The sequence below is a fragment of the Gillisella taibaishanensis genome, assembly GCF_001938985.1.
In the GTDB taxonomy this organism is placed as follows: domain Bacteria; phylum Pseudomonadota; class Alphaproteobacteria; order Rhizobiales; family Rhizobiaceae; genus Allorhizobium; species Allorhizobium taibaishanense.
In genome coordinates, this window is sequence record NZ_MKIN01000027.1 from 341,865 (window position 1) to 455,336 (window position 113,472).

General features: G+C 61.1%; 107 protein-coding genes and 4 pseudogenes (2 of these 111 running past the window's edge). 49 read left to right on the top strand and 62 right to left on the bottom strand.

All coding sequences use genetic code 11. From position 1 onward, the window contains the following. The 7 genes from BJF91_RS23100 to BJF91_RS25135 all read left to right on the top strand — a co-directional run. Positions 1-772 carry the 3' portion of an efflux RND transporter periplasmic adaptor subunit gene (locus tag BJF91_RS23100; protein ID WP_075616853.1) on the top strand. It extends 539 nt beyond the left edge of the window, so 772 of the gene's 1,311 nt are visible here — the last part of the coding sequence; its start codon lies beyond the left edge, outside the window; it ends in the stop codon at positions 770-772. Continuing rightward, positions 769-3,903, top strand: a complete 3,135-nt coding sequence (locus BJF91_RS23105; protein WP_075616854.1) for an efflux RND transporter permease subunit — start codon at positions 769-771, stop codon at positions 3,901-3,903. The genes BJF91_RS23100 and BJF91_RS23105 overlap by 4 nt, the downstream gene beginning before the upstream one ends. Before the next feature lie 14 nt (positions 3,904-3,917). After that, the gene (locus BJF91_RS23110) at positions 3,918-4,121 is read left to right on the top strand and encodes a hypothetical protein (protein ID WP_075616855.1); all 204 of its coding nucleotides are present in this window, start codon (positions 3,918-3,920) and stop codon (positions 4,119-4,121) included. 281 nt (positions 4,122-4,402) lie between these two features. Continuing rightward, entirely contained in the window at positions 4,403-5,695 is a 1,293-nt protein-coding gene (locus tag BJF91_RS23115) for an Hsp70 family protein (RefSeq protein ID WP_075616856.1), read from the top strand. Between the two features lie 74 nt (positions 5,696-5,769). Next, positions 5,770-6,660, top strand: coding sequence for a uracil-DNA glycosylase (locus BJF91_RS23120; protein WP_075616857.1), 891 nt, complete (start codon positions 5,770-5,772; stop codon positions 6,658-6,660). 165 nt (positions 6,661-6,825) lie between these two features. Beyond that, positions 6,826-6,990 carry a hypothetical protein gene (locus tag BJF91_RS25130; RefSeq protein WP_162843912.1) on the top strand — a complete coding sequence of 55 codons (165 nt, stop codon included), beginning with the start codon at positions 6,826-6,828 and terminating at the stop codon, positions 6,988-6,990. Continuing rightward, the gene (locus BJF91_RS25135) at positions 6,987-7,136 is read left to right on the top strand and encodes a hypothetical protein (protein ID WP_162843913.1); all 150 of its coding nucleotides are present in this window, start codon (positions 6,987-6,989) and stop codon (positions 7,134-7,136) included. Before BJF91_RS25130 ends, BJF91_RS25135 begins: the two co-directional genes overlap by 4 nt. 174 nt (positions 7,137-7,310) lie before the next feature. Here the strand turns inward: BJF91_RS25135 and BJF91_RS23125 are convergent, their stop codons facing one another. Beyond that, positions 7,311-8,225, bottom strand: coding sequence for a hypothetical protein (locus tag BJF91_RS23125; RefSeq protein ID WP_075616858.1), 915 nt, complete (start codon positions 8,223-8,225; stop codon positions 7,311-7,313). Between the two features lie 467 nt (positions 8,226-8,692). On the opposite strand from BJF91_RS23125, the gene BJF91_RS23130 reads away from it, so the two are divergent. After that, entirely contained in the window at positions 8,693-9,937 is a 1,245-nt protein-coding gene (locus BJF91_RS23130; RefSeq protein ID WP_075617043.1) for an MFS transporter, read from the top strand. A 3-nt stretch (positions 9,938-9,940) separates the two neighbouring features. Here the strand turns inward: BJF91_RS23130 and BJF91_RS23135 are convergent, their stop codons facing one another. Then, entirely contained in the window at positions 9,941-10,882 is a 942-nt protein-coding gene (locus tag BJF91_RS23135) for a DMT family transporter (RefSeq protein ID WP_075617044.1), read from the bottom strand. A 420-nt stretch (positions 10,883-11,302) separates the two neighbouring features. Here BJF91_RS23135 and BJF91_RS23140 point away from each other — a divergent pair, with 420 nt between their 5' ends. The 3 genes from BJF91_RS23140 to BJF91_RS23150 all read left to right on the top strand — a co-directional run bounded on the left by BJF91_RS23140 (position 11,303) and on the right by BJF91_RS23150 (position 17,839). Beyond that, on the top strand, positions 11,303-12,415 hold the full coding sequence (locus BJF91_RS23140; protein WP_075616859.1) for a methyl-accepting chemotaxis protein: 1,113 nt from the start codon (positions 11,303-11,305) through the stop codon (positions 12,413-12,415). A gap of 184 nt (positions 12,416-12,599) precedes the next feature. Beyond that, entirely contained in the window at positions 12,600-15,296 is a 2,697-nt protein-coding gene (pepN, locus tag BJF91_RS23145) for an aminopeptidase N (RefSeq protein ID WP_075616860.1), read from the top strand. A 188-nt stretch (positions 15,297-15,484) separates the two neighbouring features. Continuing rightward, complete coding sequence (locus BJF91_RS23150) at positions 15,485-17,839, top strand: PAS domain-containing sensor histidine kinase (protein ID WP_075616861.1); 2,355 nt, start codon at positions 15,485-15,487, stop codon at positions 17,837-17,839. 249 nt (positions 17,840-18,088) lie between these two features. Here BJF91_RS23150 and BJF91_RS23155 read toward each other — a convergent pair whose 3' ends face one another. The 4 genes from BJF91_RS23155 to BJF91_RS23170 all read right to left on the bottom strand — a co-directional run bounded on the left by BJF91_RS23155 (position 18,089) and on the right by BJF91_RS23170 (position 25,194). Further along, positions 18,089-21,100, bottom strand: a complete 3,012-nt coding sequence (locus BJF91_RS23155; RefSeq protein ID WP_075616862.1) for a bifunctional [glutamine synthetase] adenylyltransferase/[glutamine synthetase]-adenylyl-L-tyrosine phosphorylase — start codon at positions 21,098-21,100, stop codon at positions 18,089-18,091. Between the two features lie 62 nt (positions 21,101-21,162). Continuing rightward, the gene (locus BJF91_RS23160; protein WP_075616863.1) at positions 21,163-22,569 is read right to left on the bottom strand and encodes a HAMP domain-containing sensor histidine kinase; all 1,407 of its coding nucleotides are present in this window, start codon (positions 22,567-22,569) and stop codon (positions 21,163-21,165) included. An 8-nt stretch (positions 22,570-22,577) separates the two neighbouring features. Beyond that, positions 22,578-23,312: a response regulator transcription factor gene (locus tag BJF91_RS23165; RefSeq protein WP_075616864.1), complete on the bottom strand. Its 735-nt coding sequence runs from the start codon at positions 23,310-23,312 to the stop codon at positions 22,578-22,580. Positions 23,313-23,643: 331 nt separating this feature from the next. Then, on the bottom strand, positions 23,644-25,194 hold the full coding sequence (locus tag BJF91_RS23170; RefSeq protein ID WP_075616865.1) for a Do family serine endopeptidase: 1,551 nt from the start codon (positions 25,192-25,194) through the stop codon (positions 23,644-23,646). 230 nt (positions 25,195-25,424) lie between these two features. On the opposite strand from BJF91_RS23170, the gene BJF91_RS23175 reads away from it, so the two are divergent. Beyond that, complete coding sequence (locus BJF91_RS23175) at positions 25,425-25,721, top strand: hypothetical protein (protein ID WP_075616866.1); 297 nt, start codon at positions 25,425-25,427, stop codon at positions 25,719-25,721. Between the two features lie 53 nt (positions 25,722-25,774). Here BJF91_RS23175 and BJF91_RS23180 read toward each other — a convergent pair whose 3' ends face one another. The 26 genes and pseudogenes from BJF91_RS23180 to BJF91_RS23310 all read right to left on the bottom strand — a co-directional run bounded on the left by BJF91_RS23180 (position 25,775) and on the right by BJF91_RS23310 (position 49,106). Then, on the bottom strand, positions 25,775-26,233 hold the full coding sequence (locus tag BJF91_RS23180) for a cytochrome c-type biogenesis protein (RefSeq protein WP_075616867.1): 459 nt from the start codon (positions 26,231-26,233) through the stop codon (positions 25,775-25,777). Next, positions 26,230-28,227, bottom strand: a complete 1,998-nt coding sequence (locus tag BJF91_RS23185; protein ID WP_075616868.1) for a heme lyase CcmF/NrfE family subunit — start codon at positions 28,225-28,227, stop codon at positions 26,230-26,232. The genes BJF91_RS23180 and BJF91_RS23185 overlap by 4 nt, the downstream gene beginning before the upstream one ends. Beyond that, positions 28,224-28,673: a cytochrome c maturation protein CcmE gene (gene ccmE, locus BJF91_RS23190; protein WP_075616869.1), complete on the bottom strand. Its 450-nt coding sequence runs from the start codon at positions 28,671-28,673 to the stop codon at positions 28,224-28,226. Before ccmE ends, BJF91_RS23185 begins: the two co-directional genes overlap by 4 nt. Continuing rightward, a complete protein-coding gene (ccmI, locus tag BJF91_RS23195) occupies positions 28,670-29,869 on the bottom strand; it encodes a c-type cytochrome biogenesis protein CcmI (protein WP_075616870.1) in 1,200 nt (399 codons plus the stop codon). Before ccmI ends, ccmE begins: the two co-directional genes overlap by 4 nt. Before the next feature lie 210 nt (positions 29,870-30,079). Continuing rightward, positions 30,080-30,505, bottom strand: a complete 426-nt coding sequence (locus tag BJF91_RS23200; RefSeq protein WP_075616871.1) for a hypothetical protein — start codon at positions 30,503-30,505, stop codon at positions 30,080-30,082. 142 nt (positions 30,506-30,647) lie between these two features. After that, positions 30,648-32,117 (bottom strand): sensor histidine kinase, encoded by a 1,470-nt coding sequence (locus BJF91_RS23205; RefSeq protein WP_075616872.1) that lies wholly within the window; start codon positions 32,115-32,117, stop codon positions 30,648-30,650. Positions 32,118-32,511: 394 nt separating this feature from the next. Next, a complete protein-coding gene (locus BJF91_RS23215) occupies positions 32,512-33,186 on the bottom strand; it encodes a response regulator transcription factor (RefSeq protein WP_075616874.1) in 675 nt (224 codons plus the stop codon). A gap of 154 nt (positions 33,187-33,340) precedes the next feature. Then, on the bottom strand, positions 33,341-33,715 hold the full coding sequence (locus tag BJF91_RS24630; protein WP_083943449.1) for a hypothetical protein: 375 nt from the start codon (positions 33,713-33,715) through the stop codon (positions 33,341-33,343). 235 nt (positions 33,716-33,950) lie between these two features. After that, the gene (locus tag BJF91_RS23225) at positions 33,951-34,214 is read right to left on the bottom strand and encodes a hypothetical protein (RefSeq protein WP_075616875.1); all 264 of its coding nucleotides are present in this window, start codon (positions 34,212-34,214) and stop codon (positions 33,951-33,953) included. A 37-nt stretch (positions 34,215-34,251) separates the two neighbouring features. After that, positions 34,252-38,115: a baseplate multidomain protein megatron gene (locus tag BJF91_RS23230; protein WP_075616876.1), complete on the bottom strand. Its 3,864-nt coding sequence runs from the start codon at positions 38,113-38,115 to the stop codon at positions 34,252-34,254. A 3-nt stretch (positions 38,116-38,118) separates the two neighbouring features. After that, positions 38,119-38,550 carry an NlpC/P60 family protein gene (locus tag BJF91_RS23235; RefSeq protein WP_075616877.1) on the bottom strand — a complete coding sequence of 144 codons (432 nt, stop codon included), beginning with the start codon at positions 38,548-38,550 and terminating at the stop codon, positions 38,119-38,121. Between the two features lie 340 nt (positions 38,551-38,890). After that, complete coding sequence (locus BJF91_RS23240) at positions 38,891-39,781, bottom strand: DUF2163 domain-containing protein (RefSeq protein ID WP_075616878.1); 891 nt, start codon at positions 39,779-39,781, stop codon at positions 38,891-38,893. Continuing rightward, a complete protein-coding gene (locus BJF91_RS23245) occupies positions 39,778-40,413 on the bottom strand; it encodes a DUF2460 domain-containing protein (RefSeq protein WP_075616879.1) in 636 nt (211 codons plus the stop codon). The genes BJF91_RS23240 and BJF91_RS23245 overlap by 4 nt, the downstream gene beginning before the upstream one ends. Before the next feature lie 8 nt (positions 40,414-40,421). After that, positions 40,422-41,018 (bottom strand): phage tail tape measure protein, encoded by a 597-nt coding sequence (locus BJF91_RS23250; protein ID WP_075616880.1) that lies wholly within the window; start codon positions 41,016-41,018, stop codon positions 40,422-40,424. Continuing rightward, positions 41,008-41,259, bottom strand: a complete 252-nt coding sequence (locus BJF91_RS23255; protein WP_075616881.1) for a rcc01693 family protein — start codon at positions 41,257-41,259, stop codon at positions 41,008-41,010. The genes BJF91_RS23250 and BJF91_RS23255 overlap by 11 nt, the downstream gene beginning before the upstream one ends. 278 nt (positions 41,260-41,537) lie before the next feature. Further along, a pseudogene (locus BJF91_RS23260) lies at positions 41,538-41,873 on the bottom strand (gene transfer agent family protein); the annotation flags it as partial. After that, positions 41,870-42,280, bottom strand: a complete 411-nt coding sequence (locus BJF91_RS23265) for a phage major tail protein, TP901-1 family (protein WP_075616882.1) — start codon at positions 42,278-42,280, stop codon at positions 41,870-41,872. The gene BJF91_RS23265 and the pseudogene BJF91_RS23260, both read right to left, overlap by 4 nt. A gap of 294 nt (positions 42,281-42,574) precedes the next feature. Beyond that, positions 42,575-42,973, bottom strand: coding sequence for a DUF3168 domain-containing protein (locus BJF91_RS23270; protein ID WP_075616883.1), 399 nt, complete (start codon positions 42,971-42,973; stop codon positions 42,575-42,577). Continuing rightward, positions 42,970-43,185 (bottom strand): hypothetical protein, encoded by a 216-nt coding sequence (locus BJF91_RS23275; protein WP_075616884.1) that lies wholly within the window; start codon positions 43,183-43,185, stop codon positions 42,970-42,972. The genes BJF91_RS23270 and BJF91_RS23275 overlap by 4 nt, the downstream gene beginning before the upstream one ends. Then, positions 43,182-43,520: a phage head closure protein gene (locus BJF91_RS23280; protein WP_234801701.1), complete on the bottom strand. Its 339-nt coding sequence runs from the start codon at positions 43,518-43,520 to the stop codon at positions 43,182-43,184. The genes BJF91_RS23275 and BJF91_RS23280 overlap by 4 nt, the downstream gene beginning before the upstream one ends. Further along, positions 43,520-44,089 carry a head-tail connector protein gene (locus BJF91_RS23285; protein WP_075616885.1) on the bottom strand — a complete coding sequence of 190 codons (570 nt, stop codon included), beginning with the start codon at positions 44,087-44,089 and terminating at the stop codon, positions 43,520-43,522. Before BJF91_RS23285 ends, BJF91_RS23280 begins: the two co-directional genes overlap by 1 nt. Before the next feature lie 481 nt (positions 44,090-44,570). Beyond that, positions 44,571-45,824: a phage major capsid protein gene (locus BJF91_RS23290; protein ID WP_075616886.1), complete on the bottom strand. Its 1,254-nt coding sequence runs from the start codon at positions 45,822-45,824 to the stop codon at positions 44,571-44,573. 7 nt (positions 45,825-45,831) lie between these two features. Continuing rightward, the gene (locus tag BJF91_RS23295; protein ID WP_083943450.1) at positions 45,832-46,476 is read right to left on the bottom strand and encodes an HK97 family phage prohead protease; all 645 of its coding nucleotides are present in this window, start codon (positions 46,474-46,476) and stop codon (positions 45,832-45,834) included. Between the two features lie 36 nt (positions 46,477-46,512). Further along, complete coding sequence (locus BJF91_RS23300; protein ID WP_075617048.1) at positions 46,513-46,818, bottom strand: DUF6107 family protein; 306 nt, start codon at positions 46,816-46,818, stop codon at positions 46,513-46,515. A 382-nt stretch (positions 46,819-47,200) separates the two neighbouring features. Beyond that, positions 47,201-48,391, bottom strand: coding sequence for a phage portal protein (locus BJF91_RS23305; RefSeq protein WP_075616887.1), 1,191 nt, complete (start codon positions 48,389-48,391; stop codon positions 47,201-47,203). Positions 48,392-48,503: 112 nt separating this feature from the next. Continuing rightward, a complete protein-coding gene (locus BJF91_RS23310) occupies positions 48,504-49,106 on the bottom strand; it encodes a glycoside hydrolase family 19 protein (protein ID WP_234801702.1) in 603 nt (200 codons plus the stop codon). Positions 49,107-49,356: 250 nt separating this feature from the next. Here BJF91_RS23310 and BJF91_RS25140 point away from each other — a divergent pair, with 250 nt between their 5' ends. Then, complete coding sequence (locus tag BJF91_RS25140; protein WP_162843914.1) at positions 49,357-49,500, top strand: hypothetical protein; 144 nt, start codon at positions 49,357-49,359, stop codon at positions 49,498-49,500. A gap of 342 nt (positions 49,501-49,842) precedes the next feature. Here the strand turns inward: BJF91_RS25140 and BJF91_RS23315 are convergent, their stop codons facing one another. The 5 genes from BJF91_RS23315 to BJF91_RS23335 all read right to left on the bottom strand — a co-directional run bounded on the left by BJF91_RS23315 (position 49,843) and on the right by BJF91_RS23335 (position 55,441). Continuing rightward, entirely contained in the window at positions 49,843-51,120 is a 1,278-nt protein-coding gene (locus tag BJF91_RS23315; protein ID WP_139310839.1) for a DNA-packaging protein, read from the bottom strand. Between the two features lie 349 nt (positions 51,121-51,469). Beyond that, positions 51,470-51,991, bottom strand: a complete 522-nt coding sequence (locus BJF91_RS23320) for a hypothetical protein (RefSeq protein WP_075617049.1) — start codon at positions 51,989-51,991, stop codon at positions 51,470-51,472. 684 nt (positions 51,992-52,675) lie between these two features. After that, positions 52,676-53,125 (bottom strand): Cu(I)-responsive transcriptional regulator, encoded by a 450-nt coding sequence (gene cueR, locus BJF91_RS23325; protein ID WP_075616890.1) that lies wholly within the window; start codon positions 53,123-53,125, stop codon positions 52,676-52,678. 415 nt (positions 53,126-53,540) lie between these two features. Next, a complete protein-coding gene (locus BJF91_RS23330; protein WP_075616891.1) occupies positions 53,541-54,593 on the bottom strand; it encodes a hypothetical protein in 1,053 nt (350 codons plus the stop codon). Between the two features lie 371 nt (positions 54,594-54,964). Further along, positions 54,965-55,441, bottom strand: a complete 477-nt coding sequence (locus BJF91_RS23335) for a YcgN family cysteine cluster protein (protein WP_075617050.1) — start codon at positions 55,439-55,441, stop codon at positions 54,965-54,967. A 327-nt stretch (positions 55,442-55,768) separates the two neighbouring features. Between BJF91_RS23335 and BJF91_RS23340 the strand changes: the two genes are divergently transcribed. Further along, positions 55,769-57,892, top strand: coding sequence for a transglycosylase domain-containing protein (locus BJF91_RS23340; RefSeq protein ID WP_139310827.1), 2,124 nt, complete (start codon positions 55,769-55,771; stop codon positions 57,890-57,892). 18 nt (positions 57,893-57,910) lie between these two features. On the opposite strand, the gene BJF91_RS23345 is transcribed toward BJF91_RS23340, so the two are convergent. Beyond that, positions 57,911-58,339, bottom strand: a complete 429-nt coding sequence (locus BJF91_RS23345; protein ID WP_075616893.1) for a hypothetical protein — start codon at positions 58,337-58,339, stop codon at positions 57,911-57,913. Positions 58,340-58,389: 50 nt separating this feature from the next. Between BJF91_RS23345 and BJF91_RS23350 the strand changes: the two genes are divergently transcribed. The 4 genes from BJF91_RS23350 to BJF91_RS23365 all read left to right on the top strand — a co-directional run bounded on the left by BJF91_RS23350 (position 58,390) and on the right by BJF91_RS23365 (position 60,342). Further along, positions 58,390-58,824: a hypothetical protein gene (locus BJF91_RS23350; protein ID WP_075616894.1), complete on the top strand. Its 435-nt coding sequence runs from the start codon at positions 58,390-58,392 to the stop codon at positions 58,822-58,824. Beyond that, complete coding sequence (locus BJF91_RS23355; protein WP_075616895.1) at positions 58,821-59,084, top strand: hypothetical protein; 264 nt, start codon at positions 58,821-58,823, stop codon at positions 59,082-59,084. Before BJF91_RS23350 ends, BJF91_RS23355 begins: the two co-directional genes overlap by 4 nt. A gap of 81 nt (positions 59,085-59,165) precedes the next feature. After that, a complete protein-coding gene (locus tag BJF91_RS23360) occupies positions 59,166-59,798 on the top strand; it encodes a DUF1214 domain-containing protein (RefSeq protein ID WP_075616896.1) in 633 nt (210 codons plus the stop codon). After that, the gene (locus BJF91_RS23365; protein ID WP_075616897.1) at positions 59,791-60,342 is read left to right on the top strand and encodes a DUF1254 domain-containing protein; all 552 of its coding nucleotides are present in this window, start codon (positions 59,791-59,793) and stop codon (positions 60,340-60,342) included. The genes BJF91_RS23360 and BJF91_RS23365 overlap by 8 nt, the downstream gene beginning before the upstream one ends. A gap of 82 nt (positions 60,343-60,424) precedes the next feature. On the opposite strand, the gene BJF91_RS23370 is transcribed toward BJF91_RS23365, so the two are convergent. From BJF91_RS23370 to BJF91_RS23380, 3 genes are all read right to left on the bottom strand, one after another. Continuing rightward, positions 60,425-60,934 (bottom strand): hypothetical protein, encoded by a 510-nt coding sequence (locus tag BJF91_RS23370; protein WP_139310828.1) that lies wholly within the window; start codon positions 60,932-60,934, stop codon positions 60,425-60,427. A gap of 343 nt (positions 60,935-61,277) precedes the next feature. Next, the gene (locus tag BJF91_RS23375; protein ID WP_162843915.1) at positions 61,278-61,613 is read right to left on the bottom strand and encodes an exopolysaccharide production repressor protein; all 336 of its coding nucleotides are present in this window, start codon (positions 61,611-61,613) and stop codon (positions 61,278-61,280) included. Between the two features lie 490 nt (positions 61,614-62,103). Continuing rightward, on the bottom strand, positions 62,104-62,298 hold the full coding sequence (locus BJF91_RS23380) for a hypothetical protein (RefSeq protein WP_075616899.1): 195 nt from the start codon (positions 62,296-62,298) through the stop codon (positions 62,104-62,106). Between the two features lie 415 nt (positions 62,299-62,713). On the opposite strand from BJF91_RS23380, the gene BJF91_RS23385 reads away from it, so the two are divergent. Next, positions 62,714-63,832, top strand: a complete 1,119-nt coding sequence (locus tag BJF91_RS23385) for a DUF2336 domain-containing protein (RefSeq protein WP_075617052.1) — start codon at positions 62,714-62,716, stop codon at positions 63,830-63,832. 274 nt (positions 63,833-64,106) lie between these two features. Then, positions 64,107-64,775 carry a hypothetical protein gene (locus BJF91_RS23390; protein WP_075616900.1) on the top strand — a complete coding sequence of 223 codons (669 nt, stop codon included), beginning with the start codon at positions 64,107-64,109 and terminating at the stop codon, positions 64,773-64,775. A 65-nt stretch (positions 64,776-64,840) separates the two neighbouring features. On the opposite strand, the gene BJF91_RS23395 is transcribed toward BJF91_RS23390, so the two are convergent. Next, a complete protein-coding gene (locus BJF91_RS23395; RefSeq protein WP_075616901.1) occupies positions 64,841-65,176 on the bottom strand; it encodes a DUF1491 family protein in 336 nt (111 codons plus the stop codon). A gap of 72 nt (positions 65,177-65,248) precedes the next feature. Beyond that, positions 65,249-65,902 (bottom strand): TetR/AcrR family transcriptional regulator, encoded by a 654-nt coding sequence (locus BJF91_RS23400; protein ID WP_075616902.1) that lies wholly within the window; start codon positions 65,900-65,902, stop codon positions 65,249-65,251. Positions 65,903-66,055: 153 nt separating this feature from the next. Here BJF91_RS23400 and BJF91_RS23405 point away from each other — a divergent pair, with 153 nt between their 5' ends. From BJF91_RS23405 to BJF91_RS23420, 4 genes are read left to right on the top strand one after another with little or no spacing between them, the layout of a single operon-like run. Further along, positions 66,056-67,129: an efflux RND transporter periplasmic adaptor subunit gene (locus BJF91_RS23405; protein WP_075616903.1), complete on the top strand. Its 1,074-nt coding sequence runs from the start codon at positions 66,056-66,058 to the stop codon at positions 67,127-67,129. 19 nt (positions 67,130-67,148) lie between these two features. Next, complete coding sequence (locus tag BJF91_RS23410) at positions 67,149-68,270, top strand: efflux RND transporter periplasmic adaptor subunit (RefSeq protein WP_075617053.1); 1,122 nt, start codon at positions 67,149-67,151, stop codon at positions 68,268-68,270. After that, complete coding sequence (locus tag BJF91_RS23415) at positions 68,267-71,380, top strand: efflux RND transporter permease subunit (RefSeq protein ID WP_075616904.1); 3,114 nt, start codon at positions 68,267-68,269, stop codon at positions 71,378-71,380. Before BJF91_RS23410 ends, BJF91_RS23415 begins: the two co-directional genes overlap by 4 nt. Before the next feature lies 1 nt (position 71,381). Beyond that, positions 71,382-72,632, top strand: a complete 1,251-nt coding sequence (locus BJF91_RS23420; protein ID WP_234801703.1) for an alpha/beta hydrolase — start codon at positions 71,382-71,384, stop codon at positions 72,630-72,632. A 335-nt stretch (positions 72,633-72,967) separates the two neighbouring features. On the opposite strand, the gene BJF91_RS23425 is transcribed toward BJF91_RS23420, so the two are convergent. Both BJF91_RS23425 and BJF91_RS23430 read right to left on the bottom strand, forming a co-directional pair. Further along, positions 72,968-74,188 carry a peptidoglycan-binding domain-containing protein gene (locus BJF91_RS23425; RefSeq protein WP_075616905.1) on the bottom strand — a complete coding sequence of 407 codons (1,221 nt, stop codon included), beginning with the start codon at positions 74,186-74,188 and terminating at the stop codon, positions 72,968-72,970. A gap of 172 nt (positions 74,189-74,360) precedes the next feature. Further along, positions 74,361-75,998: a sensor histidine kinase gene (locus tag BJF91_RS23430; protein WP_075616906.1), complete on the bottom strand. Its 1,638-nt coding sequence runs from the start codon at positions 75,996-75,998 to the stop codon at positions 74,361-74,363. A gap of 471 nt (positions 75,999-76,469) precedes the next feature. Between BJF91_RS23430 and BJF91_RS23435 the strand changes: the two genes are divergently transcribed. From BJF91_RS23435 to BJF91_RS23445, 3 genes are all read left to right on the top strand, one after another. Next, positions 76,470-76,988 (top strand): DUF5330 domain-containing protein, encoded by a 519-nt coding sequence (locus tag BJF91_RS23435; protein ID WP_075616907.1) that lies wholly within the window; start codon positions 76,470-76,472, stop codon positions 76,986-76,988. 374 nt (positions 76,989-77,362) lie between these two features. Further along, positions 77,363-77,782, top strand: coding sequence for a SufE family protein (locus tag BJF91_RS23440; protein WP_075617055.1), 420 nt, complete (start codon positions 77,363-77,365; stop codon positions 77,780-77,782). A 114-nt stretch (positions 77,783-77,896) separates the two neighbouring features. Beyond that, on the top strand, positions 77,897-78,214 hold the full coding sequence (locus BJF91_RS23445; protein ID WP_075616908.1) for a helix-turn-helix domain-containing protein: 318 nt from the start codon (positions 77,897-77,899) through the stop codon (positions 78,212-78,214). A gap of 12 nt (positions 78,215-78,226) precedes the next feature. On the opposite strand, the gene BJF91_RS23450 is transcribed toward BJF91_RS23445, so the two are convergent. Continuing rightward, positions 78,227-78,604, bottom strand: a complete 378-nt coding sequence (locus tag BJF91_RS23450; RefSeq protein WP_075616909.1) for a type II toxin-antitoxin system RelE/ParE family toxin — start codon at positions 78,602-78,604, stop codon at positions 78,227-78,229. Positions 78,605-78,852: 248 nt separating this feature from the next. Here BJF91_RS23450 and BJF91_RS23455 point away from each other — a divergent pair, with 248 nt between their 5' ends. Further along, a complete protein-coding gene (locus BJF91_RS23455) occupies positions 78,853-79,947 on the top strand; it encodes a hypothetical protein (RefSeq protein WP_075616910.1) in 1,095 nt (364 codons plus the stop codon). A 3-nt stretch (positions 79,948-79,950) separates the two neighbouring features. Here the strand turns inward: BJF91_RS23455 and BJF91_RS23460 are convergent, their stop codons facing one another. Next, complete coding sequence (locus BJF91_RS23460) at positions 79,951-81,894, bottom strand: MacB family efflux pump subunit (RefSeq protein WP_075616911.1); 1,944 nt, start codon at positions 81,892-81,894, stop codon at positions 79,951-79,953. Between the two features lie 3 nt (positions 81,895-81,897). After that, positions 81,898-83,112 (bottom strand): efflux RND transporter periplasmic adaptor subunit, encoded by a 1,215-nt coding sequence (locus BJF91_RS23465; protein ID WP_327790024.1) that lies wholly within the window; start codon positions 83,110-83,112, stop codon positions 81,898-81,900. A 175-nt stretch (positions 83,113-83,287) separates the two neighbouring features. On the opposite strand from BJF91_RS23465, the gene BJF91_RS23470 reads away from it, so the two are divergent. The 5 genes from BJF91_RS23470 to BJF91_RS23495 all read left to right on the top strand — a co-directional run bounded on the left by BJF91_RS23470 (position 83,288) and on the right by BJF91_RS23495 (position 87,648). Continuing rightward, the gene (locus tag BJF91_RS23470; protein ID WP_162843916.1) at positions 83,288-83,989 is read left to right on the top strand and encodes a TetR/AcrR family transcriptional regulator; all 702 of its coding nucleotides are present in this window, start codon (positions 83,288-83,290) and stop codon (positions 83,987-83,989) included. A 263-nt stretch (positions 83,990-84,252) separates the two neighbouring features. Continuing rightward, positions 84,253-85,053: a hypothetical protein gene (locus BJF91_RS23475; protein WP_139310830.1), complete on the top strand. Its 801-nt coding sequence runs from the start codon at positions 84,253-84,255 to the stop codon at positions 85,051-85,053. Positions 85,054-85,483: 430 nt separating this feature from the next. Next, positions 85,484-85,921, top strand: a complete 438-nt coding sequence (locus BJF91_RS25650) for a DUF7919 family protein (protein ID WP_075616914.1) — start codon at positions 85,484-85,486, stop codon at positions 85,919-85,921. Between the two features lie 124 nt (positions 85,922-86,045). Then, a complete protein-coding gene (locus BJF91_RS23485) occupies positions 86,046-86,369 on the top strand; it encodes a low molecular weight protein tyrosine phosphatase family protein (RefSeq protein ID WP_075616915.1) in 324 nt (107 codons plus the stop codon). A 733-nt stretch (positions 86,370-87,102) separates the two neighbouring features. After that, positions 87,103-87,648: a hypothetical protein gene (locus BJF91_RS23495; protein ID WP_075616917.1), complete on the top strand. Its 546-nt coding sequence runs from the start codon at positions 87,103-87,105 to the stop codon at positions 87,646-87,648. 147 nt (positions 87,649-87,795) lie between these two features. On the opposite strand, the pseudogene BJF91_RS23500 reads toward BJF91_RS23495, so the two are convergent. The 5 genes and pseudogenes from BJF91_RS23500 to msrB form a co-directional block, all read right to left on the bottom strand. Continuing rightward, positions 87,796-88,271 (bottom strand): annotated as a pseudogene (locus BJF91_RS23500) (GNAT family N-acetyltransferase). After that, a pseudogene (locus BJF91_RS23505) lies at positions 88,271-88,565 on the bottom strand (type II toxin-antitoxin system TacA family antitoxin). The pseudogenes BJF91_RS23500 and BJF91_RS23505 overlap by 1 nt, the downstream one beginning before the upstream one ends. A 75-nt stretch (positions 88,566-88,640) precedes the next feature. Further along, complete coding sequence (locus tag BJF91_RS23510; RefSeq protein WP_075616918.1) at positions 88,641-89,663, bottom strand: DUF6456 domain-containing protein; 1,023 nt, start codon at positions 89,661-89,663, stop codon at positions 88,641-88,643. Beyond that, the gene (locus tag BJF91_RS23515) at positions 89,656-90,066 is read right to left on the bottom strand and encodes a helix-turn-helix domain-containing protein (RefSeq protein WP_075616919.1); all 411 of its coding nucleotides are present in this window, start codon (positions 90,064-90,066) and stop codon (positions 89,656-89,658) included. The genes BJF91_RS23510 and BJF91_RS23515 overlap by 8 nt, the downstream gene beginning before the upstream one ends. A gap of 254 nt (positions 90,067-90,320) precedes the next feature. Next, positions 90,321-90,755 carry a peptide-methionine (R)-S-oxide reductase MsrB gene (gene msrB / locus BJF91_RS23520; protein ID WP_075616920.1) on the bottom strand — a complete coding sequence of 145 codons (435 nt, stop codon included), beginning with the start codon at positions 90,753-90,755 and terminating at the stop codon, positions 90,321-90,323. A 568-nt stretch (positions 90,756-91,323) separates the two neighbouring features. On the opposite strand from msrB, the gene BJF91_RS23525 reads away from it, so the two are divergent. The 9 genes from BJF91_RS23525 (at position 91,324) to BJF91_RS23565 (ending at position 100,585) form a co-directional block, all read left to right on the top strand. Further along, positions 91,324-93,708, top strand: a complete 2,385-nt coding sequence (locus tag BJF91_RS23525) for a putative monovalent cation/H+ antiporter subunit A (RefSeq protein ID WP_075616921.1) — start codon at positions 91,324-91,326, stop codon at positions 93,706-93,708. Beyond that, positions 93,705-94,124 (top strand): Na(+)/H(+) antiporter subunit B, encoded by a 420-nt coding sequence (locus tag BJF91_RS23530; RefSeq protein ID WP_075616922.1) that lies wholly within the window; start codon positions 93,705-93,707, stop codon positions 94,122-94,124. Before BJF91_RS23525 ends, BJF91_RS23530 begins: the two co-directional genes overlap by 4 nt. Beyond that, on the top strand, positions 94,124-94,501 hold the full coding sequence (locus BJF91_RS23535; protein ID WP_075616923.1) for a Na+/H+ antiporter subunit C: 378 nt from the start codon (positions 94,124-94,126) through the stop codon (positions 94,499-94,501). Before BJF91_RS23530 ends, BJF91_RS23535 begins: the two co-directional genes overlap by 1 nt. A 22-nt stretch (positions 94,502-94,523) precedes the next feature. After that, positions 94,524-96,179, top strand: a complete 1,656-nt coding sequence (locus BJF91_RS23540; RefSeq protein ID WP_083943454.1) for a Na+/H+ antiporter subunit D — start codon at positions 94,524-94,526, stop codon at positions 96,177-96,179. Beyond that, positions 96,176-96,655 carry a Na+/H+ antiporter subunit E gene (locus tag BJF91_RS23545; protein ID WP_075616924.1) on the top strand — a complete coding sequence of 160 codons (480 nt, stop codon included), beginning with the start codon at positions 96,176-96,178 and terminating at the stop codon, positions 96,653-96,655. The genes BJF91_RS23540 and BJF91_RS23545 overlap by 4 nt, the downstream gene beginning before the upstream one ends. After that, positions 96,652-97,095, top strand: coding sequence for a cation:proton antiporter (locus BJF91_RS23550; protein WP_407639905.1), 444 nt, complete (start codon positions 96,652-96,654; stop codon positions 97,093-97,095). The genes BJF91_RS23545 and BJF91_RS23550 overlap by 4 nt, the downstream gene beginning before the upstream one ends. Then, positions 97,095-97,460 carry a monovalent cation/H(+) antiporter subunit G gene (gene mnhG / locus BJF91_RS23555; protein ID WP_075616925.1) on the top strand — a complete coding sequence of 122 codons (366 nt, stop codon included), beginning with the start codon at positions 97,095-97,097 and terminating at the stop codon, positions 97,458-97,460. The genes BJF91_RS23550 and mnhG overlap by 1 nt, the downstream gene beginning before the upstream one ends. Positions 97,461-97,875: 415 nt before the next feature. Further along, positions 97,876-98,307 (top strand): MucR family transcriptional regulator, encoded by a 432-nt coding sequence (locus BJF91_RS23560; RefSeq protein ID WP_075616926.1) that lies wholly within the window; start codon positions 97,876-97,878, stop codon positions 98,305-98,307. Positions 98,308-98,752: 445 nt separating this feature from the next. Continuing rightward, a complete protein-coding gene (locus BJF91_RS23565; RefSeq protein ID WP_075616927.1) occupies positions 98,753-100,585 on the top strand; it encodes a M10 family metallopeptidase in 1,833 nt (610 codons plus the stop codon). A gap of 219 nt (positions 100,586-100,804) precedes the next feature. Here the strand turns inward: BJF91_RS23565 and BJF91_RS23570 are convergent, their stop codons facing one another. Then, positions 100,805-101,875: an AraC family transcriptional regulator gene (locus BJF91_RS23570; RefSeq protein ID WP_075616928.1), complete on the bottom strand. Its 1,071-nt coding sequence runs from the start codon at positions 101,873-101,875 to the stop codon at positions 100,805-100,807. A 224-nt stretch (positions 101,876-102,099) separates the two neighbouring features. Between BJF91_RS23570 and BJF91_RS23575 the strand changes: the two genes are divergently transcribed. Then, the gene (locus BJF91_RS23575; protein WP_234801704.1) at positions 102,100-102,879 is read left to right on the top strand and encodes a hypothetical protein; all 780 of its coding nucleotides are present in this window, start codon (positions 102,100-102,102) and stop codon (positions 102,877-102,879) included. Positions 102,880-102,898: 19 nt separating this feature from the next. Here the strand turns inward: BJF91_RS23575 and BJF91_RS23580 are convergent, their stop codons facing one another. The 4 genes from BJF91_RS23580 to trhA all read right to left on the bottom strand — a co-directional run bounded on the left by BJF91_RS23580 (position 102,899) and on the right by trhA (position 104,831). Beyond that, positions 102,899-103,210 carry a type II toxin-antitoxin system RelE/ParE family toxin gene (locus BJF91_RS23580; RefSeq protein WP_139310831.1) on the bottom strand — a complete coding sequence of 104 codons (312 nt, stop codon included), beginning with the start codon at positions 103,208-103,210 and terminating at the stop codon, positions 102,899-102,901. Beyond that, positions 103,200-103,481 (bottom strand): ribbon-helix-helix domain-containing protein, encoded by a 282-nt coding sequence (locus BJF91_RS23585; protein WP_075616931.1) that lies wholly within the window; start codon positions 103,479-103,481, stop codon positions 103,200-103,202. The genes BJF91_RS23580 and BJF91_RS23585 overlap by 11 nt, the downstream gene beginning before the upstream one ends. A 100-nt stretch (positions 103,482-103,581) precedes the next feature. Continuing rightward, on the bottom strand, positions 103,582-104,091 hold the full coding sequence (locus tag BJF91_RS23590) for a GNAT family N-acetyltransferase (RefSeq protein WP_075616932.1): 510 nt from the start codon (positions 104,089-104,091) through the stop codon (positions 103,582-103,584). An 86-nt stretch (positions 104,092-104,177) separates the two neighbouring features. Next, on the bottom strand, positions 104,178-104,831 hold the full coding sequence (gene trhA, locus BJF91_RS23595; RefSeq protein WP_075617058.1) for a PAQR family membrane homeostasis protein TrhA: 654 nt from the start codon (positions 104,829-104,831) through the stop codon (positions 104,178-104,180). Positions 104,832-105,297: 466 nt separating this feature from the next. Between trhA and BJF91_RS23600 the strand changes: the two genes are divergently transcribed. Further along, positions 105,298-105,675, top strand: a complete 378-nt coding sequence (locus tag BJF91_RS23600) for an MAPEG family protein (RefSeq protein WP_075616933.1) — start codon at positions 105,298-105,300, stop codon at positions 105,673-105,675. Between the two features lie 20 nt (positions 105,676-105,695). Here BJF91_RS23600 and BJF91_RS23605 read toward each other — a convergent pair whose 3' ends face one another. From BJF91_RS23605 to BJF91_RS23615, 3 genes are all read right to left on the bottom strand, one after another. After that, a complete protein-coding gene (locus BJF91_RS23605; RefSeq protein ID WP_075616934.1) occupies positions 105,696-106,706 on the bottom strand; it encodes an alpha/beta hydrolase family protein in 1,011 nt (336 codons plus the stop codon). Between the two features lie 170 nt (positions 106,707-106,876). Beyond that, positions 106,877-107,194 carry a TraR/DksA family transcriptional regulator gene (locus BJF91_RS23610; protein ID WP_075616935.1) on the bottom strand — a complete coding sequence of 106 codons (318 nt, stop codon included), beginning with the start codon at positions 107,192-107,194 and terminating at the stop codon, positions 106,877-106,879. 36 nt (positions 107,195-107,230) lie between these two features. Then, positions 107,231-107,653 (bottom strand): universal stress protein, encoded by a 423-nt coding sequence (locus BJF91_RS23615; protein ID WP_075616936.1) that lies wholly within the window; start codon positions 107,651-107,653, stop codon positions 107,231-107,233. Between the two features lie 240 nt (positions 107,654-107,893). Here BJF91_RS23615 and BJF91_RS23620 point away from each other — a divergent pair, with 240 nt between their 5' ends. Beyond that, positions 107,894-108,781: a VOC family protein gene (locus BJF91_RS23620; RefSeq protein WP_075617059.1), complete on the top strand. Its 888-nt coding sequence runs from the start codon at positions 107,894-107,896 to the stop codon at positions 108,779-108,781. A gap of 213 nt (positions 108,782-108,994) precedes the next feature. On the opposite strand, the gene BJF91_RS23625 is transcribed toward BJF91_RS23620, so the two are convergent. Further along, entirely contained in the window at positions 108,995-109,393 is a 399-nt protein-coding gene (locus BJF91_RS23625) for a winged helix-turn-helix transcriptional regulator (RefSeq protein WP_075616937.1), read from the bottom strand. A 69-nt stretch (positions 109,394-109,462) separates the two neighbouring features. Here BJF91_RS23625 and BJF91_RS23630 point away from each other — a divergent pair, with 69 nt between their 5' ends. The 4 genes and pseudogenes from BJF91_RS23630 to BJF91_RS23645 form a co-directional block, all read left to right on the top strand. Then, positions 109,463-110,269: an NAD(P)H-binding protein gene (locus BJF91_RS23630; RefSeq protein ID WP_075616938.1), complete on the top strand. Its 807-nt coding sequence runs from the start codon at positions 109,463-109,465 to the stop codon at positions 110,267-110,269. A gap of 611 nt (positions 110,270-110,880) precedes the next feature. Then, a pseudogene (locus tag BJF91_RS23635) lies at positions 110,881-111,549 on the top strand (PspA/IM30 family protein); the annotation flags it as partial. Between the two features lie 6 nt (positions 111,550-111,555). Beyond that, positions 111,556-112,194, top strand: a complete 639-nt coding sequence (locus tag BJF91_RS23640) for an OB-fold-containig protein (RefSeq protein WP_075616940.1) — start codon at positions 111,556-111,558, stop codon at positions 112,192-112,194. A 45-nt stretch (positions 112,195-112,239) separates the two neighbouring features. Further along, on the top strand, positions 112,240-113,472 hold the 5' portion of the coding sequence (locus BJF91_RS23645; protein ID WP_234801705.1) for a flotillin family protein. It continues 501 nt past the right edge of the window; the window shows 1,233 of its 1,734 coding nt (coding positions 1-1,233); it begins with the start codon at positions 112,240-112,242; the stop codon falls past the right edge of the window.

Sequence of the window (113,472 nt, forward strand, 5' to 3'; positions counted from 1 at the left end):
TCAGCGCGCCGTGAGCCTGGTCAAGCAAAATGCCCAGTCGCAGCAGACCTACGAGCAGGCAAAGGCCGCGCGCGACTCGGCAGCCGCCAAAGTCGATGCGGACAAAGCGACACTCGCGTCCGATCTGGTCGATCTCGAACATATGAAAATACGGGCACCGTTTGACGGTCGGCTGGGCAGCATTCAGCTCAGCATCGGCGCTTATGTCAGCGCCGGCAGCGCCATTGTCAGCATCACCCGCTACAATCCCATCTATGTCCGGTTCCAGATGCCGGAACGCTATTTGCCGCAACTGCACCAAGCGTTCGGCGTCAAGGATGTGGCTGTCGATGTCGATCCGGCCTCGACCGGCGGCGTCCCTGTGAGCGGAAAGTTGTCCTTCTTCGACAATACGGTTGACACCGCCTCTGGCACAATTCTGGTCAAGGCAGAGTTCGCGAATGACAAGGGCGTACTCTGGCCCGGCCAGAGCGCCAATGTCACCGTGCGCTTCCCCGGCGACACCGAGACGGTTCTGGTGCCGACGGTGGCCGTCAGGCCAGGTGCTGATGGCTTCTTCGTCTACACTGTCAATGGCGACAGCAAGGTCAAGGCCACCAAGGTTGCCGTGCTGCGCGCCAATGGCGATATGACGGCAATCTCATCGGGCCTGAAGGAAGGTGACCATATCGTGGTCGAAGGTCAGGTCCAGCTCGCCGACGGGCAGACCGTTGTCGAGCAGTTCTCGGGCCAGAAAGTGGCTGAAAACGAGCCGAAGGATGTGACCCGATGATCCCTACTTTCTGTATCAACAGACCAGTCGCGACCATTCTTCTCGCCATCGGCCTAATATTGGCAGGGCTTGCCGGCTATCGGCTGCTGCCAGTTGCCGCTCTGCCAAAGGTCGATTTCCCGACCATCAACGTCTCTTCGACCCTGTCTGGCGCCTCGCCGGAGACCATGGCGACGTCGGTCTCCACGCCGCTGATCAAGCAGTTCGAGACCATTCCCGGCGTCAGCGAAATCAGTGCCACCAACTCGCTCGGCAATTCCTCGATCGTCATCCAGTTCGACCTGAACCGTGACATCGATGCCGCAGCCGCTGACGTGCAGGCGGCGATTTCGCGTGCCAGCCGGCAGCTGCCGAGCAATATGACCACCGATCCGAGCTATCGGAAGACCAACCCGGCGGATGCGCCGATCCTGCTGCTCGCCATCAACAGCGATGAGATGCCGCGCAGTCAGGTGGATTCGATTGCCGAAAACATCATTTCGCCGCTGCTATCGACGCTGAACGGCGTTGCTCAGGTCAGCATTTACGGGTCGCAGACCTATGCAGTCCGCATCGGCGTCGATCCCGCCAAGCTGCAGGCTCGTGGCCTGGGTGTCGATACGCTGACGACGGCAATTTCCAATGCCAATAGCCAGGTTCCGATCGGCTCGCTCAACACCGCAGCCCAGTCGCTGACCATTAATGCCAATACGCAGCGCACCAATGCCGACGAATTCAAGTCGCTGGTGATCTCCACCACCAGCAACGGTGCGCCCATTCATCTGTCTGACGTCGCCAATGTCCGCGACAGCGTCGAAAATCTCGATGCCGGCAGCTGGTTTGATGGCAAGCAGGCGATCATTCTTGCCATTCAGCGCCAACCGGATGCCAACACCGTCGATGTCGTCGACGAAATAATGGCGAAGCTGCCGGCCCTGAAACGGCAGTTGCCGCCCTCGCTGCATATCAACGTCATGAACGATGCCTCGACCGCAATCCGCGAGGCCATCCACGACGTGCAGTTCACCCTGTTCCTGACCATCGGCCTTGTTGTCCTGGTGATCTATCTGTTCACCGGCCATCTGACTGCGACCCTCATTCCGGGCCTCGCCGTGCCGCTGTCACTGATTTCCACCTTCGGCGGCATGTATGTGCTGGGCTATAGCGTCGACAACATATCATTGCTCGGCCTGACGCTCGCGGTCGGCCTCGTGGTCGATGATGCCATCGTCATGCTCGAAAATATCCTGCGCCATGTCGAAGAAGGCATGCCGCCGATGCAGGCGGCGCTGAAGGGCGCCGGCGAAGTCAGCTCGACGATCATTTCCATGTCGATCTCGCTGGTGGCGGTGTTCATTCCGATCCTGCTGATGGGTGGCGTCGTAGGACGTCTGTTCAACGAATTCGGCATGGTCGTTACCCTGGCGATCCTGTCGTCTGCGCTGGTATCGCTGACGGTGACGCCGATGCTGGCGGCACGCATTCCTTCCCACAGCAGCCGGCCACCGCTCATCGTGCGCTGGTTCGACGCCGGGTTTAACAAGACGCAGTCGGGTTACGACAAGTCGGTGCGCTGGTGCCTCAACCATCGCTTCGTGATCATGTTGGTGTTTCTAGGCTCGATCGGCGGCTCTGCCTGGTTGTTCGAGACCCTGCCCTCCAGCTTCTTCCCACAGGAAGATATCGGCCGCCTCTCGGTCAGCACCCAGGCCCGCGAGGACATTTCCTACGATGCCATGCGCGACCTGCAGCAGAAGGTTGCCGACACGTTGAAGGCCGATCCGGCCGTCGATCACGTCACCTCGATCGTCGGCGGTTCCAGCCGCAGCCCGCTCAACAACGGTACGCTGTTCGTGCAGTTGAAGCCCAAGGACAACCGGCCGCCGCTGGCCCAGACGATCAACGGCATGCGGCAGAAGCTGTCGAAAATAGCGGGTATCCGCAGCTACATCACACCCCAGCAAAACCTGCGCTTCGGCGGACGCAGCACGGCCAGCCAGTACCAGTTGGTGGTTCAGGCTCTCAGCACCAAGGAAACCGACGAGTGGTCGTCGAAAATCCAAGCTGCGATGCGCCGAGACTCATTGTTTACCGACGTCACCTCCGACGCCCAGAACAATGCGATTGCTGCGGACATTTCGATCGACAATGGCAAGGCTGCCGCTTTCGGCATCACCAACGATCAGCTGCGCAAGACGCTGGAAATGGCTTTCAGCGGTTACAACGCCGCTCAGATCCAGTCGACCGGCGACAGCTATGACGTGATCGTCGAGTTCGACCGCAGCAAGCCATGGGACGATGAGTTCCTGCGCGATATCCTGGTCAGGTCTTCCTCGACGGGAACGCTGGTACCGCTGTCGAACTTCGCCACGGTCAAGCGCCATACAGCGCCTGTCACCGTCAACCAGACCGGCCAGCTGGTCTCGACCACGGTGTCCTTCAATCTGCCCGATGGCGTGTCACTCAGCGATGCCACCGCCCGGATCGACCAGATCAAGACGGAAATCGGCATGCCAAACGACGTCTTCACGTCCTATGGCGGCACGGCGGCAATCTTCCAGCAGTCGCAGAGCAATACCGGTCTGCTGATCCTGGCCGCGGTTCTGACGATTTATGTGGTTCTGGGCGTGCTCTATGAGAGCTTCATCCACCCGCTCACCATCCTCTCGGGTCTACCGGCTGCAGCACTCGGTGCTCTGCTGGCGCTGAAGGTGCTGAACTTCGACATGTCCGTCATTGCGCTTATCGGTCTGCTGATGCTGATTGGTATCGTCAAGAAGAACGCGATCATGATGATCGACGTGGCCGTGGAGTTGATCCGTGACCATGGCGAGGCACCGGCAAAGGCGATCCACGAAGCCTGCGTGCGACGCTTCCGGCCGATCATGATGACGACCTTCTGCGCCCTGCTCGGCGCGCTGCCCATCGCGCTTGGCCAGGGCGCCAGTTCCGAACTGCGCCAGCCGCTTGGCATCGCCGTGGTCGGCGGCCTGATCGTGTCGCAGTTGTTGACCCTGTTCATCACGCCTGTCATCTTCGTTGAAATGGACCGGGGCGGTAAATTCCTGACCCGGCTGTTCCGCCGCAACAAGAGCCATCATCCGGCCAATAGCGAGGATCACCCCTCCAAACCGGCCATGGCGGCAGAATAAACGGGAGCAAGGCAATGGCAGCAATGCGTTGGGTTATGACTGTGGTCGGCGTACTGGCCATTGCCATGGGTGTTCTTTGGATGGCGCAGGGGGCGGGTCTCTTCCCCTACCCGCAGTCCAGTTTCATGATCAACCAGACGCCCTGGATCATCTGGGGCGGGCTCTTGGCGCTGGTCGGACTGGTGATCACCTGGGGCGCCGGTCGGGTTTTGCGCTGAACACCGCTCATCGCTTCCGTTGACATGACAGCGCCGGCAGTAGGTCGGCGTAAACAATCAGAACGCCGCGTTCCCGCGAACGCGGCGTTCTTGCGTTTGCCGGCTATCGGCAAGGCGACCATGTTACAAAATCGTTTCTTGCATCGCGGTGCCGCCTGTGTCATCAGGCCACCGCTGCGCTGACACGGGTTTCGACCTCGGCGCTATCAATTGATCCTGTCACCACGCCGCCACAGGCGCGCCACCACCGGCAAACTCACGCAGATTGGGGAGAACCAGCCATGGCTAAAGCGCTCGGGCTCGATTTCGGCACGACCAATACCGTCCTCGCGCAGGCGGTCGACGCCTCGACGACGCAGTCGGTGCAATTCACCTCGGCAGCAGGGACCGCAGACAGCATGCGCACGGCGCTGTCTTTCATGAAGGACCCGCAGCTTGGCGCCCGCGCGCTGAAGGTGGAGGCCGGCCATGCCGCGATCCGGCAATTCATCGACAACCCCGGCGATTGCCGCTTCTTGCAGTCGATCAAGACCTTCGCCGCCTCGCCGCTGTTCCAGGGCACATTGGTGCATGCGCGCCGCTTCCAGTTCGAAGACCTTATGGAGGTGTTCCTGAAGCGACTAGAAAGCTACGCCGGTGACGGCTGGCCCGGCCATGCCGGCCGCATCGTTGCCGGACGACCGGTGCATTTCGCCGGCGCGTCGCCCGATCCCGAGCTTGCCATGCGCCGCTACAATGACGCGCTGAACCGCATGGGCTTTCCGGAAATCCACTATGTCTATGAGCCTGTCGCAGCCGCCTTCTATTTCGCCCAGCATCTGACCAGCGATGCGACCGTGCTGGTCGCCGATTTCGGCGGCGGCACCACAGACTATTCGCTGATCCGCTTCGAGCGGCGGGCTGGCGTGCTGTCGGCGCATCCGGTCGGCTATTCCGGCGTGGGCATTGCCGGCGATCAGTTCGACGCACGCATCATCGAGCATCTGGTGGCGCCTGAAATCGGCAAAGGCAGCCAGTTCAAGAGCTTCGACAAGGTTCTCGACATCCCCAGCAATTACTACACCAGCTTTTCGCGCTGGAACCAATTGTCGGTATTCAAGTCGTCGAAGGAATTTGCCGACCTCAAGCAGTTGGTGCGCCAGAGCCTCGACCCAGACAAGCTGGAATTGTTCATCGATCTCGTCGAGCATGACGAAGGATACCCGCTCTATCAGGCCGTCTCCTCGACCAAGATGGCCCTGTCATCGGCCGAAGAAGCCGAGTTCAACTTCTCGCCGCTGGGCGCAGCCGGTCGCAAGACGGTGAAGCGCCAGGATTTCGAGAGCTGGATCGCCGACGACCTCGCCCGCATGGAAGCTGCACTTGACGATGTGCTGACACGAACCGGCACCGAGGCATCGACGGTGGATAAAGTGTTCCTGACCGGCGGCACCTCTTTCGTGCCTGCGGTACGGCGAATATTTGCCGAGCGCTTTGGCACGGAGCGGATCGAAAGCGGCGGCGAAATGGTGTCGATCGCCCATGGTCTGGCCCTGATCGGCGACCGCGACGACATTGACCTGTGGACGGCGTGACACGAAACACCTTTGCGCAAATCAGGCCATGCTTTGCTGTTCCTTTCGGCGGCGCGCTTGGCTAACATAGACCCATGATCCCTGCCGAGCAGATGACACCAGCCGAACTCGCTGCCCTTCTGGCTTTCCATGCCGAAGCCGGGGTGGAATGGCTCGTGGAAGACGACCCGGTCGACCGGATCGCTCAGTTTGCCGCCGAACGTCAGGCACGCGCTCGGCCCTCCGTACAGCAGGCGCCGCAGGTTCAAACCGGACCGCCAGCAACGAGCGGCGCGTCGGGAACCGGCGATATCCGCGACCGCGCAAGCCCGCAGCAGAAGCTGCAGCCCGCTTTGCGCTCGCCGACGGCACCGCTTGCCATTCCCGACGATACCGCGATCAGCGACGCCCGCTTCGCCGCTGAAAGCGCCCGGTCGCTCGAAGAATTGAAGACCGCGCTCGAAGGCTTCTCGGGTTGCAATCTGAAAGCCAGCGCTCGGTCGACGATCTTTGCGCAAGGCCCGGCCCAGAGCGGCATCATGGTTATCGGCCCTATCCCGTCTGCTGACGACGATCGGGAGGGGCTCGCCTTTTCCGGCCGCAGCGGCGCACTATTGGACCGAATGCTCTCGGCCATCGGGCTTTCGCGTGAGGCGCTGGTGCTGACCACGGCCATTCCATGGCGCGGTCCTGGCGACCGTATGCCAACGCCGGCCGAGGCGGCAATCTGCCGACCCTTTATCGAACGGCAGATTGCCCTGATCGAGCCGAAGGCCGTGCTGCTGCTCGGCAATTTCACCGCCCGTTTCTTCTTCGGCGGCACAGGCACGATCCATGCCTTGCGCGGCGCCTGGCGCGACGTGGCCGCCGGTGGCCAGACCATCCCCGCTATCGCCACCTTCCACCCGCAGGATCTGCTGCAAGCCCCGGCCACAAAGGCGCTCGCCTGGCGCGATCTTCTGTCTTTCCAGCAACGCCTGCTGTAAACACCAGATCCGCACCCATGCAGCAATCGCATGGCAGTCATCAGCTAAGATCGATTGAATATTTTATATTGCAGCGCAATATGAGGGCGTGGTGAATTGGAGTCGGGCATGAATGGCCGACCTCTGCGCCACAAGTCTTGGGAGGACCTTACAGGAACCAGGACGATGAACCGCAATCGCATTACCAAACCGATTCACAGCAATTTCGAAAGCGTGCGTGCGCAGATCCGCGCGCTGCCGCGTCTGCATACCTATTACCGCGTGGGCTACGTTGCCTGCGAGCAGTTGGCCGCAACAGCTTGGCTCAGACTGGAAAGAGACGCCCGATGAACGAAGCCACATCCCGCTCGAACCCTTTGCTGAAGCCGTTCCAGGCCCTGCGCCAGATCCGCGACGCCGTTGGCGCATCCCGCGATTTCAGCCGTTCCACCACGGCGAATGCCGACGACGCGGCCCTGCGCGCCATCCCCTTCTGATTGTCTCCTGAGGCTTGACGCTTCGCGGTCCCGAAACTGAAGGCATGACCGGGGCCAAGACCGCGAGAGGGAAGCGTCGAACGTGAGACGCATCAGCACGTTGATCTCATTTAGGAGGTCGGCGGTTTTTTGCGTTTTGAAATTGCGACCTGACGCCTCTTATTCTACCCAAAATCAGGCCGAACAACCAACCGCAATCTGTTCTGTCTCGAACCCGGTTGATTCGCAGGATACGATCAGCCCAAGTTCGCGCTCGAATACAGCGTCCAGCACCGCCGACTTGCGTGCAAGCCAAGCGAGATAATCCAGTAGAAACGTTTCGGCCAGCTCGATGCGGCTGGCGCGACCTTGGCCGGTGCGACGAATGCAGCCCTGATCTTCGGCCCGCTTCAAAGCTCGCTGCAAATGAGTACGCGACATGACGAAGCGTTCGGCCATGGCGGGAATATCGACAATGCCGAGGTCATAGAAGCCATCAGTCAGTGGCGCCTGCATCGTCAATTCGACGAAACGGTCCATGACAAGCGCGCCGCTTTCCGTCCACTGAAACAGGCCGATGCGCTCATCTGGTTCGCGCCAGGCATGGTCGTCGATGCATTGCCGCGCAAAATCAGGCTGCACCAGCAGCAGCAATTCGGGATGCTGCAGGAATTGCGCAAGCCTGCAACCATCGTCGACATAATCCAGCGAGGCAAGATTGGCAGCAAACCAGTGCTGCATCGCCTGAACGCTGTTCTCCACCAGTTCAAAACTGCGCGGACGCTTGCGGCTTTGCGGATGCAGCCTGATGAAGCGGTAGCTCAACATCTGATCGACATAGGTCAGCACCGTATTGCGGCTGGCGACGCCCATGCCGCAGATCCAGTCCGTCAGGGCGCTCGCTGTCAGCCCTGCCCCCGTGCATCGTCCTGTCGCGTGATCGGCAAACAAAGCGAAGGCAGCGTGGGTCATCATCCATCGTTGATGCGACACCAGTGCCCGCGCCAGCCGCGGCGTCTCGTCGAATTGGCCGCCCAGCTGTCCGGCCATTGTGGCCATTGCCTCGGCAAAGCGCCGGGAAGTTGCGAGCGTTGCGACGGAAAGCGCCATAGGCAGATCCACGATCAGATTTACATAATTGAGCAAAGTAGCAAAAAGCTATACAAGACAACCGGAACGGACGATTGCACCGGTTTCTCGTATACCACAGCAATAGAAGCAAACTGTTCCGCAATCAATTCTTTTGAGAAAAAATTTTTAAACGCAACAATACAGTCCTGCGGCTGTTTCAGAGAAATCGTTTTCAACCCAGGACAGTGAAATAGTGTTGAAAGCAGTAAAACAGCAATTGAAGCTGTAAAGCGGTAGCGCCGAAAGCGACATCGCACAACAGAAACCATCGCTGCGAACGCTTACCTTGCACCGCAACTCGAGGGCGTTCTATATGCGGCTGCGATGCCGCAGACAGGATGTCGTCACCTGTCATATTCACGGCATAATTGCTGACGTAGATCAGGCTCGGTCAAGCGGCCTGTCCGACACCTTTTTAACAGCGGCCGTGCCGCAGCGGACTTATGATGATTGCCAGTCTCGCCTCCATCGGCGCCCTCATGCTATCGACCCTGCTGATGATGGCGGGATTCGGGCTGATGAACTACATGCTGCCGATCCGTGCGGTGGCTGAAGGCTGGTCGACCTTCACCATTTCCGTGATTGCGACGGGCTACACGTTCGGCTTCACCACATCCTGCGTGGTCACCCCTCGGCTGGTGCAGAAGGTCGGGCATGTCCGGGTATTCTCGGCGCTGATCACGCTTTTGACGATGTCGATCCTGCTTTGCGCCATCGTTGTCGACTGGCGGGCCTGGATCCTGTTTCGCGCTATTGCTGGCTTTGCCATTGCTGGCAGCTATCTGATCATCGAAAGCTGGCTGAACGAGCGCAGCAACAACGAAAACCGCGGCGGCCTGTTTTCCATCTACATGATTTCCTGCCTGGTCGGCTCGATCGGCGGCCAGTATATCGTGCCACTTGGCGATCCGAGCCAGGTGACGCTGTTTGTGATCTGTGGACTAATCTTTTCCGCCGCCTTGTTTCCGACGGCGCTGTCCAGCGCCCAGTCGCCAGCGCCGCTCGCCCAGGCCCGGTTCGACCTGAAGAAACTCTACGTGCGATCGCCGATTGCCTTCGTCGGTTCACTGTTATCAGGCGCGCTGTCGGGTACCTGGAGCAGCCTTGGCGCGGTCTACAGCCAGCGGGTCGGTTTATCGACGGCTGAAGGCGCAACGTTTCTCGCGGCCGTTTTGGCTGGCGGCGCGCTCGCCCAGATCCCGCTCGGTCGGCTGTCCGACCGGATGGACCGCCGCCGGGTGATGGTCGGCGCCGGCCTGTTCGGCGTGCTCTGCTGCGTCGTGATGATTATGCTCGGCGGCCTGTCGCCGCTGGCGCTTTATATTTGCGGCTTCTCCGTCGGCACGGTGCTTTATCCGGTTTATTCCCTCAATGTCGCCCATGCCAATGACCTGGCCGATCCCGACGAATATGTGACAATTTCAAGCGCCATCATGATCCTCTACGGGTTTGGAACGGTGACAGGACCGCTCGTAACCGGGGCGATCATGGAAGAACTTGGACCGAACGGGCTTCTGGTCAGCCTGGCCATCAGCTTCTTCCTCTACGCTAGCTATGCCGGCTGGCGAATGTGCAAGCGCAGCGCTACACCCGGCCAGGTGCCGGGCCAGGATGGCAAGACCGAATTCCAGGCCTCCTCACTGCCCATGCAGGGCACTGAGGCTGCGTCTTCGAAGATCGCCGATATCTGACGATTAGCCAGCTGGAAGCGAAGCCTTGCGCGCAGCACGGCGTTCAAGGCCCAGTTGATGCTCACGCAGAATGATGAAGATGCCGGCACCGGCCACGATGACGGTTCCAACCAGCGTATGCACGCTTGGAAGATCGCCAAACAGATAATAGCCGATCAGTGAGCCAAACAGGATCGAGGTGTATTCGAAAGGGGCAATCGTGGAGATATCGGCGTGGCGATAGCTTTCGGTGAGCAGGATTTGGGCAAGGCCGCCGCAGATGCCGGCAAAGGCAAGCAGGGCAAGTTGGACAGATGTCAGGTCGTTCCAGCCGAAGGGCAGGCTGAGCAGCGAGACCAAAGAAGCGATGATCGAAAAATAGAGGACGATGGTCGCGGTCTTTTCCTCCTGCACCAACTGGCGCACCTGCAGCATGGCGCCTGCTCCCAGCGCCGCCGAGGCCAGCACAGCAAGCGCGCCGATCCCAGCGGAGGAGCCATAATCCCCGCCCTGCAGCAGGGTCAGTTTCGGCCATGAAATGATCACCACGCCGACAAGGCCAATGGCGACCGCCGACCAGCGATAGAGCCGGACCGTTTCGCGCAGGAAGATGGCGGCAAACATGACCGCAATCAGCGGCATGGCATAGCCGATGGCGATGGCATCAGGCATCGGCAGATGCACCAAGCCGTAGAAGCCGCAGGCCATGGCGGTGATGCCGATAAGGCCGCGCTTGACGTGGCCAAAGACATTGGCCGTCTTCAATCCCGTCCTGAGTTGGCCGAGATAGGCGAGATAGCCCAAAATAGGCAACAATGCGAAGGCAGAACGATAGAAGGTAATCTGCCCGGCAGGGACATCGTCTCCGGCCAGTTTGATCGCCGTTTGCATGGCGACGAAGACGGTGACCGAGGCCATCTTGAACAGAATGCCTCTGATCGGGCCGACCGATATCTCACTGTCCATGGCAGAAAACTCATGATGGCCGCCACTGTCGCGGGCGGATAGCTGCTGAAGATGGGAAGGTGGCGCGCGCGGGCACCTGATGTTTGGAACCTCACAATTGCCGATTCGATCCGGCCACGCAAGCATAGGCCCAAAAAAGGTTGGCATGTATCTTGCATTTTTATTGGCCGACAGGGAGATCACCCCACGCAGATACTGTCGCTCACCAAATCACTTTTTTTTATAAAAATATGTTCTGTTACAAATATTTACGAAGAATCCGCGTGGTTTTCATCGTCGTTTTCACGACAATAAAACCGTCCCAATTCAAGAATTTCGTTTTATACTTAGTTAACCAAGTCATGCATTAGATTGTTGCCCGACAGTATATTAAATTTCTCCACACTCGGGTTCTCTGCCCTTGTTTTCAGGATTTTCGCCATGTCGAATTCTCCCGCAGTTGCTCATAGACATCGGGTCGTTAATGCCACCCCCCGCTCCATGCGGTTGATCACCGAAAGTATTGGTGGCGATCTCGAGACTTTCAGCATGAACAATACCTTGGTGGTCAAGCAGATCCGGCTGCTGGCAATCAATGCGCTGATCGAAGCCGCTCGTGCCGGCGATATGGGCAAGGGTTTCGCCGTCGTTGCCAATGAAGTGCAGCGGCTGGCCCAGAGTGCGGCAGACATCGCCAAGCAGTTTGAAGACAATGTACTGAGCCGCATCCAGCTTGGACGCGCAATGGCCGACGGACTGGTCCAGGAAATGGAAGGTGTGAGACTTACCGATCTCTGCCTAACGCTGGTGCAGTTTATCGTGCGCAATCTGTTCGAGCGCACCGCAGACGTCCGCTGGTGGGCAACGGATTCGGCACTCTGGTCGGCGCTACAAGATCCAAGCGCTGCGAGCTTCGACCACGCCAGCGGGCGCCTCGGGGTGATCAACCGCTTCTACACCGTCTATATCGACCTCGTCATGACCGACCGGAAGGGACAGGTCGTGGCCTCGGCCAATCCGCGCTATGCAAAGACACTGAAGAACAAGAATTTCTCCGGCGAGAACTGGGTCAAGGCAGCGGCACGCACGACAAGTGGCGACGATTATATCGTCGACGAAGTCAGGAAAAGCCCCATGCATGAGGATCGGGACGTTCTGGTCTATGCGACAGGCATCCGCGAAGGCGGCCGGTCCGACGGCGCATTGCTCGGCACGCTTGGCGTCTATTTCGATTGGCAAGCCCAGGGCCAGGCGATCGTCGAGAAAGAAGCCAATCTGCCGCCACATCTCGTTGACAAGACCCAGGTCATGCTGCTCGACGGCGCGATGCGAGTGATTGCCAGCTCCAATCCAAGCCGGATCTATACGCATTTCCCACTGCACAACAGCAACGGAGCTGCAAAGGGCAGTTATTACGATGACAGCGGCAACATCATCGCATTTGCCAAAACCCTCGGCTACGAGGATTATGATGGGCTCGGGTGGTACGGTGTGATCATCCAGCAGACCGAAACCGAAGAGGACATCCGCGCCGAATTGCAGATCGTGCCATGACCTTCGGTGTCGAGCCACACCAGTCTGTCTGCAACTTGAGTTTGCGGTCGGACCAAGAAAAAACAATAATAGATCGGATTTTAGCAATCGTTCAGAAATTGCTGTCATCATGCCCAGGAATTGCGCTGGCCCGTTTCTTTGAAATGCTTGCGTGTAGACGATTTGCCATAGGACGATCATATTGATGCGCACAGAAACGGGCCAGGTTGTCAGCCTGGCAGACTATCGCCCGACCGACTTCGTTCTTGAGCGGGTCGACCTGACCTTCGAGCTCGATCCCACAGAAACCAAAGTCGAGACGCGGCTGATCTTCCATCGCCGCGAAGGCGCCGATCCGACTGCACCTTTGGTGCTCGATGGCGACGAACTGGTGCTGACCAGTCTATTGTTCGACCAGATCGAGATCGATCCTGGCCGCTACACCGCGACGCCGAACCTGCTGACGATCCGCGACCTGCCAGCCGCCGAGCCCTTCGAGATCACCATCACCACGCTGATCAATCCCGAGGCGAATACCCAACTGATGGGTCTTTACCGCTCGAACGGCATCTACTGCACCCAGTGCGAGGCTGAAGGCTTCCGCCGCATCACCTATTTCCCCGACCGGCCCGACGTGCTCTCGGTCTATACGGTCAATATTATCGCCGATAAGGCGGCCAATCCGCTGCTGCTGTCGAACGGCAACTTCTTAGGGGGTGCCGGCTATGGCGAAGGCAAGCATTTCGCCGCCTGGTTCGATCCGCATCCCAAGCCCAGCTATCTCTTTGCGCTGGTTGCCGGCGATCTCGGACTGGTCGAGGACACGTTCACGACGCTGTCGGGCCGCGAGGTCGCGCTGAAAATCTACGTCGAGCATGGCAAGGAGCCGCGTGCGTCTTATGCCATGGACGCGCTGAAGCGCTCGATGAAATGGGATGAGGACGTGTTCGGCCGCGAATACGATCTCGACATCTTCATGATCGTCGCCGTGTCCGATTTCAACATGGGGGCCATGGAAAACAAGGGCCTCAATGTCTTCAACGACAAATATGTGCTGGCCGATCCGGAAACCGCTACAGATGCCGACTACGCCAATATCGAGGCGATCATCGCGCATGAGTATTTCCACAACTGGACCGGCAATCGCATCACCTGCCGCGACTGGTTCCAGCTCTGCCTGAAGGAAGGCCTGACGGTCTATCGCGACCATCAGTTCTCCGCCGACCAGCGCTCGCGCGCCGTCAAGCGCATTGCCGAGGTAAGGCATCTGCGCGCCGAGCAGTTCGTCGAGGATTCCGGCCCGCTCGCCCATCCGGTGCGGCCGAATACCTATAAGGAAATCAATAATTTCTACACGACGACCGTCTATGAAAAAGGCTCGGAAGTCACCGGCATGATCGCTACGATCCTCGGTCCTGATTTGTTCAAGGCCGGCATGGATCTCTATTTCGAGCGTCATGACGGCGATGCCGCCACGGTCGAGGATTTCGTCGCCTGCTTTGCCGAGGTCTCCAAGCGCGATCTCAGCCAGTTTTCGCTCTGGTACAATCAGGCGGGCACCCCGAATGTCACCGTCTCCTGCGCTTACGATGTCGGCGCCGGCCTCTTCACCGTCGATCTCGAACAGGTCGTGCCGCCGACACCCGGCCAGCCGAACAAGCAGCCGATGCATATTCCGCTTCGCTTCGGACTGCTATCCGCCGCCGGCGCGCCGTTGGCTGCTGCCGGCGTCGAGGGCGGCGAAGTCTCTGGCGATGTCCTGCATCTGACCGAACGCCGCCAGACCTTCCGCTTTTCCGGAATTGCCGAGCGCCCGGTCCTGTCGCTCAATCGCGGTTTTTCCGCTCCGGTCGTGCTGCATTTCAAGCAGGACAGCGCCGATCTCGCCCTGATCGCCAGTCATGACAGCGATCTTTTCTCCCGCTGGCAGGCGCTCAGCGACCTTGCGCTGCCGGTACTCTGCGAAAGCGCCCGCCAGACTGGCGGCAAAGTCGCCGCCAAGGGTCGTGGCACCAAGGCCAAGTCGGCAGCAGTCGCCGCCGATCCAGCCGCCGCAGTAGCCCTGACCAAGAGCCTGCTCTCCATTGTTGGCGACGACAGTCTTGAGCCGGCCTTCCGGGCGCAGGCGCTGGCTCTGCCCAGCGAGGCAGATATTGCCCGCGAACTCGGCAGCAATATCGATCCCGACGCCATCCACCGTGCACGTCAGGCGCTTGTCGCCGAGATCGCCCGGGCGGGCCTGGACCTGTTTGGCCAGTTGGTCGAGGGCATGGCAAGCGATGCGCCCTACAGCCCGGATGCGGCCTCCGCCGGCCGCCGGGCGCTGAAGAATGCTGCGCTTGGATATCTCGTCCAGGCTGCCCAGGATCCGGCCAAGGCCGCCGAGGCTTATGACAAAGCCGATAACATGACCGACCTGTCGCATGCGCTCGGCGTTCTCGTCACCTATTTCCCGGAGACCGAAGCTGCCCAGGCCGCCCTTGGCAATTTCCAAACCCGCTTTGCCGGCAACGCGCTGGTGCTCGACAAGTGGTTCTCGGTGCAGGCGAGCATTCCGGGCGACGGCGCGCTAGCCCGCATCAAGGCATTGATGAGCAACCCCGGCTTCAATCCTGCCAATCCCAACCGGGTGCGGGCACTGATCGGCAGTTTTGCCTTCTCCAACCCGACCGGCTTCCACCGCGCCGACGGGGCAGCCTATGATTTCATGGCCGAGCAGATCCTTCTGATCGACAAGCGCAATCCGCAGTTGGCTGCCCGGCTTTTGACCTCGATGCGCACCTGGCGGATGCTGGAGCCGACCCGCGCCGAGAAGGCAAAGGCCGCGCTTTCGACCATTGAAAAGTCGAGCGGGCTCTCCAACGACGTGCGCGACATCGTCGAGCGGATGCTGAAGGGCTGAGCAAACTTGATTCGTTCTCATCAAAGTCCGGCCTGCAACGGCTGGGCTTTGATGAAAAGCTGATTCTTCGCAAGAGGTTAACAAGCCGTTAGCTTTTTCGACTGGACAGCGAGAATCCCTGATGATTCATTAGGTTAGATTTGGAGCGAGCGGCGCGCCGAATCACACGAGGGATCAAGGCAGGGACGATGACAAACGTGCAGCGGGCGACCGCAGCCGATGATCGGTTGCGACCGGATTTTCCTGGATATGTGTCATTTCTGGATGCGGTCAAACATACCAAAGGCATCGCCTATTTCGTGCGAAGCCTGTCGATTTCCAATACCGATGCGGCTTTGCGGCAGGTCATTCCGATCCTGGTCGTTGCCTTCCTGATCGTCATCGCGCTGGCGCGCGGCATGGGTCTCGTCTCCGAATATTCGAGGATGGAAAGCTCCATCCGTCATTCGACCGCGATGATGGCATCGACGGCGGCCGCAGCGCTTGCTTCCGGCCCAGACCTCCCCGGCTCGCTTGAGCGCGCTCAGGCGGAGACGCTGATCAAGCGCTTTCTGCCGCCCAACCTGCTTGACGATGAAAGTTTCGTGCTGCTGCTCGATCCCGAAGGCAAGGTCATCGCCAGTTCCGGCAATGGCGCATCCTTTGTTGGCATGCAGATCATGGCGCTGTTTCCGCAAGTGGCCGTGCTGCGCAGCTTCGGCGACCAGACCGGCGCCGTGGAAACCGATATCAACGGCTTTCGCCATATCGCCGTTCTGACACCGACCGGCACGGATGGCGCGCTGGTGCTGGCTGCCCATTCGCTGAAATCAATCGCCGACTACTGGCACGCGGAACTGGCGCTCAATGTTACCCTGTTTTCGGCGATCTCGCTGATCCTGATGGGCATTCTCTACGCCTATTTCGCCCAGGCCAAACGCGCCCGCGAAACCTCCGATGTCTTCGTTGAATCCAATCGGCGCGTGGAAACGGCCCTTTCGCGTGGTCGCTGCGGCCTTTGGGATTTCGATCTCGCCAGTCGCAAGCTGGTCTGGTCGCGCTCGATGTTCGACATTCTCGGCCTGCCGCCGGCCACCGAGCCCTTGAGCTTTTCCGATGCCGCCAAGCTGATGCATCCTGATGACGGCAATCTCTATGCACTGGCGCGCACCATCGGCCGCGACGGCGACCGGCATATCGACCAGGTATTTCGCATGCGCCATGCCAATGGCCATTATGTCTGGCTGCGGGCCCGCGCCCAGGTGATCCGCACCAATTCCGGCAGCCCGCATGTCATCGGCATTGCCATGGACGTGACCGAGCAGCACCGTCTGGCGCAGCGCTATGCCGAGGCCGACCAGCGGCTGGCCGACGCCATTGAATGTACGTCCGAGGCCTTCGTGCTCTGGGACAAGAACGACCGGTTGGTGATGTGCAATGCGCATTTCCAGCAGGTCTATGGCCTGCCCGACAGCGTGCTGGTGCCTGGCGTCGAGCGCGCCGTGGTCGACGCGGCCGCCGCCCGGCCAATCATCCAGCGGCGAATCGCCGATCCCTCCGCCGAGGGTAATTCGCGCACGACTGAGCTGCAGCTTGCAGACGAGCGCTGGCTGCAGATCAACGAGCGGCGCACACGCGATGGCGGCCTGGTCTCCGTTGGCACAGACATCACCCTGCTGAAACGCCATCAGGAGCGGTTGCGCGAGCAGGAACGCCGGCTGATGGCGACCATCGGCGACCTCTCCTCCTCGCAGAAAAAACTGGAACGGCAAAAGGCGGAACTGTCTGAGGCCAACGAGAAATATTTGGCCGAAAAGCAGCGCGCCGAGGCGGCCAACAAGGCAAAGTCGGAATTCCTCGCCAATATGTCGCACGAGCTGCGCACGCCGCTCAACGCCATTCTCGGCTTTTCCGAAATCCTGTCGACCGGCATGTTCGGGCCGATCGGTTCGCCGAAATACGGCGAATATGCCCGCGACATCTATGAAAGCGGCAAGCACCTGCTCAACGTCATCAACGACATTCTCGACATGTCGAAGATCGAGGCCGGCCATATGGTGCTGAAATGCGAGATGGTGGATTTCGCCTCGCTGGTCGACGAGACGCTGCGGCTGACCACGGTTTCTGCCAAGGACAAGAATATCGCCATCGCCCCCAAGGTCGCCTCGGGCCTGACCATGACCGCCGACCGGCGTGCGCTAAAGCAGATCCTGCTCAACATCCTCTCGAACGCCGTGAAATTCACCAATGAGGGCGGCCGCATCGCGGTGCGCGCCCACAAGATCGACGGTGCCGTGCGGCTGCTGGTCTCCGACACAGGCATCGGTATTCCCAAACAGGCGATCGGCAAGATTGGCCAGCCCTTCGAACAGGTGCAGAGCCAATACGCCAAGAGCAAGGGCGGCTCGGGTCTCGGGCTTGCCATTTCCCGCTCGCTGATCGGATTGCATGGTGGCAACCTGCGCATCCGCTCGCGCGAGGGCAAGGGAACCGTCGTGGCCATCACCGTGCCCGACAGCCCGTGCCCGCTCCCCCCCCGCAAGGCAGGGCTGGCTCGGGGATAAAGGGTTCTCGAAGGCGCAGCCGCCCTGCCCGAAATTACCCCTTCTGGCTGCCGCCATCTCCCCCACAAGGGGGGAGAGGATATGCCGCTCCGGCTCGACCGAATAACAGCGAAGACCGGGTAGGAGATCTCTTGATTTCGAAGCCACAACATGGGGCGAGGCAAACAGCCTTTCGGCATATCTCTTCTCCCCCTTGTGGGGAGAAGATCCCGGCAGGGAGATAAGGGGTGAACGAGTGGAAAAAGCTGCTTATCCCTTCACCCGGACCGTCACCTGAAACACCCGCCGCACCGCCTTCGACAGCCGCTTCAGCTCTCCTTCCAACACTTTCACATCAGGGCAATCAGCCACCCGCAGCACGAGATCGGTGAGCCCTGCCGGAGCCTCCGAGGGACGGAAGCCGCCCTTGACGCAGGCGCGCACCACCTGCGACAGCGCGGTATAGAGCTTGAGCGCTTCGAGGCAGAGGTCGAGATCGTCAGGCGCCATCACCGCGCCACCGGTCTGGCGAAGCCTGTCGGCGGTGGTGATGCCCGTCATGGGAGATGATACCGATGGGTCGGCCACCAGCGTGGCATATTGGGCGAGAAATTCCAGATCGACGAGACCACCAGGGACCAGTTTCAGGTCCCAGAGGTCTTTCGGCGGCTTTTCCTCCTCGATCAGCGCCCGCATTTCGGCAACGTCGCTGGCAATCTTGGCTTGGTCGCGCGGCAGCGTCAGGATATCCGAGATAATTGCCTGCGCCCGCTCGACCAATGGCGCATCGCCGGTGAGCAGCCGGGCGCGGGTCAGCGCCATATGCTCCCAGGTCCAGGCCTCCTCGCGCTGATAACGCTCAAAAGCCCGCAGCCGTGTCGCGACCGGGCCCTTGTTGCCCGAGGGCCTCAGCCGCATATCGACCTCGTAGAGCACGCCCTCGGCAGTCGGGGCTGAAAGTGCGGCGATCAACCGCTGGGTCAGGCGGGTATAATAACGCACCGGGTCGAGCGGCTTGGCGCCATCGCTTTCCGCCGCGCTGTCCTCATATTCGTAGAGCAGGATCAGGTCGACGTCGGAGCCCGCCGTCAGCTCCTGGGAGCCGAGCTTGCCCATGCCGACCACAGCCAATTGCCCGCCGGCGATGCGCCCATGCGCGGCCTCTACTTCCCGGCATACGGCGTGGAAGGCGCGGTCGATCACTAGATCGGCGAGATCGGTAAAGGCGCGTCCGGCAACCTCGCCGCCAATCGCACCGGTCATCAGCCTGATGCCGATCAGGAAGCGCTGTTCGGCGGCAAAAATTCTCAGCCGGTCGAGCAGTTCTTCATAAAGGGTCGCGCCGCCGAGAAAGGCTTCGAGCCGCATGGCGAGATAATCGCGGGTTGGCAGGTCCGCCATCAAGCCAGGATCGAGCATGCCGTCAAACACATGCGGGCGGCTGGCAATGGTGGCCGCAAGCCTTGGGGCGGCAGCCATGATGTTGACGATCAGATCGAGAAGAGCAGGATTGTTGCCGATCAGCGAAAATAGCTGAATGCCAGCCGGGAGGCCCGAGAGAAAGCCATCGAAGCTCAGCAGCGCCTCATCGGCGCGGCGGCTCTCGCCAAAGGCCTTCAGCAGGCGCGGCGTCAGTTCCGTCAACCGCTCACGCGCCTCGACCGATTGGGTGGCGCGGTAGCGTCCATAATGCCAGGTGCGGATCACTCGCGAAATGTCTTCCGGCCGCTGAAAGCCGAGCTTTTCCAGGGTCTTCAACGTATCAGGATCATCCTTCTGGCCGGTAAAGACAAGATTGCCGTCGACCGACAGATCCTCTTCCTGCTCGAACAATTGACCATAACGCCGCTCCACCAGCCGCAGCCGTTTTTCCAGCGCCTGGGCAAAGCCTGCCGTGCCATCGAAGCCGGCCATCAGCGCGATGCGCTTTAACTCAGTCTCCGTGGTCGGCAGCGTATGGCTCTGCTCGTCATGCACCATCTGGATGCGATGTTCGATGTCACGCAGAAACCAATAAGCCTCTGTGAGCTCATCGCGTGTCGTCGCATCGATCCAGCGGGCCTGTTCGAGAGCAGCGAGTGCCGCCTCCGTCGCCCTCACCCTGAGATCCGGCATGCGGCCGCCGGCGATAAGTTGTTGGGTCTGGGCAAAAAACTCGATCTCGCGGATGCCGCCGCGGCCGAGCTTGACATTATGGCCCTTGACCGCAATTGCGCTATGACCCCTGTGGCTGTGGATCTGCCGCTTGATCGAGTGGATATCAGCGATTGCCGCATAGTCGAGATATTTGCGAAACACGAAGGGCGACAACTCCTTCAAAAAGCGTTCGCCCGCCACCAGATCGCCTGCGAGCGCGCGGGCCTTGATGAAAGCGGCGCGCTCCCAGTTCTGGCCACGGCCTTCATAATAAATCAGCGCCGCCTCGACCGGCATGGCAAGCGGGGTCGCGCCGGGATCGGGCCGCAGCCTGAGATCGGTGCGGAACACATAGCCATCGGCGGTGCGCTCCTGCAGAATGCGGATCAGCCGGCGCATCATCCGGCCATAGGTCTCGGTCGCGTCGTCTGGCTCTGCCAGAATGTCGGCATCGGCCTCGAAGAACACCACGAGATCGACATCGGAGGAATAATTCAGTTCAAAGGCGCCGAGCTTGCCCATGCCAAGCACGATCAAGCCGCTGTTTTTCGAGGGCGCGCCCGGATCGGCAAGCCTGAGCTTGCCTGCCATATGACCCGCCAGCAGGAGATGATCGATGGCGCCGGCAATCGCCGCATCGGCCATGCGCGACAGCCAGAGCGTGGTCTGGCGCGGATGGATCAGCCGGGCAAGATCGGCGAGCGCCAGCAGGAAGGACAGGCCACGCTTGGCGCGCCGCAGGGTGGTCATCACCTGCGCTTCGCTCGGCACCGTCTTTCCAGCCCCTTCCGGTCCCGCCTCATCCAATTTTGGCCGCCAGGCGTGGCGCGCCGCCTCGACCAGACCAGCCAGGCTCTCTTCCAGCGGCGCCGTGAGCGCAAGCGACAGGAGGTCAGGCCGCAGGGACGCGGTATCACGCAGATAAGGCGAGAGCGACAGGGCGGCGATGATGAAGGCGCGCAGCGGCGTTTCTTCGGAGGCCAGCGCGGCAATGTCTGGCCAATCGCGACCAAGTTCCTTCAGCAGCGACAGGGCAGTCTTGCTCTCCGCCTTGTTCAGCGGCTTTACCATATCGGCTGCGACATCACGTAGAAAGTCGATACGCAGAGAAACCGGGCGCTGGGAAAGGGGCGCGTCCTTGGTCATGCACTTCCTCCATCCCAGCCTGTTATGATCACCGATCGGTTCGCAGCCGGGTTGAGAAAAGTCTATGCTGATACGCGCGGAAAGACCATGGTTGCCGTCAGGCCGGGACGCTCGGAATTGGCGGTATCGGTGTCGGACAGTTCCAGCCTTCCGCCATGCAAGGCCATAACCGCCTCGACCAGCGACAGGCCGAGCCCGGTGCCCGGCTTGCTGCGGCTTTCGTCCAGCCGCACGAAGCGCTTGACCACGTCCTCGCGGCGGTCGGCGGCGATGCCCGGGCCGTGATCGCAGACGCCGAGGCGCACTTCGCCGCCGGCTCCCTTCGACAGAACAACGCGGATGTCGCTGCCGCCGTCGCCGGCGTATTTGATGGCATTGTCGAGCAAGTTGAAGATCGCCTGGCCGATGAGTTCGCGATTGCCGAGCACGCCGATACCCGGCGCGATATCGCTGACGAGACGGTAGCCCGCCTCCTCCGCGACAGGCTCGTAAAGCTCGACGGTATCGGCGGCAATGTCGGAGACATCGAGATCGGAAAGCTCGGCGGCAATCGAGCCGGCCTCGACCCGGGAAATCATCAGCAATGCGTTGAAAGTGCGGATCAGTTGGTCGGACTCGCCGATGATCCCTTCCAGCGCCTGGCGGCGTAGCTGGTCGTCGTCTTCGGCCAGCGCATCGGCAGCCTTGTTGCGCAGCCGGGTCAGCGGCGTCTTCAGGTCATGGGCGATATTGTCGGAGACCTGGCGCAGGCCCTCGTTCAGCTTTCCGATCCGCTCCAGCATGTCGTTGAGCGAGCCCGACAGCCGGTCGAATTCATCGCCGGAGCCTGACACCGGCAGGCGCTGGCCGAGATCGCCGGCCATGATCTTTTTGGAGGCCGCCGAGACCCGGTCGATGCGCTTTAGGGCATTGCGGCCAATGGCAAACCAGATCAGCAGCGCCCCTGCCCCCATGATCGCCAGGGCCACCATCAACGCCTTGCGCACGAGGATGCGGAACTTGGTCGGCTCACCGAGGTCGCGGCCAACCAGGATGCGCAAGCCGTTGTCGAGCGAGATGACATTGGCGATGGCAAGATGCGGGCGGGCGGGACCGGCCTCGGCATAGCGGTTATAGGCGAAGGGAAAATCGGTCCAGCCTTCGTGGTCGAGCACGCCGGGTTCGACCGAGCTGACATTGCCGGCCAGGAACTCGCCGTTTGGCCCGGCGATCACGTAGAGATTGGCGCCGGGCTGGCGCATGCGGCGCTCCATCAGCTTCAACAGATTGTTGACGCCGCCGCGCTCATAGGCGCGCTGGATTTCGGTGATTTCCTGCTGCAGACTGTCACGGGTCTGCTGGTTCAAGAGCCGTTCGGAGAGCGCAGTGACGTAGATGACGAGGAAAGCGGCGCAGAGCGCAAACAGCAGGATATAGAGCGCCGAGAGCCGGACGGCCGTCGACTTGAACAGGAACCCGATCCGCGACATCGGCGCCGTCAGCTTTCGTCTTTGATCATGTAGCCGGCGCCACGCACCGTCTTCAACAATGGCCGATCGAAATCCTTTTCGATCTTGGAGCGCAGACGCGACACATGCACGTCGATGACATTGGTCTGGGGATCGAAATGATAATCCCAGACATGTTCGAGCAGCATGGTGCGGGTCACGACCTGACCGGCATTCTTCATGAGATATTCGAGCAGGCGGAATTCGCGCGGCTGCAGCAGGATTTCCTTACCGCCACGGCGCACTTCGTGGGACAGCCGGTCGAGCTCGAGATCGCCGACCCGGTAGATCATGTCCTGATCGGGTGTGCCCTTGCGGCGGCCGAGCACTTCGACGCGGGCGAGCAGCTCGGAAAAGGCATAGGGTTTCGGCAGGTAATCATCGCCGCCGGCGCGCAGGCCCGTAACCCGATCGTCGACCTGACCAAGTGCGGAGAGAATGAGAACAGGCGTGTTGATGGCGCGCTTGCGCAGTTCCGAGATCACCGAAAGCCCATCGCGGCGCGGCAGCATGCGGTCGATAATCATCACGTCATAGGTGTTTTCGCAGCCCATGAACAAGCCTGCCTCACCATCGCTGGCGTGGTCGGCCATAATCCCGGCCTCGCGGAACGCTTTGGTCATATAGGCCGCCGCTTCCAGGTCGTCTTCGATCACGAGAATCTTCATGCGGGTGACCATATCGCCGGTCCCGCCCGCTGCACAGCCTGTCTTGGAGGTTTCCATGCTTTGTCCCGTCCCTGATGCCATGATGCGTCTCCTGGTTTGCGGAAACAGACTTGGTCGAGCGTCTTTGTCTGTCCCAACCAAGGGGTCTTGAGCGGGACATTTCGGCGTGAGGAGCCAGCCGCCCCCTCACCCCGCCTCCGCTTTGCTCGGCGGACCTCTCCCCGCTGGGGAGAGGAGAGAAGCCGGCGCTACGGCTCTTGTCCTCTTGTCCTCTTCTCGCCAGCAGGGAGAAGGTGCCGGCAGGCGGATGAGGGGGCGGCGAAGCCGAACAACACTTAAGGTGCGCAGGCGGCGGCCGGATCTCGCCGGCCGCCGCCCCGATTTCTTTTTACCCTTGGTTGATCGGCAGGGCGATGAACCGGCTGCCATTGTCGGTCTCGACCTGGAACAGCGCCTTGGTGCGGCCGTCCTTCTTGGCCTGGTCGAGCACGCGCTTGACGTCGGCGGCGCTGGAGACCTGCTGGTTGTTGACCGAGGTGATCTTCTGGCCAGCCTTCAGCCCCTTGTCGGCGGCGTCGGAATCCGGGTCGACATTGGTGATTGTCAGGCCCTTGCCGTCGTCGGAGCGCTGAACGCTGACGCCGAGATTGGCGAGCGCCTGCTCCTTGGCGGGTGCGCTCTGTTCAGTGCCGCCCTGATCGTCGTCATCGGTGTTCGCCTGCTCCTTTTCGGCAGGCAGCGTGCCGAGGTCGACCTTGACCGAAGTCGCCTTGCCATCACGCCACAGCGCGATATCGACCTTGGTGTTCGGCGGGAAGGAGGCGATGCGCTTGGCGAGATCGCGCGGATCCTTGACCGGATCGCCATTGACGGCGGTGATCACGTCACCCTGCTTGATGCCGGCCTTTTCGCCCGGAGAGCCAGACTGCGGCTCGGCAACCAGCGCACCCTTGGCATCGGCAAGGCCGAGCGATTCGGCAATGTCCTTGGTGACCGGCTGGATCTGCACGCCGAGCCAGCCGCGGCGCACGTCGCCATGCTTGATCAGTTCGGCCACGACATCCTTGGCGGTGGCGGCGGGAATGGCGAAGGCAATGCCGACGCTGCCACCGGATGGCGAGAAGATTGCCGTGTTGATGCCAACCACCTTGCCGTTCAGGTTGAAGTCCGGGCCGCCGGAATTGCCGCGGTTCACGGGCGCATCGATCTGGATGTAATCGTCATAGGGACCGGAGCCGATATCGCGGCCGAAGGCAGACACGATACCCGAGGTGACCGTGCCGCCAAGGCCGAAGGGATTGCCGACGGCCACGACCCAGTCACCGACCCGGACCTTATCGTCCTGCGCCCATTCGACATAGGTGAATTTCTTGGTGGGCTGGTCGACCTTCAGCACGGCAAGATCGGTGCGCGCGTCCTTGCCAACGAGCTTGGCATCGTATTCCGTGCCGTCGTTCATCACGACCGTATAGGCCTGACCGTCGGAGACGACGTGGTTGTTGGTGACGACATAGCCGTCTTCAGAGATGAAGAAGCCCGAGCCCTGGGCGATCGGACGCAGCTTGCCATGACGCTCGGCGCGCGGGCCACCCTTTGGACCCTGACCGCCAGGACCGCCCTGGCCGGGCATGCCCCATTCCTTGAAGAAGCGCTTCAGCGGATCGGGCAGCTGATCGAAGTCACGACCATTGAAGGAGAAATTGCTGCCGTCCTCAGAGGTCTGCTGCACGTCCGATTTGACACGGATGGAGACGACGGCGGGCGAGACGGCGCTGACCAGATCGGCAAAGCTCGGCATCTGCGGCGCTGTCACCGAAACCGGTGCGGCCAGAGCCGGCGTCACCGTCACGGCGCCTGCCAGCATCAGGACCGCCAGCCCCGCCGCAGTGCCTGCCCGCAGCTTGGACGTGACCGAACGGGTATTGGAGGACTTCGACATGGATCTCTACCTTCTCTGTTGTTGCATCTTAGTATGAGGACCGAAGAACCGGCCTCAAGCGGTGGATGACTACAGATATAGGGTGGATCACGTTACAACGAACTGTCCGGAACATGAAAAGTTTGTAATGGAGAAATTTACCGTCCGGAAAGGTTTTTCAATAGGTTGGACTGGTGTTTGACCGTGGTGGGAAAACTTGCTAGCGGCTTTTGAGGTTTAGGGGAAATATCATGCGCATGTTTTTCAGTCTCGCTGCTGCCGCATTGCTTGCCGGCTGTACGGCAATGCAGGACAAGGAGATTGGTGCCGTTCGCCTCGTGACTGACGCCAAAGGGCGGCCCCTTAAAATCTTCATGGAAAAATCGACAGGCAACGCGATCACCGATCGTCGTGTCATACTTTTTACGCGGACAACCTTCGCCAAGCGCGTACCTGAACCGCTTCCAAACCATGTGTATCGCCAAAGTGTCCACGGCGTGGCAAGCGATCATCCCAGCACAATCGACATTCGCTTTTTCGGAAATTAGGCGGCACAGCACCGTCCCGCTGGGATCGGTGCAAATTTCCTTGGATCTGCCCTCTACTCCTCCAGCAATCGCTTCAACCTCACCTCTTCCTCCGGGCTGAGCGGCTCGCTGCCGGCAAGGCTCCTGCGGCGGCGGGTATAGGCGAAGGCGGCGACGGCGCCTATCAGAAGCAGCGCGCCGGGCGCGGTCCAGAGGATCACGGTTTCCGGGGTCAGGCGTGGTTTCAGCAGCACGAAATCGCCGTAGCGCGATACGAGATAGCGCATCACGTCATCGTCGCTGTCGCCCTTGACGATGCGCTCGCGCACCAGCACGCGCAGATCGCGCGCCAGTTCGGCATTGCTGTCGTCGATCGACTGGTTCTGGCAGACCATGCAGCGCAATTGCGCCGACAGATGCCGGGCGCGGGCTTCCAGCGCCGGGTCCTTCAGCATCTCATCCGGGTTGACGGCGAGTGCCGGGCCGGCAAAGGCGAGCCAGACGCCGAAGATCGTCGCGAGGAAGCCTCTCATTCCGCTGCCTCCAGGCCCTGTGCTGGGCTGGTCGCGGCCTTGAGCTTGCGGTTCGGCGCGCCGACGCGCAAGCGGCGGTCGGACAGCGAGACGAAGCCGCCGACCATCATCACGAGTGCACCGCCCCAGATGCAGAGAATCCAGGGCTTCCACCAGATGCGCACCACCATGCCGCCATCAGCCATGGGATCACCGAGTGAGACATAGAGCTGGCTGAGGCCAAAGCTGCGGATGCCGGCTTCCGTCGTCGGCATGCGGCGAGCCGTATAGAGCCGTTTCGACGACCAGACATCACCTTGTGCAACACCGCCACGGCGGATGGTGAAATGGCCGCGATCCTCGGTGTAATTCGGCCCCTTGGCGGATTTCAGCCCGTCAAAGGTCAGGGCAAAACCGCCGGCCTCGACCGTTTGGCCGGGCTTCATTTCCGCGACCATTTCGCTCTGGAAGGTGGTGACCGCGACGATGCCGAGTACGGTGACGCCAAGCCCGAGATGGGCGAGCGCCGTGCCGAAAGCCGAGCGCGGCAGGCCCTTCAGCCGGCGGAAAGCAATACCGGTTGTCTGCTTCCCGAAGCCGGCGCGATAGACGAGATCGGCCAGCGCCCCAAAGATCAGGAAGAAGCCGGCGGCAAGGCCGAGAACCGACAGAACCGGTCCGCCGTTTTCAAAATAATAAAGCGCCAGCCCCGCCAGAAAGGCGAGGCCTGCTGCCGCATAGAGCCGCTGCAGCGCACCGAGCAGATCGCCGCGTTTCCAGGCCATCATCGGGCCGAAAGGTACGGCGAGGATCAGCGGGATCATCAACAGGCCGAAGGTGAGATTGAAAAAGGGCGGACCGACCGAGATCTTGTCGCCGGTCAGTGTTTCCAGCAGCAGCGGATAGAGCGTACCGATCAGCACGGTCGCGGTTGAGACCGTCAGGATCAGGTTGTTCAAGACCAGCGCACCCTCGCGCGACATCGGCTGGAACAAGCCGCCGGCCTTGAGGCCAGGCGCGCGCAGCATGAACAGCGTCAGCGCGCCACCGATGAAGATGGTGAGAATGGCGAGGATGAAGATACCCCGGCTCGGGTCGGTGGCGAAGGCATGCACCGAGGTCAGGACGCCCGAGCGCACCAGGAACGTGCCGAGCAGCGACAGCGAGAAGGTAAGGATGGCGAGCAGCACCGTCCAGATCTTCAGCGCATCGCGCTTTTCCATGACCAGCGCCGAATGCAGCAGCGCCGTGCCGGCAAGCCAAGGCATGAAAGAAGCGTTTTCGACCGGGTCCCAGAACCACCAGCCGCCCCAGCCCAGCTCGTAATAGGCCCAGTAGGAGCCCATGGCGATGCCGGCCGTGAGGAACGTCCAGGCAGCCAGCGTCCAGGGCCGTACCCAGCGCGCCCAGGCGGCGTCGATGCGCCCATCGATCAGGGCGGCGATGGCGAAGGAGAAACAGACGGAAAAGCCGACATAGCCGAGATAGAGCAGCGGCGGATGGATGGCGAGGCCGGGATCCTGCAAAACAGGGTTCAGGTCCTGGCCCTCGGCCGGCGCAGGATTGAGGCGGATGAATGGATTGGACGTGATCAGAATGAACAGGATGAAGGCCGTGGAGATCCAGGCCTGGACGCCGAGTACATTGGCTTTCAGCCGATCGGGCAGATTGGTGCCGAACATCGCGACCAGTGCCGAAAACAGCGTCAGGATCAGCAGCCAGAGCATCATCGAGCCCTCGTGATTGCCCCAGACCGCCGAAAAACGGTAGACGGCGGGCATCAGCGAATGGGAATTCTGGTAGGCGATCAGCAGCGAGAAATCCGAGACCACATAGGCATAGGCAAGCACGCCAAAGGCCAGCAGCACCAGACCGAACAGCGCATAGGTGCCGCTGACCGCCGTCTGCATCAACGCGAGATCGCCGCGCCTTGCGCCGACCACAGGCAGGACCGAGAGAAGCAGGGCGGCGGCAAGCGCCAGCACCAGGGCATAGTGGCCAAGCTCGATGATCATTTCGCCTCTCCCTCGCCCTTCCAGACGCCGTCCTTCTTCATGCGGTCGGCAACTTCCTTCGGCATGTAATTCTCGTCATGCTTGGCGAGCACCGTATCGGCGCTGAACACGCCGCCGCCAGCGGCAAAGCTGCCTTCGGTCACCACGCCCTGCCCTTCGCGAAACAGGTCGGGCAGGATGCCGGTGTAACTGACCGGCACGCTCGTCGTACCATCGGTTACGGCGAAAGTGACGGTGGAGCCGCTGCCGCGCTCGACCGAGCCTTCCTTGACCAGCCCGCCGAGCCTGATGCGGGTGCCGGGTCCGACCGGCGTCTTCGCCAGATCGGATGGCATGTAGAAATAGGCGATCGACTGGCCGAAGGCGAACAGCACCAAAAGCACGGCCACCATGATGAAGGACAGGCCGCCGGCAATCACGGCCAGACGTTTCTGCTTGCGGGTCATTTCAGCGCCTCCTCGACCGGCAATCCCAATTGCTGCGCCATGGCGATCAACTGCTTGCCCTCGGCACCATCGGCGGGAAAGGTCTTCAGCCCGGTTTTCAGCGCCGAAAGCGCCCGGTCCTGATCCTTCAGCACGACATAGGAGCGCACCAGCCGCATCCAGCCATCGAAATTGTCGGGCTCCGTCTTCAGCTTGGCATCCAGGCTCTCGACCATGCCACGGATCATCTGCAAACGATCGCCATCCGGCATGGCCTGCGCCGCGGCAACATCACCAGCGGAAGGATTGCCCAGAGGCGCAGCAGGGGGAGCAGCCGATGCGGCAGCACCGTCGGAATTGCGGGCAATGTGGCGGGCAACCAGCGACTGCCAGGGTGCATCGGGCGGCGAGGCAGAGGCGATGGCCTTGAAGGCGGCGAGCGCGTCCTGCTTCTTGCCGGACTGTTCCAGCGCCAGCGCCAGGTAATAGGCAGCGCGCGGATTGTTGGGGTTCAGCGCCACGGACTGGGCGAAGAGATCGCGGGCCGCGTCGGTGACCACGCCTTCACTCTGCGCCATAAGCGCTTCGCCGAGGCCATTCAACCGGTCGGGATTGGCACCCTTCAACCTGATGGCATTACGAAAGGCCTGCTCGGCCTCGCCGACGCGGTTTTGCTGCAGATAGATCGGCGCCAGCACGTCCCAGCCGGCGCCATCGTCGGGGTTCTGCATCAGATGCCGCTCGGCCTGGGCGATCAGCAGGCTCATGTCATTGCCGGGATTGGCGAGCCGCGCTTCGAGCGGCTGCGAAGGAAGGCCAGGGCTGCCGAGCGCCAGATAGACGCCGAGGCCAATGGCCGGCACCAGCACCACGACCAGCGCCTGGGCAAGCGTATTGCCAAGGCCCTTGCGACGGGGGGACGTCGCGGTATCTCCCGGCGCACTTGTGTCGCCTGGCGCACGTGTGTCGCCCGGCGCACCGCTCTTGTCGGCTGATAGCAACCGGCGGGCGATCTCGGCGCGGGCATAGTCCACCTGTTCGGCGGAAATCAGCTCGCCGGCACGGTCGCGTTCCAGTTCCTGCAACTGGTCGCGGTAGACAGCCATGGCGCCCTCGCGGGTGTCACGCTCCGTCTCGCGCCGCAGCCGCGTCAGCGGCCAGAGAAAGGCGGCCGCGACAGCGAAGGTCAGGACGGCAATTTCAACCCAAAATAGCATAACTCTCCCGGAACCCGTACTCGCCCGGACCCTATGGGGTTCGAACGATGGCATTGCGATCACGCGCCCGCACGGAACGGCGCAGGAGCCAAGACTGATCTACGCAATCGACCTTCCATCGGCCTTGACTTAAGTCAAGCATGAAAGCGCTCCTGCGACGATCACGACACGCTGCGGTTTCACGGCGTCTCCGGGTGATCCCTCACGCGCTCAAGTCAGCGGCGTCCAGGTGCCGTCTTCATTGCGGCAGGCAGTGCCGCGTGCCTCGACCGCCTTGCCGTCGACGGTGACCTTGTGGCGATACTGGCGACAGTTCTGGTTGCCGACCTGATAGGGTGCTGCGGCCACGACCTCGCCTGACACGTCGTCATCGCGCCAGGTGACCGTCTGGCCGCCGGGGGATACTTCAAGCGCCTGATATTCGGCGGCAAGCGCCCGCTTGCGCTGGCCATCGTTCAGCTCTGCGCCGGTGCGCGAGACGATGCCGCCCTGAAGCGCGCTGATATAGATCGAGCCTGTCGATTTGGAGGCTGAAAGCGGCGAACCGACAAGACCACCGCCGGTCGTCTTGCAGGATGTCAGCGCCATGGCGCCGCCCAGAAGAGCGAATGCGAACCCGTTGGCGATCTTGCTCATGGCCTGCACTTCCAAATTCTGTTTCGTCGCCCGTCGCGGTCCTGTCCGCCGGCGCATACTTGATGCATGATAAGCCCGACCACGACAGCTTTTGCAAGCCGCCATTTTCGGGCGCGACAATTTCAACCAGGCTCAGACCGTCTCACGCGACATCGCGCGACAGCGCCGGCAAGATCAGCCGAGCCAGCAGCCCACCACGCACGCCGCGCGATAGGCCGAGCTTGCCCTGATATTCCGAGGTGATTTCCTTGACGATCGACAGACCGAGCCCGGTGCCGGGCTTGCTTTCGTCCAGCCTGCGGCCGCGCTTCAGCGCTTCGCCGATCTGGTCGGGGTCGAGGCCCGGGCCGTCGTCCTCCACAATGATTTCCAGCCAGCTGCGCCGGCCAGGGTCCGAGCCGACTTCGCCCTCCGGCGCAGGTCTGGCCGTGACGTTGATAAGGCTTTCAGCATGGCGGGCGGCGTTTTCGATGAGATTGCCGAGGATTTCCTCGAGATCCTGGCTTTCCATCGCGAGAATCAGGCCATGGCCGGGGCTTTGGCCGGCCACCGCGCCGCCCGGCCCTTCGAACAACACGTCGAACTGCTTGTCGGGATTGAGCTTGCGCATCACCCGCACCAGACGCTCGACAACGGGTTCGACCTCGGCGCGCGACAGCACCGATTCACGCTGGGCGGCAATGCGGGCGCGGTTGAGATAGGTGCCGACCTGGCTCTGCATCGACGAGGCCTGCGCCTTGATGACATCGCCATGCGGCGCTTCCAGCACGCGGGCCTCGTTGAGCAATACGGCAATCGGCGTTTTCAACGAATGGGCGAGATTGCCGACCTGCATGCGCGCTCGCTCGACGATGCGGCGATTGCTGTCGATCAAGGCGTTGATTTCGTTAGCAAGCGGTTCGATCTCGCGGGGAAATTCGCCCTCGATCCGCTCCGCCTCGCCGCCGCGAATACGCTCCAGCGCCCGGCGCGCCCGATCGAGCGGTTTCAGGCCGAAGACAATGGTGACGGCATTGACCAGGAGACCGCCGATGCCGAACATGCCGAGAACCGCGTAGAGCCGGTTGGAAAAGCCGCCGATCTCGTCTTCCACCACTTTCAGATTGCCCGACACGCGAAACCGCGCCGCCCGGCCGGATTCGTCGAGAATGACCTCGGTTTCGGCGATCCTGAGCTTGTTGCCGAAACTGTCGGTCATGCCGTAGAAGCGCTCGTAATTCTGGTCGAACGGGCTTTCCTCGAAGCTCGGCACCGGCAGATTGGTCAGCCCAAGCGAGGTTGAGGCGAGCGGCGCTGCATTGAAGGAGCCAAGCGGCTCAACCAGCCAATACCAGCCGGTGCCCGGCTGCGAAAACCTGAGGTCGCCCAGCGCCGGGCTGCCCGACAGGCTCTCGCCATCGCCGACCGAAACGGAATTGACGACATTATAGAGCTGGGCACGCAACAGGTCGTTGAAGGAGCGCTCGGCGCCCTGACGATAAAGCGCCGAAATCACCACGGCCATGGTAACGAGCGCGATCATGTACCAGAGGGTAGCAAACAGCAGGACGCGCAGGGTCAGAGACTTGACCCTGAACAGTCTGAACGGCCGTATTTCGGACTTGGCTGCCATCTGCCTCACATGGTTTCGTCATTCGTTGCCCGGACCGGCCAGCACTGGACTAAAACAAAATCACAGCACACGCTCAAGGAGCTTGCGGCTTTGCCGCCCCCCTCATCCGGCTGCCGCCACCTTCTCCCCGATGGGGAGAAGAGACATGTTGCCTGCGCCTCGTTTCAGTCGCAGCCGCATCCAGCTCGGCGTGCACAACATCGACTTCCGGGCAAAGGGTAACTTCTCGCCTCTTCTCCCCAGCGGGGAGAAGTCCCCGGCAGGGGGATGAGGGGGGCGAAGCCAATGAATAGCGTGCTTCGTGCCCCTTGAAGCGGAGTTCAACCGATTCTCCAAGTTGTTGTTTACGATAGGGATGTTTCCGAAAAATGGTTCCTGATTTTCGGTCCTATCCTTAGCCCTCCACCCCATCAGGAGCCTTGATACGGTAGCCTAGCCCGCGCACGGTTTCGATCATGTCGAGGCCGATCTTCTTGCGCAGGCGGCCGACAAACACTTCGATGGTATTGGAATCGCGGTCGAAATCCTGGTCATACATATGCTCGACCAGCTCGGTGCGCGAGACGACCTCGCCCATGTGGTGCATGAGGTAGGACAAAAGCCGGAATTCGTGGGAGGTCAGTTTCAGCGCCTTGCCCGAAACCGTAACCTTGGAGCTCTTGGTGTCGAGCCGCACCGGACCGCAGGCGATTTCCGAAGAAGCATGGCCGGCGGCGCGGCGAATGAGCGCTCGGATGCGGGCCAGCACTTCCTCGACATGGAACGGCTTGGTGACGTAGTCGTCGGCACCGGCATCGATGCCGGACACCTTGTCGCTCCAGCGGTCGCGGGCGGTCAGGATCAGCACCGGCATGGCGCGGCCGGCCGAGCGCCATTTTTCCAGAACGGTGATACCGTCCATGGTCGGCAGGCCGATGTCGAGAATGACGGCGTCATAGGGCTCGGTATCGCCGAGATAATGGCCTTCTTCGCCATCCATGGCCTGATCGACCACATAGCCCGCCTCCTGCAACGCCTCGACCAGCTGGCGGTTCAGGTTGACATCGTCCTCGACGACGAGAATGCGCATGCTTCACTTCTCCGTTTTGCCTGTCTTGCATCCCTGATGCCCATCGCGTCCGGCGGGCAGGATGCAGCAGATAGAGAGATTTATCGTAAGATCAAAGTTGAAACCAGTGTGTGGTGGGCAAGCACGGGGGTTGCGCCCGCTTGATCGGGCAGCATCAGCGCGATACCTGGATGGTCATCTTGCGCGGCCGGGCATTGTCGCCGCTGCCGGGCACGAGAATGGTGACGATACATTGGCCGCCCGACAGCCGCACCGACAGCAATTGCCCGCCGGAATCATCGACAGCCCGTTGCGCAGCAGACCGGCAATCCACACGGCTGTTGGGCTTGCTGTCGTCGCCATTGCTGCTGTTCTGCGACTGGTTCTGAGCCTGCAGGACAGGATGGCCTTCGGATGAGCTGGAAGACGGAGCGGACGAGGAGCCGACCGTCGCATAAGGCGCGGTATCGGGCACGGGCGCTATCGTGGCAGGCACCGTCCAGGCGATAAGCCCGACTGCGATACTGCCTATGATCGATCTGGATGCCATCAACTGCCACTCTGCCGCATTCGCTTCTGATGCATCAAGTGTTACCGAAGAGCGGCTGAATGGCAAATGAATGTGTGGTCATCTTGCGGGCGCGCTCCGTTAAAATGACAGAAATGCAACGGGGCAAGTCTTTGATTTTTCATGGGCAGTGCAGCATTTTGGAGAGTGGACCCGGCTTTTTCCGGGTCGCCTGAGGTACAGATCCCGTCTGCGACGAGACTGCGGCCGCCCGGGATCACGACGCCTTGCCAGGCCCATCGGGTGTCTTGCTCGAATCGCCGGGGCCGGCTTTGGGTGCGATAACGTGGCTGGCGACCAATCGACCGTAGAGCGCCACCAGCGCGCCAAGCGAGCCGGCGAGCGCCACGAGGCCGTCGGTCAATTGCCCCTGATCTGCAAGATCGAGCTGAAAGCCGCTCAGTTGCAGCATGGAGGCGAGAATGGCGACAAGCGCGCCCCAAACGGTCTTCGACAGATACCAAGGTTTACCATCATTCATATCTCTATCTCCTTGTTTCTAATAAAAAACTTAATCTTCAAAAACTGAAGCGCGCCTCTGCGGCGATGCCGGCGGCATGGCGGCCGATCTGGCGCAGCCTGACCGAAAGGCCGGTCGGTGGCGCTGCAAAATCGACGGCCTGCAAGGCCGGCGGATAGGCATAGCCCGGCTCCATCAGCGTCACGCTGCGCAGCGTGGCAGAGGCCGCCGCATCGAGAATGTCGAGCTGGTAGATCTCGCTTTCCTCGTCGAGCGGAATATCCGACGGCGTCCAGTTATCGGCATCGGTGCGGCCGCGCCGGACCCAGGTGAGCGTGATTACGCCATCCGGTGCCTTTACCGCTCGCAGATGCACAGGTGACAGCGGCGTTAACGCCCGCAGACCTCCGGAAAAACTCCGGGGACCGATGGCGGCAAGGCTCGTGCCGGCGGCCTCGGCGATCCAGTTCAGATCGAGGCCGACCTCGCTATCGGTGAGGCCGAGCGCGGTAACCGCCGCATTCAGCAGCACCGATTCGGCGCCGGCGAGCGCTCCAGCCGTCATGGCATCCTCCGTGCCGCAGAGGCCGCGCAGCAGGCCGGAGAGCTTCCAGAGCCCGCTTTCCAGCTCCTCTGCCGTCTCGAAACCGATGACTTCCCAGACATCGTTGGCCGCCTTCACCGCCAGCCGGTTATCGCCGTTCAGCACCGAAAGCCGCGAGGCCGAGGAAAAGCTGCCATAAGACAGCCTGACCAGCAGCGCATTGGCATGGTCGAAGCGACCGGACACACCCGGCGACAGTGCTTGCGTCAGCGCGCCCAGGGTCGCAGGCCCTTCCAGCACGGCGCGGCTGGCGTAATTTTCTGTTTCGGCCGACGACGACAGGACGATCTTGCGCCAGGGGCTGGCATAGGCGGCGGCGCGGGCAAAGCCGCCCGTGTCATCGTCGCTGTAGCGCGGCAGATCCATCCATCGCAGCAGCGGCGAAAAGCCCTGCGAGGCCCGGCCGGTCTGCACCTTGGTGCCGCTGGCAATGGTAACAGCGGCAGACACCGGCGCCGCCACTTCGCGCAGCTCCAGCGACAGCGCGCTGCCTTCCTCCACCCTCGATATCAGGAAGCGGCCGGACGGCCCTTCCGGAAAGCTCAAGACATCGCCGGGCTGCAAGGCCAGCAGCGAGGGTGAAACAGAGAGGGTCAGCGTGCGGCGGCTGAGGCGATGGTCGCGCAATTGCGCCTCCACCACTGATAACGCGCTTGCTTCATCCAGCACCCCGGGCAGATCGGTGGAGAGCAGCTTTTGCGAGGAACCCGCCAGCCGGCGCGAGCGGACACTCGCATCCTCGTAGTCATTGGCGGGATCGTAGAAACTCAGCACCGCCTGGCTGGAATAATCGGTGGCATCGCCGCGCGTCTCGTTCCACAGCGCCTGGTCTTCGGTATCGACGAAGACTGTGGTTTCGACGGCGGGAAGGCTCGCCGCCTGGCGGGAGCGAAACCGCAGCACCCCGCCATCTTCGATCACGTCGATCAGGAAAGTCTCGGTCAAAGGCTCGATCAGGCTGCGGGCCGAGGCGACATCGCCCTGGACATAGCCGGCGAGATCGCCCGTGACAGCTGAGACATCGTAATCGGTAAAGCCGCAATCTTCGAGAATGGCGGCGATCACCTCAGCCACGGTGCCAGTGCCGAGCCGTCCGTTCAGCCAATGGCCTGATCGCCAGTTGTCGCCATCGGCAAACAGGTCCGTGTCATAGGGAAAGGCCGGAAAGGGCCTGGAATCCCAGGTCCAGAGATAGATCCGCTCGGGTGTGACCATGCCTGATGGGGCCGCTTCGCTTTGCCAATAGCCGAGATGCGCCTGCAAAAACCGGCGCTGCATGGCATCCGAGCGCATGCCCGAGGAAAAATACGGCAGGGCATTTTCCGAGGATTTGGCATCGGGAAACACATTCGGCTGGTTGGCGCCGCGCTCCACCGCCGGGCAGCCGAGTTCGGTAAACCAGATCGGCTTCGATCGCGGCTGCCAGAGCGTTGGCGTGCCGCTTTCCGCGCCGCCGACCCTGTCGTAATGGCGGTTCGCCCACCAGGCCTCGATATCCTTGTAGCGATAGACCCAGAGCTTACCGGCAAGACCGTCTGTTATTGCGGCACGCTGGCGGGCCTTTCTGGCGGCAAGGCTCGGATAATACCAGTCATAGCCCTCGCCGGCGGCAATCTGCGCCCGCATCGCCGCCTCATCATCGGCAATGGCGAAGCCGTCAGGATTGGCGCTGGTGAAATCGGCGTCACTCCAATCCGACAGCGGCATGTAATTGTCGATGCCGACCGCGTCGATGGCATCGCTTGCCCAGAGCGGATCGAGATGGAAGAACACGTCGCCTGACCCATCGGCAGGGTGATAGCCGAAATATTCGCTCCAGTCGGCACCATAAGTGATCTTGGTGGCGCTGCCGAGAATGGCGCGCACATCCTCGGCCAGTTGCACGAGGGCGGCGACGAAGGGAAAGCTGTTGCCCGCCCCCCTCAGCGTCGTCAGGCCCTTCAGCTCCGAGCCGATGACGAAGCTGTCGACCCCACCCGCCGCCTTGGCGAGCAGAGCATAATGCAGCACCAGCCGGCGATAACCGCTATCGGCGCCATTCTTGGCACCCGTATAAAGAATGGTGGTGCCGAGCACGAAGAAATCCGCCACCGTCGCCTTGCCCATGAAGGCCTCGACCACAGCGTCTATCGCCGCCGTACCGTCAGGCGAGCCGGCAAGGCCAGCGGCGGGAGAGCAGGTAATGCGGCCGCGCCATGGATATGCCGCCTGCCGCGCGCCGCCATAGGGATCGGCCAGGCCATTATCGGCGGCAATGTCCATCATCACGAAGGGATAGAGGCAGGTGGCGACGCCACGGCTGGTGAGATCCTTGATCGCCTCGATCACGCTTTTGTCGCTTGGTGTGCCGCCATAGGCCGGGCCGCCGCCGCTCTGGCTGACCACGTGGGCTTTGGCGCGGGTGATGCCGGAAACGCTCCAGGCCCGGCTTTCATCGCGAGAGGCCATTTCGACGCCGGGCAGGATGGCGCAGTGGTCGGCGCGTAAATCGGTGCCGAACCAGCTGACCACGAGGGCGGCATGGGCGAGATTGGGGCAGAGCGCCTGCAGCTCGTCCAGCGAGGCCTGCCAGTCGGTGGCGGCGGTCAGCGTGTTGCGGTTGACGATCCGCTGGCTGCCGTCGCCGGTGTCTTCGGTAATCGCGGTCGTGGCATAGCCATGTTCGGTGGCGCCGGGAATGATGGTGACAGCCGTCACCTGGTTTTCGAGCTTGCCGAGCGGTCGGATCACTTCGAATTGCAACACGGGAATGCGATTGCCGTAATCGTCGAGCGGCAGGCGCTCGAACACGACATAGGCGACACCGCGATAGGCCGACGCATTGCCATCGCCCTGCTTGGCGGCAATCAGCGGATCGACGTCTTGCACCTCGCTGCCGGGGTAAAAGCGCATCTCGACTTCGGTCAGGTCGAGCTCCTCGCCATCGGCCCAGACCCGGCGCACCGCCGCAACCGGCCCTTCGCAAAGCGCCAGCGCCAGATTGGCATAGTAGTCATAGGTCTTGGTCTTGGTCTTGGTGCCCGTGGATTTCGAGCCCGAGGTTTCGGTGGTGGTCTTTTCCTCAAACCGCGTCGCCCAGATCAGCGTGCCGCCGACCCGTGCCGTGCCATAGACACGCGAAAGTGCCGTGCCTTCGCTGGCGCCGCCGATGCGCGCCGAGGCAAGATGCGCGCCGGTGACCGTGGTCGTGCCATTGATCACCGCGTTGTCGACCAGATTGCCGGCCAGCGCACCCGCGGCCCGGCCCAGCATGGTGCCGACAGGGCCGAAAATGCTGCCGATGGCGGCACCAGCCGCCTGAAACACGAGAGTTGCCATGGATCACTGCTCCGGAAATCTGAAAACCCCGGCGATGCGCCGCCGCCAGGCCGGCACCAGCGCCGAGCGCACAACGCCCGCCTGCTCATAGGCATGAATGAACTGCCCTTCTTCGCCCAAAAGCCCGACATGCTTGGCGGCGTAATGGGCGCGAAACCGAAACAGCAGGAGATCGCCCGGCATGGCTTCGGCAAAGCTCGCAAGGCTAAGAAAATGCCGCCCGGCCGCATCGAGCAGCCGATCCTGTCCCGACCGCTCGGCCCAATCGGGCGCATAGGCCGGCGTTTGCTCCGGCTCTTCGCCATAAAGCTCGCGCCAGAGGCCCCTGATAAGCCCAAGGCAATCGCAGCCGACGCCTTTGGTGGAGGCCTGATGCCGATAGGGCGTGCCGATCCAGCCCTCGGCAAGGGTGAGGACTGTCGTGTTTATGGACATGAGGGGACCTTGGGGTGGGGATGATATCAAGTCCGGCTTGGCTCGAAACAGAAAGGAAGAGAGAAACCTTCTCGGCTTCGCCGCCCCCTCATCCGGCTGCCGCCACCTTCTCCCCGATGGGGAGAAGAGATGTACAGCACTGTCCAGCCATTCTCTAACGTCGCAATCTGCACAGCATTTTTAGAGCGTCAGAACGAAACGCAACGCTATCGCCTTGTTCTCTTCTCCCCAGGGGGGAGAAGTCTCCGGCAGGAGGATGAGGGGGTGGCGAAGCCCAAGATCCAGTAAACTCATCGCCAGTTCGTAAAGCGGTTCAAAAGACGCGGCATAGGGCCACCCCTCACGCAAACAGCACAGATCCGTCATGGCTCGTTTGGCCGCTCACATAGGAATAGGCGAAATCGCTGCCCGGCATGTGCGGGAAGCCTCGGAAATTGGCAGCGTTGGCGAAGGTGTCGCGGCAGGTGGCAAATCGCTTGTCGCAGCCGATGGTGACGGTCAGGGCCTCGCCGCTGGCAAGCGTCACTTCCAGCGGCAGCCAGAGGGTCAGCACTGTGCCGGTGTCACCGGCGCGGCTGGTTTCGATCTCGCAGGCAAGGCCCGCTTCCCTGCCCGACGCCACCGTCATCTTGCCATAGCGGAAATGGTCGTCGTCAAAGCTCTCAAGGCCTGAGACCGTGATCCGGTCGGCACCCTCCATGGCCACCACCACGGCACTGGCCGTGCGGCCGGAGACGGTCATGTCCAGGCCGCATCTGCTATCGCCGAGGCTGGCATCGCAGCGGCGGCCGAGCGTGCGGCCTTGGCTCTGCGACAGCCTGGCGGCGAAGCTGCGCAACTCAGCGGTAAATTGCCCGGTCTGGCGCTTGACCTCGCCGATATACTGCACCCGGATCAGCACATGCTGTTCCGGTGCCTGCCAGTTGACCCTGAACACCTCGATGCGCGCACCATCGTAGCGCCCGGCGATCAGGTCGACCTCTGTGATCGCGGCGCTGGAAAAGCCGCCGGTGACATCAGAGGTCGGCGCAGAAAGCGTGTTTTCCGCCTCGCCATCGCTGGCGGAAAAGCCGCTGGCGGCAAAAAACACCGTGCCGAGCAGGAAAAGATCCCGGTCGTGATCGGTAAAGCCGAGCACCGCCCCATCCTTGCGCGTCACCCGCCAGCAGGTGGCGAGCGTCGTGGCGTCGCCGGCAAGATGGAGGGCGAGATCATCTGATATCGTCCTCATGGGGTTATTTCCGTCAGCGGGATCGAGGGAATGCTGCCGGCATTGAAGGCTTCCAGATTGACCTCGATCCGGTCAGTATCGAAACGGACGGGCACGTCGAACTGGAAGCCGGCGCGGATCACGGCACCAGCAGGTGGAACGGCGCCGGCGTCGAAGGTGACGAGGCCGGTCGCGGTATCGCAGACGAAGCCGGAGACCGGCATACCATCGACCGAGACCAGCACCGTGCCCTCGACGGGCTTGGCAATCGTCCGGCTCCAGCCACCGGCCCCGTCGCCATAGGCCTTGACCAGTTGAAAGCTCGTCGTCGCCCCATCGCCGATGCCGATCTGCTGGTCGAAGGCACTGACGCCCCGGCCCGGCCCGGCCGAGGTGCTGTCAAGCGGATCGCGAAACCGAAACCCGGCCAATTGCCCGCCACGCGCCTCGAAAAACTCCAGCACCGAATAGAGGTCCGCGAGCGATTTGACGCCCGAGCCGGCATCATAGCTGCGGCGCGAATTGGCCCAGCGCCGGTTGCGCACTTCCCGGCCATTGGACAGGTTGACGATATCGGTGCGCCGCACCGGCCCACCGCTCGATGACAGCGATACGCGCAACGGAAAGCGCACCTCGTGAAAGGCAGAGGTCATGATGTGCCTCACAAATTACGCTGGCCGCGCTTGACGCTGCGGGCGAGCATGCTTGAGATTTGCGACTGGCTCTTGGTGAAGCTCGCCGCGTCCTGGGTGGTGATGGAAACATTGACGCTGGTGCCGCCGGCCCCGCCTTGGGTGGCGACGCCGAGCGAACCGTCGGACCCGCGTTTCAAAGGCATGATCGCCTCGCTGCCGGCCTCGCCCATTAGGCCGGTGCTGCCGCCGCTCATGTTGAAATAGGTGGGGCTGGAGACGACGCCACCGGACGCGAAAGGCGTGATCGAGCCCGGCACGCCGCCTTTTTCGAAGGCAAACAGCGAACTGAAGCCGGAGGTGAGGCTTGAAGTGGCGCTCGATGCCAGCGACGACAACGAGCTTTGCAGCGGCTGCAGGCCCGAAGACAGCGTGATGCCGGACAATTGCGTTGCCAGCGATTTCAGCGTGTCCTCGAGATCGCCGCCGCCGCTCGTGGCGCTTTTCAGGGCCGAGGTCAGTGCGCTGCCAAAGCTTTTCGAGCGGTTTTCCAGGTCCTGCAATGTCTTGGTCGCGCCCGAGGCATCGAGATCGATGCCATAGGTCAGGGTATCCTCATCGGCCATGGGCTCTTGCTCCGGTTTTTCGGTCGGGATAGCGCGCCATCAGCGCCTCCAGCTCCATGCGGGCGAGATCGGCGCGGATGGCGGGGGCATAGGCGCCGGTCATGGCGGCGAATTCGCGCGGGGTCAGCGCCCAGAAGCGCTCAGTGGGCAGCCGCAGCAGGTGCAGCCCGGCATGCATCACCGCCTCCCAGGGAAAGGGAGGCGGCTTTGCCAGTCGGGCTCGACCGGCTGCGGCCCTCAAGGGTTTACGGGTTCGGTCCCTTCACCCAGATCCGCGTCACACAGATCCGCACCACCCAGGCCCGAACTGGGGTCGTGACGGAGATCAGCCGTAAAACCTGCCTCGTCCTCGTCATCCCCGGCGCAGTAGTCGGCCTGGCCGCTGACGCTCCCCAGGGTTTCTCGGGTCGCCTCGCCGCTGCGGGCCTGGCTTTGCCGATGCCTGATCTCGCTCAGCGGGATTTCTTTCAACGCTGCCTCCCCGGCCGCGCGCTCATCCCGCTCTGCTGCCGGCCGGTCAGCTGCCGGCTCGCCGAAGGTAACGAGCAGCAGTTCGCGCACGATGGCGACGCAGGCCGAGAGACCGCCGTCAACGCACATGTCGGCGACATCCTCGTCGGCGCAGCAATTGCCGCCGCCACGCAGGCCTGCCGCGAGAATGCGGATCAGGTCGCGGCTCGACAGTTTTCCGGTGGAAAACCGGGCCGCGAGATCCGCAAGGCTGTCGGCGGCAAAGGCCGTTTCCAGCTCCGCAAGCGCACCGAGCGTCAGACACAAGATCCGCCGCTCGCCATCGATGACCGCTTCCACTTCGCCGCGCCTGCGGTTGGCGCGCACTCCCCGCGCCGCGCTCATGCCGCCACCTCGAAGGTGATGGCACCGGCCGATTCCAGCGCAATGTCGAATTTCAGCTCGCCGTCGTGCTCGCCGGAATAGTCGAGCGCCGTCACCTGAAACAGGCCGGTCACCGCGCCGAAACCTGGGATCACAACTTGCCAGCTGATAAGCGAGCCGGCAAAAAACGCCGCCCGCACCAGTTCGTCCGATGCCTGATCCTTGAACAGGCCCGCCCCCGACAGCGAGGCGCGCTTGGCACCGGCACCGGCCAAAAGCTCGCGCCAGCGTCCGGCGCTGTCGGCATCGGTCACATCGACGGTCTCGGCATTGAAGGCCAGCTTGCGCGAGCGCAATCCGGCCACGGTCACATAATCACTGCCGCTGGCAATCTTCAGCAGCAGATCCTTACCCCTCTGGGCCACCATGGAAATATCTCCTTGAAAAAATTTTGAACATCCGCAATTCCGGTCGCCAGCCACATCAGGCGGCACTCACCCCCTCCTCCATCGCGGCCCTCTCCCACGGGCGCGGCCGGCCACGAGCCGGTTCCCCACCCGTCCCTTTTCGGGAAAGACCGATTGATGAAGAAGGAAGGGCAACGCCCCGGCTGGGAAGCCTTAAAAAGCGAAGTGGATGCGATTTTGCAGCGCAGCGTTGTGGGCGATTGCGGGGCGGGAATCGTCAGATCGTCATATGGGCGGCGTCGCCGGCAACCTCCCTCACCCGATGACCGCCCGCCATTGCTGCTCGGCCAGGAACAGGCCGGTCTTGATGTCGCGGCGGCTCACGGTCTTGAGATGACGCAGGGAGACGAGGCTGGCGGTGGCGAGCGGCAGGGCAGCATCCTGCAGCAGGCCGCGCACCAGGGCGGCCAGCGCCTCGGCCTCGCGACGGCTCATCGACGACCAGGCCTGCAGCACCACCTGCGCCTCGAGCAGACCATCATCGTCGGTGGAGAGATCGGTGACCGTGACATCGCCGACCGTTAGATATGGCTCTGGCGAGCGCAGCAGGCGGCGGTCCTTGATGCCGTCGGGGCCAACAAGCGCCGATATCCCGGCATCCGCCAGGATCGCCGTGGTCATGGCCGTCAGCAATTGGTTGACCGGGCTGGTCATTGGCCGGCCTCCCGCCTCGACGTCGGTCGTGCCGCGACGGTTTCGGCTGCATCGCTGCCAATCACGTCTTGGGCGGCGGCTGCCGGTGCGGCCTCATCCGCCTCGCTACGCCTTTGCGCGGCAGCGGTGACATCGGTTTCGATCAGTTGGCGAAGCGCCGCCGAAAGGTCCGCACCCGTCATGGAAAGGCTCGTGGAAAAACTCAGGCTCATTGCACCTCCTCCTCACAATCGAGCAGCAGAAAGCGGCGGCTCTCGTCGGGGTCGCGCAGAGCCCGCACGACCAGTTTTCGGCCGCCCTTCACCAGCCTGTCGCCTCGGCGGATATCGCTGCGAAAGCGAATGGTGACGCTGTGGTTGACGGTCGCCACCTCGGCCCCGCCGCGCTCGTCGCGGCTCACCGATTGCGGCTCGATCAGCGCCCAGAGGCTCGCGACCGCCTGCCAGTTGCGGATCGTGCCGCCCTGGCCGTCGGACGTATCCTGCGGCTGTTCCAGCGTGAGCCGCGCCGTCATCCGGCCCGGATCGGGCATGGTGAAGGCGGCCATTACAGGCTCCTGCGGCAGAAAGGCGCGATCAGCCGGTCATAGCCCGCAGGCAATGCCGCCGGCTGATCGGCAAGCGTGACCGCACCGCGGAACGCATACATGGTGGCCACATGCAGGCTCATCGCCCGGCGCAGCGTGTCCGGCACATCGGTGGCGGCAGAGCCGAAGCCGGCAGTGAAGTCAATTTCGATGCCGTTCAGCACCCGCCCCGGCAGCGGCCGATCTCTCAGCCAAAGCCGTGCCGGACGCGCCTGCCCGTCGAGTAAATGATCTTTCAGTAAAACATGAAGTTCAACGCCGTCCTCGTCATAAACCGTCACAGCATCAATAGTTTGCACCGGGCTTCTCGGAAGCAGAATCACTTCGCCCGGCGGCCAGTCGTCGAGGTAGAGCCGAAGCGTCTGGGTCATCAGGCAAAGCCCGGTCTCGGCTTCCAGATGCTGGCGCGCGGCGGTGATCAGGGCGGACAGCAGCGCGTCTTCGTCACCAGTGTCGATCTTCAGCTGCGCCTTCACGTCGGCAAGCGTCAACGGCTCCGCCGTGGGGGGCGTGAGAATGGTGGTGGTCATTTTGGGATCTCCGGGATGGCGTTGGCGCCAAGATTTACCCCCTCTGGCCTGCCGGCCATCTCCCCCACAGGTGGGTAGAAGACTCGCGGCGCCGTCCTGCTCAATTCAAGGCGCGACGGTGCGGCAGGTTAAGCCCCTCCCCCTTGTGGGGAGGGGTTGGGGAGGGGTTTTTCTGCATAAAAAGTTAGAACCTGCCCCCCTACCACAGTCCGCTACACGATGCGATTTAAGGGCTTCGCCCCCCTCATCCGGCTCTTCGAGCCACCTTCTCCCCGCTGGGGAGAAGAAGGAGTACGCCGCACCCTTTCCACAACGGTCCGGCGTCAGATGAACATGGAACGGTAGCGCCTAGGTCTCTTCTCCCCAGCGGGGAGAAGGTGCCGCCAGGCGGATGAGGGGGGCGGAGCCAAAACATCCTATCGTTTCAAGGCGTTTCATGCTCAATGGGTTCGGCATGCCAAAGGGGTATCAGCGTTTCAAATCAATTCGCCGCGAACTTGATCAGCTTCAACGCCTCGAAATTCTGCATGCCGCCGCCGACGCGTTTGGTGGTGTAGAACAGCACATAGGGCTTGGCGGAATAGGGATCGCGCAGCACGCGCACGCCCATGCGATCAACCACGAGATAGGCGGCCTTGAAATCCCCGAAGGCGATGGAGAGCGAACCGGCGGCGATGTCGGGCATGTCCTCGGCCTCGGCAATCGGAAAGCCCATCAGCGATGCGGCAAGGCCGGGGCCGGCGGGCGGCAGCCAGAGGTAGTTGCCGTCGGCATCCTTGAACTTGCGGATCTCGCCTTGTGTCTTGCGGTTCATGACGAAGGTGCCGTTCTGGCGGTGGCCGGCCTTCACAGCATAGATCGTGTCGAGCAGAATGTCGGAGGCGCCGCTGGCCGCGAAGCCGCCGGCCACGCCCGTGGTCTTGACGCCGATCTTGCCCCAGGCCCAGGCGCTGTCGTTGACCGTGTCATAGGCGAGGAAGCCCTTGGGCTTGTTAGTGCCGTCACCGGCCACGAAGGCCGCCCCCTCCTGCTCGGCAAAGGCGATGTCGACTTCGCTGGCGATCCAGGATTCGACATCGACGGCGGCATCGTCGAGCAGCGCCTGGGTGGCGGCCGGCATGGCGTAAAGCTCCATGGTGGGGAAGCTCAGTTCCGTCAGCTGCGGTGTATCGGTCTGCGGCCGCGCCGAGGCTTCAGCCACCCAGCCGGAGGCCATGCCCGAGGGCGCAAACGGCTTTTTCAGCACCGAAGACGAGACCTGACGGACGCTGGCCAATTGCCGGATCGGCGAGATCGAGGCAAGCCGGGTGCCGATCTCGCTGTCGGTCTCGTCGGTGACGAGATAGCCGCCATCGGCAGCACTGCCCACAGCCATGGACTTGGCATCGAGATCGCGCAGCGCCGCCTCGTCGCCCCGGCGGATATAGGCCTCGAAAGCGGCCTTGCGCTCGGCACTGTCGCTGCCGCCGCGACCGCTCTTGCTGCCCAGTGCCGGGCGCAGTTTCTTCAAGGCCAGCTGTTCGATGAGCCGGGATTGTTCGTCCATGGCCTTATTGATCCGCTCCACCTTGTCGCGGGTCACGACGTCTGATGTCAGCTTCTGCTCGATCTCGCCGAGCCGCTGGTCGTTGGCCTGTTTGAATTCGGAAAAGGCCTGCATGAAATCGTCGAAAGCCTCGGTCATCGTCTCGGGGATGGCCTTGATTTCGGGGGCTGAAAAATTTTGGTCGCTCATATTATCCTCACTTGAACATGTCGGTTTTGAAATTGCCGGTGGCCATCGCCTTGGCCGCCTGGCGGATGCTGCGGATCAGTTCGGTCTCCTTGTCGCGAAAGAAATGCTGGTGCTTGACATCGGAAACCCGGGCGGAAGGGGCCATGGGAAAGGTGACGACAGAGATTTCCCAGAGATCGGCCTCCAGAATGCGGCGGATGCCGGTCTTGGCGTCCTGGCGGGATTTGACCGTCTGGAAGCCGATGGAGAGCCCGTCCAGCGCCCCGGTTTTCATCAGCGCGCGGACCTCTTCGGCCAGCCGCACGCCCGGCGACAGCCGGCCCTCGACGTAAAGGCCGCGCGCGTCCTCCTTCAGCAGCGTCCAGGCGCCGATCGGCTGGGCGGGATCGTGCTGGTAGAGCATGCGAATACCACCCGCGCCGCGCGTGGCGAGCGAATTGTAAAAGGCGCCCGGCTCGATCACGTCGCGGCCAAGATCGACCTCGCCGAACACGCTGGCATAGCCGCTGAACGTGCCGTCGCCACTGAAATCCGACAGCGTCAGGTCCGCGAATTTGCGCCGCAGCCGCAACGGTGTGGAAGGGTTTGGCGGCGACGCTTTGAGCGGGCGGGATCTGGGCACAGCTTCGCCGCGCCCGTGGGAAACAGGCATGAAAGTCTCCTTGGATGTCTGGATTTCGTATCGGGTTCAGCCGTAGCGCTTGGCCAGCCGGGCGAGCACGCCGAGCACCCACCAGGCCGACAGGCTGGCGAGCGTTGCCCCGGCCAGCACCACTTCGGCACCCGACAGGCCCTGCAGGATATCAAGCTTGCGGGCGAGCCACTGGCCGGTGGCGCCGCCGAAAATCAGCCCGCAGGCGAGCCCGGTGAAAAACCGGCTTGCCGCCTCGCGCTGGGTTCGCGGCAGAAGATAGATCAGCGATATCGCGGAACCAGCCAGCGCGCCCGCCAGCCGCACGCCCCAGAGCGGGGTGCCGGGTGTGAAGTCGGTCATGATGTGGACTTTCTGGTTGGGATGGGGGACGGCTGGTGGATTGGGGGACAGCGGCATTTTCATCACTTTCGCCTCGGGGCCCCCTCTGGTCTGCCGGCCATCTCCCCCACAAGGGGGAGAAAACTCGCGGCCTCGCCTCGCCGAAAATAGAAACGTCGATCAGGGCAAAAAACGGTGCGGCAGGTTAAGCCCCTCCCCCTTGTGGGGAGGGGTTGGGGAGGGGTCTTTGCTCAACAACAAGATTAACTAAATAAAATTTTACTAATATTTAGAATCCCTTATTAACCTCTATTATCAAACCGATGGAGCTCTTGTCTGGCGGCTTGTAAAACCTGAAAAACTGAGTCCGGAGCTTTATCTAACCTGCTGATTTTCCAGGAACCTAATCCCCATACCCCACCGCCTGCCGCTTCTCCTCGTCACTGAGGAAATCCGCAGCCCCGACCCGGGTCCATAGCGCATCGCGCTCCGCTGACAGGCCTTCGACCTGATCGAGATCGGGTTGCAGGGTCAGCATGTCGCCAAAGGCATCGGAGAGGAAGCCGGAGAGGCTGGCCAGCGTGCGGCGGATCAGCGGCAGCACGGTCAGCCGGTAGAAGGCGCGGTTGGCCTCCTGGTAATTGGCATAGGTATTGTCGCCGGGAATGCCCAGCAGCATCGGCGGCACGCCGAGCGACAGCGCGATATCGCGGGCCGCGCCGTTGCGGGCATCGGTAAAGTCCATGTCGCGCGGGGTGAGGCTCATCGCCTTCCAGTCCAAACCGCCTTCAAGCAGCATCGGCCGCCCCGCCTGCAAGGGGCCGGAATAGCCGGCTTCAAGCTCGGCCTTCAGCCGCTCATATTGGTCGGGCGGCAGGTTGCCGCCTTCCTTGGGCTGGTAGACCAGCGCCCCGGAGGGACGGGCCGAATTGTCGAGCAGCGCCTTGTTCCAGGCGGCGGCGGCATTGTGCAGGTCAAGCGCGTTATGGGCGGCGGCGAGCGGCGCATAGCCCGTGAGATCGTCGAGCGGATGAAACAGTTTCAGATGCAGGATCGGCTGCGGCTCGCCTTCCGCCGGAATGCGACGGCTGACACCAGCGGCGCGGTAATCATAAGCCAGCGGCCAGCCATCGGCGCCCTCCACCACCGTCACCCGGTCCGGCCGCAGCAGATGCAGTTCCGCCAGCCGCGCTCCGAGAAACAGCGGCTCCAGATAGGCATTGCCTGACAAAAGCAGATGGCCATAGAGCGTCTCGAACAGATCCGTCCCCGTCGCCCGGCTGCTCGGGCGGGCCAAGAGCGTCAGCACAGGATGGCCGGTCAGTTCCCGCGCACCCTGCTGCGGCAAGCCGCGATAGAGCAGTAGCGGCACGGCAGCGGCGGCTTCGGAGACCAGCCGGACGGCGCGATGCGCCACCGGATTGCCGAGAAAACCAGACCGCGACAGCGCCGCATAGGACCGGCCTGTGCCGCGCGCGCCAAGGCCCGAGACCATCACGGACACCCCGGCCCGTGGGCCTACCGCCGCCTTGGCCTGATCAGGCGCGCCAGCACGAAAGGCCCGCCGAAACGGCAGGCGAAAGGCAGAGAGCATGGAGGACTCCTGGAGAAGGTGATGGGTGCAAAGAGCGCGGCTTCGCATGGTAGAGAAGCCCGCAAGTCAAAAAAGCAGCGTCATCGCAAACTGAATATGGCGGCGGCGGCCCCTACCCCCCGCAAATCGCCTTGCCATAACCTGCCACCAGATCCGCCCGGTCCTGGCCGTTGACGATGCGCCGGGCGCCGAGCCAGTCGCAGGTCGTGGGGTTGAAGACGTCGGCAAGGCGGGTGCCGGAAAACAGGCCATCGCGCATGCCCACCGCAAGGATGTCGGCGGCAGTGTCGCACTCGAGAGCGCGGCCAGGATCGACGGTGAGGTCGATGCCGAGGGCGGCGGACAGAGCCTGGTAATTGCGCCGGTGGGTAAGCTGCACGAAGCCGCGCCCGAACCAGGATCGCCCCTTTTCGTCAGGGCGCCAATAGGGCACGCGGACCTGCGGCAGCTTCCCGGCCTGATAGGAATGCTCCAGCCGGCTGATCGCCTCGGCATCGGTCGCGGCCAAGGTTTCGCGTACCGGCTGGAAGCGGCCGGCGGTTTCGTGAAAGGCGGTGGCTAGCACATACGCGCGCTGGCGGGCATCGCTGATGCCATGGCGTGCGCAGGCGCCGAGCACCGCGTTGATGCTCTCCACCTGCGCCTGAGTGAGTCGGCCTCCGCAAAGCGTGATACGGATCTGATCGAACAACTGTTGCATCGGCGTTTTCATCATTGTGGTTAATACCCTTAAAAAGCGCAGGAAAAGCAGAGGCCCGCCGAGATTGAACCCAAAAAATGCTTGAATTTAAATCGGTTAAACAGATTTCAATCGTTTTATGGCCGATCACGAGATATTTACATTCGCTTAAGCATGTGGAACTTTCTGGGCCGTAGCCGGTTATGAGCGGCACAGATCCACCGCCCGGACCACAAGGGCAGCCGCGTCCATGACGGGCGCGGCCGTTTGACAGAGGAATAATGTGATGGACGCCAAGAGCAGCAGCCAGATCAGCAAGACCATTGCAGAGGCCAGCCGGACTATTCCCGCCCATATCGTTGAACGGCTCGAGTCCGAATGGCGCCAGATGCGCCAGCCGGCCACTCAGCCGGCTCCGGCCAGCAAGTAATTTCACCTGCTTTTCAAGAGAGCGCCGCAGTGTTTCAAGGAACGCTGCGGCGTTTTCGTATTGTCGTGGCGGTAGGGGCTTCGCCCCCCTCATCCGTCCTTTTTTACTAAAAGAGGGCGCCACCTTCTCCCCGCTGGGGAGAAGAGATTTGACGGGATCGCCCGCGCTTTTTTCAAGCATTGCGGAAAAGTAGATAGTTCTCGCTCACAGCGCCGACGTGGCAATCAGTGCGATCATCTCGGTCTCCTCTGCCCAGCGGGGAGAAGTCCCCGGCAGGGGGATGAGGGGGTGCGAAGCCCTCTAGAACTGCCTTCAACATTTCTTCAGATAGCTCCCAATCCCCTAAAGCGTCCTGATCCGCGGCTCGCCCACGCCATCCAGCAGCAGCGCGGTTAGCGCCCAGACCAGCGCGTCGAGCCGGTCCGGCGAGCGGCCGTTCGACAAGCCATCGGGGCCGAAATCGCACATCTGGTCTTCGAGATCGGTGAAGCGACCGGCATGCAGCACGCGGCCCTGCTCGTAGAGCGCGGCAACCGGCTCGGCGCGCAAAAATTTGCCACGGGTGGCACGCACCATCCGGACCGGCAGATTGGCCTCGACGCTTTTCAGGAGCGCGCCGACCATTTCCCCGCCCTGATTGACCTCGGCCACCACCCGGTCCGCCTCGAAGCGGCGAAAGGCGCGCAGCACCGCCGCCGCCCAGCCGGCCGGGCTTTCGCCCGTGACAGAGCAATCGGCCAGCACCACGGCGCGGCCCAACCGGTCGAGACCGGCAACGACGATGCCGCAGACCGATTGCGCGCCCGCTCCCGCGGGCGGATCGACGCCGATAACGATGCGGCTGAGCGGCTCGGTAAGCTTGACGGTCAGCTCTTCCAGCCGGTCGCGCCGCCAGAGCGCATCCTCGCGGTCCTCGATCAGTTCGCCATCCACTTCCTGGCGGCCGAGCCTCGTCCCGCCATAGCGCGCCTGCAGGGCCTCGATGAAGCCCGGCGCCAGATTGCCGGCATTGCCAAGCGTGGAGAGCCGCGAAAGCCGCGTGCCGGGATCGGAGAGCAGCCGCTTGAGGATCGGCACCGGACGCGGTGTCGTTGTTATCACCTGGCGCGGGTCCTCACCCAGCCTCAGGGAAAACTGCAGCATGTCGAAGGCTTCGTCGGCATATTTCCATTTGGCGATCTCGTCGCACCAGGCATAGTGAAATTGCGGCCCGCGCAGGCTTTCCGGGTCTTCGGCCGAAAAGATCTGCGCCACCGCGCCATTCGGCCACACCAGCCGGCGGCGCGAAATCTCCACCTCCGGCCGCTTGTGCCTGGCGATGCGGGCAATGCCGGAGAGGCCATCGACCATGACCTCGCGGGCATCGCCCAGGGTTTCCGCGACCAGAGCAATGCGCAGGCCGGATTTCTCGCCTGCTGACGCCAGCGCATGCACCCATTCGGCCCCTGCCCGCGTCTTGCCCGAACCGCGCCCACCCATCAGCAGCCAATTGCGCCAGTCCCCCTCGGGCGGCGCCTGCAGCGGATGGCGGATAAGCGGCCAGCTGCGGGCAAGCCTGTGCAGGAGTTTGGGGTCGAGGCCGCGCAGCAGGCTTTGGGAATCGCGCGCACCGGCCGCCATCTTCGGCGAAACCTGTGGACGATCGGCCTGCCTCGCCGCCAGCGCCTCGACCAATTCAGCACCGTCTTTGCCAATTGCTGACACCACGTCCCCCAGCGCCTGCATGTCCCGGCGCAACCCCGCCAACGCCCCCGCCCCCTGCCGCGATGCAGCCAGAAGCGCCGGTGCCGACAGAGTGCTGGACAGACGGTGCTTGCGTCGTTTCACCTGATCTCCTTGTGGTGGTTGGCAGATGCTTGGCACTGGAAGCGCTGGAGTCTGTCAAAGTCAGATTGAACCGTGGTCTGCGCTGCACATCTTAAGGCTTCGGCCCCTCATTCCTCTCCAGTACACTCTCGCGTCGTCTTCCCTACCCCGCCGGCGGTCCCGTCGCGGCAAGGCTTTCCGCCTGCCAGCGCTCGAACAGCAGGCAGGCCTTTACCTCGGCTTGCGTCTCGATCAGGGCGAGCAACCGGGCTTCGGCAGCGTCAAAGCTTTCGCTCGCCTCGGCGCTGTCGGCTTGGGCCTCGCGGTCACGGGCCAGCTGGCGTTGCAGGGCGTCGATCTTTTCCAGCGTGCGCACGATGACGGACATCGCCTCGGTTGCGGCCTTGAGATCGGCGCGGGCAAGCTTGGCGGCGGCTTCGTCGCCGCCCTCCATCAGCGCCGCCGCCCCTTCCCGCAGCAGCCGGAATTGCTCGAACTGCGCCGCCATTTCCCTTGTCAGCTCGTTGAGCAGGCCCGCATAGTGATCGCTGAGCGCAGCGAGATCGGCCGCCTTGATTTCCAACATCCCGATGTCGAGCGCTGCCGCCAGCATCCGCCTGTCGACAGTCTGCTCCAGCGCAGGCAGCGGCCAGCAGCCGAAGAGCGAAATGTCCAAATGCTCCATGAGAATCACCCCTTTCGGGCGGATAAGGCCATAACGAAAAAGCCCGGGGTGGACCCGGGCTGCAGAATAAATATCAAAAGTGGCAATCGACCTTGATGTCATGCTCAGCCTTATGGCGAGCAGCAATCAGCCGAATTCTCCATCAATATGTCAATGTGTCATCTGCCTGAAGCGGATCCCTGGAACAAACCCGAGGGTGGCGGAGCAAGGCCCTGGAAATGGTTGTTGGCGATGGCTCCGGCCAATATCGCCTCTCCCAGCTGATGCCGCCTAGCGGCGCCCACAGATTTCCGACCGTAGACAAACACTACCAAAGCACCGTCACGCTGTCAAGGACTATTTTCCTATACTGGATTTTTTTCTTATCTTGAGCAGCCGGTCACGGCGCAAACCCGTTTTCGACCGAAACGTTTTCTGACGCCGGGATTGAGGCAATTGGCAACGCGTTGAACTGTATCACGAGAAGGGTTGTGCCGGATCGCATCTCGTCGATCACGACATGACAGAGCAAAACGGCATCTGCCACAAAGATTGACGGCCGGTCTTTCGACCGGCCGCCCGCCCCATTCCCCCGCCCCCAGGGTTCAGGTGCGTCCGTGCACGGGCCTTGCCCGTTGTCTCAAACGCTCGATCGCAAGCACGCTCGCGTTGCGAGCGCTAGCCGGTGGCCAGGCGGATCAGGCCTCAGGCCTGCTCCATTTCCTTGCCATGGCATGGTTCGGAAACGCTGTTGCGCTCCAGGATGCTGCCACCGCCGAGATTTTCCAGGATCGGACAATCCGGACGATTGCCCTGCTCGCAATGGTCGACCAGGTTTTTCAACGTGTCGACCATGGCCTGCATGGCTTCCATCTTCTCTTCGAGTTCGCGCAGGTGGTTCATCGCCACCAGGCGCACATCGTCATTCTTCCGGCCGGAGTCGCTCCATAGCGCCAGCAGCCGCTCGGTTTCCTCCAGGGAAAACCCGAGAGTCCGAGCCCGCCGCACAAAGCGCAGACGGTGGACTTCATTTTCGCCATAGACCCGATAGTTGCTTGAGGTGCGCCGCGCCGGCAAAACCAGCCCGATTTCCTCATAGTAGCGGATCATCTTCGCAGAAACGCCGGAGGCTGCGGCGGCTTCTCCGATATTCATGAGCTTGTCCTTCCTGGCTGCAAGCAGAAATAGTAAAATATTCGGCTCGCGACGTTTTCAAAATTGCATTCCAGCTTTTAACTATCAATATTGGCAGAAGTAAATAACCAAAAAAAGTTACATCGAACTCACACGTCTTTACGTGAATGACAGCAAGAGCCCAGCTTCCCCGGCTCGAATTGCCAAACACTCCTCGTGCCTGCAATTTCACACGAAGCGTATCACGATCCGATACATTCGCGTGTCGAAACGATACAGGAAATAAATCGGCAAATTCGCAAGTGTGATAGTACAGCCGCCTATCCCCGAAGCCGCTATATAGGCAGCCACAACCTGCGGTGCAATCCTCAACCGCAGCGACGGCGCAAAAATTCAAGCGGCGTGAAGCACCTGAAGGGCCGGCAGACTAGAGGTATCAGTCGGGCAATATTTCGGAGAAATCGAAATCCTCGCGATAGAGATCGAAACTCGCCCTGATGCGATCCTTGACACGCTCAGGCAATTGGCTGCCCCGACCGCTGACACCCTTGTTGAACCGGGCATGACCCGCCTGCACCGTCTCGGAAAACACCTCGTGCAGCTTTGCAGAATCGAGGAATTCCGGCCCGACAAAAGCAGCGATCCTCTCGGCCAGACGTTGTTTGTTTCCGAGAAAATCCTCCTCGTAGGAGACCCAGAGCGGCTTGACCAGACCGAGCGCTTCGCAGCGCTTCCAACTCATGAAGAATTGCAGATACCAGGCACATTGGCGATCCACCAGGATCAGATAGCGTGTCTCGTCGTCCAGTTCACAATAATTGGATGGCAGGCCATCGCTGAAATAGATTGCGTCCTTGCCACGGGTTGCCGCCCATTCCCGTTGCTGCTTGCGCATCATGTCATCCAGACTGACAAGGCTGTCATAGACATTGCGGTAAGTGACGATCGGGCGAATGTTGTAAAGCTCAAGCTGCCGGCAAAGATACGGCGTGCAGCGCAAATGATGCTGCGCCACATAGCCTTGGCCATTATTGCCGTATTGGATCAACGCCAATTCATCCGTCTCCTGCTCACGCAGGGTAATACCCATGGAAAAAGGCGTTTGCGGCGACAAGGCCGAGGACATCAGCACCGCCATCGGCACATTCAATACCTTCATCAAGCTCTGACCGATGAAGGTTGAAGCCGATTTCGGCAGGCACGCCACCAGAACATTCGGCTGCTTCGCTCGTGAGGCCGTCAGCCGCGCCCGCATGAGAGCCTCGCCAAGTTCCGGCACCGAAATCGCCAAATTGTCAGCGACAGCATCGCTCATCTTTGGCACATAAAAAGGATGCGCCAGCGAAAACACCCCCGAAATCGCAAAGGCATCGGCAGGATCGGATCGCCGGAGGAACTCATCAAATTTCCGCGCGACCCATTCCGCATCGGGCACCGGGGCCGCATCGCGGACAAAGCTTTTGACAAGCGACCAGTCCAGTCTCGACATAATCTCTCCATTGCACCGAATTGGGTTCAATCAAGATTAAATTATAGTGTAAAACTTGTACGAGACTTACCTAGAAGCGATTTAGAACATCTTAAATGCATCCGGGGCGCGAGACATTCAAAAATTGAATAGCGAGCGTCACTTTCAATGACACCTGGTATTACGGTCTACTCAAGACTTGCTGCTCAGGTGAAAATGATGATTTCGAGAACCGGAGGGGAGCGTACTTAATTGACGTGAACACAAGCATTTCCAGAAGACGTGCGGAGCGGTTTTTCGTGCGGAAATGCGACTGTATCAAGCTCAGGGTAGAAATCGCCATTTGCAGACCGCCAGCGGCGATTATGGGACAGACTGTAAGGGATAGGCTATCAGGGTGCGTTCCCGGCCACCGTCAAAGGCCAATCGCAGAGGTAATCCTCGAAGTCCTCGACAGAAACATGCTCTTCGCTGACCGTGCGGCCCTGGGCAGAGATACCAGCCTGATGCACGGTGTCGGGATCGCCTGACACCAGCGGGTGCCACCAGTAAAGGTCGCGCCCCTCATGCACCAGCCGGTAACCGCAGCTCGGCGGCAGCCAGCCGATCTCGTCCACCTGGTCGGGGGTAAGCTGAATGCAATCAGGCACGATCGACTGGCGGCCCGGATAGTCCTTGCAGCGACAGCTTTCGCCATCCAGCAGCCGACAGGCGACGGATGTGAACATCACCTCGCCGGTTTCCCAATCCTCGAGCTTGTTGAGACAGCACAGGCCGCAGCCGTCGCAGAGGGCTTCCCACTCCGCGTTGGTCATCTCGTTGAGACGCTTGGTCTTCCAATAGGGTGTGCTCGGATCTGTACTGGTCATCATTGCCTTTGGCGCGGCCGAATGCGAGCATCCGATCCGCGACAATCTTATCCATTCGTTAAAAGTTGACGCGCATATGATCGATCGGCTGGGCCGCCGCATAATTCCTTACATCGGGAACGATGTAAGGAATTATGCGGCAGATTTGAACTGCTACAGCGAACCTATATGCGCCATATATGGCGCATGGCGCTGTAGATCGCGATTACGCATGACATGGGCGCAAGCTTGGCGCCTGTCAAGCATAGCATGCCTGTGGAGCGTGCTTGCGTCCCTTAGCGGACCAGGCGCCCCAAGCAGATTGAAGAAGGCCCGGCTGGAACCGCCATGCAAAAGAAAAAGCGGCATATCTTTCTGAAACTCGATGCCTGGCTGGATTCCACCCTGTGGAATGCCGGCTTCAGCGCTGCGGAATTCTGGGAAGAGACGACGATCTTCTTTCGCCGGTTTCGCATGCGCGGCTGGAAGAAATGGCTGTTCGAGTTTCTCGGCGAAGCCATGACGCTCGGCACGGCGGGCACCGTGCTGCTTCTGGCGCTTGCCATGCCGGCCTTTCAGGAAACCACCAAGGACTGGCGGAATCGCGGCGATTTCGCCGTGACCTTTCTCGACCGCTACGGCAATGTGATTGGCCATCGCGGCATCATCCACGAAAATTCCGTGCCCTTCGAAGACCTGCCCGACAACCTGATCAAGGCGGTGCTGGCGACGGAAGATCGGCGCTTCTTCGACCATTTCGGCATCGATTTCATCGGCCTTGGCCGGGCGCTCAGCGAAAACGCCCGGGCCGGCGGCGTCGTGCAGGGCGGCTCGACGCTGACGCAGCAGCTGGCCAAGAACCTGTTTTTGACCAACGAGCGCTCCATCGAGCGCAAGATCAAGGAGGCTTTCCTGTCGCTGTGGCTGGAGGCCAATCTGTCGAAGCAGGAGATCCTGTCGCTCTATCTCGATCGCGCCTATATGGGCGGCGGCACCTTTGGTGTGGCGGCGGCCTCGCAATTTTATTTCGGCAAAAGCGTGCGCGACGTGAACCTCGCCGAGGCTGCGATGCTGGCCGGTCTGTTCAAGGCGCCGGCCAAATATGCGCCGCATGTCAACCTGCCGGCGGCGCGTGGGCGGGCCAATGAAGTGTTGAGCAATCTGGTGCAGAGCGGGTTGATGAGCGAGGGTCAGGTGATTGCCGCCCGCCGCAATCCGGCAACCGTCGTCGACCGGGCCGAGCAGGAAGCGCCCGACTTTTTCCTCGACTGGGCCTTCGACGAGGTGCAGCGGATTGCTGCCAATTTCCCCGAACATTCGCTTGTCGTGCGCACCAGCATCGACCCCGGCCTGCAGGGCGTGGCGGAGGCGGCCGTTGCCAACACGCTGCGCGAATTCGGCGAGCAGTATAACGTCAAGCAGGCCGCGACGATCACACTCGACAATACAGGCGCGGTGCGCGCCATGGTCGGCGGACGCGACTATGGCGAGAGCCAGTTCAACCGTGCCACGCGCGGCCTGCGCCAGCCGGGCTCGTCCTTCAAGATCTATACCTATGCCGTGGCAATGGAGGCCGGGCTAACGCCTGAGACCACCATTATCGACGGCCCGGTCAACTGGGGCAATTGGAGCCCGCACAATTACGGCAACAGCTATGCCGGACGCATCACCCTGACGACGGCGCTGGCGAAATCGATCAACACCGTGCCGGTGCGGCTGGTGAAGGACCGGCTCGGCGTCGATTCCGTCATCCGCATGGCGAAAGCCATGGGCGTGGAAACGCCGATCCGCAAAGACGTCACCATCCCGCTCGGCACGTCTGAAGTGACCGTGATGGACCAGGCGACGGCCTATGCCGTGCTGCCCTCAGGCGGCTTCCAGTCCCGCCGCCACGGCATCATCGACATCAGGGATTATCGCGGCCACGTGCTCTACGATTTCGACCGCGACGAGCCGCCGCCGCGCCGGGTGCTGACCGAGCAGGCCGACGCCTACATGAACCAGATGCTGACCAAGGTTCCCTATATCGGCACCGGCCGCAAGGCAGCGCTGGACGGCATCCTGACCGCCGGCAAGAGCGGCACGACGCAGGCCTACCGCGACGCCTGGTTCGTCGGCTTTACCGGCAATTTCACCACAGCCGTCTGGTTCGGCAATGACGATTATACCTCGACCAACAACATGACCGGCGGCTCGCTGCCCGCCATGACCTTCAAGACCATCATGGACTATGCCCACCAGGGTGTCGCCGTGCGCCCGATCCCCGGCGTGCTGGAACCGGCAACGATCGCCGTCAAGGCCGCACCCAAAGCCGGGCAGAAGGGCACCGCCAAGGAAGAGGTCCCGACCGCTCCGCAATTCGTGCGCCCGCGCACGCTCTCGGTGGAAGCCACCGCCCTGCTGCGCCAGATCGGCACGATGATGAGCGATGCCGAACCGCTGGCACCCGCGCTGAGGGCGACATTGGATTGAGGGGATGAGCAGTTCTTATTATTGCTTTACATAGCCAAAATACAAATCGGGATCGACGATCATCTCCGGAACTCCCCAGAACGATCTCTCGATCTCAAGCCCCACTAGAGCAGGACGGTTGGAGAAAGAACTGTCTCGGTAGCCGAACCTGAACTGGTAGAACGTAATCATAGCGACGCCGTCCTTATTCCTTTCAAAGGTCCAGCGGTTGCTATTGGTGAAGATGATGGCCCCGTCTCTTCGATAGGTCAGGACGTAGGTACCATCTGGATTGAGATCGAGAACTTCCACGCCATGGCCATGGTTTGACTGAAAAGTGCCAACGGCATCTTTCACCTCAAGGTCATCGCCGCATCCCGGGAGCAGGCTCACTACCAAGAGCAATAGGATGCCAATGCAGCGATGTCCTAAAAAACCATCAGATAGGCCGAACTTGTGGATGATCATATGCAGAAACTGCCCTTATCCTCATCAGGATTTCACAGTAAAAGAGAGCGATGACCGAAGATATATGGACCAATACCGATTTCCCTGACATGGGCTGGCATGACTGCCGCCTCTATGGGATCAAACTACCCACGGAACAGTTCGGACTGTCATTCGATCTCGACTATATATTGCGCTGGCACAGAGAAGGCGACCTCTTTACCGGATTCGACGTCGCCCCCTGCGTTTTGAAATTCTTCAACGTATCAGCCCTCAAGATCAGCCTCGACTACGCAGAAAACCTACTTTGTTTCATAAGCGATCTCCATCGAAGCAACGAGCGGGCTTCTCCGAACGGGCTATTTACCCTGTGGGATTATCGCATCGATTGCGACATTGGGTCGATATCCTTCACGGCGACAGGCTTTGAACAAAGATTGACGTCGCCCCCGGTCTGGTCAGACACTCAGGACTTGAACCGGGAGCGATTGGTGATCGACAGTTGAAGACATCTGCCAACATCCTCATCACCCTCATATCAGGCCTGCTGCTGGCCCGCCTCGTCAGCACGCTTCCCTATGAACTCTCCTGGCTTCCCGCCGGCATTACCTCCGTCATGCGCTTGCTCGGGATCGATACGGGCGAGAATGCCGATGATATCGAGACGATCGGTCTTCTGGTCATCATCGTCGCCTGCATCCTGGTTGCCGCCGTCGCGGTCACGCTGGCCAACCTGCTGCTGCGGCGTCGGCGGCACTCGGCTTGAACCATCCACACCCCGCCATTTCCCTGCCTCGAATTGAATGCTACCTGATGTCCTCAATTGAAACAGGGTTCGAATCATCGCGTGTTCCGGGTTCCGCTTCTTGTCGCCATTGCGCTTGCTATTGCCTTCGGGCTTGGCATCCAGTCCACGCTGATGGCGCTGAATGCCACGGTGGGATTTGGCGAGATCGAGATCGATGGCTGGCGGGCGTTTCCGCAGGCGCAGACGGCTGAGGCCGATCCTTATGCGCGGGCGCATCGGGCCAAGGCCGGGCGGTTGCTGCTCGGCAGTGCCGAAGGGCTGACCTTCATTGCCACGTCTGACCGCAGCGGCCGCAAGCTGACGACCGATTGCCGCTACAAGCTGTCGGGCACCGTGCCGATGGCGCGCTACTGGACGCTGTCGGCCAGCCGGCCGGATGGGGCGCCACTGTCGGGATCTTCAGGACCGTCGCTGGCCGGGCTGCCCACAGCGCTGAATTCGGTGGTGACGCTGAAGAACCGCGATGCCAGCCTGGAGATCGCCATCGGGTCGGACGCCGAGCCGGGCAATTGGCTGGCCATTCCCCCCGGTCCTGCAGGCAGCGCCAGCCCTGTCGGCAATCAGGAGATGATGTTGAGCCTGACGCTGCTCGATACGCCGGTTGCCGGCAATTCCGGTCTGGTCAAGCTGTCGATGCCGCATATCGACATGGTGGGATGCGGCCATGCGTAAGTTGATCCACGCCATCGTGCTCGGGCTGATCGGCGCCGTGGTGCTGCATATCGTCATCATCCTGGCGCTGCCGCATTTTACCGGCAAGGACGCCTATACCCGCGTGACGCTGGAAGGCCTGCCGCAGCGCTTCTATAGCCTCGACAGCCGTCCCGACCGCGCCGGGCTCGCCAATAGCGATCCCTTTTTAAAGCTCGCGGCCTGCGCCTTCGATGTCTCGGACGCGCCCGTGCATCTGACCGCCTCCGGCAGCCTGCCCTTCTGGTCGATCGGCGTGTTCGACCGCGATGCCAATGAAGTCTACAGCATGAATGACGCGACGGCCGTCGAAGGCAAACTCGACATCATCGTCGCAACCGCCGCCCAGCTTGCAAGGCTGCGCGCGGCCGCTCCCGATGCACTGGCCCAGACCATTTTTGTGGAAATGCCACAGCCGCAGGGCTATGCGGTGCTGCGCGCCTTTGCGCCGCAAAAGAGCCAGATCCCGGACGCCCAGGCTTTCCTGGCCGGCGCCGGCTGCGATCAGACGGCGATAGACCCTTAGCGTTGTCAGGGAACAGGGGAAACCAATGTCATGGTTGTTCTCTGGCTGCTCGCAAGCGACAGAGACTACGCTGCATGCTGTCCTATGCAGGAACACCGTCTGTCCCACCGACAAGTCGCGGGCCGGCATAAGGCACTCTGGCCTGCCCTGACAAGCTGCCATTGCCACTCCGACCAGAAACCGTATGTCGTGTCAGGCTGGCTCTTTCGACAAGAGCAACAATAGCGATGAAATAGGCGCTCTGAAGCGCTATCGCGAGAATGGCGAATTTGAACATCGTGATTTCAAGCGCACCAGTCGAGACATAGGTCCACAGGGAAAAAGCCAGTAAGACGAGGCAGATGCCGAAGAGAATACGGGGCGCTGACAGAAGGCTCCTGCGGTTATCATGAGAAACCTGCGGACCGTGCTGGAGCGTCTGCTCGCTGGCTGAAGTCTGGCCGCTATCCTTCAACCAGGATGCTTTGTCTCCAAGTATTTTTCGCTCAAACCTGGAATACATTTTTCTAAGCGGCGACAAAAAAGAGAGACGACCTGCCGGAAGAGCGCACATCATCCAAACTGGATTTTGAAGAATGAATTGAGAATACATCGGAAGACACTTTCTCGAATCAGATATGTAAAGTTTTTTATCTAAAACAATATTATTTTAGATTTTCAGTGACTCCACAGATCCGTCCGTTTGATAAATGCGCATAATTCGCAATGAACTTAAGCATTATCATTTCATAAAATAGCGCGCTTCTTGGCTTTAACAAGATGCTCGACGAAGAAATAAAATATTAAAATTCAGAATAAGTGCCTATATTATAATCAATATTATAGTATTTGTTGAATCTGACTTCATCAGAAAAATCGAGACTGGCTTCCAAAAAGGACAACCAGCATCGAGATAAGCATCGTCTCATCTGATTTCGACACGAACCTGGCGAGTTCTAAAATGGTTCCGGCGGTGCGGATTGCGTGCCCTCAGGGTGGAGTTCCGCCTCCTCGGCGCGCCTTTTGCGGATGACGGCGGAGCGGGCACGAACACGGCGCATGACGAGATAGACGACGGTGACGAAATACGCGCTCTGCAACAGGATGCCGGCGACGATGGTGCGCAGGAGGGTCGTGGATAGGGCGCCGGTCTGGTAATAGGTGAAGATCGCAAAGGCGATCATGCCAAGGCAGATGCCGACGAAGACCCGCGGCGAATACATCGCGCCGTCCTTGTCCGGCACGCCAGCCAGGTCTTCAGCCTGCTGTGCCGCCGCACGCTGAGGCGTCATGCTGGCTTGCAACCGCTCCTGTAGTATTTCAGCACGCCCTTCAGAAGCATTTTCTGTATCGTTATGCATCATCTGTCCCCATTTGAACAACGCCCTTCCTTGTTGGCAGAACAACGGCAGACCATATTTGGGTCCATTGCGCATCCCCCAAAAGGGTGGGACTTTTCACGGGTCGAAGTTATCAATCAGAATTGAATATACGTGTCACGGGAGCAAAAACCAGAGATAAAGTGCATCACGTTACCGGGATTTACACTTTTCGGTAGCGCAGTCGGTGACTATACTCCTTTTCCAATGCTCAGGCGCCGCATATCGAGCCGCCAAAGCATCGATGGCGACCGCTCCAGGGCTGCAAATGAAAAAATCACACCGGGCAGCCCGGATCGTCTGATCAACGGGACAGGGCAAATGGATCGAGCCTGCCGTGTAAGGGCTGCCTGACGCCAAAGCGCTGGCGAGCGAACGGTCCACGAGAGACGATCGCGACGCTTCAACCCTCGTATGGGTGCATTTCCTGAACAGGTGGCCGCTTGCCGGTCAGCGAAGCCGCGCCAATCAGCAGCGGTTCGGTGCGCGTGTAGCGCACGCCAGTGAACAACAAAATGCGCGCCGGGGTCGCTGCGGGCTTGGTCTTCTGGAGCGGTTTCCGCTCCATCCGATCCTTCAATGTTACGATATCAGCCATGCTCGTCTCCATAATCGACAGATGAGACGGATGAAGAGATCGATTTCATCCTGCCCCGGCAAAGGGGCCGGCACATCCGGCTTCGCCGCGCACGCGACAGAAGCAGGCATTTTGCGCCTTTCTCCAGACACGGAGACTTAGCTCCGTGAATAGTTGGGTTCACGATATCCAAACTGCAACCATACTGATTTTATAGTATCGAAAGGGCTTTTTACTTTCGCACCATCAGTTAGGAACAAGGATAGCCTGTTCTATCAGGTTGTCCTTATTAAACACCGTCGATGGTTAACAGCTTGCTAACGATTCCCGTATATTTTGATAGAATTCGTATTGCGTTGGGACGGGTAATGTCGTGGATCATCAATTTCGGGCGTTGGAAAATCCTAGGATCGGCCGCAAGAAGGACGTGGTTCTGATGGCCACGGTCTCCAGCTTTGAAAGTCTCGATCATCCGCGCAAGTCGGACCTGACGCAGTTTGCGATCCTGTTCCAGCCGCTGTTCCATTCGTCCTCGCCGGAGGCCCGGCGCGAAGCGGTGGCTGCGCTGTCGCAATCGGCCAATGTGCCGCAAGCCGTTGCCTTTTTCATCGCCAGCCAGCCTGTCGCCATCTGCGCGCCCTTCCTGATCGCCTCACCCTGTCTGGCCGATGATCAGCTGATCACCATCGCCCGCACTCAGGGCAAAGCCCATGCTGACGCGATCATGCGGCGGGACAATCTCTCGCCTGCCGTGATCGACGCGCTGGCAGGCCTGCGCTTCGTCGATCCAAAACCGACGCGCGCCGGCCCGCAACAGGCAGACGCCGTCCCGACCAAGGCCCCCGAGATTGCCCCCGATATGGCGCCGGAACTGATGGAAGCACCGCCACGCATCATCCGCATGCGCCCGGACCATACCACATCAGATGCCGACATGCAGGCCACGAGTGCTGCCGAACTTGCACCCACCCAGGCGGAAATGCCTGCCAGTGCCGAAGCCGCAGCGACCGAGGCGCCGTCCACCGAGATAGATGCGGGCGAAGCCGAACCAATTCTGCTGACACCCGTCGAGGCGGGACGCGCTGAGCGCGAAGAGGCACTGCGCCAGACGCTGAAGGCCCTGGACCGGCACCTCCACCGCCAGGATCAGGACAGGCTCGGCCTGATCAGCCTCACCCCTGTGCAGGCGGCCTTGCTCGTGCGCTTTGCCCGTGAAGGCGAGACCAGCGCCTTTGCCTCCGCCCTTGCCGATGCGCTGTCGTCCAGCCGGTGGCTTGCCGAACGCATCCTGCTCGATACATCGGGCCAGCAGCTTGCAACGACCCTTGCCGGGCTTGCCGTTGATATCCCGGATATGGTTTTCGTGCTGACACGGCTCTATCCGCATCTCAGCCAATTGCAGCACGGCGAACCGCGCGTCGCGCGCCTGATCGCCGGTCTCGATGCCCGCAACTGCGAAAGACGGATCGACACCTGGCTGCGCGCCGACCGCTACACCTACCAGACCGATGGCATGGCGCAGAGCAAAGACGGCAAGCAGTCGAAGGCCGGTTAGCGTTTGTCCGAAGAAAGTGGAAGGCAATGCCAGCGCCGGCAGGTCTTCCTGCGCCCAGCCGAAGCACCTTGGCTGGGGCGGTCAGAACGGTCTTTGCGGCTGATATCCGCGCCCGCCAATGCCGCCGTCGGCATTTATAGCCCTGCCCCTGCACGCTGAGATCTCGCGAACTAAAATCATTAATCATTAAACGCTGCTTTGCGCGCAGCAACCTCTTGTCAACAAAGACGCATTAAAACTTGAGGTAGTATCGAGTTTTAAAAGAGACCAAATTATGCGTTTAAAGACTTTAGGTATCTGCTTCGCCATCAGTCTGGTGGCCGGTTGCGCTGGCACCACTGACCCCATCAAAATTGCCGCACAGCAAAAGGAAGGCTCCGCCCAGATTGCTGCTAGAAAGCAACAAAAGGGCTCGCTCCTGTTGGTGCGCATCATCGAGTCTACTTTGTTTGGCACCGTTCATTGCGGTGGCCTTATTACATTGCGGAAACTCAACGCGGGAAGACCCGACGAAACAGAGCGACCCTTTAATTTTTCCGACGCGGTGCCGTATAATCCGCCAAATCGAAACAAGCTGTACATTTCCAATATATTCCCGGCGTCACCGAAAGATTATGCAAGAGAGTTCGTACCCATTGCTCCAGGTCGCTATGCCATCACACATGTCGCTTGCTCCACCGGAGAGATAGAGCTGGAGGCGGGGGACGATAAACGAGGAATTTTCGGTGGCGAACCCACGCATATCAGCGCTTTGGGAGGCGAAAGCACCATCACGATCGGCGAAAACCAGATCGTGGACGCAGGATATATCGAGCTATCCGGAATGCGTGGCGACGCGGCGCGCGTGACCGCAACAGAAGCGACACCCGCCGAACGCGACCTTATGAAACGGGTCATTCCGGAAGTCTATCCCTCAATTACCTTTACGAAATTCGGTTCCTGACCAGCAATCGGGAACACGCCGGCAATCGGGAGGACGTATGTCTCGCATCCGTCTTCCCACTCCGCTCACTCCACCACCACGAACAGGTCGCCCAGTTGGTCGATTTCCAGTTCCACCAGCCAGAGGTCGGGGTCGAAGCGGCGTTCGCGCGCCATCTGGGCATCGATGTCCTGGGGTTCGACCCGTTCCAGGCGGCGCTCGAAACGGCGTTCACCGGTGTCGTCGTCGGCAAGGCTCTGGGGGGCTGGGCCGTAGAGGGTTTCGAGACCGTCTCGAAAGCGCTGGCGCAGGAAGATGGCGCCGGCCTGGTCCATGCCCTTCTGCTCGACAGCCGCAAAACCGCCGGCGGCAAAGACGCGGCGGATCATGGCGGAGACGACAATATCGGAACGAAGGCGCATGAGGTCTTCATACAGCAAGACGGCGGCAAGAAAAGCCCCTCGCCCGGCTCCGCCGAAATCGGGGGCGCCGGGCTAACGCAGCGGCGCTTCGGTCGGTGCCAGCGGTATCGTCAATGTGGCGACCACCATGTCGACATGGGCCTCGATGAAGGCCTCCTGTGGCAGCGGCCGACGGTCGCTATACATAAGGTCCCAGAGATTGAAGTGCATGATCGGGCAAATGAAGATATCCGGGATCGCGGTCGCGGCACCGGCACGAAACTGACCGGCGGCAACCCCGTCCTCGATGATCGAACAAACTGCCTGCACCAGAGGTGCGACAAATTCGTCGTAATGGCGCTCGACGATGTCAGGAAAACGATGGCCTTCGCCGACGACCAGCCGCAACAATTCACGACATCGACGCTGGTTGACCGTCACCTGATACGCGACCGTGATCAATTGACGCAGACGTTGCATCGGCGTGCCAGTCAGCGCGGCAGTAGCCTTGCGCAGCTCGACGAAGGGTTCCGAGACATGGCGGATCATCGCCTCGAACAGGACCTCTTTCGAGGGAAAATAAAGATAGATCGTGCCCTTGGTCAGGTTGAGCCGGTTGGCCACATCCTCGACCCGGGTGGCAACGAAGCCTTTTTCCAGAAATTCCTCGAAAGCCGCATCCAATATTTCCTGCGGCCGCCTTGCCTTCTGTTCAGCGCGCGTAAGCTTTGCGGGCGGCTTTGTCATGATCCTGATTCCTTATCGTGCATTGCTCACCGCACTGCCGTCCAGACCGGACGGTGGCGACGACTAATGTACCGGCCGTCATATTGACTAACCGTACAGTCATTGATACGTACTCCAACAGATGAACGAATGCAATGCTAGGGGGACCTAACGGTGCGGCGGCGAACGACTATTTCTGGGGTGGCCTGCTTGCTGCTGGCGCTTGGCCTGGCGGGATGCAATGAAAAACAACAGGCACCGGCGGCGGCGCGCGCCGTAACCGTGACCAAGGCGAAAAGTGCCCAATACCAGCCTTCTGTGGAAATCTCTGGCTCCGTCAAGGCGCGCGTCCAGTCTGACCTGTCGTTTCGCACTGCAGGCCGGGTGATCGAGCGGCGCGTCGATATCGGCGACCGCGTGAAGGCTGGCGACGTGCTCGCCAAGCTCGACGACACCGAGCAGCGCGCCGACGTCACCGTTTCCCGGGCGGGGCTTGCCTCGGCAGAAGCCACCATGCGCCAGAAAACGCTGGCCTTCGAGCGCTACAAGACATTGATCCAGTCCAATACCGTGGCGCAATCGACGTTCGACCAGGCGCGCGAAGACCTCGCAAATGCTCAGGGCTCGCTGCAGACGGCGCAGGCCAATCTCGCCACCTCTCTCGATGCCCTCACCTATACTGAACTGAAGGCCGATGCCGACGGGATCATCACCTCGCGCAGCATCGAAGTCGGCCAGGTGGTCTCCGCAGCGCAGGCGGCCGTGACGCTTGCCCATGACGGGCCGCGCGATGCGGTCTTCGACATGTTCGAGGCCTTCTTCCTCGAGGGAGCGCCGTCGGACGCTGTCGAGGTGGCGCCAATCATCGACCGCGCCCATCCCAAGACCGGCAAGATCCGCGAAGTTTCACCGGCCATCGATACCGGCGCCGGCACCATCCGCATCAAGGTCGGCCTGCCTGCCGATACGGATTGGGCGCTGAATACCTCGGTCACCGGCCGCTTTCACTCGCAGCAGCAGCAGGGCATCACCCTGCCCTGGAGCGCGATGACCTCGGATAGCGGCAAGCCGGCCGTCTGGGCGGTCGATCCGGCCTCGTCCAAGGTCTCGCTGCGCAAGGTCAATGTTGCCCGCTACCATGTCGGCGATTTCGTGGTGACCGATGGCGTCAAGCCTGACGATCTCGTGGTCATCGAGGGTGGTAAATTTCTGACGGACGGCCAAGTCGTGGCCTTTAAGGAACAGTGATATGCGCCCCTCCCGTCACATGCTTTCACGTTCAGGCCTGGTCCGTTCGGCTCTTACCCTCCCCGTTTTCCTGGCGCTTGCGCTTGGCGCCGGCTGCAGCGATGAAAAAGACCAGCCAGCAGCAGCTCCAAGGCCGGTTCGCTCAATGACCGTCAAGGCCGAGCACCTGCTCGGCATCAGCTTTGCCGGCACCGTCCAGGCAAGGGTCGAAACGGAACTTGCGTTCCGCACGCTGGGCCGCATCATTCTGCGCAAGGCCGAGGTCGGCGATATCGTCCATAAGGGCGATGTGGTGGCCGAGATCGATCCGCTGTCGCTGCAATTTGCCGTCAACAGCGCTGAGGCCGACCTGCGCAATGCCCAGGCCGCCTATGAAAATGCCCAGATCACCGAAAAGCGCCGCCGGACGCTGGCCTCCAGCAATGCTGGCAGCGTTGCCGATCTCGAAGTTGCCGAACAGGGGCTGAAGTCGGCCGAGGCCGATCTGGGCCAGGCCCAGGCCAAGCTCGACAAATCCCACGAACAGCTGGGCTACGCCCGCTTGCAGGCCGAGTTCGACGGCGTCGTGACCTCCGTTTCCGCCGAGGTGGGGCAGACCGTTACAGCCGGCCAGACGGTGATGAAAGTCGCCCGGCTCGACCAGCGCGACGTGGTCGTCGACGTGCCGGAAGGCCGGCTGGGCACGCTGAAGGAAGGCTCGATCTTCACGGTGGCGCTCCAGCTGGATCCGACCAAGCAGACCAAGGGCAAATTGCGAGAGATCGGCCCCGAGGCCGATGCCGAAACCCGCACCCATCGCCTGAAGATCGCCATCAACGACGCGCCCGAAGTCTTCCGCCTTGGCGCCGTGGTCACGGCAACGGCAAACCGGGCGGAGCGCGACGGCGTGATCCTGCTGCCGTCGACCGCCATCCTCACGAAGGACGGCACCGCCAATGTCTGGGTCATAGACCCTGCCAAGGCGAGCGTCGGTCTGCGTAAGGTCGAGCTCGATTCCGCGACTGCAGACAGCGGCCGCGTACGGGTCGTCTCCGGCTTAAGCGAAGGCGAGACCGTGGTCGTGGCTGGCGTCAACCAGCTTGCCGAAGGCCAGAAAATCAAGACCCCAGAGTTGAAGACCGGTGAGGAGTCCCGCCCGTGAAGAAGTTTAACCTGTCGGACTGGGCGCTCGAACACCGCTCTCTCGTTTGGTATTTCATGATCATCTTCTCTGTGGCGGGGATCATGGCCTATATCGGCCTTGGCCGCGAAGAGGACCCGTCCTTTACCATCAAGACCATGGTGATCCAGGCTCAATGGCCGGGCGCGTCTGCCCAGGAAGTGACCCAGCAGATTACCGACCGGATCGAGAAGAAGCTGCAGGAGCTTGACAGCCTCGACTATACCAAGTCGATCACCACGGCCGGCAAGACCATCGTCTTCGTCAATCTGCTCGATACGACCAAGGCGCGTGACGTGCCAAGCATCTGGGTCAAGGTGCGCAACATGGTCCATGATATCGAGGGGAATTTCCCCTCCGGCGTCACCGGGCCGTTCTTCAACGACCAGTTTGGCGATGTCTACGGCAATATCTACGCCTTCACCAGCGATGGGCTCACTCATCGGCAATTGCGCGATCTGGTGGAAAGCGCCCGCACCGAACTGTTGTCTGTGCCTGAAATCGGCAAGGTCGATATCGTCGGCACCCAGGACGAAGCAATTTATCTCGAATTTTCCACCCGCAAGATAGCAGCCCTCGGCATTGACCAGTCGGCGATCATCGCCACGCTGCAGGCTCAAAATGCGGTGACGCAATCCGGCTTCATCGATGCCGGACCGGAGCGGATCGCGCTGCGCGTCGGCGGGCGCTTCATTTCCGAAGACACGGTGCGGTCTATCAATCTGAAGGTCAACGACCGGTTCTTCCCGCTCAGCGACGTCGCCACCATCACTCGCGGCTATGCTGATCCGCCGTCCAGCCTGTTTCGCGTCAATGGCAAGCCGGCCATCGGCCTTGCCATCGGCATGAAGGCCGGCGGCAATCTGGTTGATTTCGGCAAGCATCTCGACAAGACCATGGCATCAGTCGTGCAGGATCTGCCGATCGGCGTGTCGGTCGAGCGGGTCGCCGACCAGCCGGCCGTGGTCGAAGAAGCTGTCTCTGGCTTCATCCATGCGCTGTTCGAGGCGGTGGCCATCGTTCTTGCCATCAGCTTTATCAGCCTTGGCATGCGCGCCGGCCTTGTCGTCGCGGTGTCCATTCCGCTGGTTCTCGCCATCACCTTCCTGTTCATGCAATATGCGGGCATCTCGCTGCAGCGCATTTCGCTGGGCGCGCTGATCATTGCGCTCGGCCTTCTCGTCGATGATGCGATGATTGCCGTGGAAATGATGGTGGCCCGGCTGGAAGTCGGCGATAGCCTGCGCAAGGCGGCGACCTACGTCTACACCTCCACCGCCTTTCCGATGCTGACAGGTACGCTGGTGACGGTGGCCAGCTTCATTCCCGTTGGCCTCAATAATTCCAATGCAGGCGAGTTCACCTTCTCGCTGTTCGTCGTCATCGCCGTGTCGCTGGTCGTCTCCTGGGTCGTCGCGGTGCTGTTTACACCGCTGATCGGCGTAACGCTCCTGCCGAAATCGATGAAGAAGCACGAGGATCACAAGGGCTGGTTCGGCTCGATATTTTCATCGCTCCTGCGCTTCTGCCTGCGCTTCCGCTGGCTGACGATCATTGCCACGGTAGGGGCCTTCGTTCTGTCGCTCTACGGCATGACGCATGTGCAGCAGCAGTTCTTCCCGAGCTCCGACCGCCCGGAACTGATCATCGACTGGAACCTGCCGCAGAACAGTTCCATCGATGAAACCAGCCGGCAGATGGCGAAGTTCGAGCAGGAACAGCTCCAGAACAATCCCGATATCGATCACTGGTCGACCTATGTCGGGCGGGGCGCGCCGCGCTTCATCCTGTCCTTCGACGTGCAGCCCGACGACATTACCTTCGGTCAGATGATCATCGTCACCAAGGGTCTCGACGTGCGCGATGGCCTGCGCCAGAAGTTCCAGTCCTATCTCGCCCAGACCTTCCCGGGTACCGACGCCTATGTGAAATTGCTCGACATCGGCCCGCCGGTCGGCAAGCCCGTGCAGTACCGCGTATCCGGACCCGACCTGCAGAAGGTACGTGAATATTCGGGCAAGCTTGCCGAGATCGTCGGCACCAATCCCCTGCTCAGCAATATCGGCTTCGACTGGTATGAGCCGGCCCGCGTGGTGAAGGTGGATGTGCTGCAGGACAAGGCTCGCCAGCTCGGCGTGACCTCCGAGGACATCGCCCAAACGCTGAATGGCGTCGTCGAAGGCTCCTCGATCACCAAGGTTCGCGACGACATCTACCTGATCGACGTCATCAGCCGTGCTGAAAAGAAAGACAGAGGCTCGATCGACACGCTGCTCGACCTGCAATTGCCATCGAGTTCCGGCCAATCGATCCCGCTGTCGTCGGTCGCCACCTTCCACTACGAACTGGAACAGCCGACCATCTGGCGGCGAAACAGACTGCCGACCATCACCATCAAGGCCGCCGTCAACGGCCCGACCCAGCCCGCCACGATCGTGTCGCAGCTGTCAGCCAAGGTCGACGAGTTCACAAAGAGCTTGCCGCCCGGCTATCAGGTCAAGATCGGCGGCGCGGTTGAAGAATCCTCGAAGTCGCAGGGACCGATTGCCGCCGTGGCGCCGCTGATGCTGTTTGCAATGGCAACGCTGCTGATGATCCAGCTGCAGAGCTTCCACCGGTTATTCCTGGTGTTCTCGGTGGCGCCTCTCGCCCTGATCGGGGTGGTGATCGCACTTCTGTCCAGCAATGCACCGCTCGGCTTCGTCGCGCTGCTCGGCGTGCTGGCGCTGATCGGCATCTTGATCCGCAACTCCGTCATCCTTGTCGTGCAGATCGAGGACCTGAGAAAATCGGGCATGGCGGCCTTTGCCGCCGTGGTCGAGGCGACAGAGCACCGGATGCGGCCGATCATGCTGACGGCGGCCGCAGCAACGCTGGCGCTGATTCCGATCTCCCGCCAGATCTTCTGGGGCCCGATGGCCTTCGCGATGATGGGCGGTATCGTTGTCGGCACCGTGCTGACCCTGCTGTTCCTGCCCGCGCTCTACATCACCTGGTTCCGGATCAAGCCGGAGCCCCAGGGACATGACCATAAGGCGCCCAATCATGATGCGCCCCACCATGATGGACACGTCACGAAGGCGGAGAGCTGAGATGGCCCGGACCGGCGGAACGCTGCGTCAGCCCCATACGGCGCTGTCGAAATCCGTCGTCCTTGTCCTGACGCTGGCGCTTGCCGCCTGCGCAGGACGGCCACAGGAGGTGATGAAGCCGGTGCCATTGGCCAGCGGCGTCAACCAGGTCAACATGCTCGTTGTCACCACCCGCAAGCCATCATCGGATCCTGGCCTGCTCTACACCGGCGATCGCGGCTCTGCGATCTCCTTCAACAATGTCGTGGTCTCCATTCCGCCCGATCGCAACCGCAAGGAAGGCGAAGTGCAATGGCCCGCCCATCTGCCGCCCAAGCCCGAAAAAGAATTCGCGGTGGTGAAGGTCGATACCATCGCCAATAACGGTCAGGCATTGCAGTGGTTCGACAAGACCCGCAACGCCAAGCGCCAGGCGGTGATCTTCGTGCACGGCTTCAACAATACCTATGCCGATGCCGTGTTTCGCTTTGCCCAGATCGTCCATGATTCCGGTACGGACGCCTCGCCGATCCTGTTTACCTGGCCGTCGCGCGGCAGCGTGTTCGACTATCTCTATGACAAGGAAAGCACCAATTACTCGCGCCGGGCGCTGGAGGACATGATCCTGCAGGCCGCAGACAATCCGAATATCGGTGATGTCACGATCATCTCACATTCCATGGGCACGTGGCTGACCATGGAAGCGCTGCGTGGCGTTGCCATGCGCAAGGGCGCGGTGCCATCAAAGATCAAGAACGTCATCCTGGCCTCGCCCGATATCGATGTCGACGTGTTCCGCCGGCAGCTGATCGAAATGGGCCTCAAACGGCCTCATATGACGATTTTCACCTCCACCAAGGATCGGGCGCTCGGCGTTTCCCGCTGGCTGTCGGGCGGCGTCAGCCGGGTCGGTGGCATCAGCCAGGATGAGTTGCGGCCGCTGCAGCCGGACCTGAAGCTGCTCGGCATCACCGTGATCGACACCAGTACCGTCAATACCCACGACGCGCTTGGCCACAACGCCTTTGCCGACAGCCCCGATATCATCCGCCTGCTCGGCCAGCGCATTGCCGGCCAATCGCTTGAAGGCGGCGACGTCTCGCTCGGCGACAAGGTCGGCATGGCCGCCATCGGCACCGCCAACCTCGCCGGCACCGCCGCCCGCACCGTGGTGACCGCACCGCTCGCCGTGGTCAGCCCCGAAGCCCGCGCCTCGCTGCGCCGCGATTTTGCGCCGGATAAGCCGATGGTGGACGGGAAGATCGCCTATTAAGGGGAGCTGGACGACGTCATTGAGGCGGCGTCCGGCATTTGCCTTTGAACCGGGGAGATGAAATCCAGCGGCTTCGCCGGCCCTTCATCCAGCTGCCTCATCCGGCTGCCGCCACCTTCTCCCCGCTGGGGAGAAGAGAGTTGTGGTGCCGTCTTTCGCTTTGTACAGCGCCGCAAAACGTTGAACAGTTTTCCTTTTCCGACGGAGTAAGGAGGATACTCCGCGGTATCGCCTCGGTCCCTTCTCGCCAGCGGGGAGACGTCCCTGCCCTCTTTTCCATAAAGGCAGGGGAATGAGGGGGCGAAGCTATCTTTCACTGCCCCTGCGGCTGTAGATTAAAGCGCCCCGATCGACTTCAGCTTCTTCAGCACGGCCATATTCGGCTCGCCAGTTTCCGGCAGGCGGTAGTGGCGTTCGAAATGGCGGATGGCGGCCTTGGTCTTGTCGCCGGCGACGCCGTCGACGCTGATATCGGTATAGGCGATATTGATCAGGCCGCGCTGGATATCCATGATCAGACTGGCCTGAGCACTGGCAGAAGGGGCGATGTCGGAAGCCGGTATCGATGCTGGCACGGCGCTGGCCGTCGAGACCGGCAGCGTGGCCGGAGCATTCTGGGCCGCGTTCGTCCTCGTCGAAACAGATTGGGCCGCAATAGATTGGGCTGCAACGGGCTGCGCGGGAATGGGCTTTGCCTGCGCTGCCGCTGGTGCGGACCGCGCGGTCACCACGGACTTTTCGGCGCTGCGGATGGCGGCGGCGACGGGGTCGATGGCCTCGTCCTCGCTGTTCACCTGGGCCGGGCGCTCCCTTGGCTTGCCGATCGCCGACTGGGCGGCGGCGGTGCGCACGGGCGCTGCTGCCGATTTTGACACCTGATCGATGCTCAGCGCCGCCAGGAGATCGTCGCTCGGCGCGCCCGTGACCGGCAGGCCGATCCGGCGCTGGTAGGCGGCAATTGCCGCATCGGTCTTCGGACCGCGCCGGCCATCGGCAGCACCGTCATAAAAGCCGAGGCGGGAAAGTTGCGACTGCACCGCTGCCGTCAGGCTCGCATCGGGTGCGGCGTTGGCGGGAAGACCCGCAGCCAAACCGGCAGACTGCGCGGCATCGAGACCGGTGCCAGCAATGGCTGCGGTCTGCATCGGCTGAGGCTGCGCTTGCCCCTGCCCCTGTCCCGGCCCTGCGGCCTGCGGCTGGGCCGCCGTTGCGGAGGCTGCGGCAACGGATTCCGCACTCTGGCGCTCGATGCGGAAGGTGGTGACGTCATCGGGATGCGGCGTCAGCGGCAGGTGGGTGTTCATGCCGAGCATCGCGGTGAAATTATGCGGGTCGCGGGTGCGCAGAAACGGCGACGGATGCCGGCCTGGTTGATACCAAAAAGCATTGGCGGCGACGAAGCCGAGTGCCACGACAAAGCCTGACGTGACCGTGGTGCGCACCGGATGGCGGGCAAAGCCTCGAAACAGCACGCGGACGAAAACGCCAAAAAGGCCAGGCTCCTTGCGGACCGGCTTCCTGCTTTTACTGGGCGTCTTTCGCTGGCGCGTCGTCATTCACATCCTTCTGCCGGCAAAGCCAGTGCTCGCACCCCTTATTTTCTGTAGGCTGCCGTGTCCCTGTTCCTGACCTCGGCCTAATTTCTAATAAACGGGGATTGGCGCAAAGACGCAAGTCCCGCCGCCCAATCCCGTCCGTTCTCCACGCCTTTCGGGACCATGGAAGCGGTCACGCCTGCTTCTGTCGCCCGGCCTCTTGCCCGGAAACCGAAACACGGTCCGCATTGATCTTGTCCGTCTCGGCCTTGTCCGCCGCAGCCCGGTCTACCACGGGCTTCTCCATCACAGCCTTTTCCAGCGCAGGCCTCTCCATCACAGGTAAGCGTGGCGGAAATTCGATGTGGCGGCTTTCGCCTGTGGCTTGCAGGCGGGCGATGCCCGAACCATCGGCCGGCAGGGTGATGGAAACGACAGTGCCCTCGCCTTCGTGGCTGGTCAGCGTAAAGGTGCCGCCATGCAGAGCCACCAGGCCCTTGACCAGCGACAGGCCGAGGCCAACGCCGTCGAACTGGCGATTATAATCGCTGTCGACCTGCACAAAGGGCTGGCCGAGCAGGCGGATGCGGTCTGGCGCGATGCCGATGCCGGTATCGCTGACGCAGATCACCACGTCCTTGCCGAAGCGTGCGGCATCGACGGTGACGACGCCACCGGACTCGGTGAACTTGATGGCATTGCCGACGAGGTTGATCAGGATCTGACGCAGCGCGCGCGGATCGGCGGTGAGTTCGCCGATATCGCGGCCGATGCGGCTCGTCAGCTTCACGCCCTTGTCGCGTGCCTGCAGCGTCAGCATGGCCTCGCAATCCTCGATCGCCTCAGCGAGCGGGAACGGTTCGACCAGCAATTCGTAGCGCCCGGCCTCGATGCGGCACATGTCGAGCATAGTGTTGACAACCGAGAGCAGATGCCCGCCGGACTGGCGGATCAGCCGCACGTAATCACGGTGGCGCTCGTCTTCGAGCTTTCCGCAATAGTCGCCCATCAGGATATCGGAAAAGCCGAGAATGGCATTGAGCGGCGTGCGCAGCTCGTGGCTGACGGCAGCGAGGAAGCGCGATTTCGCCTCGTTGGCGCTTTGCAGATCGGCTTCCAGCACAGCAACGCGATCGGTCAGCGCCTGCTGGGCGCGGCCATCGAGCATCTGCACGAACAGACCTGACAGCGCGCCGCGCTCGTCACGCCGGGCCGCCATATCAAGGAGAACGGTGATCAGCTTGCCGCCATCGGCATCTTCGCCGGCCTCATCGCCCATCGGGCGGGCGAGCCGCAGCTCGACGCGGGCCACCTCGTCACCCTGGCGCAGCGCATCGAAGGCGCGCACGAAGGCGATGCGGTCGGTGACATGCACCTGGTCGATAAACGTGCGGCCGAGCGGATTGCGCAGGAAGGGCAGGAAGGCGCGGGCATCGCGGCCGCCAAGGCTTTCCACCCGTGACTGGCCGTCGAGCACCATGACGAGGCCGGGAAACAGCGACAGATCAGGGCCGCCGGCGTCGAGCACGACACGGGCCGTTGGCTGGCGGCTGGAAAGCCGGGCAAACCACAGGGCGACAACGAGTGACATCAGAAACAGGCCGGCCACCATGGCAACGCCGAGCGGCAGGGCAAGGGCTGGCCCCAGCAGGGCAGACAGGCCAAGTGGCACGAGAACCAGTGCCGGCAGGCAGGCGAGCATCACCCAGCGGGCGGCCGACAGTTCGGCACGGGTGGGCGCAACTTCCGTGCCGAGGCGCGCCACCACGAGGGTGACGGCTTCGTCGAGAAGGGCCTTTGCCCGATCAGCGATCTTACGCAATACCAACACGCCAAATTTCCGCGACTTGCGGTCCTCTTTACTTGCTCAAACCATAGAGGTCGCCGCCTTAAGGAAAAGATAAAGGCAAAGGCGCAAACGGGACGGAAAACCCCCTTTCCGTCTCGGAAAGAGACAGGCCCCGCAAGCTTTCGAAAACATGGTTAACGGCGCGTAAGCACTGGTTTTTTCTCGATTTTCCGGATTCTGTTAATATATGTGGCGACGACATTGGCCGAAAACCCCGGGAACCTCGGGTCTATGCCGCAATTATGCTTAACCCCGGTCGTTAAACTTTGACTAGAATGTGGTTCAAATGCAGAAATTCGGCATTTTATGAAAATATACGATAAATGCTGCCATCATTCGCAAAGCGTTTTTTGCCCGCGAATCATAGGGTGATGTTCAGCAGCCGGACACGTTGGATGGCGCAAAGGGTGGTGACGGGGTGATCCTGTCGCAAAACGAAACGGACGAGCGGTCATGTGGTTTCTGATCAAGGGCACATTCTGGTTTACGCTGGTGCTGGTGGTGCTGTCCTATTTCGGCGGCTCGTCGCAGGGCACCGGCGCGGGCAAGCCGCAATTCGAGCTCGCAAATGCCGTTTCTGCCGCAAGCGGCGCCTATGACTACCTCTCCGGCCTCTGCGGCCAGAAGCCCGAAGTCTGCGTGAAGGGCGCCGAAACCTTCCAGGCCATCGGCGTCCGGGCTCGCGAAGGCGCGCTGGTCGCTTATCAATTGCTTAACCGCCAGTTCGGCGGGGACGGCAATAGGGATGGCAAAGGCGAGGCCCTGCGTCCCGGCGCCAGCGTCGGCGGTGACGCCACCGTCAGCGAAGCCGCCGATGCGCTTCCTGCCCGCGCCGTTGTTGCCGAAGACAAGAGGGGCGACGACAAGATCGTGACCGGCACAGTCACCTCGGCCTCCGGCCATGCCACCTCAGGCACGGGCGTGCCGCTGACCATCACCGTGCCACGGCCGCGGCCAAAGCCGGCCGGCTGACCCTCGGTTCGATATCCGTCGCGTGCTATTCACAAGCGGCAATTTTTTCGTGCGGCATCGCATCGCAGCGGTTCATTTCAACGCCGGATGGGCCTATATGGCCTGCAAGGCCCAACAGTCTGTCCCATAGTCGCCGCTGGCCGGCTGCAAATGGCAATTTCTGCGCTTCCGGTGCTCACGTACGTTAAGTACGCTCCGCTCCGGTTCTCGAAATCACCATTTTCACCAAGCCATCGACAATTCTTGAACAGACTGCGAACTCCAGGCTGAGAATATTGTTTCAACGCATTTCCGAACGCAAAGCCGCTACACACTTTTGCTTGAAATGCTTTGGCCCCCCGGCGCGCCGCGCCCAGACTGTCCGGATGAGCATCATGACCCCCATCGACCAGATCATCGACGACTTCGCCTATCTCGACGATTGGGAAGACCGCTACCGCTATGTGATCGAACTCGGCAAGGCCCTGCCCGACCTGCCCGAGGAGCACCGGACGGCTGAAAACAAAGTGCGCGGCTGCGCCAGCCAGGTCTGGCTGGTCACCCATGCCGGAGATGGCCCCGACCCGGCTTTGACCTTCGAGGGCGATTCCGACGCCCATATCGTCAAGGGCCTCGTCGCCATCGTGCTCTCAGCCTATTCCGGCAAAACCGCCTCCGAGGTCGCCAAGCTTGATGCACTCGAACTGTTCGGCAAGCTCGGCCTGATCGAACACCTCTCCACCCAGCGCGCCAACGGCCTGCGCTCAATGGTGGACCGCATCCGGGGCGAGGCCCAGGCGCGGCTTGGGGGGTGATGGCGTTCGGTTTGGGTAGGCCTCGCTAGCTTGGTCGACACCTCCGCCCAGCATTGACTTTTTTTCGAATGCGCTTAGTTTATACAAAAATCTGTATAAATCGAGAGATGGCCAATGCCTGAAAAGCTTGAATACACCAATATATTCGAGTCGATTACAGAAGATCACGCGCTTGCTGCCGATTTGCAGTTCCGGTCGGACCTGCTGATGACACTCATCGACATCATAGAGACAAAAGGCTGGAAACAGGCCGAGATCGCTGCTGCCTTGGATATTCCGCAGCCGCGCGTCAGCGAGTTACTACGCGGAAAAATAAGTCTATTCTCTTCCGAACGCTTGATTGGCTACCTCGCCAAGCTGGGCATCCGGTTTCGTCCCAGCATGACCGAAGATCACAAGGTGATCTGCGACGTGGTAATGGAAGCGGCATGAAAGACTCGTTGGTTACGTTTGCTTTTTGCCGGCCTTTTTAGCCGCCTTTTCCGTATCGCGAACGAGCGCCATCATCTCTTTATAGCGTTTCACCACGGTATCCATTGCCGCTCTGTCCACTCCGTTGGTCGTCTTGGTGAATGCGTGCAGCACATAAACTGTCTCGAGATATTTTGCGCAGTACATCAATCGGTAAGCCGGAGACCCGTTTTCGATCAATTCGATAACGCCCGGGCCGATTGATTGGAGAGGCTTGAATGCCGATCTTGGATTTTTCCCGGACGCAATAAAATTCAAATCATTCAGAAAATCGACTGCAATATTTGCAGGGAGGCTTTGGACTGCTTTCTTTGCCGCGTTATTGACATAAGCAATTTTTTTGGGTGCCATTGCCCCTCTCAATTTAATCCAGTGGCTTCTCGCCAGCTCATCGCAATCGGATTTGGCTAAACAGATCTTCTGTACAAAAATCAGCAATAGGCCGCATGATAAATCGCCTTGAAGTTGATGTCATCTGCATCTCACAGCCATTATCAGCCTCAATTTCATTCACCTTTTCACGACACCCACCCTCCCCTTTTCCCCCCGGAATGCTAAATCCGATCCTTTGACGGACAGTTTTCAATAAAGGATATCCCATGGTGCTCGCCTCTGACCCTTCGCCTTCGCCCCGAATACTCGAGAGCCGTGGCAAGGGCATCCTTGGGCTGGTGCTGGCGGTGGTGATCCTGCTGGTCGGCTATCGCATCACTCTTCCGGGTCTGGATGAGAGGCTGGTGTCCGGCCTGCCAAGTGACTCGTCTACGGCGCTTGCGCGTGTTTCGGTCCTGGCGCTCGGGACTGCACCAGTTGTCAGCGCCTTCGGGCATTTCGAAATTCTGCGGCTGATCGTTTTCCGCTTTGCAGCCGGTAGGCGATGGGCGGCGGAAAGCCGGCTGTTTGCGATCCTACCGATCGTGTTTGCTCTGGTGGTTGCTGGTATGCAGGCTCAAGGCGTCGGGCTGGCCATTGCGAGTCTCGGGTCCGATCTCGGTGATCTCTTCGTGCCTGTGACCGTGCTTTGCCTTGTCGGCGGCACAGCCCTGTTGCTGGGCTTCATCAACAGGCAGGCGCGCCGCCGCATCGATGGACTTTGGCTGCTGCTGGCCGCAAGCTTTTTGCTGGTGTTGCCGCAGAAGATGAGTGTCTATCTTGAACTGATGTTGAGTGGCGCATTCACGCTACAAACCCTTGCGATCGCGCTGGCCCCTCTGGTGCTGGCCGTGGCGCTGACGGTATTTACGGTCCGCGCCCTGGCGGGGAACATTGCCGCTAATGGCGTCCGGGCACCTTTGCAGTTGCTGATTTGGCCGATGCTCCTGAGCCAACTCGTCTTAAGATATATCTTTCCCTTGCTGACGACTGCGTCGCCGGAAGTGGCAAGAATTTTTCTGCCTGGCTCCCTATTTGGGGCGACGAGCCTGATACTGGCCGTCTGCAGCGTTCCGCTCGTGACGCTCTTCACGCTGATCTATGCCCGGGATCTCTCGAGCAATACACAGGACACCGACACGCCGGTGCTGTCATCCGCAGTCATCCTGATGGTCATCGTCCTGCAAATTCTGGTGCTCTCTGGTCTCAACTCGCTACTCCCGCTTGCCAATCTGCCCGTCGATCTGGATTGGCTGGGCTTGGTGATCACCACGGCGGTGCTGATGGTGGCAAGCGGGCTTGCCACATCGCGCAAGCCGTAAACCTCAATCCTTGCTCAGCGCCGCCACCGGGTCCAGCCTTGAGGCATTGCGGGCGGGCATGAAGCCGAAGATGAGGCCGATCAGGCAGGAGCAGGTGAAGGCGGCGACCATGGAGGTGGTGGAATAGACCAGCTCGAAATCCGTCACCAACAGGCTGAAGACGAAGCCGATGGCGAGCGCGAAGCCAAGGCCGAGCGTGCCGCCGATCAGGCAGACCAGCACGGCCTCGATCAGGAATTGCTGCAGAATGTCCTGGCGGCGGGCGCCGACAGCCATGCGCACGCCGATCTCGCTCACCCGTTCGGACACCGAGACCAGCATGATGTTCATCACCCCGATGCCGCCGACGATCAGCGAGATCACGGCAATGGCCGCCACCAGCAAAGTCAGCACCTGCGTAGTGGCAACGATGGTCTTTCTGATGTCGTCGGTGTTGAGGATGAAGAAGTCCTTCTCACCATGGCGACCGGTGAGGAACTTGGTAACAGCCGTTTCCGCGGCATTGCTGTCGACGCTATCGTTGAGCCTGACGGTGATGCTGCGCAGCGACAGGTCGCCGAGGAAGCGCGCCTGGACGCTGCTATAGGGCAGATAGGCCTGGAGATTGGCGCTGGAGCCGAAGCCGCCCTGCTGCGCTTCGATGACACCGACGATCCTCGCCGGCACATCGGTCAGAAACACGGTCTGGCCAATCGCTGTGGCCGGATTGTCGCCGAACAGGGCCTTTGACGCATTGGTGTCGATCACCGCTTCCTGGGTCATGGCCTTGACGCTGGCCAGGTCGAACAGCCGGCCGGCCAGAAGTTTCGAGCCCTTGGCGGCGAAATACTGGTCGCCGACGCCGTTGACCAAGGCGTTGGCAACCGTCGCGCCATGGCGCACCGTGCCTGAGGTCGAGACGGTCGGCGTCACCGCCGCCACATAGGAGAGCCTTGCCAAGGCATCGGCATCGCCGATCTTCAGCGTGGTGATCTTGGCAGAGCGCGTGTCGCCAAAGCCCTTGCCGGGGAAGATCTCCAGCGTATTGGTGCCGAGTCCGTTGATGTTGGAGAGGACCTTCTTCTGTGTCCCTGCCCCGAGCGCCACGACCGACACGACGGAGGCGATGCCGATGATGATGCCGAGCATGGTGAGAAAGGTTCTGAGCCGATGCGAGGCCAGCGCCCGCACCGCCATCATGAAGGCCTCGCCCAGCCGGTCGATGCCGGGAAAGCGGTGGCTTTTGGCCGGTTCCGGCACCGGTGTGTCGCGCACCAGCAAGGGTTTGTCCTGGCGCTTGTCGGAAACGATTTCGCCATCGGCGATCTCGATCACCCGCTCGGCCCGTGCGGCAACGCTTGGATCATGGGTAACGATGATGATCGTGCGGCCTTCGGCATGCAGTTCGTCGAGAATGCGCAGCACTTCCTCGCCGCTGTGACGGTCCAGTGCGCCGGTGGGCTCGTCGGCCAGGATCACCTCGCCGCCATTGATCAGGGCGCGGGCGATGGAGACGCGCTGCTGCTGGCCGCCGGACAATTGCCCGGGTCGGTTGCGCAGCCGCTCGCCCATGCCGAGCCTTTCCAGTATCGCGGTTGCCCGGCGGCGCCGGTCGGACGGCGAGGTGCCGGCATAGATCGCGGGCACTTCGACATTGCCGAGCGCGGAGAGGTCTCCGAGCAGATGATAGCGCTGGAAGATGAAGCCGAAATGCTCGCGCCGGAGCGCAGACAGCGCATCGCTGTCCAGCTGGTCGGTGCGCCGGCCGTCGATCTCGTAAGAGCCGCCGTTTGGCCGGTCGAGCAGGCCTAGAATGTTCATCAGCGTCGATTTGCCGGAGCCCGAGGGTCCGATGATCGACACCATCTCACCACGATCGATGCTGAGATTGACACCTTTCAGCACCGCCAGATCCTCCTCGCCGGAGCGATAGACGCGCGTGAGCTGCTTCAGTTCGAGCAGGGCCATGGCTTACATGCCTCCGGGCGGCGGCGGCGGCGCAAAGCTTGATGATTTGGCGCTCGGATTGGCATCGCCGATGACGATGGTCTCGCCTTCCGACAGGCCCGATTTCACCTCGGCATTGACCCCATCGTTAAGACCTATCTCGACCGCGCGCGTGGCGATCGCGCCATCCGCACCGACCACCCTGAGGCTGGCCTTGCCGGTCTTGGCGCCCGTGCCCAGCGCTGAGGCCGGCACGGTCAGCACAGCTTTGGCCGAGCCGAGCACGATATGCACTTCCGCCGTCATATAGGTGCGAAACCGGCCGTCTGGATTATCGACGTTCAGAATGCCGTTATAGTAGATCGCCGAAGAAGAGCTGCTGGAACTGGATGAACTCGACGAGCTAGAGGAGGTCGAAACGGAACTGTCGCTGGTGATCGATTCCGGCGATGGCTCGATCGATTGCAGCACCGCCTCGTGACGGGTGGAGGTATCACCCAGAATATTGAAATAGACTGACTGGCCGGGCCGGACATTGACGACATCGGCTTCGGAGATTTCAGCGCGCACGATCATCTTGTCCAATTGCCCGAGAATGACGATGGTCGGCGCCGATTGCGTCGCATTCACCGTCTGGCCCTGCTGGTTGACCACGGCAAGCACGGTGCCATCCATCGGCGCGGTGATGCGGGTATAGCCGAGATCGGCTTGCGCGGTTTCCACAGCCACCTCGGCCTTGACGATTTGCGCCTGCAGGCTGGCAATCTCCGCCTTGGTCTTGTCCCGGGTGGCCTGGGCGCTTTCCAGATCGGCTTGCGTGCCGGAATTGCTGGCGCGCAGGTTCGTCTGGCGGGTCAGGGCCAATTCGGCGCTGACCAAGGTCGCCTCGGCCTCTTCCTTCTGCGCCTTGATATCGGCAAGCGAGGCCTCAGCCGTGCGCAGGTCATTGACCTGGGTGACGGAGTCGATCTCGGCGACCAGACTGTCCTTCTTGATGGTATCGCCAACCTTGACGTGCAGAGCGGTGATGCGGCCGGACACCTGCGCGCCGACAGCAACAAGCCGCGAAGGCTTGAACAGGCCGGTGGCCAGCACCGTCTCCTCGACATCGCCGCGCTTGACCGTGGCCGTCAACAACCCTTCAGTCGGATCGACCTTCGAGCGCTTGACGAAGATGGTGCCGCCGACGAGCAACGCAACGGCGACAACGGCAAGGATGGCGATTGTTTTACGCGACACGATAGACCTTCCTTCGGCCAGCCGTATCATCCGGGCCGCCCATGATGACAGAAACTGGCATTTCTTGTTTTTTTCAAGACTTTCAAAGTGTTAAAAAATGTAAAGCCTTGCCTACACTGTGACAAGATAATAAGTACTCTTTAGTACCGATAGTCTTTGGGGATCGATGATGTCAATGAGCGGCGACATTAAACTTCGGCAAGAAATGCCGGCAGACGGCATGGATGCGACACCCGATCCGTCGCAGACAGACGCAGAGACAACCGTTGAAGCGGCGGCCGCGCCAAAACCGAAGGGTCGCCCGCGCCAGGACGATAGTGCGCGGCGCGCCATCATCCTTGAAGAGGCCTATGGCTGCTTCATCGAAAACGGCTATCTCGCGACGACGACGGACCTGGTTGCAGCGCGCTGCCGCATGTCGAAACAGACGCTCTACCGGCTGTTTTCCAGCAAGGAAGCGCTGTTTGCCGAAGTGGTCGGCCGCCACCGGCAGTTGATGATCGACCTGCCGCGGCCCGAAGGCGAGGACCTGCCATTTTTCGAGGCACTGGAGCGGATCTTCTATATCGGCATCGATGAGGCAACAGACGCGCGCCGCCGCGGCTTCGTGCGCGCCGTCATGCGCGATGCCACCCATGTTCCCGGCCTTTTCGAAGACTTCCTGCGCCAAAGCGTCGGGCGGGTGAGGCTCGACCTGGCCGACTGGCTGGCCGAGCAGAACCGGCTTGGCCGGGCGCGCATTGAAAAGCCGCTTTCAGCCGCTCACATGCTGATGGATCTCAGTTTTTCGCCGGTGCCGCCCCTGGCGGAAGAAGGTAGCCGGTCCGAGCATCTGCACTATTGCCTCTCGGTCTTTGCACGCGGCGTTGCGGCATAAAACCCCTGCTGATCGAGAAGCGCATATATCCACCAGCCTGACGCAAGCATGTAGTTATACTTCATAGTTATTCAATGCACGGCATGAAGCCGTCATGAACGCGGCACCGCCTTTGAATGCCGCAGACCGCTTTCCGGGATGCCACCGATCCGGAATGCGCGCTGCGGCAGGCGCGCCATGCTCGCCACCCCCTTGCGGCGGCGCCTCGACGCTAATCTGCGAGGCCGTCGCTTCTGTGGACCTCCCGAAGTCGGGATCGGGTGGTGAGCCTGCAACTGTCGCATTTTCATGTACTGCGCGAGCCGCCTCCAGCCAATCCCGGCTGCCAAGGCCTGGCGCAGGTCAGCACGGCCGTAACCGGAGAGAGGCCCATGCAGGTTTCCAGCAGCAGTTCCACCCTTTATTCCCACAAAACCACATCGAAGCAGAAGACCAGCAGCGACGATGCCAGCGCCTTCGACACCCTGTCCGATAGCGGCAGTGGCTCTTCAGGCGGCTCCGGCGATCCGCTGCTCGATGCAATCGATGCAGCCGATTCCAGCGTTTCGGCCGATAGCAGCACCGACAGCGCCTCGACCGATCCGTCCAGCATGTTTGCGGCCTGGCTGGCGCAGCTCGCCAATGCCGCCAAGGCCGACAGCGACGACACGACGTCGAGCGAAGACGGCGACACCAGCGATACCGCTTCCGCCACAAGTACGACCACTGGCGCGACCGCTGGCTCGACAACCGGCACGACAGCATCTACCACCAGCACATCCACCGGCACACCCGATGATGACTTCTTCGCCCAGATGATGCCCCCTCCACCGCCCGGCCCGCCGCCGTCTGACGCATCCGCCGATGCGACGACAAGCACGGCCTCGGACGACAGCACGGCATCAACGACAAGTACATCAACGACGGGCACATCCACGGACAGCACTTCGACGGATAGCACCGACGACAGCAGCGCCACCTCGGATGCCGATCTCTTCGCAAAATTGAAGGGCTATTCCGGCAATCTCAGCTTCTTGGCCGAACAGTTCAAAAACCAGCTCGACCTACCGGGCGGGGCCTCGTAACGAGGCGGCTGACGGTTTCCGTGGGAGCGTGTACGACACTAAAAAAGAGCCAAGCCTCTGGCATTTACCGAGTGGTCTGGCTCTTTTTGATGTCATCGTCTCAGCCCGACAGGGACAAACACCGTCTGCAGTCGACTAGCGCTGGGCTCGCTAAGGTGAAGACCGTCTTGCGCCCATCGCGGTCAGTCACTAGGGGGCTTTTCTGCAATTTCTTGGAATTGCACAGCAGTAAATGCCGTCAGTGTCGGCATCTCCTAGTAAGCACGGAACAGAGCCAACCTGAAGTCCGCTTCGAGCCTAAGCCATTAAGGCGAGGACGTCCCAATTGCGGGCGCTTGCCATTCCTTGTAAATATCCTTGAAACAGAGTGCGCGTCGAGCGCGTCCGCAAGAAATAATTGAGAAGACACCGTCCGAGGGAACGACGTCGAATGGTACATTTTCGCGATCTTGAGCGGCATACCACTCCGTGCGATGACACCGTCTTGTTGAGCGTTGGCTGGCTTGGTCGAGATATGGAGTATCCGACGGGAGAGGTCGCACCGAATTTCTACGAGAAGCTGAGGGAGCTTTGCCGAAACCCTTGGCAACCTTTTGCAACCGCCGGGTTTCATATTTGCGATCTTTGCCAATATGATGGCGTATCTCTCAAAGGCCAACTATACGTCCCCGACCAAGACTGTATTTATGTCGCCCCAGCGGGGGTCGCTCATTACATCGCAGCGCATTGGTACAATCCGCCCGCGGCTTTCGTCCAAGCTGTCCTGAACTGTCCACCTATGCAGACGATGGACTATAAGAAAAAGTTGCTGGCAAATGGGGGACGAGGTTTAACGCGAGCTTTCAAGGAGCCCTCCCAACCAAAATGATTTTACCATTGCTTATGACCCCTTAGCGCCAAGGCGCATCTTCCGCATCGCGCCCGTAGCGGTCATTGTTATGTCTAGGCACAGCGGTAAACACACAAGCCCGACATGATGAAGGAGTGTCAAAATCAAGCGCGTGCTATTTGTCTGCAGTCAAAACAGGTTGCGGAGTCCGACTGCCGAGCAGATATTTTCGTCTCGGAAGGATATAGAGGTATCCTCCGCTGGAACGGATCATGATGCTCGCAATTCTCTTGATACAGAAAAGGTTGGGTGGGCCGATATTATATTTGTCATGGAAAAAACTCACCGAAACAAGATTTTACGAAAATATCGAAATTACCTTATCGGAAAAAAGCTGATATGCTTGGACATACCTGATGAATATGAATTCATGGAGCCAGCCTTGGTAAGGATACTTGAAGATAGAGTTCCTCGCCATCTACTTTGACCCGCCGGTTAGGGCCAATGGTCATGTTGCCAGCGCTTTGGTACCAAGAGCGGACAGATCAGCGATAGATCACTGCGCTATCCAAGCCACATGATTGGAAACCATACGTGCCACCGTTTTCGGTTCTCAAGTTGCTTCAACGATCGCCTTCTCAGGTCGTGCGGCCAGGCGTTCCGTTTTTCACCGCGGGACGAGCACTTGGTCCGCCAAGTCGTTGGTATTTCAGTGGTGACTCTGTAACTTTTGACGCTCTCCTCGACTATCACGACAATATTCAGGTAGAGATTGGAGTTGTCGGGGAGCAGGTCGTCGTTCGTCGCGTTGCGATCCGGATGTGGACATCGGAAACCGGTGTCCCCACGCCCAAAGTCGGGACGATGGAATATGGCCTCCAGACGCACTATTCAATTCGATGGGTTTGAACCGGGTCTGTCTGTTAGCGCGACCATTAGCCTGCTTGAAAAGGCGTCTATTCCTTTTACGCAACAAGCGGTCGCAGATGCCTCAGAGGTGATGGTCGAGCTTAGACTTCGAAATAATACCCGCCTATCGTTCTTCATGATGGAAGGGCGTCCATCCTTGGCAGAAATACAGGCATATTGGGATTAGGACTCTTAGAACCGAAGATGGCTTTGACCCTTTCCGGCCCAGGGCGTTTGGCTTTGATCTTGTGGTGTACAAGAACTGCGGTAGTTTAAAATCTCGCTCTAAACCCATCTCAAGAAAGTCCACCATGGCTGAAACTGAGTTTGTTCTTTCTCACGAACGAATGCGCCACTTTATCGAAACAAAACTATCCGATTGCACGATTGCTCAAAATGGCGATCTGCCTGTCGCACTGAAGCCGGACAGCGACTTATTCAAAAAATTGAACACTCAATTTCGGCAGACTTTTATCAAACATCCCTCCTTTGCAACCGATAGCTTCAACTTCGTACCGCACGAATACCCCGACGGTTCGCGGATTTTCTGTGTCGATCAATTTGCCGGTTCTGGTCACCTCAAGATGGCGACGCGCCCGGTGTCCGTTTTGGGCGATACAGTGTTTCGTGTCACGCTTTTTTATCAAAGCTTCTTCAATTGTGGTGGCGCGCACATTTCTCCTTCAACCGAACTAAAGAAATTCTATTCGTCAGCGGTCGCCTCCGCGAAGAAGGGCACTGAGCGGCTAGAGTTATGGTCAGGTCGAAGCATGTGGTTCGAGCAAGTTTTGTTGAACTCTCACACCGATGTTGTCGAAACAGTGAGAGCATCATTTCGTCGTCGTGAGAGGTCATGACCAAGCGCAGTCGTCAATTTGACAGCTCGACTGGCGGATCTATTGGACGGTTTCGCCAGAAAGCTTAATGTTATTGCCCAAAGATCAGCTCGGCCACGAGCACATGAAGCGGCTGATGGCATGGAGACATGCCAAGCTGAGGCCACGTCAAGAACTGACCGCCCTACTGAGATCGTGTAAGCCGACCGTCAACATCATCGGATCGGATGGAGATGGCAGGAAACCGACAGCCTCGTAGAAAGCGCGAGCCTCGTCGGAGATAGCATGGACCAGTACACCTCTGATGCCAAGAATATCGGCGGCATTCAGCAGGCGCAGGCCGGCGTCGCGCACCAGGGCCCTGCCGATGCCGCGTCCCTGATAGCGTCGGTCGATCGCCAGTCGACCTAGCACGGCGACGGGGATCGGATCCTGCATATTGCGCCGGAAGCGGCCCGGCGCATCCGGCTGCCGTATCGCGCCAGAGGCGATGACATGGTTTGCCTCACAGACGACGAAGGTTCGCGATGCCCCGCCTGATTGGTGCGGGCGCGGCGGCGCAGCCAGTCGTCCAGCGCGGGGACGCCAGAGTTGAAGCTCCCGAGATCATGATGCTCGGCCAAAGGGGCCGGTGCGCTGAGGATCACGCCTCATCCCATGGCGCCTTGGTCGACATGGTCCGCTTGAGGCGGTCGTTCACCTGCGCCGGTGCGTCGAGCCGGGCGAGATATTCGCGTGGTTTTCGGGGCTTACCGTGAATACCGTCCGGTCGAGCACACCTCTTCCGCACGGAGTTCGGATGCTTCCAGCATGAAGTCCGTGAGGGTCTTTCCGAGCAATTCAGCGGCACGATCGATCAAATTGCGGGTCGCGGGCTTGATGCGCATATTGAGCGGCACGCTGGCATCGGGGCTCTTGTTGGTGCGTGAATTCGGCATTCGGACACTCCTCATTCGCAGCGATCCATAGACCGTAACGACATTATCTTTACAAGAACCGTGAGCACAGTGACGTCACGCCGTTCGGTCGATGTGCCACGACCCACCCAACGCCGGCCGATAATCGCCTTCACCCCAATGGCGCAACTCGCGGCTGGCTTTGGCTGGCGGGGCGTAGTGGCGGGCAAGGGCCAGAAGCGCGGTGCGCAGCATCAGTTTGGCGGAGCGGGCGGGCCATTGGCGTTCGCGCTCGACCAGTTCCAGGCCCTTGGCAAAGCAGCAGATATCGAGCACCACGCCCGAAAGATCGGGCCCGAGCGTGATCAGCGCCGCACTGACCCTGCGGCGGGCAGCAAGGGCGGTGTCGGTGAGATCGGGGCCGGAGGGGCGCGCACCCTTGTGCTTCTGGCTCAGCCGGGGCTCGAAGGACGCTGTGATGCGCGGCTGGAGGTGACCGCGTTCAAAATCCCGGGCCAGGCGCTCGCCGGCCTCCACCGCCTCGGGCGGCAGATAGGGCTTGCCATTGCGGTCACGCAGCCGGGCGACGCTCGAAAACGGCTGGTCATCGAGATTGCGGCGCACTGTGTGGAGGTGGGTTTTCTGACCGTTCTGAAAGTCTGGTGGTTGATCAGTGGCGGCACTTCTGGCCTCCCCTTCGCCTGCCGCTTCCCCTGCCCCTGGCCCTTCCCTCGTCTGGCCCTTGCCGGCCGCGCCGGGTTGGTCTGCCATAGCAACCGTCACGGTACGGCGCTCGCCGTGCTGGACGGGAAAGGCCTCGTCCTCGCGCTCGGCCAGCATCCGCTTGACGAAGAAGGCAGCCTCAGCCGATGCCGTCAGGCTGTCACCGTCACGGGTCAGGAGGCCGCGCGAGATCGCTTCGCGCAGCAGGGTTTCAGGCAGACGCGCGAGCAGCACCCCGTCTTCGGGGCGGACAAGCGCGATCTCGCCACCTTCTACCTCTTCCAGCCGCACCCGGCGGCTGGCAAGCCGCAGCAGCCGCAGCATCGGGGCTACCTGTCTCGCTCTGTCGCTGATCGCTTTGGATGTTCTGTCCGCCTGGGCTGCGCCCGTCCGGCGCCGGCTTTGCGCATCAGCCATGACGCCCCTCCTTCGCCACGGTCGACAGCACCGTCACCAAGCGCTCGAGAACACCGAGGATCTCGTCGAGGGCGGCATTTTCGCGCCGGTCCTCAATGACGTGGCAGGCATGGCTGACGGTGCTGCGGTCATAGCCGAAGGCCTGGCCGATGTCCTGCTGCGGCAGGCTCAGCACCACATGGCAGAGATACATGGCGATCTGGCGGATGTGGCAGCGCTGGCGGCGGCTGCCGGCCTGGCTAAGACCCGGGCTGTGGAAGATGGCAAAGATTTCCTCCGTCACCCGGGCGACCGAATGGCACAGCAGCCGGCTGTCTGGCTTGATGACACGAGGCTTGAGATCGGCGGACTTGAGATCGGCAGGCGGTAACTCGACAGGATTTTCAATCGGCGTTGATGACATGAGGCTTCTCCCTAAATAGGATTATATTCATATCAAAGCCTGCAATGCCTGTGAATGTTCTTTCGCACCGACAAAAGGTCTTCCTTTGTTTTCTATCAGATTTTAGTGAGAAATCGTCAAGCGAAAAGGATTATTTTCCACTACTCCCGGTATCGAACCCAGGCAATCATAGGGGTTTATTCAGCCACCATGAGAAAGGCCGCGCATCCCCAAGGGAATGCGCGGCCCAGATTGTCGCTAGTAGCCAGACCTGATCAGGCCTTCGGCTCAAACACCATGGAATGACCATTGATGCAGTAGCGCAGGCCCGTGGGCTTCGGACCGTCGGGGAAGACATGGCCGAGGTGGCCGCCGCAGGTGGCGCAGCGGATCTCGGTGCGCACCATGCCGAAGGCGGTGTCGCGATGTTCGGTGACGGCGCCCGGGGTGACCGGCTCGAAATAGCTCGGCCAGCCGCAGCCGGCGTCGAATTTCGTGTCGGAATAGAAGAGCGGCGTGTCGCAGCCGGCGCAGCGATAGAGGCCGGTTTCGAAATTATCCCAGTATGGACCGGTAAAGGCGCGTTCGGTGCCGTGTTCGCGCAAGATTCGATACTGTTCCGGCGTCAGCTGCTCGCGCCATTCGGCATCGCTGCGCGCTAGTTTTTCGGCAGCATCCCCCGCCTGCTGTTTTACGCTGTCCTCGCTCATGGCTGTCTCCTTGCTTGATTAGGCTGCATCAGAGATGGGGTGGCCTAAGACCAGAATCGAAACCCCTCTGTCGGTGGCTTACCCCTTTGTCCTGCCGGACATCTTCCCCTCAAGGAGGCGATCAGGGATGCGAGCCCCTCATCCGCCATCAAATCTCTTTTGCGACCGCAGATTATGCCGCTCACGAAGAAATGACGTCGGTTACTCCATCCGATCTCCCCTTTCAGCGGGAGATGCCTGTCAGAGCAGAGGGGGTAAACCACACGGTCGATGTTGGGTATCTTGTATTCTGGAGCAAGCTTTTGCCCCGACCTTGACTCTCACGCCTATAAATAGGTGTTTCGGCCTGCACTACAAGCGCCCGAGAAGGCAAGATACGACACAAGCCGCGCCTGCGCTGCCCGTTCCACATCCGCCGCATCTTGGCTTCTCCAAACAACTCTTGGTATGACTTGGCTTGGTATTCCTGCCGATTCGGGGTGGTCCTTGCGGTTTTAAGCATTATATTGCGGCCACCGCTTCCCTTGCGCGCCTATGCTGCGTTCTGCGGCAGACGACTGGAGACGATATGATCGCCTATTCCGCCGCACTGACGCTGCTGGCTCTGTTTTTGCCATTGGTGGCGGCCGTGCTTGCGCCGGCGCTGATCAACCGGCTTGGATACCGGGCATCATGGCTGCTGGCGCTCATGCCGTTCCTGTCCTTCCTGCATTTCCTCTCCTTCCTGCCTGAGATTGCCGATGGCGGCGAAGTGACCGGCGGCTATGCCTGGGTGCCGAGCTACAATGTCAGCTTTTCCTGGTATCTCGACGGGCTGTCTCTAACGTTTGCGCTGTTGATCACGGGCATCGGCACGCTGATCGTGCTTTATGCCGGCGCCTATATGAAGGGGCATGCGCAGCAGGGCCGGTTCCTGGCCTTTCTGCTGCTGTTCATGGGCGCCATGCTTGGCCTCGTGATGTCGGACAGTTTCCTGATGCTGTTCATCTATTGGGAGCTGACCTCGATCACCTCCTTCCTGCTGATCGGCTTCGATCACGAGCGCCAGGCCGCAAGGCGCGCCGCACTCCAGGCGCTGGTCATAACGGGTGGCGGCGGGCTGGCGCTGCTGGCCGGGCTGATCCTGCTTTGGAACGTCTCGGGCGTCACGCAGCTGTCGATGCTTTTGCATGTCGACAATATCGTCACCACCAGTCCCTATTATCTCGCTATCCTGCTGCTCATTCTCGGCGGCGCCTTTACCAAGTCCGCGCAGTTTCCCTTCCATGTCTGGCTGCCGAATGCCATGGAAGCGCCCACCCCCGTCTCGGCCTATCTGCATTCGGCCACCATGGTCAAAGCCGGGGTCTATCTTTTGATGCGGCTGCAGCCGGTGCTGGGCGATACGCCCGCCTGGCAGATCCTGCTACCCTTCTTTGGCGGCATCACGCTGATCGTCGGCTCCGTCATTGCCGTGCGCCAGACCGATCTGAAGCTGATGCTGGCCTATACGACCGTCGCCTCGCTCGGGCTGATGGTGATGCTGACCGGCTTCGGTTCCGACCATGCGCTGGCCGCTGCTGTGCTCTATCTGATCGCCCATTCGCTATTCAAAGGTGCGCTGTTCATGGTGGCCGGTTGCCTCGACCATGAGGCCGGCAGCCGCGACCTTACGGACCTGTCCGGGCTGAAACGGGCGATGCCGATCACCTTTGTTGCATCGCTGCTGGCGGGCCTGTCCATGGCCGGCCTGCCGCCGCTGTTCGGTTTTCTCGCCAAGGAAGAGATCTATGCGGCGCTTTACGGCGGCAATCTGCGCGCCCTGCTGTTTACCGGCGTCGCCGTTATCGGCAATGCGCTGATGATGGTGGTCGGCCTTGCCTTGGCCTTCAAACCGTTTCTGGGGCGCGACGCGAAAAGCCCTGCCACGGCCCATGATGGCCCTGCCCTTCTCTGGCTCGGGCCGCTTGTTCTGGCGCTGGTCGGGCTCGCTGCTGCTGTGTTTTCCGCGCCGTTTCACAAGGCGATTTCCTCGCCGATGCTGAGCGCCGTTGCCCGTAAGGCGAGCGTCGTCGAGGTGTCGCTGGTGCCGCATATCGGCGTGCCGCTGGCGCTGTCGGTTTTCACCATTGCGCTTGGTCTTACCCTGTTCCTGATGCTGGACCGTCTGCGGGCCGGCGTCGCCTATCTGCTCAATAACCTCGGGCCCGGGCCGGATGAGGGTTTCGACCGGTTGATGGCCGGCCTGGTGCGGGCGAGCTTCCGCATCACCAATCTCATTCATGGCGGCCGGCTGGATGTCTACGTGACACTGACGCTGATCCTCGTTGCCGCTGCCTTTCTGGTGCCGATGGCGGTGTTTGGCGAAGGCCCTGATTGGCCCAGCCTGCCCGGCCATATCGAGCTGCACGAAGCCGCCTTCCTGCTGATTGCCGTGTCCGGCCTTTACGCCGTGCTGCGCGCTGCCAACCGGCTCGATGCGATCGTCGCGCTCGGCATCCAGGGCTTTGCGATCTCGGTGATCTTCCTGTTGTTCGGCGCGCCGGATCTGTCCTTCACTCAGTTCATGATCGAGACGCTATCGGTGGTCATCCTGGCCTTGGCGATGACGCGGCTGAAGCTGCATCCGGCCGATCACCGGCCCTGGCCGCAGGTTCTGCTTGACGGCGCTGTGGCGCTTGCCTGCGGCACAGGCCTGATGCTGATGCTGCTGAAGGTGACGCAGGTGCCGTTCGACCCTGTGCTGACAGCGTTCTTCAACACCTATTCCAAGACCATCGCCCACGGCGCCAATGTGGTCAACGTGATCATCGTCGACTTCCGTGGCGTCGATACGCTGGGCGAAATCGCCGTGGTGACGGTCACAGGGCTTGCCATCCTGGCGCTGATCCGCATCCGCGCGCCGAAACTGCGGCCAGACGCGCACCAATCCGGGCAGAAGGCCGAAACCGCTGACGCCGGAGGGGCGCCATGAACACGCTGATCTTCCGCACGCTTGCCCCCTTCGTCACCGCGCTGATGCTGCTGTTTTCGATCTTCGTGCTGCTGCGCGGCCATAACGAGCCGGGCGGCGGCTTTATCGGCGGGCTGATCGCCGCCTCGGGCTTTGCCATTTATGGCATGGCCTTCGGGGTGCAGGCGGTGCGCCGGGCGCTGTATCTGCATCCGCTCTCGGTGGCGGGCGCCGGGCTGCTAATCTCGTGCCTGTCCGGCTTCGTCTCCGCCTTTGCCGGCGTGCCCTTCATGACGGGGCTGTGGATCTATCCTCGGCTGTTCGGTGTCGAAGTGCCGCTTGCAACCGTCACCTCCTTCGATATCGGCGTCTATCTGGTCGTGGTCGGCGCGATCACCTCGATTGCGCTGGCGCTTGGCGAACGGGAGAATGATTGATGGAAGCGGTTTTCTCGGTTCTGGTCGGCCTGTTTGCCGCCACCGCCTTCTACCTGATCATGTCGCGCCATATCGTGCGGGTGCTGCTCGGCATGGTGCTGCTCGGCAATGCCGTCAATCTCGGCCTGTTTACGGCGGGACGGCTGACGCGCGAAGTGCCGCCGATCATGATGAATGGCGAGCAGACCCTCAGCATGGCCGCCGCCAATCCGCTGCCGCAGGCGCTGATCCTGACGGCCATCGTGATTTCCTTCTCCTTCTTCGCCTTCCTGCTGGTGCTGTCCTACCGCGCCTATCAGGACCTCGACACCGACGATACCGACGAGATGCGGCTGGCCGAGCCGAAACATCCGCCGCTGCCGCCTCTCGATTACTGATAAGAAAGACTTAAGACCCCCGATGGCCACTTCCCCGACCGATCCAGAGGCTCTCGCCACCGCATTGCAGGCGGCCTATGTGCAGACGCCGGTAACGCTGGCCCAATGGCTGCCGATCCTGCCGGTGGCGCTGTGCCTTGGCACCGGCGCGCTGCTGTTGATCCTGCGCGAGCGCATTCGGCTGCAGCCGTTCGTTGCCATCGGCGCCCTCTTCCTGCTGGTGCTGATCGATCTGGCACTGGTTGCCGAGGTTGCCGCGCATGGGCCGCTGACGGTCATGATGGGCCGTTGGGTGGCGCCGTTCGGCATCGCCTTCAGCGTCGACCTGACGGGGGCCTTGATGGCGCTGACCGCAGGGGTGGTCGCGCTTGCCTGCGGCATCTATGGGCTTGTCGACATCAACACGTCTGGCCGGCGCTATGGCTTCTATCCGATGCTGATGACGCTGATGGCCGGGGTGTCTGGCGCGTTCCTGACCGGCGATATCTTCAATCTCTATGTCTGGTTCGAAGTGCTGCTGATCTCCTCCTTCGGGCTGCTGATCCTTGGCTCGGAGCGCGAGCAGATCGACGGAGCGCTGAAATATGCAGTGCTCAACCTGATCGCCACTACCCTGTTCCTGATCACCATCGGCTTTCTCTATGCAGGCTTCGGCACGCTCAACATGGCCGATATCGCCCGCAAGGCCGACAGTCTGGGCAAAACCATGCCGCTGATCACGCTGGCAACGCTGTTTTCGCTGGCCTTCCTGATGAAGGCCGCTGCGTTTCCGCTGAATTTCTGGCTGCCGGCCGCCTATCACACGCCGCGCATCGTGGTTGGAGCGCTGTTTGCGGCACTGCTTACCAAGGTCGGCATCTATAGCCTGATCCGGGTGCTGGTGATGCTGCTGCCGGTCGAGCGGGAGGTGCTGAGCTTTCCGCTGGCCATCATCGCCGCCCTGACCATGGTTCTCGGCGCCATCGGCGCGATCGGCCAGTCGGACCTGCGCCGGTTGATGGGCTTTATCGTCATTGCCGGCATCGGTTATATGTTGGCCGGCATCGCCATCGGCGCGGTGCAGGGCGTCAGCGCAGGGCTGTTTTACGCGCTGCAATCGATGCTGAGCATGGCCGCCCTCTATCTCGCCACCGGACTTGCCGGGCGGATTGCCGGCAGCTACCGGCTGGACGCCATGGGCGGGATCTACGCCAAGGCGCCGGGTTTTGCCTTCGTCACCCTGGCGCTGTTCTTTGCCGCCAGCGGCTTGCCACCCTTTTCCGGCTTCTGGCCAAAGGTCATGCTGCTGAAAGCCGCGCTCGATATCGGCGCCTGGTGGCTGGCCGCCGCCATCCTGATGTCAGGTTTCCTGATCACCATCGCCCTTGCCCGGGTATTCCTGCTTGCCTTCTGGCGCAGCGCGCCCGAGGCCACTGCGGAACAGACGGGACCGGCGCCCGCACCGGTGACAGCGCCAATAACCGCATCGATCTTCGCTCCGATCCTGGGTCTGGCGGCAATCATCGTCGCACTCGGTCTGTTTCCGGAACGGCTGGTTTCGCTCACCCAGGATGCCGCCGTGGGACTGATCGATCCGCGGCCCTATATCCACTCCGTTTTTCCGAATGAGCCGCCCGGCCCGAACAGCGAGGCCGACCGACCCGCCGCTGCGGACCCATCGCAGGAGCCAGCCCCATGAGGATGCTGATCGTCGCCTTGCCGCTCACGGCCGTTTGGCTCGCCATCACCGGCAGCGTCACACCTCTCAATATCGGCTTCGGCCTCGTGCTGTCGCTGGCAGTCGCCGGCTTGCTGCGTGAGCAGATCGGCCGCGCGGCAGAGCAGTTGCGGGTCAGGCCGCTCGCGCTCCTCTCCCTGATTGCGCTGTTCTTCGTCGAACTGGCCAAATCCGCCTGGCGGGTGACGGTCATCGTGCTGTCGCCGGGTCTCGACATCAAGCCGGGCATTCTCGCCTTTCCGCTGACGCTCGAGCGAGAAGCCCAGATCACGCTGCTCGCCAACCTGATCACGCTGACGCCAGGCACGCTGTCGGTGGATGTCTCCGACGACCGCAAGTATCTCTATGTGCACGCACTCGACTGCCGCGATCCTGACGCCATCAGGCGCGACATCGCCGACGGCTTCGAGCGCAAGATCAAGGAGGCCTTTCGATGATGGCGACAACCTCGGAACCGCTCGCCGATTCGGCCGCTGAAATGATTGTCCGCCAGGCCTGCAATATCGGCCTGCTGCTGCTGGCGCTCGCATTCCTACTCACCGTCTACCGGGTGATGCGTGGGCCAACCCTGCCCGATCGCGTCGTCGCGCTCGACATGCTGGTCGGCATCGTCATCGGCTTCATCGCCATCTTCGCGATTCGCTCCGGCACCATGCTGTACATCGATATTGCCATCTCGCTTGGCCTTGTCGGCTTCCTGACCACGGTCGCTTTTGCGCGATTCATCCTGGTGCGCGGGGTGATTGGCGAGACGCCGGAAACGGAGCCGGCTATTCGGGCGGCGGCCGAACAATTAGCTGTGGAAAAAAGACGCAGTCAGCGCCGGCAGAAAAGATTTTTCGGAAAGAATGATGTGTCTCAAAAGGAGACAGACTAATGGAATTGGCTGCCGCGATTTTAACGTCTGTATTAATTCTGAGCGGTTCGTTCTTTGCCGTCATCGCCGCGATCGGCCTGAACCGTCTGCCCGACCTGCTGACCCGTATGCACGCGGCCTCAAAAGCCGGCACAGTGGGATCTGGCCTATTATTACTGGCAATTGGCATAGACTCCGGCAGTTTGTCCGTATTTGCCCGTTCAGCGTGCGGATTCTTCTTCTTTGTACTCACTGCACCTGTGTCCGCTCACCTGCTCGCAAGGGCTGCAAGACATGTCGGTTACCCGTTGGCGCAAGCGAGCGTTCTTGATGAAATGAGCAACGGAGCAGATGCGGAGAAGAAGGGTTTAGTTAACAAATTATGAATGCGAGAGTTCCAAAAGTATCGCAAGAACAGAACCTCACTCATATTCAAGCGGATCTTCACTTTTTGACCGACAAGAATTGGGATAAATAGGAACTGGACATTTTTGTCGATGTTGATAATTCATTAAACGGATTATTTGCGTCGCCGAATGGCGCGCAATTAGAATGTAATTGAACAGTAGCATGTCTTCAGTCGACGCGACCCTCCGTCGTGGATCTGGGACCGGATACAGGATTTGGAGACTACTCCCTGATCAATAAGCGTAGCTCTCTGATGTAACGCCGCAGTCTTTGCTTGGACAGCGGCGCAATTGATGCGGGGGTATCAACACGGACCAGTCTAACTGGTTTGAATTCAATGTCGGCGGCAGGTGGCAAAAGCGCCGTCCGGCAGGTAGATGACAGGAGAAAAACATGAGTGAAACCGCATTCGGGTCGTCCGGAAACGATCTTCTCGTAGAATTGACCGCTGATATCGTGGCTGCATATGTCAGCAACCATGTTGTACCAATCGGGGACATCAGCCATCTGATTTCGGATGTGCATTCCGCGCTCTCGAATACCTCGTCGCCGGCACCTGTCGTGTCCGTAGTCGAAAAGCAGAAGCCGGCTGTTGCCGTTCGCAAGTCCATCCAGGGCGATCAGATCATCTGCCTGGAATGTGGCGGCTCCTTCAAGTCGCTGAAGCGGCACCTGATGACCCATCACAGCCTGGCTCCGGAAGAATACCGCGAAAAGTGGGACCTGCCGGTCGATTACCCGATGGTTGCTCCCGCCTATGCCGAAGCCCGCTCGCGGCTCGCAAAGGAAATGGGTCTCGGTCAGCGTCGTCGCCGCGCCAAGTAATCCATGTTCCTGCCGCAAGACGGCAAGTAAACGCCAAACTCCGCTGCCCCAGGGCCTGCGGAGTTTTTTTATGCTTGGCGAATAGATCTGACGCCAGCCCTACAGCGCCCAGCGTTTTATAAAACGCACTAAGAACGCTGTAACTGGTCACGCTGCCTGCCTTATCCGGATTTGGGCAAAGCACATGCTTGTCTTTGCCCGAAACCCGGAGCCGAAGATCCCCACCTTCTGTGTCCAAACCTGCCGATCTGCCCCGGGAAATGTCCTGAACCGAGGCGGTTCCGGCCGATTTGATAACACGCTATACAATACGTTAACCGCGTGCTTTCACTACACGATAAGTAATTGAGTTTATTAGCTTGGTGTTGATGAAATCTGGTGGAAAGTGACATTTGTCGCGGCGGATTTTTAGCAAATCTATAAGATTACAAGGCTCGGGGGCAAAATGGGCGTTGCGACTGTTACTTCTTCAAAGCAGGTCTGGGACACGCTGCTGAGCGGCGCCAAGTGGACGGATTCTTCGATTTCCTTTGGCTTTGCGCGATCTTCAGCCGATTACGGCTACAATTACAGCAGTACGAATGAGCCCAACCGCGGCTTCGGCTCGCTGAACTCTTTGCAGCAGGCTGCCACCCGCACAGTGCTCAAGGAAGTATCGTCCTTCACCAACCTGACTTTCACCGAAAAGAGCGGTTCGGACACGGCATCGGCAACCCTGAAGCTGGGAATGACCTACGCGACCTCCACCGCACATGCCTACTACCCAAGTGCAGCCGAGAGCGGCGGCGATGTCTGGTTCCGCAACGACGGCACCTACAATTACCCTGTCATGGGGAACTACGCCTATAACGAGGGCTTCTATCACGAGATCGGCCATTCGCTGGGTCTTGCTCACGGTCATGAGAAGCACAAGGGCTTTACGCCGCTGCGCGCCGACCGCGATTCCAACGAATTCACGGTCATGACCTATCGCGACTATATCGGCGATTCCACCACTGACGGCAGCGAGAACGAGACCTGGGGCAATGCCCAGTCTTACATGATGTATGACATCGCCGCCCTGCAGTATATGTACGGCGCCAATTACGCCTCGAGCGGCCAGGTCTTTTCCGGCGACACGGTCTATACGTTTTCGCCGACGACGGGCGAGATGTTCGTCAACGGCATCGGCACGGGCACACCGGGCGGCAACCGGATTTTCCGCACGGTCTGGGACGGTCATGGCACCGATACCTATGACCTTTCCAATTACACGACCGACATGAAGATTGATCTGAGGCCCGGCGAGTGGTCGACCTTCTCGCAGGACCAGCTGGCCGATCTCGACGGCGGCAGCCGCGCCACCAATCTGGCGCGCGGCAATCTCGCCAATGCCCTCATGTTTAACAACAATCCCGCGTCGCTGATCGAAAACGCCATTGGCGGCTCCGGCCATGACATCATCACCGGCAACCAGGCCAACAACGAGCTCTGGGGCGGCGCCGGCAATGACAAGATCTATGGCGGGCTCGGCAACGACATCCTGCACGGTGGCGACGGCAACGATATGCTGTACGGCGAGGCCGGCAATGACACGCTTTATGGCGATGCCGGCAGCGATACCCTGTCGGGTGGGGATGGCAACGACATCCTGAACGGCGGCGATGGCGACGACCTGCTGCTGGGCGGCGACGGCGCCGACACCTATATCGGCGGCAGCGGCATCGATGTCGTCAGCTACGAGTCTTCCAAGATCGGCATCATTCTCAACCTGGAAAACCCGAACGCCAGCACCGGCGACGCCCATGGCGACACTTTCACCGGCGTCGAGATCTTCATCGGCACAGCAAAGGCCGACACGATGATCGGCAATGCCGAGGACAACACCTTTTTCGGCGGCGCAGGCAATGACACGCTTTCGGGCGGTGGCGGCAACGATACGCTTTACGGCGGTGCCGGAGCCGACAAGCTCTATGGCGGCGCAGGCGCCGATCACTTCGTGTTTTCAACGCTCGCCGACAGTGCCGGCAAGGCGCTCGACATGATCTACGATTTTTCGGTCAGTGATGGCGACAAGATCGACGTCTCGGCCATCGACGCCAATATTTTGGCTGCCGCCGATCAGGCCTTCAACTGGATCGCCAATGCAGCCTTCTCTGGCCATGCCGGCGAACTGCACGCGCAATATGGCTCGGCCTATACGACGGTCAGCGCCGATATCAATGGCGACAAGAAGGTGGATTTTGCCTTCAACATCAACAAGGGCTTCCAGCTCACTGCCGATAGCTTCATTCTGTAGACATTCAGATCACACGGAACCCCTGACGGGGACGGCTCTGCCTTCCCCATCGACGCGTCTAGTATCGTCCCGCCACCCGGCGGGTTTTTTCTTGACTCATTTCCGGGCGCAACTGCTAAAGCGTGTCGCCGTGGGTAGGATTCACGGCGACACGCTTTAGCTCTTCCTTTGTCGCATGTACGTTATCGTTTAATTGCGGACAATTAAACGCGACATGCTTTAGGCACTCTTTTCGGACAAAAGCTCGCCCTCGCGCTGGCGCCAAGCGCTCGGGTTCTGCCCCGTCACCCGCAGGAATTCGCGGTTGAAATTCGACTTGGTCATGAAACCCGCGTCGAAGACCACAGATGTCACCGGTTTGTCTGTGTCGCGCAGCAGCCGGCAGGCTTCCTCGACCCTGAGATTGTTGACGTAATGGGAGACGCTGATGCCGTGCACCCGATTGACCGCCTGTGAGACGGCGCGGGCAGGCAATCCAAGGCGACGGGCAAGCCGGGTGAGGTTCAGCTCGCCGTCCTTGTAAAGCTGCTTTTCCGTCATGATCGCATCCAGGGCGGCGGCAATGCGGGCATCGTCATCGCTTGCGGATCGTGCCGGCGTCGCGGCTGGTTCCGGCATTGCGGGCGCCGGGCCGGGCTCTTCTTCGGCCGAGGCGCCACTTTCGGCCAGCGACGCGGCAAAGCCCAGCGCCAGCAGCACCAGGGTCATGAAGCCCGAGACCACGGCCGGCACGTGCCGACCATCGGCAAAGGCGAAATCGAAGCTGATGAACAGGTCACTTGCCGCTGATGCGAGCAGCGAGGCCGCCATGCATTGCAAAGCGCGATAGGAACGCAGCGCGCCGTCGAGCCGGGAGGCCGTCAGGGCATCAGGCCCCAGCCGCGCCAACCACAGCAGCGCTAGACCATAACCGAGAAAGGTCAGGATCAGCACCACATCGAGCAGTCCGTTGCCGGCAATGTTCAACCCCAGAACCAACAGCGCCGGCAGGCCGTGCATCGCAAGAATGAGCCTGCGCCGCATCGGGCTCTCGCGCTCCGGCGCGGCCGTGAGGCTGCGAAAGGCCAAAAAGCTCAAGGGTGGAATGACCGCCGCCAGCATCGACATGGCAGGCATGACCGCCAGAAGCCCATAGCCCCAGCGCAAGCCCACCAGCACCGACTGGACCGCCATGACCGCCAGCAAAAGCAAAAACGGCCGCACCGCTGGCGCTTCCTCCTGGCGGATCATCCGCACCAGAAGAGTGGCTAGCAGCAGCGCAACGAAGAAGGAAATCGGCAGGAAGAGCATCGGTTAAACAGCTTGGGAGCGGGTTGATAGGTGGCGGGCAAGGCAGAGCGGCTGGACGAAAAAAGCAGCCTTATTGAAAGCGAGCTTAGCCGCAGACCCAGCACAACAACAGCCACAACCCGCCTCAAATGCGATCGCGGACGTCCCGGATCGCGTTCGCGGTCGCCGTGGCAGCGTCTCAGGCCCAAGGCTTGGCGCATCCAACCACACAGGAGCGCTTACCCATGACAAACCGGCCCATGAAAAAACGGACCATTCTTCTTGCCATTGTCGGCTGCTTTATCGGCATTGCCGTGCTCGACCGCATCACCGACCAGGGCTTTTCCGGTCAAGCCTGGGGCTTCTGGCGGCATGATCGCCAGATCGGCGAGGTGCTGGATCTCGGCAGCGTCTCGAAACTGCGCGTCGATGGTGCCGCCAGCGAAATAACAGTCACCGCCGATCCCGCGTCGCCGCCAGCGGCAAAACTGACCGGCGAGCGTGACGGCTGGGGCGCCTTCTGGCAATCCGGCTGGTCGACGCGCGATTGCGGGCAAAGCGGCCGCATGCATGTCGACAACGATACGCTTGTTGTCGAAATGTCGGCGCCGTCGCGGTTTCTCGACTGGTCCGATTGCAGCCTGCGGCTAACCGCCAATCTCAAACCCGAAGCTGCCGTGCTGATCCGTCAGCAGGCTGCCCGCATCACGCTCAAGGGCAATTTTTCAACCGTCGACGTCAAGGCCGATGCCGGGGACTTTTCGCTCGACGGTCATGCCCAAACGCTTGATGTAGCCGGCGCCGCGCTGCGCGTTCAGGCCTGGTTCCGCAGCATTGCCCACACCGAAACCATCGCGCTGACAGGCCGGATGATGGATGCCAGCCTGCATTTCATGGTGCCGACCCCGATCAGCTATCTCGTGGAAGCCACCGCCTCGCTGATCGACAGCCAATTGCCCAACACACCGGGTGCCAAACCATCGATCACCATCAGGGGCGAGATGGTGCGCACGCGGATCGATTGACGGTGTGGAGGATGAAACGTCACGAAAACGCCCGAAGATCGCGCCTGCCGTCCAGCACGCGCACGACCCGGATGATCTCCACTGCTCCGTCATCCGTGTCCGGAACCGTTTCATAGAGCATCGGGAAAGGCGTCTCGACGACTATGCGAACGCTCGACCGGATATCCGGTCGGCGCACGCCCATGCGCGGCTGATCGATCAGCAACCTTGCTTTGCGTTCGAAGCTGTCGAAAAAGCGTTCGGCAGCGCGAGGCTGCGCAAGACCGATTTGAACATAGATGTCACGGACGTCCGCCAGGGCTTGCGGCATCCAAACTAATTCAGCGGCCACTGGTTTTGGCGGCGTTCAGTTGCTGGCGGGCTTCGTTCCGAAGCTCGTCGAAATCAACGCCGACAGGCTCGCCGCTGGCTTTGCCCTCATCCCAGAGCTTGCGTAGGCGATCAATGTCGTCCTTGCGGATTTCCCACTTGGCGGCCCAATCACGCATTGCTTCCCGGACGACTTCGCTGCCGCTGGCATAAGCGCCACTATCGACGGCCGCGCGCACCAAGTCCGCCTGCTGTGGCGTCATTGAGACGCTGATCTTTTCAACATTGGCCATAGGGCATCTCCATCGTAGTGGTAAACATTACCACCGAGCTGCCGGATTGCAAAGCATCTGGGCTACTGCCTAATTCCTTGAATGCACTGAGTGCTCTGCCTCACGTCCCCTCGATCAACAATTCCATTGCCGCAAGATCGAGCCAGCGGCCGAATTTGGTGCCGACCTGGCGGTGGATGCCGACGAGGCGGAAGCCGAGGCGTTCGTGCAGCGCGATGGACGCGGTGTTGCCGGCCTCGATGGCGGCGATCATCACATGCACCTTGGCCGTTGTGGCGCGGGCGATCAGCGCCTGCATCAGCGCTTTGCCGATGCCCCGTCCCTGGTGGTCCTTATCGACATAGACGGAATGCTCGACGGTGTGGCGATAGCCGTCGAAAATCCGCCAGTCGCCATAGGAGGCATAGCCGGCGACCTTGCCATCGACCTCGGCGACCAGCACCGGAAAGCCACGGGCGCGGCGCTGCTCCAGCCAGACGCGGCGATTGTCGAGATCGATCAGAACCTCGTTCCAGATGGCGGTCGTATGCTCGACGGCGTGATTGTAGATGTCGACAATAGCGGGAAGGTCCGCTTCATGGGCGTCGCGGATCAGGAAGGGTACGGTCATGACAGTCCTGCGGATGAAAAGCGATTGCCGTTCCTACCCCAGATTGCCGCCCCGGCAAATGATTTTCGTGACCTGGTCTTGGCCGATTACGAGCCGATAGCGGTGACAACGGCGGAGTAATGCACGGCGGCGGCCGCCACGACAAAACCGTGCCAGATGGCGTTCTGGAAGCGCAGCCTTTCCCAGACATGGAAGATCACGCCGGCAGAATAGAGAATGCCGCCGATGAAGATCAACACGACAGTCACCGCCGGCAGCCGCTCGGAAATCGGCTCCAGCGCCAAGGCCCCGCTCCAGCCCATGGCGAGATAGAGCAGGATGGCCAGCCGGTCATAGCGGCCGGGATAGCGGCATTTCAGATAAATTCCGGTAAAGGCTGTCAGCCAGATGCCGATCAACAGGGCCAGCAGCAGCGGCTCGTCGGCGCCGCGCTCCAAGAACGGCGTGTAGGTGGCGGCAATCAGCACGAAGATCGCGGAATGATCGAGCCGGCGCAGGTAGGATTTGAACGGCGAGCGCGGCCACATATTGTAGGTGAAGGAACAGCCCAGCGCCAGAACAAGACCAAGGCCGTAGATCCAGCTGGCGGCAATTTCGCCGAAGCTGGTATAGACCGTGGCGTAGAAGATCAGCGCCGTCACCCCGATCAATGCGAAGACCACGCCGACGCCATGGACGATGCCATCGGCCAGCAGCTCGTGGAAATCATAGGGGCGCCCGAAGCGGAAGTCTTCTTTCATGATGGTCAATCCCAGTTCTGCCTCAGAGCATCGGATCGATGCTCTTAGTCTTTGTTTGCGCATCGGATATTCCGAAAACCGGTTCCCACTTTTCGGTCCGATAAGTTTGTCTACGCATCGGATATTTCCGAAAACCGGTTCCCACTTTTCGGTCCGATGCTTTAGCGCCCCCACTCTAACGCGCAATGATTGCCAGATGATGTCGCGGGTCGCGTGAAACGCACCAAACCGGCGATGACAGGCGATTTTATGTCGGCGCTGAAAAGTCCTGCAACCATGGGTAAGGATGCGCCAAAGACGGGGCTCTGACAAGGAAGATTTTGCGCTGCAGCATGCTTTCCGTTCAGGCAAAGGGTGCGGCAGGCGTGTTAGCCGAACAAGCAGCACAAAGCTTAAACCGGTTGCCCTGTAAGCTTGCGCCTGCGGTCCCGGCTCAGGACCCTGGCTCGAATCGACGGGATATCAGATGCGCTTTACAGTGCTTGCGACTTTCATGGCGCTGATCGCCTATAACTGGTTTTTCATCAAGGTCGCCCGCGCCCGCCAGCAATTCGGGCTCAAGGCGCCGAAGATCACCGGCGATGCCAATTTCGAACGGATTTTCCGGGTGCAGCAAAACACCGCCGAGCAATTGGTGTTCTTCCTGCCGTCGCTCTGGTTGTTCGGCTTTTATCTCTCCGACCAGTTTGCGGGCCTGCTCGGCCTTTGCTGGACGGGTGCCCGCGTGCTCTATGCCGCCGAACATTATGCCGACGCGAAGAAACGCGGCCCGGGCGCGCTGGTCTCCTGGCTGATCGCTTTTGTGCTGCTGATGGGCGGCACGCTGGCGGCGCTGGTGACATAGGCGCGTTACAGTCCGGTATATCACGGCCCGGGCGCCTGCAAAAACCGCCGCAGGTTCAGCCCGGCTATCAGACTATAAGGCGGCAGAGCCAGCGAATAGTGGCCGCAATTCAGCGCCACATGCTTCACTCTCACGCCTGCGGCCTCCAGTTTTTGCAGGAACTGCTGCGACAGCGTCGGCAGGACGACCGTGTCGCGCCGTGCGAGCACAAGCTGAAGATCGAGACCGGGACGAGCCAACCGTCCGGCGTAATGCGACAGATCGAGCGGCGCCCAAGCGCGTCTGAGATCGCTGAGGGCAATGGTCGGCTCAAGGCTCTCCCGGATCGCGCGCGTCGCTCGCCCGGTCCAGACCATGTCTGCGAGACTGCCAGCACCGAGAAACAGGGAGGCTTTCGACACGGCCTCCTCATGGGCGGCGGTAAGGCCTGCGACCCAGGCGCCCAGGCTCATGCCGAGCACGGAAATTTTGCGATAGCCCTGACGCTTCAGCCAAAGAATGAGCTTGCGCCCATCGCAGACCGCCTGCCTGATAGACTGGATCGTGCGGCCGAGATTGGGGCTGAGCATGAAATCGGCATAGTGAGAAGCCGGGCGGCTGCGCTCGAAATGATAAGGCATGGCGATCTCGACAACCGTGATCCCACGCTTCGCAAAAAACCGGGCGATCCGATCATTTCTTCTACTGGCATTCCAGTGATGGAAGATCACCAGCGCATGATCCAGCGACCCGCTCTCGGTAATCCCTGCCCAAACGCGGTTGTTCTCCTCGACATCGGTGGTGATATCGGATGGGAACGTCAGCCAATCGTCCTGCCGCTGAAACTGCCGCTCATCCCAGACTGGTGCCGGGAAATAGTCTGGATCGGCCAGAGCTTGCGCGGCGAGATCGCAGAAAGCATCAAGGTCTTCCGCTGGAGCCGCATCGGCAAAGGCTAGGTCGGCGTCGAGAACAAAATCGGCTGGCCGCTTCCATTGCTCGCCGCGTCGCGCGCGGCGCTCATCCCAGTGATCGAGCCAGCTATGATACACGTCGCTCCGCCTCACCTTCTTGCGCCATGGCAAGACCGGTCGAGCTTTCGCATCCCGACCGGCCATCGTCAGCGGCAAGTTTTAGGCATGTTTGGGACATTGGAAAAGCCCGGACATGTGACGAGGCTACAGGCGACCAAATGCCGAGTTTCCCCGGCTTCGCCGCCCCCTCAGCCTGGCGCGCAATCCTGGCAGAAGGGCGTGGCCGGCAGGGTTTCCAGGCGTTCCGGCGCGATGTCCTCGTCGCAGCTGACGCAGCGTCCGTAGGTGCCGGCCTTGATGCGGGCAAGCGCTGCGGCGATGGCGCGCAGTTCGGTTTCGCCGGCAGCGCCGAGGCTTTCCAGCACTTCGTCATTTTCGGACTCGAGTGCTTGCTCTTCGGTCTGGGCGCTGCGCAGGCCGGTCAGATCGTCGGAGATGCGCTCGAGCCGGCCGGTGAGTTCGTCGCGCCGATCCAGAAGCGCCTGTTTGTAACCGTCCGTGTTCATTACTCGTCTCCTTTTGATAGCATTTCCAAAACCTCGTCAGCGATCGACCAGAACCGAGCACCGGGCATGGCGCACAACGCGGTCGGCGGTCGCGCCAATCAGGTAATTGGAAAAATCCGGAATGTGCGAAGCGATAATGATCAGGTCGGCCTTTTGCTCCGTCGCTGCGGCAAGAATCTCATGCGCCGGCGAGCCGACCCGGATTTCCATCGTCACGCGCGGGCGCAGGTGAGGCTCGAGTTTGGCGGCCATGGCGTTCAGCTTGCTCCTCGCCTCCTCTATGCCGCCCTCGAGCAGATCCTGGGGGATATCGATGGCGATATAGGACGGCAGGTTTTCAACTACGGACAAAAGCCTGATCTCGCCGCCGTCGTTGAGCAGAGCCTGCGCCTTGGCGAGGATCTTTTCACCCTTTTCAGCGTGGCCTACGTCAACGGGAACGATGATCTTCCGGTACATGACAGCTCTCCTATGCAGCCTGCGGTTTGAGATAGACCCAACCTGCGCCTGCTCACGCCCGGCCGCGTTGATCCGGATCAAGCCGCTCACCGTTCAGCTTTCTCGAACGATCTTTCGCGAAACCGCGATCTTTAGAAAACGACGATAAACCTCTATCTGTCGGCATATGATTTGCAGCCGCGCGCACGCGGCAGACTGGACCCGACCGCCATGACCGATATCGAGATGACCAATACCGAAATGACCGGCACCGCCCTGCCCCATAACGCTACCGAGGTCTTTGCGCTTACCCGCCCGATCCATGTCGGCCAGGCGCATCTCGTCGTGTCCGACCTCGCCACCGTCTCGGCCTTCTACCGCGAGATCATCGGCCTTGGCGTGTTGGAGCAAAGCGCAAGCGGCATGGTACTCGGCGTCGGCGCAAAGCCGCTTCTGACCCTCACGACCCGGGGCGATGTGGCGCGGGCACCGCGCACGGCGGCCGGCCTGTTTCACACCGCCTTTCTGTTGCCCAGCCGGAAGGCGCTGGCCGGCTGGCTGCGCCATGCCGCCCATGCCGGCGTGCGTCTCGACGGCGCCTCCGATCATCTGGTGAGCGAGGCGATCTATCTCTCGGATCCCGAAGGCAATGGCATCGAGATCTACCGCGACCGCGCGCCGCTTGAATGGACCTATCACGCCGATGGCACGGTCGAGATGGCGACCCTGTCGCTCGACCTGCAGAAACTTTATGACAGCGCCACCGACGAGCAATGGACTGGCCTGCCCGAGGGCTCCAGCATCGGGCACATGCATTTACAGGTGGGCAACGTGCCGGAGGCCGACCGCTTCTATGAAGGTGTGCTCGGCCTGAAGAAGATGGCCACCTATCCCGGCGCCAGCTTCTTCGGTTCCGGCCAGTATCACCACCACATCGCCGCCAATATCTGGAACAGCCGCGGCGCCGGCCCGCGCCAAGCCGCCATGACCGGCCTTGCCGACTACGCCCTGCGCTTCAACGACATCAAGGCACTGGACACGGCGTTAAAGACGCTGGAACGCCTGGAAATTCCCGTCACACGCTCGGCGGAGGGCCACCGGCTGACGGATCCCTGGGGCATTGGGCTGACGCTGAGTGCTGCGGAGTGAGGCTGATCTCAAGGGCTGACCAAGGGGGCTGATCAATGGGGCTGATCAATGGGGCTGATCAATGGGGCTGATCACTAGAGCTGGTCAAGGGAACTGGCTAGCTGCTTGCCGATCAAGCCAATCTGTCCGGCGCTCATCCAATGCCGCCGCCCTGGCGCGGCTGCTTCCTGTTGCGTTCGCGACTGGAAAGCCACCTTTGTCCCGTCAGAGTGTCTAACGGTCGTCGAAACTGGTCCGGGCCGTCTCTATTTCGGCCTTGCGCAGCCTGCTCCATGTGACCAGTGATGCCACCTGATCGGCAAAAGAACGGCCTAGCTCAGTCAGTTCGTAGGTCACGCTCGGTGGAACCGTGGGCTCGACCAGTCGCCGGACGTGTCCGTCACGTTCCAGGCGGCGCAGTGTCAAGGTCATCATTCTTTGCGAAACGCCGACCAAGGCACGTTCCAGCTGCCGATAGCGTCTGGGGCCCGCAGACAGTTCGGCAAGAGCCATCACTGTCCACTGCTCGCCGAGCCGACCCAGCACCAGCCGTATACCGCAGTCCTCATGATCCGGGGAGCCGCAGGGCTCGAGCGCAGCTTCTTGGCGAACAACAGTGTGCGTGACAGACAAGATTGTGCCTCCTTATATGTCGTTTCGTAACCGCGTAGATCGTGCAGGAACCGAAGGGAAGGAACCTACATGATCTTGATAACCGGCGCATCGGGCCAGCTGGCCTCACTCATAACACAACGTGCGAAGGAGGCGGGGCTCCTGATCGAAACTGCCAGCCGCTCGCAGGATGCAGACCGCCCGATGGATTTCGACCGGCCAGAAACCCTGGATTTCTCAGGCATCCGGACCTTGCTTCTTGTCTCCGCCGGCTATGCGGAGGATGATGTTGTCATGCGCCGACACGAAGCCGTTCTCACGGCGGCACACCGTCACGGCGTTAAACACGTTGTGTACACCAGCCTGTCAGCGGCCAGCGATCATCTGGGCTTTGCGCTCGCCCATCGCTGGACCGAACGCGCCTTGATCCAAAGCGATCTTTCATGGACGATCCTCCGAAACGGCCTTTACGCGGAGCTCATTGGTGCGCTTGCCGCACCACGCGGTGGCCGGATCACCGTGCCATTTGGCAGCGCTCCGATATCCGCCGTCGCAAAAGCCGATCTGGCCGATGCCGCGCTCAAAGTTCTCTGCGATCCGAAGGAGCATGCGGGAGCGACTTATGAACTCTCTGGCATTGCGCCGTTCTCAGTTCGCCATCTGGCGCAGCGCCTTGGCGTCACCTATGAACCGACAAGTCTTTCAGACGAACGTATCCGCCTCTCCGAGCTGCCATTATTGCCGTTTCAGGCCCCGATGCTTCTGTCGATTTCTTCGGCCGCGATGGCAGGCTTCCTGCAATCCAACAGCAGCGACCTTCTACAATTGGTTCCGCACCCACGCGACGCCCTGACCGTCGCCTGCAATGCCGCGCACCAAGCAAGCAGTGAACGGTAACGGCGCTGAACCACCGTGCGCCATATATGGCACGCCACGGTGCAATGATTTACTGGATCCGCCCCCTTTTCTCGCTGACAAAGAGGGGCTTCTCCCCTTTGGACGCCTGGGGAATAGTTGGCAGTGACGTGGTGCAGCACCAGAAGCAGCTTATTACGTCACGTAATATCAGATAAACTTAATATACTTAAATATAAAATTCAAAGCCTCTGACTTTACTCTTAAAATCCATGGGTTTTACCGGGCAAAATGCTCCATTTTGATCCCGCTCCACAGCGGTTCCGATTTATTTCTATTGCCTGACACTCCAGATCTTGAACGGCCATGGCCATGCTTTACATCTTCGATTGTGGGATTTGAACCTAGGGACCGTCCTTGTAGCGCTGACAGCGAGCCTTGTCGTTCCGGGTTGTTTGGGCCGGGCAACCACAGGGGTTGGCAAGGTGTTTGGATCAGGGGCGTTTTGTTCAGGAAGGATGCGCGGTTTCGCGCGCTGTGAATGTTCCAAGTTTCACCATGGAATAACCGGTTCGTCCATGCGGCAGGCTCGGTAGAGCTGGCCGTCCGTGGCCGACGGCATCGGGTCTTATTTCTGGCCTTGTCTTATCGAGGAGAGCATGATGAGCACTGACAATATTCTCTCGCGCATGGGGCGGGTCATCGCCGGCCTCGCCAATGCGGCGGTGGACAAGGCTGAGGGCGCAAGCGGGATCGCCGTCATCGAGCAGGCGATCCGCGAGATCGACGCGGCAGCCGATGAGGCGCGCACCGAGCTTGGCAAATCCCGCGCCGCCGAATTTCGCATCCGCAGCCGCCGCAAGGAGATCGAGGCCGATCTTGCCGATCTCGACGACAAGATCCGCACGGCGCTTGCTGCCAGCCGCGAGGATCTCGCCAAGGCTGGCGTGGCCCGCCAGATCGATCTCGAATCCCAGATTGCCGCGCTCGACAAGGCCATGGCCGATATAGCGCTAACGCTGGATGATGGGCAAAAGGCGCTGCAGGCCGTGCTGGCCACCCGGCGCGAGGCCGAAGCGCGGCTGGCCGAGTTCAAGCGCAGCGAAGCCGGCGCCCGCTCCGAAGGCGAAGGCAAGCAGGCGGGCTTTGGCCAGAGCGGCCGCGCCGAGGCCGGCGCGCAGCAGGCCTTTGCCACCATTACCCGCCTCACCGGCGTGCCGGGCACCGCAAGCGAGGGTGCCGCCGAGCTTGACGAGCTTGACCGGCTGCACCGCGAGCAGGCCATCGACGCCCGGCTGGCGCGTCTCAAGGCAGGTCATTGATCTCTCATGGATCTAGTGTTTTCCCCCGGCTGCGCGCCGTTTTCGATCGCAGCCGCCATTCTGATCGGCCTGACGGCCATCGAGATCCTGTCGATGCTGCTGGGCTTTTCGCTGAGCAGCATTATCGGCAAGCCCGCGTTTGGTCATGACGGTTTGGGGCACGACCTCAGCCATGAGGCTAGCTTCAATCCTCTCGCCTGGCTGAATGTCGGCCGCTTGCCGTTGCTGATCCTGCTGATGCTCGCGCTCGGGCTGTTTGCAGGTATCGGTTACGCTGTGCAGGCGGTGGCAGCGCTGGTCTTCATGCCGCTGCCCGCCTCCGTCGCGTCTGCCATCGCCGTCGTGGCGGCGCTGCCGGCAATCCGGGCCTCCAGCCGCACCGTGGCCCGCCTGATCCCGACCGATGAAACCTATGCCGTCGACGAGGATGATTTTCTCGGGCGGCTGGCAGAAGTGACGATCGGGCCGCTCGACCAGGGTTTGCCCGGCCGCGTCAAGGTCAAGGACCGCCACGGCAACTGGCATCAGCTGCGCGCCCGCGCGGCCGATGCCACCGAGCCGCTTGCCATCGGCGCCACCGTTCTCCTGGTCGATCGCAAGGCCGGCATTTTCCTGGCCGTTCCGGGCCCGTCCGATCTCGTCTGAGCCTGCGTTTTTCCCTTATTCATTGCCCCCTTTATGGAGCCGTCCATGTCAGACCTCTACAGTCTTCTTCTGCCCGCACTCGTCGGGATCGTGCTGATCCTCGGCGTCGGCTTCGTGATTGCCACGCTCTATATCCGCTCCAGCCGCGACGAGGCCTATGTGCGCACCGGGCTTGGCGGCCAGAAGGTCGTGCTGGATGGCGGCTCGGTCGTGCTGCCGATCTTCCACTCCATCGCAAGGGTCAATCTGAAGACGCTGCGGCTGGAAGTGCGGCGCGGGGAGAATGACGCGCTGATCACCAAGGACCGTATGCGCGTCGATATCGGCGCGGAGTTCTACGTGCGGGTGAAGCCTGACACCTCCTCCATCGCGCTTGCCGCCCAGACGCTCGGCAGCCGCACCAATGACAGCGAGCAGTTGCGCCAGCTGATCGAGGCGAAATTCGTCGACGCGCTGCGCTCTGTCGCCGCCACCATGAACCTTGATGCGCTGCAGGAGCAGCGGATGGATTTCGTCAAGGCGGTGCAGGAAGTGGTCGGCGCCGATCTGCAATCCAACGGCCTTGAGCTGGAATCGGTGTCGCTGACACGGCTCGACCAGACGGATATCAAGCATTTCAACGCCAACAACTTCTTTGACGCCCATGGTCTTGCCGCCCTGACACGGGTGACGGAAGGGCGCAAGAAGGAGCGCAACGAGATCGTGCGCGACACGGAAGTGGCGATTGCCCAGAAGGATCTGGAAGCGCGCCAGCAATCGCTGACCATCGAGCGCACCAAGCGCGAGGCGGAGTTGAGCCAGGAGCGCGACATCGCCAACAAGTCGGCCGCCACCCGCGCCGAGACCGCACAGCAGGAACAGGCCGCCAAGCGCGCCGAGGAAGAAGCCCGCATCGCAGCCGAACAGGCGATTGCCGAGCGCGAGGCAACCGCCAAGCAGGCGCGCGAAAGCGCCAATATCGATGCCACCCGTGCCGTGCAGCAGCGCGACACGGAAGCGCGCCGCGACTTGCAGATCGTCGCCCAGGAAAGCGCGATTGCCGTTGCCAACAAGAGCCGCGAAGAGTCCGAAGCCAAGGCCAAGGCGGAAGCCGCCCGGGCGCTCGCCATCGCCGCCGAAGAAAAGGTGCAGACGGCCCGTAGCGTTGAAATCGCCGAACGTGAAAAGCAGATCGCCGTGATCGATGCCCGCAAGCGCGCCGAAACCGAAGCAACCGCCGTGACCGTGGCCGCAGAAGCCGAGCGCACCGCCGCTACCAACCAGGCCGATGCGATCAAG

Coding starts and splice junctions, on each gene's coding strand:
- BJF91_RS23545 (WP_075616924.1), top strand. CDS start 96,176: ATGAGGATGCTGATCGTCGCCTTGCCGCTCACGGCCGTTTGGCTCGCC.
- BJF91_RS23290 (WP_075616886.1), bottom strand. CDS start 45,824: ATGAGCGACCAAAATTTTTCAGCCCCCGAAATCAAGGCCATCCCCGAG.
- BJF91_RS23165 (WP_075616864.1), bottom strand. CDS start 23,312: ATGGAAACCTCCAAGACAGGCTGTGCAGCGGGCGGGACCGGCGATATG.
- BJF91_RS23540 (WP_083943454.1), top strand. CDS start 94,524: ATGGCCACTTCCCCGACCGATCCAGAGGCTCTCGCCACCGCATTGCAG.
- BJF91_RS23375 (WP_162843915.1), bottom strand. CDS start 61,613: ATGACGCCTCAGCGTGCGGCGGCACAGCAGGCTGAAGACCTGGCTGGC.
- BJF91_RS23515 (WP_075616919.1), bottom strand. CDS start 90,066: ATGTCATCAACGCCGATTGAAAATCCTGTCGAGTTACCGCCTGCCGAT.
- BJF91_RS23560 (WP_075616926.1), top strand. CDS start 97,876: ATGAGTGAAACCGCATTCGGGTCGTCCGGAAACGATCTTCTCGTAGAA.
- BJF91_RS23120 (WP_075616857.1), top strand. CDS start 5,770: ATGATCCCTGCCGAGCAGATGACACCAGCCGAACTCGCTGCCCTTCTG.
- BJF91_RS23395 (WP_075616901.1), bottom strand. CDS start 65,176: ATGCGCCTTCGTTCCGATATTGTCGTCTCCGCCATGATCCGCCGCGTC.
- BJF91_RS23295 (WP_083943450.1), bottom strand. CDS start 46,476: ATGCCTGTTTCCCACGGGCGCGGCGAAGCTGTGCCCAGATCCCGCCCG.
- BJF91_RS23495 (WP_075616917.1), top strand. CDS start 87,103: ATGGCTGAAACTGAGTTTGTTCTTTCTCACGAACGAATGCGCCACTTT.
- BJF91_RS23435 (WP_075616907.1), top strand. CDS start 76,470: ATGTGGTTTCTGATCAAGGGCACATTCTGGTTTACGCTGGTGCTGGTG.
- BJF91_RS23250 (WP_075616880.1), bottom strand. CDS start 41,018: ATGGCCGATGAGGATACCCTGACCTATGGCATCGATCTCGATGCCTCG.
- BJF91_RS23300 (WP_075617048.1), bottom strand. CDS start 46,818: ATGACCGACTTCACACCCGGCACCCCGCTCTGGGGCGTGCGGCTGGCG.
- BJF91_RS23535 (WP_075616923.1), top strand. CDS start 94,124: ATGGAAGCGGTTTTCTCGGTTCTGGTCGGCCTGTTTGCCGCCACCGCC.
- BJF91_RS23455 (WP_075616910.1), top strand. CDS start 78,853: ATGGTGCTCGCCTCTGACCCTTCGCCTTCGCCCCGAATACTCGAGAGC.
- BJF91_RS23245 (WP_075616879.1), bottom strand. CDS start 40,413: ATGACCTCTGCCTTTCACGAGGTGCGCTTTCCGTTGCGCGTATCGCTG.
- BJF91_RS23590 (WP_075616932.1), bottom strand. CDS start 104,091: ATGACCGTACCCTTCCTGATCCGCGACGCCCATGAAGCGGACCTTCCC.
- BJF91_RS23610 (WP_075616935.1), bottom strand. CDS start 107,194: ATGAACACGGACGGTTACAAACAGGCGCTTCTGGATCGGCGCGACGAA.
- BJF91_RS23150 (WP_075616861.1), top strand. CDS start 15,485: ATGACAAACGTGCAGCGGGCGACCGCAGCCGATGATCGGTTGCGACCG.
- BJF91_RS23115 (WP_075616856.1), top strand. CDS start 4,403: ATGGCTAAAGCGCTCGGGCTCGATTTCGGCACGACCAATACCGTCCTC.
- mnhG (WP_075616925.1), top strand. CDS start 97,095: ATGGAATTGGCTGCCGCGATTTTAACGTCTGTATTAATTCTGAGCGGT.
- BJF91_RS23420 (WP_234801703.1), top strand. CDS start 71,382: ATGGCCCGGACCGGCGGAACGCTGCGTCAGCCCCATACGGCGCTGTCG.
- BJF91_RS23385 (WP_075617052.1), top strand. CDS start 62,714: ATGGCCACGGTCTCCAGCTTTGAAAGTCTCGATCATCCGCGCAAGTCG.
- BJF91_RS23110 (WP_075616855.1), top strand. CDS start 3,918: ATGGCAGCAATGCGTTGGGTTATGACTGTGGTCGGCGTACTGGCCATT.
- BJF91_RS23180 (WP_075616867.1), bottom strand. CDS start 26,233: ATGAGAGGCTTCCTCGCGACGATCTTCGGCGTCTGGCTCGCCTTTGCC.
- BJF91_RS25140 (WP_162843914.1), top strand. CDS start 49,357: ATGGACGCCAAGAGCAGCAGCCAGATCAGCAAGACCATTGCAGAGGCC.
- BJF91_RS23235 (WP_075616877.1), bottom strand. CDS start 38,550: ATGTCCATAAACACGACAGTCCTCACCCTTGCCGAGGGCTGGATCGGC.
- BJF91_RS23225 (WP_075616875.1), bottom strand. CDS start 34,214: ATGAATGATGGTAAACCTTGGTATCTGTCGAAGACCGTTTGGGGCGCG.
- BJF91_RS23440 (WP_075617055.1), top strand. CDS start 77,363: ATGACCCCCATCGACCAGATCATCGACGACTTCGCCTATCTCGACGAT.
- BJF91_RS23340 (WP_139310827.1), top strand. CDS start 55,769: ATGCAAAAGAAAAAGCGGCATATCTTTCTGAAACTCGATGCCTGGCTG.
- BJF91_RS23315 (WP_139310839.1), bottom strand. CDS start 51,120: ATGGCGGCCGGTGCGCGCGATTCCCAAAGCCTGCTGCGCGGCCTCGAC.
- BJF91_RS23410 (WP_075617053.1), top strand. CDS start 67,149: ATGCTTTCACGTTCAGGCCTGGTCCGTTCGGCTCTTACCCTCCCCGTT.
- BJF91_RS23400 (WP_075616902.1), bottom strand. CDS start 65,902: ATGACAAAGCCGCCCGCAAAGCTTACGCGCGCTGAACAGAAGGCAAGG.
- BJF91_RS23550 (WP_407639905.1), top strand. CDS start 96,652: ATGATGGCGACAACCTCGGAACCGCTCGCCGATTCGGCCGCTGAAATG.
- BJF91_RS23135 (WP_075617044.1), bottom strand. CDS start 10,882: ATGGACAGTGAGATATCGGTCGGCCCGATCAGAGGCATTCTGTTCAAG.
- BJF91_RS25130 (WP_162843912.1), top strand. CDS start 6,826: ATGAACCGCAATCGCATTACCAAACCGATTCACAGCAATTTCGAAAGC.
- trhA (WP_075617058.1), bottom strand. CDS start 104,831: ATGAAAGAAGACTTCCGCTTCGGGCGCCCCTATGATTTCCACGAGCTG.
- BJF91_RS23305 (WP_075616887.1), bottom strand. CDS start 48,391: ATGCTCTCTGCCTTTCGCCTGCCGTTTCGGCGGGCCTTTCGTGCTGGC.
- BJF91_RS23275 (WP_075616884.1), bottom strand. CDS start 43,185: ATGAGCCTGAGTTTTTCCACGAGCCTTTCCATGACGGGTGCGGACCTT.
- BJF91_RS23105 (WP_075616854.1), top strand. CDS start 769: ATGATCCCTACTTTCTGTATCAACAGACCAGTCGCGACCATTCTTCTC.
- BJF91_RS23160 (WP_075616863.1), bottom strand. CDS start 22,569: ATGTCGCGGATCGGGTTCCTGTTCAAGTCGACGGCCGTCCGGCTCTCG.
- BJF91_RS23155 (WP_075616862.1), bottom strand. CDS start 21,100: ATGACCAAGGACGCGCCCCTTTCCCAGCGCCCGGTTTCTCTGCGTATC.
- BJF91_RS25650 (WP_075616914.1), top strand. CDS start 85,484: ATGGTACATTTTCGCGATCTTGAGCGGCATACCACTCCGTGCGATGAC.
- BJF91_RS23330 (WP_075616891.1), bottom strand. CDS start 54,593: ATGTCGAGACTGGACTGGTCGCTTGTCAAAAGCTTTGTCCGCGATGCG.
- BJF91_RS23265 (WP_075616882.1), bottom strand. CDS start 42,280: ATGGTGGCCCAGAGGGGTAAGGATCTGCTGCTGAAGATTGCCAGCGGC.
- ccmI (WP_075616870.1), bottom strand. CDS start 29,869: ATGCTATTTTGGGTTGAAATTGCCGTCCTGACCTTCGCTGTCGCGGCC.
- BJF91_RS23335 (WP_075617050.1), bottom strand. CDS start 55,441: ATGACCAGTACAGATCCGAGCACACCCTATTGGAAGACCAAGCGTCTC.
- BJF91_RS23380 (WP_075616899.1), bottom strand. CDS start 62,298: ATGGCTGATATCGTAACATTGAAGGATCGGATGGAGCGGAAACCGCTC.
- BJF91_RS23575 (WP_234801704.1), top strand. CDS start 102,100: ATGACAAACCGGCCCATGAAAAAACGGACCATTCTTCTTGCCATTGTC.
- BJF91_RS23370 (WP_139310828.1), bottom strand. CDS start 60,934: ATGTATTCTCAATTCATTCTTCAAAATCCAGTTTGGATGATGTGCGCT.
- BJF91_RS23445 (WP_075616908.1), top strand. CDS start 77,897: ATGCCTGAAAAGCTTGAATACACCAATATATTCGAGTCGATTACAGAA.
- BJF91_RS23350 (WP_075616894.1), top strand. CDS start 58,390: ATGACCGAAGATATATGGACCAATACCGATTTCCCTGACATGGGCTGG.
- BJF91_RS23640 (WP_075616940.1), top strand. CDS start 111,556: ATGGATCTAGTGTTTTCCCCCGGCTGCGCGCCGTTTTCGATCGCAGCC.
- BJF91_RS23615 (WP_075616936.1), bottom strand. CDS start 107,653: ATGTACCGGAAGATCATCGTTCCCGTTGACGTAGGCCACGCTGAAAAG.
- BJF91_RS23285 (WP_075616885.1), bottom strand. CDS start 44,089: ATGACCACCACCATTCTCACGCCCCCCACGGCGGAGCCGTTGACGCTT.
- BJF91_RS23240 (WP_075616878.1), bottom strand. CDS start 39,781: ATGAGGACGATATCAGATGATCTCGCCCTCCATCTTGCCGGCGACGCC.
- BJF91_RS23170 (WP_075616865.1), bottom strand. CDS start 25,194: ATGTCGAAGTCCTCCAATACCCGTTCGGTCACGTCCAAGCTGCGGGCA.
- pepN (WP_075616860.1), top strand. CDS start 12,600: ATGCGCACAGAAACGGGCCAGGTTGTCAGCCTGGCAGACTATCGCCCG.
- BJF91_RS23345 (WP_075616893.1), bottom strand. CDS start 58,339: ATGATCATCCACAAGTTCGGCCTATCTGATGGTTTTTTAGGACATCGC.
- cueR (WP_075616890.1), bottom strand. CDS start 53,125: ATGAATATCGGAGAAGCCGCCGCAGCCTCCGGCGTTTCTGCGAAGATG.
- BJF91_RS23510 (WP_075616918.1), bottom strand. CDS start 89,663: ATGGCTGATGCGCAAAGCCGGCGCCGGACGGGCGCAGCCCAGGCGGAC.
- BJF91_RS23570 (WP_075616928.1), bottom strand. CDS start 101,875: ATGCTCTTCCTGCCGATTTCCTTCTTCGTTGCGCTGCTGCTAGCCACT.
- BJF91_RS23130 (WP_075617043.1), top strand. CDS start 8,693: ATGATTGCCAGTCTCGCCTCCATCGGCGCCCTCATGCTATCGACCCTG.
- BJF91_RS23460 (WP_075616911.1), bottom strand. CDS start 81,894: ATGGCCCTGCTCGAACTGAAGCAGCTCACGCGCGTCTATCGCTCCGGC.
- BJF91_RS23280 (WP_234801701.1), bottom strand. CDS start 43,520: ATGGCCGCCTTCACCATGCCCGATCCGGGCCGGATGACGGCGCGGCTC.
- BJF91_RS23365 (WP_075616897.1), top strand. CDS start 59,791: ATGCGTAAGTTGATCCACGCCATCGTGCTCGGGCTGATCGGCGCCGTG.
- BJF91_RS23175 (WP_075616866.1), top strand. CDS start 25,425: ATGCGCATGTTTTTCAGTCTCGCTGCTGCCGCATTGCTTGCCGGCTGT.
- BJF91_RS25135 (WP_162843913.1), top strand. CDS start 6,987: ATGAACGAAGCCACATCCCGCTCGAACCCTTTGCTGAAGCCGTTCCAG.
- BJF91_RS23450 (WP_075616909.1), bottom strand. CDS start 78,604: ATGGCACCCAAAAAAATTGCTTATGTCAATAACGCGGCAAAGAAAGCA.
- BJF91_RS23125 (WP_075616858.1), bottom strand. CDS start 8,225: ATGGCGCTTTCCGTCGCAACGCTCGCAACTTCCCGGCGCTTTGCCGAG.
- BJF91_RS23585 (WP_075616931.1), bottom strand. CDS start 103,481: ATGGCCAATGTTGAAAAGATCAGCGTCTCAATGACGCCACAGCAGGCG.
- BJF91_RS23600 (WP_075616933.1), top strand. CDS start 105,298: ATGCGCTTTACAGTGCTTGCGACTTTCATGGCGCTGATCGCCTATAAC.
- BJF91_RS23470 (WP_162843916.1), top strand. CDS start 83,288: ATGAGCGGCGACATTAAACTTCGGCAAGAAATGCCGGCAGACGGCATG.
- BJF91_RS23200 (WP_075616871.1), bottom strand. CDS start 30,505: ATGAGCAAGATCGCCAACGGGTTCGCATTCGCTCTTCTGGGCGGCGCC.
- BJF91_RS23230 (WP_075616876.1), bottom strand. CDS start 38,115: ATGGCAACTCTCGTGTTTCAGGCGGCTGGTGCCGCCATCGGCAGCATT.
- BJF91_RS23565 (WP_075616927.1), top strand. CDS start 98,753: ATGGGCGTTGCGACTGTTACTTCTTCAAAGCAGGTCTGGGACACGCTG.
- BJF91_RS23525 (WP_075616921.1), top strand. CDS start 91,324: ATGATCGCCTATTCCGCCGCACTGACGCTGCTGGCTCTGTTTTTGCCA.
- BJF91_RS23320 (WP_075617049.1), bottom strand. CDS start 51,991: ATGGAGCATTTGGACATTTCGCTCTTCGGCTGCTGGCCGCTGCCTGCG.
- BJF91_RS23270 (WP_075616883.1), bottom strand. CDS start 42,973: ATGACCAGCCCGGTCAACCAATTGCTGACGGCCATGACCACGGCGATC.
- msrB (WP_075616920.1), bottom strand. CDS start 90,755: ATGAGCGAGGACAGCGTAAAACAGCAGGCGGGGGATGCTGCCGAAAAA.
- BJF91_RS23310 (WP_234801702.1), bottom strand. CDS start 49,106: ATGATGAAAACGCCGATGCAACAGTTGTTCGATCAGATCCGTATCACG.
- BJF91_RS23425 (WP_075616905.1), bottom strand. CDS start 74,188: ATGACGACGCGCCAGCGAAAGACGCCCAGTAAAAGCAGGAAGCCGGTC.
- BJF91_RS23215 (WP_075616874.1), bottom strand. CDS start 33,186: ATGCGCATTCTCGTCGTCGAGGACGATGTCAACCTGAACCGCCAGCTG.
- BJF91_RS23620 (WP_075617059.1), top strand. CDS start 107,894: ATGACCGGCACCGCCCTGCCCCATAACGCTACCGAGGTCTTTGCGCTT.
- BJF91_RS24630 (WP_083943449.1), bottom strand. CDS start 33,715: ATGGCATCCAGATCGATCATAGGCAGTATCGCAGTCGGGCTTATCGCC.
- BJF91_RS23185 (WP_075616868.1), bottom strand. CDS start 28,227: ATGATCATCGAGCTTGGCCACTATGCCCTGGTGCTGGCGCTTGCCGCC.
- BJF91_RS23530 (WP_075616922.1), top strand. CDS start 93,705: ATGAACACGCTGATCTTCCGCACGCTTGCCCCCTTCGTCACCGCGCTG.
- ccmE (WP_075616869.1), bottom strand. CDS start 28,673: ATGACCCGCAAGCAGAAACGTCTGGCCGTGATTGCCGGCGGCCTGTCC.
- BJF91_RS23390 (WP_075616900.1), top strand. CDS start 64,107: ATGCGTTTAAAGACTTTAGGTATCTGCTTCGCCATCAGTCTGGTGGCC.
- BJF91_RS23630 (WP_075616938.1), top strand. CDS start 109,463: ATGATCTTGATAACCGGCGCATCGGGCCAGCTGGCCTCACTCATAACA.
- BJF91_RS23140 (WP_075616859.1), top strand. CDS start 11,303: ATGTCGAATTCTCCCGCAGTTGCTCATAGACATCGGGTCGTTAATGCC.
- BJF91_RS23205 (WP_075616872.1), bottom strand. CDS start 32,117: ATGGCAGCCAAGTCCGAAATACGGCCGTTCAGACTGTTCAGGGTCAAG.